General features: G+C 68.5%; 101 protein-coding genes and 7 pseudogenes (2 of these 108 running past the window's edge). 58 read left to right on the plus strand and 50 right to left on the minus strand.

Going from position 1 to position 111443, the window contains the following annotated elements; translation table 11 throughout:
- On the plus strand, positions 1-1932 hold the 3' portion of the coding sequence (locus ACIBCK_RS22525) for a WD40 repeat domain-containing serine/threonine protein kinase (protein WP_399392796.1). Its footprint begins 1518 nt before the window's first position; 1932 of the gene's 3450 nt are visible here — the last part of the coding sequence; its start codon lies off the left edge, out of view; its stop codon occupies positions 1930-1932.
- A 57-nt stretch (positions 1933-1989) separates the two neighbouring features.
- On the opposite strand, the gene ACIBCK_RS22530 is transcribed toward ACIBCK_RS22525, so the two are convergent.
- From ACIBCK_RS22530 to ACIBCK_RS22545, 4 genes are all read right to left on the minus strand, one after another.
- Positions 1990-3489 carry a hypothetical protein gene (locus tag ACIBCK_RS22530; protein WP_399392798.1) on the minus strand — a complete coding sequence of 500 codons (1500 nt, stop codon included), beginning with the start codon at positions 3487-3489 and terminating at the stop codon, positions 1990-1992.
- Positions 3486-4691, minus strand: a complete 1206-nt coding sequence (locus ACIBCK_RS22535; protein WP_399392800.1) for a DUF6236 family protein — start codon at positions 4689-4691, stop codon at positions 3486-3488. The genes ACIBCK_RS22530 and ACIBCK_RS22535 overlap by 4 nt, the downstream gene beginning before the upstream one ends.
- The gene (locus tag ACIBCK_RS22540) at positions 4691-5194 is read right to left on the minus strand and encodes a hypothetical protein (protein WP_399392802.1); all 504 of its coding nucleotides are present in this window, start codon (positions 5192-5194) and stop codon (positions 4691-4693) included. The genes ACIBCK_RS22535 and ACIBCK_RS22540 overlap by 1 nt, the downstream gene beginning before the upstream one ends.
- Positions 5195-5320: 126 nt before the next feature.
- Positions 5321-5539 (minus strand): hypothetical protein, encoded by a 219-nt coding sequence (locus tag ACIBCK_RS22545; RefSeq protein WP_399392804.1) that lies wholly within the window; start codon positions 5537-5539, stop codon positions 5321-5323.
- Between the two features lie 116 nt (positions 5540-5655).
- Between ACIBCK_RS22545 and ACIBCK_RS22550 the strand changes: the two are divergent.
- The 3 genes and pseudogenes from ACIBCK_RS22550 to ACIBCK_RS22560 form a co-directional block, all read left to right on the plus strand.
- Positions 5656-5769, plus strand: a pseudogene (locus ACIBCK_RS22550) (helix-turn-helix domain-containing protein); the annotation flags it as partial.
- Between the two features lie 37 nt (positions 5770-5806).
- Positions 5807-6205 (plus strand): hypothetical protein, encoded by a 399-nt coding sequence (locus ACIBCK_RS22555; RefSeq protein WP_399392806.1) that lies wholly within the window; start codon positions 5807-5809, stop codon positions 6203-6205.
- Positions 6206-6332: 127 nt separating this feature from the next.
- Positions 6333-6626, plus strand: coding sequence for a DUF6355 family natural product biosynthesis protein (locus tag ACIBCK_RS22560; RefSeq protein WP_399392808.1), 294 nt, complete (start codon positions 6333-6335; stop codon positions 6624-6626).
- 86 nt (positions 6627-6712) lie between these two features.
- On the opposite strand, the gene ACIBCK_RS22565 is transcribed toward ACIBCK_RS22560, so the two are convergent.
- Entirely contained in the window at positions 6713-7615 is a 903-nt protein-coding gene (locus ACIBCK_RS22565) for an NAD-dependent epimerase/dehydratase family protein (RefSeq protein WP_399392810.1), read from the minus strand.
- Between the two features lie 86 nt (positions 7616-7701).
- Here ACIBCK_RS22565 and ACIBCK_RS22570 point away from each other — a divergent pair, with 86 nt between their 5' ends.
- Positions 7702-8205 carry a MarR family winged helix-turn-helix transcriptional regulator gene (locus tag ACIBCK_RS22570; protein WP_399392811.1) on the plus strand — a complete coding sequence of 168 codons (504 nt, stop codon included), beginning with the start codon at positions 7702-7704 and terminating at the stop codon, positions 8203-8205.
- Positions 8206-8398: 193 nt separating this feature from the next.
- Here the strand turns inward: ACIBCK_RS22570 and ACIBCK_RS22575 are convergent, their stop codons facing one another.
- Positions 8399-9304: an alpha/beta fold hydrolase gene (locus tag ACIBCK_RS22575; protein WP_399392813.1), complete on the minus strand. Its 906-nt coding sequence runs from the start codon at positions 9302-9304 to the stop codon at positions 8399-8401.
- A gap of 406 nt (positions 9305-9710) precedes the next feature.
- Positions 9711-10541, minus strand: a complete 831-nt coding sequence (locus ACIBCK_RS22580) for a helix-turn-helix transcriptional regulator (RefSeq protein ID WP_399392815.1) — start codon at positions 10539-10541, stop codon at positions 9711-9713.
- Positions 10542-10645: 104 nt separating this feature from the next.
- Here ACIBCK_RS22580 and ACIBCK_RS22585 point away from each other — a divergent pair, with 104 nt between their 5' ends.
- Together ACIBCK_RS22585 and ACIBCK_RS22590 are read left to right on the plus strand one after the other, a co-directional pair.
- Positions 10646-10993: an NAD(P)-binding domain-containing protein gene (locus tag ACIBCK_RS22585; RefSeq protein WP_399392817.1), complete on the plus strand. Its 348-nt coding sequence runs from the start codon at positions 10646-10648 to the stop codon at positions 10991-10993.
- A gap of 141 nt (positions 10994-11134) precedes the next feature.
- Positions 11135-11911, plus strand: a complete 777-nt coding sequence (locus tag ACIBCK_RS22590; RefSeq protein WP_399392819.1) for an SDR family NAD(P)-dependent oxidoreductase — start codon at positions 11135-11137, stop codon at positions 11909-11911.
- Between the two features lie 409 nt (positions 11912-12320).
- On the opposite strand, the gene ACIBCK_RS22595 is transcribed toward ACIBCK_RS22590, so the two are convergent.
- A complete protein-coding gene (locus tag ACIBCK_RS22595; protein ID WP_399392821.1) occupies positions 12321-14819 on the minus strand; it encodes a Helicase associated domain protein in 2499 nt (832 codons plus the stop codon).
- A gap of 78 nt (positions 14820-14897) precedes the next feature.
- Positions 14898-16490 (minus strand): GMC family oxidoreductase, encoded by a 1593-nt coding sequence (locus ACIBCK_RS22600; RefSeq protein WP_399392823.1) that lies wholly within the window; start codon positions 16488-16490, stop codon positions 14898-14900.
- A 78-nt stretch (positions 16491-16568) separates the two neighbouring features.
- Between ACIBCK_RS22600 and ACIBCK_RS22605 the strand changes: the two genes are divergently transcribed.
- Together ACIBCK_RS22605 and ACIBCK_RS22610 are read left to right on the plus strand one after the other, a co-directional pair.
- Positions 16569-17015: a maleylpyruvate isomerase N-terminal domain-containing protein gene (locus ACIBCK_RS22605; protein WP_399392825.1), complete on the plus strand. Its 447-nt coding sequence runs from the start codon at positions 16569-16571 to the stop codon at positions 17013-17015.
- A 192-nt stretch (positions 17016-17207) separates the two neighbouring features.
- Positions 17208-17744: a phosphoribosyltransferase family protein gene (locus tag ACIBCK_RS22610; protein WP_399392827.1), complete on the plus strand. Its 537-nt coding sequence runs from the start codon at positions 17208-17210 to the stop codon at positions 17742-17744.
- A gap of 21 nt (positions 17745-17765) precedes the next feature.
- On the opposite strand, the gene ACIBCK_RS22615 is transcribed toward ACIBCK_RS22610, so the two are convergent.
- Positions 17766-19376, minus strand: coding sequence for an alpha/beta hydrolase (locus ACIBCK_RS22615; RefSeq protein WP_399392829.1), 1611 nt, complete (start codon positions 19374-19376; stop codon positions 17766-17768).
- A 138-nt stretch (positions 19377-19514) separates the two neighbouring features.
- The gene (locus tag ACIBCK_RS22620) at positions 19515-20162 is read right to left on the minus strand and encodes a hypothetical protein (RefSeq protein WP_399392831.1); all 648 of its coding nucleotides are present in this window, start codon (positions 20160-20162) and stop codon (positions 19515-19517) included.
- Between the two features lie 153 nt (positions 20163-20315).
- On the opposite strand from ACIBCK_RS22620, the gene ACIBCK_RS22625 reads away from it, so the two are divergent.
- Positions 20316-20927 (plus strand): TetR/AcrR family transcriptional regulator, encoded by a 612-nt coding sequence (locus tag ACIBCK_RS22625; protein ID WP_399392833.1) that lies wholly within the window; start codon positions 20316-20318, stop codon positions 20925-20927.
- Positions 20928-21085: 158 nt separating this feature from the next.
- Here the strand turns inward: ACIBCK_RS22625 and ACIBCK_RS22630 are convergent, their stop codons facing one another.
- Positions 21086-21499, minus strand: a complete 414-nt coding sequence (locus ACIBCK_RS22630; protein WP_399392834.1) for an ATP-binding protein — start codon at positions 21497-21499, stop codon at positions 21086-21088.
- Positions 21500-22156: 657 nt separating this feature from the next.
- Here ACIBCK_RS22630 and ACIBCK_RS22635 point away from each other — a divergent pair.
- Positions 22157-22492, plus strand: coding sequence for a MerR family transcriptional regulator (locus ACIBCK_RS22635; RefSeq protein WP_399392836.1), 336 nt, complete (start codon positions 22157-22159; stop codon positions 22490-22492).
- A gap of 68 nt (positions 22493-22560) precedes the next feature.
- Here ACIBCK_RS22635 and ACIBCK_RS22640 read toward each other — a convergent pair whose 3' ends face one another.
- Positions 22561-22971, minus strand: coding sequence for a hypothetical protein (locus tag ACIBCK_RS22640; RefSeq protein ID WP_399392838.1), 411 nt, complete (start codon positions 22969-22971; stop codon positions 22561-22563).
- Positions 22972-23132: 161 nt separating this feature from the next.
- Between ACIBCK_RS22640 and ACIBCK_RS22645 the strand changes: the two genes are divergently transcribed.
- The gene (locus ACIBCK_RS22645) at positions 23133-23432 is read left to right on the plus strand and encodes a hypothetical protein (RefSeq protein WP_399392840.1); all 300 of its coding nucleotides are present in this window, start codon (positions 23133-23135) and stop codon (positions 23430-23432) included.
- A gap of 14 nt (positions 23433-23446) precedes the next feature.
- On the opposite strand, the pseudogene ACIBCK_RS22650 reads toward ACIBCK_RS22645, so the two are convergent.
- Positions 23447-23926, minus strand: a pseudogene (locus ACIBCK_RS22650) (IS5 family transposase); the annotation flags it as partial.
- A gap of 1 nt (position 23927) precedes the next feature.
- Here ACIBCK_RS22650 and ACIBCK_RS22655 point away from each other — a divergent pair.
- Positions 23928-24149: pseudogene (locus ACIBCK_RS22655) on the plus strand (helix-turn-helix domain-containing protein); the annotation flags it as partial.
- 68 nt (positions 24150-24217) lie between these two features.
- On the opposite strand, the gene ACIBCK_RS22660 reads toward ACIBCK_RS22655, so the two are convergent.
- Entirely contained in the window at positions 24218-25213 is a 996-nt protein-coding gene (locus ACIBCK_RS22660; RefSeq protein WP_399392842.1) for a HEAT repeat domain-containing protein, read from the minus strand.
- A gap of 407 nt (positions 25214-25620) precedes the next feature.
- Between ACIBCK_RS22660 and ACIBCK_RS22665 the strand changes: the two genes are divergently transcribed.
- A complete protein-coding gene (locus ACIBCK_RS22665; RefSeq protein ID WP_399392843.1) occupies positions 25621-26349 on the plus strand; it encodes an SDR family oxidoreductase in 729 nt (242 codons plus the stop codon).
- An 88-nt stretch (positions 26350-26437) separates the two neighbouring features.
- Here the strand turns inward: ACIBCK_RS22665 and ACIBCK_RS22670 are convergent, their stop codons facing one another.
- On the minus strand, positions 26438-26710 hold the full coding sequence (locus tag ACIBCK_RS22670) for a DUF4873 domain-containing protein (protein WP_399392845.1): 273 nt from the start codon (positions 26708-26710) through the stop codon (positions 26438-26440).
- Between the two features lie 52 nt (positions 26711-26762).
- Positions 26763-27746: a Gfo/Idh/MocA family protein gene (locus ACIBCK_RS22675; protein WP_399392847.1), complete on the minus strand. Its 984-nt coding sequence runs from the start codon at positions 27744-27746 to the stop codon at positions 26763-26765.
- A gap of 216 nt (positions 27747-27962) precedes the next feature.
- Here ACIBCK_RS22675 and ACIBCK_RS22680 point away from each other — a divergent pair, with 216 nt between their 5' ends.
- Together ACIBCK_RS22680 and ACIBCK_RS22685 are read left to right on the plus strand one after the other, a co-directional pair.
- Entirely contained in the window at positions 27963-28922 is a 960-nt protein-coding gene (locus ACIBCK_RS22680) for a helix-turn-helix transcriptional regulator (protein WP_399392849.1), read from the plus strand.
- Between the two features lie 194 nt (positions 28923-29116).
- Positions 29117-29836 carry an NADPH-dependent F420 reductase gene (locus ACIBCK_RS22685; protein ID WP_399392851.1) on the plus strand — a complete coding sequence of 240 codons (720 nt, stop codon included), beginning with the start codon at positions 29117-29119 and terminating at the stop codon, positions 29834-29836.
- A 50-nt stretch (positions 29837-29886) separates the two neighbouring features.
- On the opposite strand, the gene ACIBCK_RS22690 is transcribed toward ACIBCK_RS22685, so the two are convergent.
- Positions 29887-31536: an MFS transporter gene (locus tag ACIBCK_RS22690; protein WP_399392852.1), complete on the minus strand. Its 1650-nt coding sequence runs from the start codon at positions 31534-31536 to the stop codon at positions 29887-29889.
- Positions 31537-32041: 505 nt separating this feature from the next.
- On the opposite strand from ACIBCK_RS22690, the gene ACIBCK_RS22695 reads away from it, so the two are divergent.
- Both ACIBCK_RS22695 and ACIBCK_RS22700 read left to right on the plus strand, forming a co-directional pair.
- Positions 32042-32545 carry a hypothetical protein gene (locus tag ACIBCK_RS22695; RefSeq protein ID WP_399392854.1) on the plus strand — a complete coding sequence of 168 codons (504 nt, stop codon included), beginning with the start codon at positions 32042-32044 and terminating at the stop codon, positions 32543-32545.
- Entirely contained in the window at positions 32542-32700 is a 159-nt protein-coding gene (locus tag ACIBCK_RS22700; protein ID WP_399392856.1) for a hypothetical protein, read from the plus strand. The genes ACIBCK_RS22695 and ACIBCK_RS22700 overlap by 4 nt, the downstream gene beginning before the upstream one ends.
- Before the next feature lie 304 nt (positions 32701-33004).
- Here ACIBCK_RS22700 and ACIBCK_RS22705 read toward each other — a convergent pair whose 3' ends face one another.
- The gene (locus tag ACIBCK_RS22705; protein WP_399392858.1) at positions 33005-33622 is read right to left on the minus strand and encodes a TetR/AcrR family transcriptional regulator; all 618 of its coding nucleotides are present in this window, start codon (positions 33620-33622) and stop codon (positions 33005-33007) included.
- Positions 33623-33706: 84 nt separating this feature from the next.
- Here ACIBCK_RS22705 and ACIBCK_RS22710 point away from each other — a divergent pair, with 84 nt between their 5' ends.
- From ACIBCK_RS22710 to ACIBCK_RS22720, 3 genes are all read left to right on the plus strand, one after another.
- Complete coding sequence (locus ACIBCK_RS22710) at positions 33707-34438, plus strand: SDR family oxidoreductase (RefSeq protein ID WP_399392860.1); 732 nt, start codon at positions 33707-33709, stop codon at positions 34436-34438.
- A 705-nt stretch (positions 34439-35143) separates the two neighbouring features.
- Entirely contained in the window at positions 35144-35590 is a 447-nt protein-coding gene (locus ACIBCK_RS22715) for a hypothetical protein (RefSeq protein ID WP_399392862.1), read from the plus strand.
- 134 nt (positions 35591-35724) lie between these two features.
- Positions 35725-36549 (plus strand): hypothetical protein, encoded by an 825-nt coding sequence (locus tag ACIBCK_RS22720; RefSeq protein ID WP_399392864.1) that lies wholly within the window; start codon positions 35725-35727, stop codon positions 36547-36549.
- A gap of 70 nt (positions 36550-36619) precedes the next feature.
- Here ACIBCK_RS22720 and ACIBCK_RS22725 read toward each other — a convergent pair whose 3' ends face one another.
- Entirely contained in the window at positions 36620-37567 is a 948-nt protein-coding gene (locus ACIBCK_RS22725; RefSeq protein WP_399392865.1) for a LysR family transcriptional regulator, read from the minus strand.
- A 99-nt stretch (positions 37568-37666) separates the two neighbouring features.
- Here ACIBCK_RS22725 and ACIBCK_RS22730 point away from each other — a divergent pair, with 99 nt between their 5' ends.
- The 3 genes from ACIBCK_RS22730 (at position 37667) to ACIBCK_RS22740 (ending at position 40426) form a co-directional block, all read left to right on the plus strand.
- The gene (locus ACIBCK_RS22730) at positions 37667-38473 is read left to right on the plus strand and encodes an alpha/beta fold hydrolase (RefSeq protein WP_399392867.1); all 807 of its coding nucleotides are present in this window, start codon (positions 37667-37669) and stop codon (positions 38471-38473) included.
- 198 nt (positions 38474-38671) lie between these two features.
- Entirely contained in the window at positions 38672-39223 is a 552-nt protein-coding gene (locus ACIBCK_RS22735; protein ID WP_399392869.1) for an AAA family ATPase, read from the plus strand.
- A 672-nt stretch (positions 39224-39895) separates the two neighbouring features.
- Positions 39896-40426 (plus strand): hypothetical protein, encoded by a 531-nt coding sequence (locus tag ACIBCK_RS22740; protein WP_399392871.1) that lies wholly within the window; start codon positions 39896-39898, stop codon positions 40424-40426.
- An 87-nt stretch (positions 40427-40513) separates the two neighbouring features.
- Here ACIBCK_RS22740 and ACIBCK_RS22745 read toward each other — a convergent pair.
- The 4 genes and pseudogenes from ACIBCK_RS22745 to ACIBCK_RS22760 all read right to left on the minus strand — a co-directional run bounded on the left by ACIBCK_RS22745 (position 40514) and on the right by ACIBCK_RS22760 (position 43375).
- Positions 40514-41280, minus strand: a pseudogene (locus tag ACIBCK_RS22745) (transposase).
- A gap of 42 nt (positions 41281-41322) precedes the next feature.
- Entirely contained in the window at positions 41323-41559 is a 237-nt protein-coding gene (locus tag ACIBCK_RS22750; RefSeq protein ID WP_399392873.1) for a hypothetical protein, read from the minus strand.
- Positions 41560-42119: 560 nt separating this feature from the next.
- On the minus strand, positions 42120-42449 hold the full coding sequence (locus ACIBCK_RS22755; protein WP_399392875.1) for a hypothetical protein: 330 nt from the start codon (positions 42447-42449) through the stop codon (positions 42120-42122).
- 56 nt (positions 42450-42505) lie between these two features.
- Positions 42506-43375, minus strand: coding sequence for an IS5 family transposase (locus ACIBCK_RS22760; RefSeq protein WP_399393128.1), 870 nt, complete (start codon positions 43373-43375; stop codon positions 42506-42508).
- A 572-nt stretch (positions 43376-43947) separates the two neighbouring features.
- On the opposite strand from ACIBCK_RS22760, the gene ACIBCK_RS22765 reads away from it, so the two are divergent.
- Positions 43948-45090, plus strand: coding sequence for an alpha/beta hydrolase (locus tag ACIBCK_RS22765; RefSeq protein WP_399392877.1), 1143 nt, complete (start codon positions 43948-43950; stop codon positions 45088-45090).
- A gap of 1260 nt (positions 45091-46350) precedes the next feature.
- Here ACIBCK_RS22765 and ACIBCK_RS22770 read toward each other — a convergent pair.
- Positions 46351-46770, minus strand: a complete 420-nt coding sequence (locus ACIBCK_RS22770; protein WP_399392879.1) for an SgcJ/EcaC family oxidoreductase — start codon at positions 46768-46770, stop codon at positions 46351-46353.
- 385 nt (positions 46771-47155) lie between these two features.
- Here ACIBCK_RS22770 and ACIBCK_RS22775 point away from each other — a divergent pair, with 385 nt between their 5' ends.
- The gene (locus ACIBCK_RS22775) at positions 47156-47554 is read left to right on the plus strand and encodes a molybdopterin-binding protein (RefSeq protein WP_399392880.1); all 399 of its coding nucleotides are present in this window, start codon (positions 47156-47158) and stop codon (positions 47552-47554) included.
- Positions 47555-47665: 111 nt separating this feature from the next.
- Here ACIBCK_RS22775 and ACIBCK_RS22780 read toward each other — a convergent pair whose 3' ends face one another.
- Complete coding sequence (locus ACIBCK_RS22780; RefSeq protein ID WP_399392882.1) at positions 47666-49195, minus strand: PucR family transcriptional regulator; 1530 nt, start codon at positions 49193-49195, stop codon at positions 47666-47668.
- A gap of 271 nt (positions 49196-49466) precedes the next feature.
- Here ACIBCK_RS22780 and ACIBCK_RS22785 point away from each other — a divergent pair, with 271 nt between their 5' ends.
- From ACIBCK_RS22785 to ACIBCK_RS22795, 3 genes are all read left to right on the plus strand, one after another.
- Positions 49467-50288, plus strand: coding sequence for an FAD binding domain-containing protein (locus ACIBCK_RS22785; protein WP_399392884.1), 822 nt, complete (start codon positions 49467-49469; stop codon positions 50286-50288).
- Positions 50288-53113: a molybdopterin-dependent oxidoreductase gene (locus ACIBCK_RS22790; protein WP_399392886.1), complete on the plus strand. Its 2826-nt coding sequence runs from the start codon at positions 50288-50290 to the stop codon at positions 53111-53113. The genes ACIBCK_RS22785 and ACIBCK_RS22790 overlap by 1 nt, the downstream gene beginning before the upstream one ends.
- A gap of 144 nt (positions 53114-53257) precedes the next feature.
- Positions 53258-53743 (plus strand): molybdopterin-dependent oxidoreductase, encoded by a 486-nt coding sequence (locus ACIBCK_RS22795; protein WP_399392888.1) that lies wholly within the window; start codon positions 53258-53260, stop codon positions 53741-53743.
- 121 nt (positions 53744-53864) lie between these two features.
- Here the strand turns inward: ACIBCK_RS22795 and ACIBCK_RS22800 are convergent, their stop codons facing one another.
- Positions 53865-55394 carry a CoA transferase gene (locus ACIBCK_RS22800; RefSeq protein ID WP_399392890.1) on the minus strand — a complete coding sequence of 510 codons (1530 nt, stop codon included), beginning with the start codon at positions 55392-55394 and terminating at the stop codon, positions 53865-53867.
- Between the two features lie 260 nt (positions 55395-55654).
- Here ACIBCK_RS22800 and ACIBCK_RS22805 point away from each other — a divergent pair, with 260 nt between their 5' ends.
- Entirely contained in the window at positions 55655-56131 is a 477-nt protein-coding gene (locus ACIBCK_RS22805) for a MarR family winged helix-turn-helix transcriptional regulator (protein ID WP_399392892.1), read from the plus strand.
- Positions 56132-56293: 162 nt separating this feature from the next.
- Here the strand turns inward: ACIBCK_RS22805 and ACIBCK_RS22810 are convergent, their stop codons facing one another.
- Positions 56294-57358 carry an amino acid ABC transporter permease gene (locus ACIBCK_RS22810; RefSeq protein ID WP_399392894.1) on the minus strand — a complete coding sequence of 355 codons (1065 nt, stop codon included), beginning with the start codon at positions 57356-57358 and terminating at the stop codon, positions 56294-56296.
- A gap of 694 nt (positions 57359-58052) precedes the next feature.
- On the opposite strand from ACIBCK_RS22810, the gene ACIBCK_RS22815 reads away from it, so the two are divergent.
- From ACIBCK_RS22815 to ACIBCK_RS22875, 13 genes are all read left to right on the plus strand, one after another.
- Positions 58053-59189, plus strand: a complete 1137-nt coding sequence (locus tag ACIBCK_RS22815) for an LLM class flavin-dependent oxidoreductase (RefSeq protein ID WP_399392896.1) — start codon at positions 58053-58055, stop codon at positions 59187-59189.
- Positions 59186-59740, plus strand: coding sequence for a GNAT family N-acetyltransferase (locus ACIBCK_RS22820; RefSeq protein WP_399392898.1), 555 nt, complete (start codon positions 59186-59188; stop codon positions 59738-59740). Before ACIBCK_RS22815 ends, ACIBCK_RS22820 begins: the two co-directional genes overlap by 4 nt.
- A gap of 29 nt (positions 59741-59769) precedes the next feature.
- Positions 59770-60699 carry an ABC transporter substrate-binding protein gene (locus ACIBCK_RS22825; protein ID WP_399392900.1) on the plus strand — a complete coding sequence of 310 codons (930 nt, stop codon included), beginning with the start codon at positions 59770-59772 and terminating at the stop codon, positions 60697-60699.
- Between the two features lie 20 nt (positions 60700-60719).
- Positions 60720-61739, plus strand: coding sequence for an amino acid ABC transporter permease (locus ACIBCK_RS22830; RefSeq protein ID WP_399392902.1), 1020 nt, complete (start codon positions 60720-60722; stop codon positions 61737-61739).
- Between the two features lie 50 nt (positions 61740-61789).
- Positions 61790-62542, plus strand: coding sequence for an amino acid ABC transporter ATP-binding protein (locus ACIBCK_RS22835; protein ID WP_399393130.1), 753 nt, complete (start codon positions 61790-61792; stop codon positions 62540-62542).
- A gap of 40 nt (positions 62543-62582) precedes the next feature.
- Positions 62583-63563 (plus strand): ABC transporter substrate-binding protein, encoded by a 981-nt coding sequence (locus tag ACIBCK_RS22840; protein WP_399392904.1) that lies wholly within the window; start codon positions 62583-62585, stop codon positions 63561-63563.
- Between the two features lie 96 nt (positions 63564-63659).
- A complete protein-coding gene (gene ssuE / locus ACIBCK_RS22845) occupies positions 63660-64226 on the plus strand; it encodes an NADPH-dependent FMN reductase (protein WP_399392906.1) in 567 nt (188 codons plus the stop codon).
- A 439-nt stretch (positions 64227-64665) separates the two neighbouring features.
- The gene (locus ACIBCK_RS22850; RefSeq protein ID WP_399392908.1) at positions 64666-65634 is read left to right on the plus strand and encodes a glutathione S-transferase C-terminal domain-containing protein; all 969 of its coding nucleotides are present in this window, start codon (positions 64666-64668) and stop codon (positions 65632-65634) included.
- Between the two features lie 83 nt (positions 65635-65717).
- Positions 65718-65849, plus strand: coding sequence for a putative leader peptide (locus ACIBCK_RS22855; RefSeq protein WP_399392910.1), 132 nt, complete (start codon positions 65718-65720; stop codon positions 65847-65849).
- A gap of 74 nt (positions 65850-65923) precedes the next feature.
- The gene (locus ACIBCK_RS22860; RefSeq protein ID WP_399392911.1) at positions 65924-67126 is read left to right on the plus strand and encodes an LLM class flavin-dependent oxidoreductase; all 1203 of its coding nucleotides are present in this window, start codon (positions 65924-65926) and stop codon (positions 67124-67126) included.
- 21 nt (positions 67127-67147) lie between these two features.
- Complete coding sequence (locus ACIBCK_RS22865; RefSeq protein ID WP_399392913.1) at positions 67148-68626, plus strand: NtaA/DmoA family FMN-dependent monooxygenase; 1479 nt, start codon at positions 67148-67150, stop codon at positions 68624-68626.
- Positions 68623-69732 carry an LLM class flavin-dependent oxidoreductase gene (locus tag ACIBCK_RS22870; protein WP_399392915.1) on the plus strand — a complete coding sequence of 370 codons (1110 nt, stop codon included), beginning with the start codon at positions 68623-68625 and terminating at the stop codon, positions 69730-69732. The genes ACIBCK_RS22865 and ACIBCK_RS22870 overlap by 4 nt, the downstream gene beginning before the upstream one ends.
- Before the next feature lie 16 nt (positions 69733-69748).
- Entirely contained in the window at positions 69749-70876 is a 1128-nt protein-coding gene (locus tag ACIBCK_RS22875; protein WP_399392916.1) for an LLM class flavin-dependent oxidoreductase, read from the plus strand.
- Between the two features lie 73 nt (positions 70877-70949).
- On the opposite strand, the gene ACIBCK_RS22880 is transcribed toward ACIBCK_RS22875, so the two are convergent.
- The 4 genes from ACIBCK_RS22880 to ACIBCK_RS22895 all read right to left on the minus strand — a co-directional run bounded on the left by ACIBCK_RS22880 (position 70950) and on the right by ACIBCK_RS22895 (position 73976).
- On the minus strand, positions 70950-71555 hold the full coding sequence (locus ACIBCK_RS22880; protein ID WP_399392918.1) for a dihydrofolate reductase family protein: 606 nt from the start codon (positions 71553-71555) through the stop codon (positions 70950-70952).
- A 218-nt stretch (positions 71556-71773) separates the two neighbouring features.
- Complete coding sequence (locus tag ACIBCK_RS22885; RefSeq protein ID WP_399392920.1) at positions 71774-72553, minus strand: NAD(P)H-dependent flavin oxidoreductase; 780 nt, start codon at positions 72551-72553, stop codon at positions 71774-71776.
- Positions 72550-72768, minus strand: coding sequence for a nitronate monooxygenase (locus ACIBCK_RS22890; protein WP_399392922.1), 219 nt, complete (start codon positions 72766-72768; stop codon positions 72550-72552). Before ACIBCK_RS22890 ends, ACIBCK_RS22885 begins: the two co-directional genes overlap by 4 nt.
- Positions 72769-73094: 326 nt before the next feature.
- Complete coding sequence (locus ACIBCK_RS22895) at positions 73095-73976, minus strand: LysR family transcriptional regulator (RefSeq protein WP_399392924.1); 882 nt, start codon at positions 73974-73976, stop codon at positions 73095-73097.
- 60 nt (positions 73977-74036) lie between these two features.
- Between ACIBCK_RS22895 and ACIBCK_RS22900 the strand changes: the two genes are divergently transcribed.
- The 5 genes from ACIBCK_RS22900 (at position 74037) to ACIBCK_RS22920 (ending at position 80814) form a co-directional block, all read left to right on the plus strand.
- Positions 74037-74402 carry a DoxX family protein gene (locus ACIBCK_RS22900; RefSeq protein WP_399392926.1) on the plus strand — a complete coding sequence of 122 codons (366 nt, stop codon included), beginning with the start codon at positions 74037-74039 and terminating at the stop codon, positions 74400-74402.
- Between the two features lie 299 nt (positions 74403-74701).
- Positions 74702-76048, plus strand: coding sequence for an MFS transporter (locus ACIBCK_RS22905; RefSeq protein WP_399392928.1), 1347 nt, complete (start codon positions 74702-74704; stop codon positions 76046-76048).
- Positions 76049-76732: 684 nt separating this feature from the next.
- Entirely contained in the window at positions 76733-78265 is a 1533-nt protein-coding gene (locus ACIBCK_RS22910; RefSeq protein WP_399392930.1) for a hypothetical protein, read from the plus strand.
- Between the two features lie 196 nt (positions 78266-78461).
- Positions 78462-78872: a VOC family protein gene (locus ACIBCK_RS22915; protein WP_399392932.1), complete on the plus strand. Its 411-nt coding sequence runs from the start codon at positions 78462-78464 to the stop codon at positions 78870-78872.
- 340 nt (positions 78873-79212) lie between these two features.
- Positions 79213-80814, plus strand: coding sequence for an APC family permease (locus ACIBCK_RS22920; RefSeq protein ID WP_399392933.1), 1602 nt, complete (start codon positions 79213-79215; stop codon positions 80812-80814).
- 30 nt (positions 80815-80844) lie between these two features.
- On the opposite strand, the gene ACIBCK_RS22925 is transcribed toward ACIBCK_RS22920, so the two are convergent.
- Entirely contained in the window at positions 80845-82314 is a 1470-nt protein-coding gene (locus tag ACIBCK_RS22925; RefSeq protein WP_399392935.1) for a DHA2 family efflux MFS transporter permease subunit, read from the minus strand.
- Between the two features lie 142 nt (positions 82315-82456).
- Here ACIBCK_RS22925 and ACIBCK_RS22930 point away from each other — a divergent pair, with 142 nt between their 5' ends.
- Positions 82457-83020, plus strand: coding sequence for a TetR/AcrR family transcriptional regulator (locus ACIBCK_RS22930; protein ID WP_399392936.1), 564 nt, complete (start codon positions 82457-82459; stop codon positions 83018-83020).
- Positions 83021-83081: 61 nt separating this feature from the next.
- On the opposite strand, the gene ACIBCK_RS22935 is transcribed toward ACIBCK_RS22930, so the two are convergent.
- The gene (locus ACIBCK_RS22935; protein ID WP_399392938.1) at positions 83082-83366 is read right to left on the minus strand and encodes an MmcQ/YjbR family DNA-binding protein; all 285 of its coding nucleotides are present in this window, start codon (positions 83364-83366) and stop codon (positions 83082-83084) included.
- A gap of 337 nt (positions 83367-83703) precedes the next feature.
- Here ACIBCK_RS22935 and ACIBCK_RS22940 point away from each other — a divergent pair.
- Positions 83704-83814: pseudogene (locus tag ACIBCK_RS22940) on the plus strand (NAD-dependent protein deacetylase 1); the annotation flags it as partial.
- A gap of 150 nt (positions 83815-83964) precedes the next feature.
- Here ACIBCK_RS22940 and ACIBCK_RS22945 read toward each other — a convergent pair.
- Positions 83965-84882 (minus strand): LLM class F420-dependent oxidoreductase, encoded by a 918-nt coding sequence (locus tag ACIBCK_RS22945; protein ID WP_399392940.1) that lies wholly within the window; start codon positions 84880-84882, stop codon positions 83965-83967.
- Between the two features lie 294 nt (positions 84883-85176).
- Here ACIBCK_RS22945 and ACIBCK_RS22950 point away from each other — a divergent pair, with 294 nt between their 5' ends.
- Complete coding sequence (locus tag ACIBCK_RS22950) at positions 85177-85815, plus strand: hypothetical protein (RefSeq protein ID WP_399392942.1); 639 nt, start codon at positions 85177-85179, stop codon at positions 85813-85815.
- 98 nt (positions 85816-85913) lie between these two features.
- Here ACIBCK_RS22950 and ACIBCK_RS22955 read toward each other — a convergent pair whose 3' ends face one another.
- From ACIBCK_RS22955 to ACIBCK_RS22965, 3 genes are read right to left on the minus strand one after another with little or no spacing between them, the layout of a single operon-like run.
- The gene (locus tag ACIBCK_RS22955) at positions 85914-87377 is read right to left on the minus strand and encodes an MFS transporter (protein ID WP_399392944.1); all 1464 of its coding nucleotides are present in this window, start codon (positions 87375-87377) and stop codon (positions 85914-85916) included.
- The gene (locus ACIBCK_RS22960) at positions 87374-89398 is read right to left on the minus strand and encodes a PEP/pyruvate-binding domain-containing protein (protein ID WP_399392945.1); all 2025 of its coding nucleotides are present in this window, start codon (positions 89396-89398) and stop codon (positions 87374-87376) included. The genes ACIBCK_RS22955 and ACIBCK_RS22960 overlap by 4 nt, the downstream gene beginning before the upstream one ends.
- Complete coding sequence (locus ACIBCK_RS22965) at positions 89395-90768, minus strand: acetyl-CoA carboxylase biotin carboxylase subunit family protein (RefSeq protein WP_399392947.1); 1374 nt, start codon at positions 90766-90768, stop codon at positions 89395-89397. The genes ACIBCK_RS22960 and ACIBCK_RS22965 overlap by 4 nt, the downstream gene beginning before the upstream one ends.
- A 359-nt stretch (positions 90769-91127) precedes the next feature.
- Between ACIBCK_RS22965 and ACIBCK_RS22970 the strand changes: the two genes are divergently transcribed.
- The 3 genes from ACIBCK_RS22970 (at position 91128) to ACIBCK_RS22980 (ending at position 94367) form a co-directional block, all read left to right on the plus strand.
- Positions 91128-92429, plus strand: a complete 1302-nt coding sequence (locus ACIBCK_RS22970; protein WP_399392949.1) for a PAS domain-containing protein — start codon at positions 91128-91130, stop codon at positions 92427-92429.
- 63 nt (positions 92430-92492) lie between these two features.
- Positions 92493-93344, plus strand: coding sequence for an alpha/beta fold hydrolase (locus ACIBCK_RS22975; RefSeq protein ID WP_399392951.1), 852 nt, complete (start codon positions 92493-92495; stop codon positions 93342-93344).
- A gap of 237 nt (positions 93345-93581) precedes the next feature.
- On the plus strand, positions 93582-94367 hold the full coding sequence (locus ACIBCK_RS22980) for an SAM-dependent methyltransferase (protein WP_399392953.1): 786 nt from the start codon (positions 93582-93584) through the stop codon (positions 94365-94367).
- A 19-nt stretch (positions 94368-94386) separates the two neighbouring features.
- Here ACIBCK_RS22980 and ACIBCK_RS22985 read toward each other — a convergent pair.
- Positions 94387-94752 (minus strand): annotated as a pseudogene (locus tag ACIBCK_RS22985) (DUF6624 domain-containing protein); the annotation flags it as partial.
- 64 nt (positions 94753-94816) lie between these two features.
- Entirely contained in the window at positions 94817-95755 is a 939-nt protein-coding gene (locus ACIBCK_RS22990; protein ID WP_399392955.1) for an alpha/beta hydrolase family protein, read from the minus strand.
- Between the two features lie 163 nt (positions 95756-95918).
- Between ACIBCK_RS22990 and ACIBCK_RS22995 the strand changes: the two genes are divergently transcribed.
- Both ACIBCK_RS22995 and ACIBCK_RS23000 read left to right on the plus strand, forming a co-directional pair.
- Positions 95919-96299 carry a MerR family transcriptional regulator gene (locus ACIBCK_RS22995; protein WP_399392957.1) on the plus strand — a complete coding sequence of 127 codons (381 nt, stop codon included), beginning with the start codon at positions 95919-95921 and terminating at the stop codon, positions 96297-96299.
- Positions 96300-96438: 139 nt separating this feature from the next.
- Positions 96439-96588, plus strand: a pseudogene (locus tag ACIBCK_RS23000) (TOBE domain-containing protein); the annotation flags it as partial.
- A gap of 39 nt (positions 96589-96627) precedes the next feature.
- Here ACIBCK_RS23000 and ACIBCK_RS23005 read toward each other — a convergent pair.
- The 4 genes from ACIBCK_RS23005 to ACIBCK_RS23020 all read right to left on the minus strand — a co-directional run bounded on the left by ACIBCK_RS23005 (position 96628) and on the right by ACIBCK_RS23020 (position 100680).
- On the minus strand, positions 96628-97074 hold the full coding sequence (locus ACIBCK_RS23005; protein WP_399392959.1) for an OsmC family protein: 447 nt from the start codon (positions 97072-97074) through the stop codon (positions 96628-96630).
- Positions 97075-97176: 102 nt separating this feature from the next.
- Complete coding sequence (locus ACIBCK_RS23010; protein ID WP_399392960.1) at positions 97177-98712, minus strand: alpha/beta fold hydrolase; 1536 nt, start codon at positions 98710-98712, stop codon at positions 97177-97179.
- A gap of 324 nt (positions 98713-99036) precedes the next feature.
- Entirely contained in the window at positions 99037-99504 is a 468-nt protein-coding gene (locus ACIBCK_RS23015; protein WP_399392962.1) for a lamin tail domain-containing protein, read from the minus strand.
- Between the two features lie 573 nt (positions 99505-100077).
- Positions 100078-100680, minus strand: a complete 603-nt coding sequence (locus tag ACIBCK_RS23020; RefSeq protein WP_399392964.1) for a TetR/AcrR family transcriptional regulator — start codon at positions 100678-100680, stop codon at positions 100078-100080.
- A gap of 195 nt (positions 100681-100875) precedes the next feature.
- On the opposite strand from ACIBCK_RS23020, the gene ACIBCK_RS23025 reads away from it, so the two are divergent.
- Both ACIBCK_RS23025 and ACIBCK_RS23030 read left to right on the plus strand, forming a co-directional pair.
- Positions 100876-101469 (plus strand): dihydrofolate reductase family protein, encoded by a 594-nt coding sequence (locus ACIBCK_RS23025; protein ID WP_399392966.1) that lies wholly within the window; start codon positions 100876-100878, stop codon positions 101467-101469.
- 124 nt (positions 101470-101593) lie between these two features.
- Positions 101594-101992: a hypothetical protein gene (locus tag ACIBCK_RS23030; RefSeq protein WP_399392968.1), complete on the plus strand. Its 399-nt coding sequence runs from the start codon at positions 101594-101596 to the stop codon at positions 101990-101992.
- 65 nt (positions 101993-102057) lie between these two features.
- On the opposite strand, the gene ACIBCK_RS23035 is transcribed toward ACIBCK_RS23030, so the two are convergent.
- From ACIBCK_RS23035 to ACIBCK_RS23060, 6 genes are all read right to left on the minus strand, one after another.
- Positions 102058-104847 (minus strand): TIM-barrel domain-containing protein, encoded by a 2790-nt coding sequence (locus ACIBCK_RS23035; protein ID WP_399392969.1) that lies wholly within the window; start codon positions 104845-104847, stop codon positions 102058-102060.
- Between the two features lie 167 nt (positions 104848-105014).
- Positions 105015-106853, minus strand: coding sequence for an RICIN domain-containing protein (locus ACIBCK_RS23040; protein WP_399392971.1), 1839 nt, complete (start codon positions 106851-106853; stop codon positions 105015-105017).
- 65 nt (positions 106854-106918) lie between these two features.
- Positions 106919-108925, minus strand: coding sequence for a hypothetical protein (locus tag ACIBCK_RS23045; RefSeq protein WP_399392973.1), 2007 nt, complete (start codon positions 108923-108925; stop codon positions 106919-106921).
- Positions 108922-109830: a carbohydrate ABC transporter permease gene (locus ACIBCK_RS23050; protein WP_399392975.1), complete on the minus strand. Its 909-nt coding sequence runs from the start codon at positions 109828-109830 to the stop codon at positions 108922-108924. Before ACIBCK_RS23050 ends, ACIBCK_RS23045 begins: the two co-directional genes overlap by 4 nt.
- Positions 109827-110798 carry a carbohydrate ABC transporter permease gene (locus ACIBCK_RS23055; protein WP_399392977.1) on the minus strand — a complete coding sequence of 324 codons (972 nt, stop codon included), beginning with the start codon at positions 110796-110798 and terminating at the stop codon, positions 109827-109829. Before ACIBCK_RS23055 ends, ACIBCK_RS23050 begins: the two co-directional genes overlap by 4 nt.
- Positions 110799-110809: 11 nt before the next feature.
- Positions 110810-111443: the 3' portion of an ABC transporter substrate-binding protein gene (locus tag ACIBCK_RS23060; protein ID WP_399392979.1), read on the minus strand. The gene runs 620 nt beyond the window's last position; the window shows 634 of its 1254 coding nt (coding positions 621-1254); the start codon falls outside the window, past its right edge; it ends in the stop codon at positions 110810-110812.

Raw genomic sequence — 111443 nt, forward strand, 5'->3', positions numbered from 1 at the left:
CGGTACTGCGCCTCGGTCGAGTACGACGCGGCCCTACGGATCTGGGACCTGACCGACGGCAGATGCCTGCGGGCCATCAGGGCGGCGCGGTCCTTCGACTGGGCGGCGGTCAGCGCACGGGAGGGCATCGCCGTCGCCACGGAACCTGTCCGGAAGGACGGGGTGAACGGCGTCGAGATCGTTGTGTGGGATCTGCGCCGGCGCGAGGTACGCCGCCGACTGTACGGTCCGCTGGCGCAGTTCCCGAAAGCCGAGCTCAGCCCCGACGGTAGGTGGGTCCTAGCGGCCGGGTACGAGGACTGCGTCGCCCGCATCTGGAATCTGCGTACAGGGGAGTGCGCGCAGGTGCTGGCCGGGAAAGGCGTGAACCAGCCCGCCGTGTGCTTCGACACCGGCAAGGGCGTCGCCGCGATCGCCGACAACCACGACGCCATCGGTATCTGGGACCTGCGTACAGGACGGCGGCTTCGGACATTGCGGGGCCCGGTCAGGTCGCTCGCGCTCAGCGCCGACGCCGCGAAACTCCTCGTCGGCGCCGTCGACGGCGCGGTTCGGCTGTGGGACCTGGCAACCGGCAGGTGCCTGCGGACGTATCGGGGCCACCAGAGCAGCGCGGGGCGCGTGCTGTGGGGAGCGGGCGATCGGTTCGCGCTGTCCGCGTCGCTCGACAACACCGTGCGGCTGTGGCGGATGCCCGAGTCTCCCGCTGTTCCGTTCCAGGTGTGCTGGCCTCGCCGGCACGGCGTGTTGAACGTGTTGGACGAGAAGGTGAAGGCGCTGCTCGAGACCGCGGCTGCCCGGGAGGCGGTAGGCGACCGCGCCGCCGCGCTCGACGCGCTCCGGGAGGCCCGTGCTGTGCCAGGGCACGAGCGGGCTCCCGACGTGATGGCCGCCTGGCGGGTCCTCAGCCGGTCACTGGTCCGCACCGGCGTTCGTGCGGTCTGGCATGCCCGCAGTTTCGTGGCGCACCGCTCGGGCGTCGGTTCCCTCGACATCAGTGCGGGCGGGGAGGTGATGGCCACCAGCGGCGGCGGTGAGATCCGGCTCTGGGACGTGGGCAGCGGCGCGCTCCTGCGGACCATCACCGTCGACGAACGAGGCAAGCGCGGCGGCCCCTTCGCCAGTATCGACAAGGTGCAGGTCAGTGCCGATGGCGGCACCGTCATGGCGTGGGGCCGCAGCGGATCGGCCAGGGCCTGGTCGACCAGCAGCGGCGCGGAACGGTACTCGATGTCCGACGACCGGCTGATCGGCACCGATGCCATGCCCGAGTCGCTCAGGTGGGTGATTCCCGTGGCCATGAGTCCCGACGCGGCCCGGTTCACCGCTGATGGGCGCTGTGCACTCATCGGCGGCGATGGCGCGGACCAGCGGTTCAGGCTCTGGGACCTCGAGAACGGCACCCTTTTACGAAAGTTCGAGGGCCACACGGGAATGCCCAGGGCGGCGTGGGTCGGCCCGAGCGACCGGATCGCCGCCACGGGTGCGAGCGACGGGACGGTCCGCCTGTGGGACCTTGGCACCGGCCGCTGCGATGCCGTACTGCGTGGACACACGCATTGGGTCATGGCGGTGACGATGAGCGCCGACGGGAGCCTGGTGGCCTCCGCGGGCGGTTACGACGATCTGTCGATCCGCGTGTGGGACACGGCCACCGGCGCCTGCACCGCGGTGCTCGAAGGGCAGCGCGACAACGCGCAGAGGATGCGATTCACCCCGGACGAGCGCTTCCTGATCTCTAGCCACGACGGTGCGGAGATGCGGTTGTGGGACCTGGCGACGGGCACCTGCCTGCGGACGGTGGAGACCCAGCCCGGCCAACTGGGTCAGCTCGCCGTGACGGCCGACGGCGCATACGCGGTCACCGGAGGAAGCGACGGGCGCGTACGTCTGTGGACGCTCGACTGGGAGCTGGCGAAACCGCGGACTTGACCTGCTCACAGCCCCCGAGGTCTTGACCTGCTCACAGCCCCCGCGGACTCGATCTGCTCACAGCCCCCAGCGCTGGCGGTATCGGCCGGCGAACTCCTCCGCGAACTGGTGCGGGCGCGAGCTCTGGGTGTCCGTTAGTTCGAGGACCTCGTCGTCGGCGACGAAGAAGAGCCCGCGGCCGATCCTGATCTGGCCGTCGGTGACCGGCGCGTAGACCTGCCATCCGCAGTCCACCCGGTCGGCCACGAGGTCCGCGGCCCGGTAGTCGGGGCTGTCCAGATCGTGGGCGAGCATGTAACGCCTCACGATCGCGATCGCACGGTGGCGGGGCAACTGCGGCAGGTCGGTGCGGTGCACGACGCCCGCCATCACCAACTGGTGGTACGCGCCGTCGAGGTCGGCGTCCTCGCCGTGCCCGAAGACGTCGGCCAGCATGCCGCGTTCGGCGAATCCCCCTTCGGCGGCCTGGACCAGGCGCAGCGCGGCCGGCTCGGTGTCCTGCGTGATGCGCCGGGGCAGCTTCGACACGATGCCGGCGACGGTCGCGCTGGTCCAGACCCCCGGAATCGCCGTCGCGATCTCCTCCGCTTTCAGTGATTCGCCCCGCAGCCAGCGCCCGCTCTCCCACCAGTAACAGAAGGACAGCAGACCGACCTTGCTCCGTTCGTCGAGCAGCGGATCGGCAACCCATTTCGGCGCTCCCGCGAACAGCTCGGGGTGCGGCGCGTCACCGCGATAGGCATCGGCCAGGCTCGGCGGATCCCAGATGCCGCCGGACAGGACGGCTCGGCCGCCCGCAAGCATCCACAGGGTCGAGCCGCCGCGTTTGGAGCCCTCGAACCGTGCCCGGGAGGGTTCCATCCGCGGACCCCATGCGGAGCCGGCCGCGACGAACGCCGCCGACAGAACGGCCCATCGCGCCCACGTCTCGGTGAGGCCGGGCAACTCCTTCGGCGAGACGCTCTGGGCGGCACGTGCACCGTATGGATCGGCCGGCGCGGCGGCTTTGCGCGGGCTGCGCATCTGTCTGCCGTCGTGGCTGACGAATGCGGACAACCAGGTGGGGAGCTTCTCCGCCGACCAGTCGAAGGCTTCGAGATCGGCCCGGTAATCCTCGGGGGAAAACAGATGCTCGTCGGGGAACGGCTCGTCGCCGTAGTCGACGTCCACGTCGTTGATGGTGCCGTCGACGCAGAGTTCGATCGTCATACGCCACCATGGCCCGCGCGGCAGTTGGGCGGTGGTCCGGCGCAGCTCGCGGACCAGACGCAGCGCATCAGGGCCCGGCACGGCGTTGATGGAGGCATGGTCGGTGGAGTGCAGGACGGAGGAGGCCTCGGATCGCAGCGTCAGGGCGAACACCGCAGTAATGCGCCGGCAGTCGGACGGAGCTTCGCCGATGAGACACTCGGCCAGACGCTGGGTCTGCCGGTCGGCAAGGTCGAGGACTGCCGGATCAGCATCGGGCTCGGGGATGAGCACGTGGCTCAGGTCGGAGTCGCGCCCGGGGAATGCTTCGTCAAAGCCTTCCGAGAAAGCGTCGTCGTCGCCCGTCACAGTGGCCATGCCCTTCGCAGCTTGTCGATCAGCGTGTCGGGACCGATCGCCCGCTTCAGCTGGAAGAGGTAGCCGACGGGCGACTCCTGGGCGAGCTCGCGGCGTCTGCGCCGCCATTGCAGGGGCGCGCCGACGATGCAGCCGGCGACCACGGCGGGGACGGTCAGGGCAGGGGTGACACCGACCGCGTTCGCCGCGACCGCGGCCATCGGCGGGAGGGCCACCGACCTGACATTGGCCAAGGCGCGGGCTGTTTCGAGGCCGGCGCTGCGCATGCAGTCGTCCAGGTCGTCGAGCCGCGCGCGGACCTCGCGGTCGACTTCCGAGTGCAGGTACTCCTGGTAGAGTCCCGCGTCCCGTACGTCCTCGATGGCGCCGAGCCGCTCGACCTGGTCGGCCGTGAACTCCCGGAACCCGTCCAGCTCGGACCCGAACTCGGCGCGGATGGCGAGGATCTTCTCGATCGGGACGTTCCGCAGATCCGCGGGGATCACCGTGGCGAACGCCAGGAACGCGAACGCTTCCTCAAGCGTCGGCCGCGCCGCGGAAGCATCCGCGGGGAGGTCGTCCAGGAGCACCGACGCGAGTCGCTCGACGGTCCAGCCGGACATGGCGGCGTGCGGCAGCGTCTGGTCGGTGATCGGGTGCAGGCAGTTCTCGGCGGCTATCTGCTCGGCCAGCGCGAGCATGTAGACGGTGGCCAGCTGGGGGTGCATCGCCGCCCAGATCCCGCCCCGGCCCGGGCGGACGAGCGCGAGGCCCTGGTCGACGGCCGAGTCGAGGAGGTCCTCGCTGATGCGGCTGGCGTGGACGTAACCGAATCGCGGGTTGAGCCAGGTCGGGTCGTCCCCGTCCAACTCCTCCCCGCCCGCCGAATACGAACCCGCGTTGCCGAATCCGGCGTCGGCGAGCGGTAGGCCCCAGGTCTCGATCCCGTCGAGGCCGAAGCGGTCCCTCAGGGTGGTTCCGTGTTCCTGGAGCAGTTCCAGGAACGGCTCGGCGACTTCGGCGGCGGCCCATGCGGGCGGCTCGAGGTCGAACAGCCAGCGCGCGGCGTGGAGTTCCTGCGCGGCGGGGGAGTCCTGGAGTGGGTAGCCAGGCGGGCGGATCCGGGCCATCTTGGGCCAGTACAGGGCGGTGTACTTGAGCCAGTCGTCGTCGCGGACGTGGATGTGCGGGTAGTAGAGGGCGAACCGGTCCATCAGGCAGTCCCTTCGCGTCGGGCCTCGTCGAGGTGCCTAAGAGCATGGGCCGCCTGCTCGTGATCGCCAGTCGACCGGGAGAGCCTCGCGGCCTCGGCCGCGTACGGGACCGCCCGCTGGTACTGGCGCAGATGGTCGACCAGGATGCAGGAGATGCTCAGCAACGCCCGCGCCCGGAACGCGCTCTTGCCCGCACTGAGTGCCCTTCCCGCGACGGAATCGAAGATCTGAATCGCGCTCTCGTACGCTTTGAGCTGCCACTCGCAGACGCCCGTGAAGATGCGGCACTGCAGTTCCTTCTCGACCTCCCCGAGTTCGGCGAAGACCGCAGCCGCCCGGGCATGAATGCGCAACGCGTCAGTGAATCCATACCGTTGGGTGAGTCCGACGCCGAGTCGCAGCAGCGCCGTCGCCGTCGCGTGGCGCTGAGCCGCGGGCCCGCTGATCGCGGCGGCCCGCAGCAGCGGGTCGATCGCGTCGTTGAGGCGGCCCTTGTCGATCATTGAGGTTCCCAGGTCGAGTAACGCTTCGCCCTCGGATCGGTTCTGCGGTATCACGGCCCTCCACAGTGATCGGCATCCGTCTCACGACCCTGCCACATCACGGAAGCACTTGGGGCTCGGAACGCCCTACAGGCACAACTCAACCGGAAGACACCTCCACTGACGTGGCATCAGTCTCGATTCCGGCGTGAGCGGGCGGAGTTGGAGGGTATAGGTGACCCGCTCTGGGTTGACCTTGGGGATGCGGCCCGTGTACGGGCAGCGGGTGGCGCCGAACTCCCAGATGTGCTCGCCTTCGTTGTACGTCGGGTACGTCCGCAGGCCCAGTTCCCCGATCAGCTCCATGGCGTGGTGCTGGGTCGGTCCGACCCATTGCCCGCCCACCAGCCCCGCCACCCCGGCTCCGACTATCAAGACAGAAGTACGCGGAGAACACGCGCCGAGCCCTGCTCGACACGGAGCTGCGGCTCTTCACCGAGCGGGGCTTCGCGAGCATCTCCGCAGAGGAGCTGGTGCGTGCCACCGGGCTGACGCGGGGTGCGCTGTACCACCACTTCGAGGGCAAGCCCGGACTCTTCGAGGCCGTCTTCGAGGAGCTGGAGCGCCAGGCAAGTGAGCGCATCCGGGCGGAGATCGCCCCCCGTAGCCGATCCGCGCGAGCGTGCCTACCGGGCGGTCGACGCGTTTCTCGACGTCTGCGCCGGACACGCCTACCGGCACATCGTGCTCCAGCAGGGGCCGAGCGCCTTGGGCTGGCAGCGGTGGCGCGAACTGGACCAGCTCCACCTCGGCGGCCTGGTCCTCGACATCGTGCAAGTCGCTCTCGATGCCGGCCGGTTGCGACCCCACCCGGCTCAGCTGGTCGCCCGGACCTTCTACGGCGCGCTCACCGAACTGTCCATCACGATCACGGAGACCGATGAGCCGGAGCTGGCCCGCACTCAGGCGGCCGCTCTCGTCCGCGATCTCATCGGCGGGGTGGTGACCGAAGGCGGCCCGCGGCCAGCATGACTTCCGATGCTCGGCAGTGGCCTATCGACTCGAACGAATCTATGTGCTTCCAGATAACGCCGAGCCCGTGTGACGTGCAACCTCTGGTGGAAAGAAGGCAGTTAGAGCTACCACACCGGGGAGAATCATGGCGTTACGCAAGATCGTTGGCACCGCACTCGCGTCTCTGGCCATCGTAGGCTCGGGCCTGACGGGCTCGGCATCCGCCGCGTCGGCGGCCCCCAGCCGAGTCGCGGCGGAGTGCGGTTTCTGGGAGTCCGGAGGGAACGCGTACTACGGGCATTGTGGTAACACGACTGTCCAGATCAGAGTCGACTACTGGAACAACACCTCGGACTACGAATGCGTGGGGCCGCACAGGAACAAGTACCTCGGCTCAAGTTTCCATGTCGACTACGCCGTGTACCAACGCCTCTGCTGAGCTTGTGCTTTGTGGCTGGCTTCCGTTTCGTTTCAGGGCAGTTGGATTGGTGCAGCTGACGGCGTCACTGCCGTACGGTTTGAGGGTCAGTTCTGCGGCTGTGCGCGGTCCCATGCGGCGTAGTAGGTGAGGGTGTCCTCCAGGATGCCGGGGTGGCGCGGCTGCCAGCCGAGCAGTGTGCTGGCCTTGGTGCTGTCGACGAGTTCATCGCGGTCAGCGCAGGTCTCCAGCACGCCGCCCGACTCCGCGCTCTGGAAGGCGATGTCGCCGGTGTAGCCGGCGGCGTTCAGACACGCCTGCTGGACGGACAGGATCGTGGGCTGGTGCTCGTCGCCGAGCATGAAGATCTGACCGTCGAAGGCGTCGGGCCGACGGAGGACGGCGACATAGGCGGCGGCGAGGTCGTCGACGTGGACCCAGGTGTAGCGCTTGGTGGTGTCGCCGTAGAAGACCGGCTCGCCGTCGCGAGCGGCGGTGAACCACTGGGCGGACTTCGAACTGCGGCCGCTGCCGCCGTAGATGAACGAGGGACGCAGCACGGTGTGGGGCAAGCCGCTGTCCGCGAGGTCCTGTTCGGCCTGGGCTCGCAGGTGGAGTGGGTTGCCGGGGTCGGCGGGAGTCTTTTCGTCCCAGACGTGGCCGGTGGTGGTGAGGAAGGTGATGCCGGTGGTGAAGACCAGGTGGCGGCTGCGCCCTGTGCGCTCCTGAGCTTCGCGGAGTGTGCGGAAGAGGAGTCGATCGCTGCCGAGCGGGTCGTTCATGTCGAGGGCGGCGCACACGACGGCGTCGGACTCCTCCAGGGCCGCCCGGTAGGTCTTGGGGTCGGACAGCAGGCCCTCGACGGGGCGGACTTCCTCGACCAGGAGTTCCCTGGCCCGGGTGCCGGCGGCGTCTCGGGTGAGGCCGAGGACGGTGTGGCCTTCCTGGCGCAGGGCGCGGGATATGTGGAAGCCGGCATAGCCGGTGGCGCCGAGGACGAGGATTTTCATGGGGATTTCCATTCTGACGTGCCATGTGCTTGTTCAAGCAAGTACCAGGGTAACTTGCTCAGGCAAGGACATGGCAAACTGGGGACATGACGAGGTCCGCAAAGGTGAAGGATTCGGTGCTGTCGGAGCAGGAGGCTGAGGTCTGGCGTGAACTGGGGCGTCTAGTTCATGCGCTGCCTCGCTTGCTGGAGGAGGACATGCTGCAGGCGACGCGCCTGCCGCTGACGGAGTTCTCCGTGCTCAGCGTGCTGAACGAGGCTCCGGGGCGTCGGCTGCGTATGTCGGAGATCGCGGTGCGGACCGGGCTGACGCCCAGTCGGATCACCCGACTCGTCACCGCACTGGCGGCCAAGTCGCTGGTGGCCAAGGAGCGGGACGGCTCCGACGGGCGCGGCAACGTCACCGTCCTGACTGATGCGGGTCTGTCCTGCTGGGAGAGCGCCCGGTCCGCGCACCAGGCCAGTGCGCGCCGACGTTTCCTCGACCACTTGCCCGAGGGCTCCGCACCGGCTCTCGCCGACGCCCTGCGAGCCGTGACCGCCCAGATCATCCCTGACCGCTCGTGCGCCGCGGACCAGCAACGCGACTGAGCGCCCGGAGTGCGGTGTGACCTGCCATGCCGGGAGTCCGTGGGGCAGGCCACGTGGGTCCTCCGCGGTGGAAGGCCAGTCGCTGGCAGCGCCAGGATCCCCGCGCCGCCCAGTAGCTTTCCCCGGAGGGGCGAGGGCGCCGCAGGCGGCTGCCGCGGCATGCGCCTGGCCCGTCCGCGCGGCGCGGCGAAAGTCAGCTGCGGAAGAAGCGGTCCAGGCGGGTCGCGTACCAGGTGGGGTTGTCCTCGCCCAGGGTGTGACCACTGTCAGGAGCGATGTCCTGTTCGAAGCGGGAGGGGTCGGACACGCGAGCCACGCTGGCGGCGGTTTGTGCGGCGGGGATGCCGTGCTCGCCGTTGACGGTCAGCACCGGCATGGCCAGCTTGTTCTCGCCCAGGAGAGCCCGGGACTCGGCGATGTCTTCCAGGAGGGTGCCGTAGTGCTGGAATCCACCACGCATGCCACCCGGGGCCTGGAACGAGTCCAGCAGTTCCCGGGTCCACGATGTGTCCTCGCTCACCGACATCATGTCCCACGTGGGGCCGAGGAACTCCTCCTCCCGGCCCTCGGTCTCCCGGGTGGCGAGGTCCACCTGCATGTGATGGGCGAAGTGGCCGTAGCCACCCGTCGCGGGATCCATATAGTCCTCCAGGCCGTAGCCGGGGATCAACGCCTCGCCCAGTACGGCCTTTTTCACCAGGTCGGGGCGGGAGGCGGCCAGAGCGAAGGCGACCATCATCCCGATGTCCTGGCCCACCAGGTTGACGGGCGCGAGTCCGAGCCGCTCGACCAGTTCGGCGATGTCCCGGGCGACGTTCGTCTTGCGGTATCCAGTCTCGGGTTTGTCGGAGAGACCGAACCCGCGCAGATCCGGGGCGATGACCCGGTAGCGCGCCTCGGCCAGCAGGGGCATCGTGGCGCGGAACTCCCGCCAGGTGAAGGGCCAGCCGTGCAGCAACACCACGGGCTCACCGCTGCCGCCGTCCACGTAGTGCAGGCGGATTCCGTTCACGGCGGCGTAGCGGTGAGTGAAGCCAGGCAGACCCTCGACCTCCTGGCCGTCGGTGGGCGGGATGTGCGAGATCTGCTGACTGGTCATACGGGTCCCTCTCAGGGTGAGCGCTGCCGCCGCGCTGACCGGCGGCAGGCGGATACTTGCTTAGGCAATAACAGTGTCACATCTGGTTGCCCAGGCAAGCAACCGTCTCGGTGGTCGGACGGTTGAGGGGGTCCGGGCGGGGGATGGGTGCGCCACCGCTTGCGCCGCTGCCCCGGCCTGTCCGGCGTGAGCGGCGTAGACGGCTGAGGTCGCCTGGCTCGGACTGCCCGTTGCTGCCACGCCGCCCTCGTCACGGCAAGGGTGAGCCCATCGGACGGGGCGGATCATCGGTTACGGCGACAGCGGACCAGCCCGAAGACCGCCCAGTAGTTCGGACGCGAGGAAGCCACGCGGTGCGCGGAGCGCGGGCCTGGTCCGGCGTGCGTCCCTCGTGGCGCGTGATCGGCTATCCGGTGAGTGTTTGGGTTCCGATGACGTCGAGTAGCGCGAGGCGTTCGGCGTCCGGGCTGTCAGGTTCGGCTGTGTAGATCATGATGCGCAGGTCGCTTCCGGCGACTGTGAGGACGTCACAGTCCAGGGTGAGGGCGCCGACATGAGGGTGGTCGATGGTCTTGCGGGCGGAATCGTGCCGACTGGCGGCTCCGGATTCCCAGAGCGCGTCGAACTCCGTGCTCTTGAGGCGTAGTTGAGAGATGAGGTGGTGCAGTCGCTGATCGTTCGGGTAGTGGCTCGCTGTTCTGCGCAGGTCGGCGACCTGTAGGGCGCGGAGCGCTCCCAGGGACTCAGGGGTGTGGCGTACGCGAGTGCCGCCCCCGAGGAAGTTGCGCCACACGGCGTTGAGGTCGTTGCCCTGCCATTCCCCTATCAACGCCATGTAGAGGGGGTTGGCGACCAGCTGGGTCCATGCGGCGTCGAAGACGGCGACCGGGGTGTTGCTGAGGCGGTCGATCACCCGCTGGACGCTGGGCGTGACATACGTCGAGATGCACTCCGGACCGGGGGGTGCGAGTCCCGCGAGCTGGAACAGGTGGGCACGTCCGTCCGGGGAGAGACGCAGGGCTCGGGCGAGGGCTTCGATGACCTGGGCCGAGGGGTTGGTGGCCCGGCCCTGTTCCAGACGGGTGACGTAATCGACGGAGATGCCGGCCAGCTGGGCCAGTTCCTCGCGTCGCAGGCCTGCGGCGCGCCGGTGGCTGCCTGAGGGCAGGCCTGCCCTGTCTGGGGCGAGCTGGTCGCGCCAGCGCCGCAGGGCAGCGCCGAGTTCTGTCGATGCCATGTCGGACAGTGTGGCCTATGGGCGGGAGGGTCAGCCTGGTACTGGTAGTCCTATGAAGGAGGGTCTGCTATCTGTTCCACCGTTTTGCGGTCATCGTGGACGTCATGACAGCAACTGGAACAGCTGCCGGACCTGTCGTGGGTTGGATCGGACTGAGCGGTCCGGGTCTTCCCATGGCCCGTGCCGTTGCCGTAACTGGCTTTCCCCTGCATGCCTGGGCCCGGCGGTTTGCCTCCCGGGACGGCCTGGGCAGTGGGCTGAACTTCGCCCACGATGCGGTCGAGGATCTGGCTACCGCGTGCGGCATCGCCTGCCTGTGCGTCGGCACCGATGACGATGTGTCGCAGCTGACCGAGCGGGGTCCACGGGCTGCCCGACCTCGTGGGCCGGCTCAACTCGTGAAGCCGCACGCAGTTACACCCGATGACCCAGACCGCCATACAACTCACTGAGGTCGGTCCCGGCGGGCTGCTCGGCGACGACCGGCCCCAGCACATCACCGCCCAATACCGCAGATGGCGCGTCTGGTTGCACCACCCACTCCACCCCCGCTCCGGCCGCCTGAGTCAGTGCCCCGAAAGGAACCCACCCTCATGAGCAAGCTCGCCCTCGTCACCGGCGCAACCTCCGGTATCGGCAAGGCCTTCGCCGAGCGATTCGCCGCCGATGGCTACGACTTGATCATCGTCGGCCGCCGCCAGGACCGCCTCGCTGAGTTCGCCTCCGGCCACCCCGAGGTCCAAGTCCGTACCGTCGCAGCCGACCTGTCCACCGAGGACGGCATCAACAACCTCGCGCAGGTCTGCGCCGACGAGCCGCTGGACATGCTGGTCAACAACGCCGGCGTCTCCCACTACATGCCCCTCGCCGACCTGCCCGCCGAAAAGGCCCGCGAACTGGTCAACGTCAAGGTCCTCGCCCCCACCCAGTTCATGCGCGCCGCCGTCGGCCCTATGCAGCAACGCGGCCGCGGCACCATCCTCAACGTCGCCGGCATGATCGCCTTCTCCGGCCCCGCCGACCGCACCGTCATGCCCCGGCGTGCCGTCTACGCAGGCACCCTTGCCTACCTCGTGGCCATGACCCAGACCCTGGCCGCCGAGGTAGCCGGCTCCGGCGTCACGGTCGGCGTCGTCTGCCCCGGCGTGGTCGCCACCGAGTTCCACTCCGCCCAGGGCCTGGACCTGAGCGCCGTACCCCGCATGAGCGCCGAGGACCTCGTGACCGGCGCCCTACGAGGTCTCGAGCTCGGCGAGACTGTCAGCGCGCCAGGTGTCGCGGACTACCAGCTCCTCGAGAATCTCTTCACCGCCGATCTCGCCGCCTTCGGTGGCCAGAGCCCTCAACTCGCCGCCCGCTACGCCAAGTAGCGCACCCATGGATGACGGATGCGGCCATTTCGCCCGTGGGAGGATGCCGCGCGGCTTCTCGTAGGAAGGGCGCACAGTCACAATGCCGTTGACGTTCGAGCCCGGCCGTGACACCGGGGCCGAACGCGTCCCGATGGAGGAGAGTTTGAAGAATCGGACGCTTATGTGGCTGTTTGCTGCTGTCTCGTTAGGGTTGAGCGTTCTTCTGTTATTTGGCCCCGGGGGGAAGTCATCCACCACGAATTTCGCTGGAGGGGCCATGGCTGTCCTTGCGATGGTCAATGTTCTGGGGGCCTTGCGAGGAGACGGCAGACGCGGTCGCCCTTAGCTCCCGTCGTCAAGCGGATCTGCGGAGCTGCGGATCTGCGGGACGGCAGGATGGTGCGAGCCGGCCCGCAGAGCGCGCCGCTCAGACCCACCGCATACCGATCTTGGACAGCTGCTCGATCCGCTCCGGGTTCAGGCTTGCGGCTCTGCTGCGTTGGTTGCTGACCCATGCCCCCAGGCGGAACTGCAGTTCCCCGCCGTCCTCGGAGAGCATGGTCTCGATGTGTTTGCGGGGGACCCGGAGGTGTCCTTCGCGTTGGTGGAACTGCTGGGCGGCCTCGTAGTTCATCGCCCACTTGTCGGCTTGCGAGCGCCGCGGCTTCGGTTTCTCGTCCTCGGTGGCGGGTGTGATCCCGAGGACGTGTTCGCTCATCCACTGCTGCACAGCCGTGAGTTGATCCCACCTCAGCCGCACCGAGGTCACCCACCGCCCGAGGTCCTCGCCCTGGCGCAGGACTTCGCCCGCCGTGGTGGGCAGCGTCCCGCCGGCGTCCAGGTGTTCCCGGACGAGATGGAAGCAGCGTTGCCAGGTGACCGGCCAGTTCGGGCACCAGGACGCGTCGATGTCCTCCAGATGTTCGCGCCGCTCGTCCGACAGCGCTCCGGCCGATGACACCACCGGCAGCCCCTCCGCACGCCGTTGGTCGATCTCAGCCGCCTTCCGGGCGGCGGCCCGCGCGTTTTTCAACCAGATGCCCACCGCGGCCCCTTGGTAGGTAGCGTCCAATGGGGCCAGCAGGTGGCCGTGTTCGGCGGCCCACCCGCGCGCGGCGGCAAGCCCCTCCTCCCACGCGACGTCGAAGTGGGACCAGATCATGCCCAGCTTCTCCAGCTGGGCGATGCGGTCTTCGTCCATGTCGCCGCGGGCGTAGAAGCGGCGGGCGTCGGCGGTCCACTGGCCCAGCGGGAATCCGGCGAGCGAGGGCGGCCACCCCTCGGCCTCCGCGTCTTCGTCAACTGGCACCCGGAACGTGAACGGCACGCGAAGGTCGCCGTGTTCGCGGGCGTAGATGACGGCGGCTTCCACGCCGCGCCGCCAGTGTTCGTGTTCCGGGTGGAGGACACGCAGGTTGATGAAGGCTGCGAGGACGGCCGGGTCGCGAGGCGTGGAGAACTTCAACAGGGCCTTGGCAGGGGCACTGACGCCCCCGGAGCCGTCGCCGCTCCCGTCGTCCGTGCTCTTCTCGTTCTCGCCCTCGGCCACGGGCTTGTAGCGGCTGGGGGCCTGCTGCTCCGCGAGAGCCTCCACGACCCTGGCGTCGTGCGCCCGCAGTGCTTCCAGCAGCTTCGCCAAGCCACGGTACGCGCGGGAGGTGAGCATGTTGTCCGCTGTCTCGCCGGGCCCGAGCAGCACGGGCACCACGAGTGAAGCCGTTTTGCCCTCGCCGGGCTGCATGCGCAGCGCGCGGCCGACGGCTTGGACGAGGTCGGGCATGGAGCCGCGTACATCTGCCCAGTAGACGGAGTCGCATCGGAACGTGTCGACGCCCTCGCCGAGGACTTTCACTGAGCTCAGGTAACTCTTCTCCACGACTGTGCCGTCGCCTGCGCTCCCGTCGGCGAACTCGCCCAGCAGACGCCGCCGGTGAAGCGGCTTGTGCTCACCGCACAGCCAATCGGCCCAGACCGTCTTCGGGTACAGCTCGGGGTCGGTTGCGTGCAACTGCGCAGCCACGCCCGGCAGACCGGCCGCGAACGCCTCGGCCTCCTTCACCATGTGGTGGAAGACCAGCGTGCGGGCAAAGCCCTCTTCGGCCGAGGCCTTCACCAGCGCGGCCTGCAGAGCGGCGAGCCGCGCTCCACGTACCTCGACTGACCGGCCCTCAGCACCCAACAGCTGCGCGGCTTGGAGCGCGGTATCGGTGACGTCCACGCAGACGACCTCGTAGGGGGCACAGATTCCCCGGTCGATGGCCTCCGAGAGCGTCAACGTGAACGCCCTGCTGCCGAACGGGCCCTCGGGGTCGTCTTCCATGCTCGCGACCAGCTCACCGGGCGCGCCGGCCTCGTCCTCGTCGCCGAGGTTCCACAGGCGGGGCGTCGCGGTCATGTACAGCCTGCGCAGGGAGGGGATCTTCTGGTTGTCGTGGACCACGGCCCACGGCTTGCCGATCCGGCCGGAAACCCGGTGGGCTTCGTCCACGACGATCAGGTCCCATGCCGCGAGGCCCGCGGTGTGCGCCCGCTCCAATGTGCCCAGGCCGAGGCTGGCGTACGTGGCGTACACGGTCACCTTGTCCAGACCCCGGGTCCACTCCACCAGTTCGTCCACGTCGGTGGTGTTGGGGAAGGGCACCTCCTCACCCCGCAGCGAGGACACCCCGATCACCGGGCCCCGGCGCCCGCCCTCACGCCACGCCGCCTCGGTCTGCGCCAGCAGGTCCAGCGAGGGCACGAGCACCAGCACACGGCCCGCGTGCAGCTCCTCCGCGCTACGAACCGCGACCCTCGTCTTCCCGGACCCGGTCGCCATGATCACCTGAGTCCGGAGCCCTCGTTCGGGAACAAGCGATCTTGCGGGAAGTTCGAGTGCCTGGAGAACCGCGTCGACGGCTTCGCGCTGGTGCGGCCGTAGATCCACGTCGGTTTCCTGTCTGTTGATGCGGAGAGGGCGGGGAGGGGGCGTGTGGCGTTGTAGGCGAGCTTGGCGAGTTGCGTGTCAGGCGTCAAAAAACGCAGCGGCCCGCTCACCCACCATGATCGTCGGGGCCTGCGTGTTCCCGCGCGGGATGGATGGCATGACCGAGGCATCGGCCACACTGAGCCGGTCGACGCCGCGGACCGCCAGCCGCGCATCCAGGGGTGAGGTCTTGTCCCGTCCGATGCGTACCGTTCCGGTCGGATGCCACTGCGTCTGCACGTTCGCGCGGATCCAGTCGTCGATTTCGGCATCGGCCGCGCTCTCGGGCGGGAACAGTTGCTCCCCTACGATCTTTTCGAGCGCCGGAGCGCGCATCAGCGCTCGGATCCTTTCGCCACCCTGACGCAGTCGGGGGAGGTCGCGCGGATCGCTGAGGTAGCCGGGGTCGATCACCGGCCCGTCGGCGATGTCGGCCGAGGCGAGCCGAACCGACCCTCGGCTGTGCGGGGTGAGCAGGGCGATCGTGGCTGTCACGGCCGGACGGGCCAGTGGCTGCATCTGGCCGTCGAGACCGAGCAGGTAGAAGAGTGCCTGGATGCTCGGCGCCGGACCGTCCGCGGGGAGCGGGAGCATCGCGCCGACCGTGGCGAAGCTGGCGAGTGGCCCGCGCCGGGACAATGCGTAGGCGAGCACCGAGGTTTCGTCGTGCGCGTCCAGGTAGGTGCGGCCGGAGGTGATCTCCCAGACCGCGGGCACCATCGGATGGTCCTGAAGACCCTGACCGACCTCCGGGCTGTCCACGACGACCTCGACGCCGTGCTCCCGTAGGTGCTGAGCAGGCCCGATCCCGGAGAGCATCAGCAACTGAGGCGTGCGCAGGGCACCGGCGCTGAGCACCACCCGCTCCCTGGCCCGCACGACCTGGCCGCTAGCGAGCACCACGCCGACGGCGCGGCCCTCCTCGATGAGCACCCGGGCGACGCGCGCTTCGAGCGCGACGTGCAGGTTGTCACGGTCGGCCGCAGGGTTCAGATAGCCGTCCACGACGCTGTGGCGCGCGCCGTCACGGATGTTGACCGACGCGGTTCCCACACCGGTGCGCTGCTCGCCGTTGAAGTCGCGGGTCACCGGCATCCCAGCCTGTTCACCGGCCGCGATGAGGGCGAAGTGCGTTGGCTCCAGGTCACGCGGCGCGTCGATGATCATCGGCCCCCCTGAGCCGTGGAACCGGCTCGGGCCGCCCGCGTGATCCTCGATCTGCCGGTACACCGGCTGGACGTCGTCCCAGTCCCAACCCTCCGCTCCGGAACGCGCCCACGCCCGATAGTCCTCCGGGTGGCCCTGGAACCAGGCGAGCAGATTCACGGAACTACTGCCGCCGAGGCCACTGCCCGTGGCGAGTGAGATGGTGCGGCCGTCCAGTCCCCGCTGCGGTGTCGTCGTGGCCACATGCAGGTTGTCCGGGCCAAGAGCGGCGAAGGCATCGCCGGGTATCGAGCTCGCTTCCGTCGGCAGGGCCGTACCGGCTTCGAGCAGCAGTACCCGCCGGTCTGGGCGTTGGGACAGCCGGCTTGCGACGACCGAGCCGGCACTGCCCGCGCCCACGACGATGACGTCGACCTGCTCGGGCAGCTGTTCTTCCGTGATCAGCAGGTCGGAACGGATCGACATGAATATTCCTCTCGAGCAGGGGGGCGGCGTCACGTCCGCTCGGCCGTACGTCAGTGGGTGAGGCACCGTCAGGATGGCGTGCAGGACACGCCCAAGGTGAAGGAGAAGCTGGTGGGTGCAGTTGCGGATGCTGCTGAGGTTCTCGACCGCGTCGTACGGCTCGTTGAATCCCTCGATGAGCGGGAGTCGTCGGCCTCGACCCCGTGTGAGGCATGGGACGTCCGTGCCGTCGTCGACCATCTCCTCGACGTGCAGCAACGATTCCTCGCCAATCTGACCGGGGAAGCCATCCAGACGAACTCCACCCTACGAGAGAACGCCGCGATGCCGACGACCGCGTTCCAGGAGCAAGGAGCCCTCGATCGCGTCGTTCCCGACCGCCTCGGCGACATCACCGGTCTCACGCTCTTGGACGTCATGGTGATGGAGCACCTGGCGCACGGCTGGACATCGGGCAGGCGGTGGGGCGCGACCCGTCGTTCGACGACGAGGTGGCGGCTCGGACCATCGACTTCGCCCAGATGACGAGCCCAAGGTCCCCCCGGCCCTGCGGCGCTTCGAGGCTCCGCAACCCGTCCACGAGGAAGCACCGGCCATCGACCGCCTCGCAGCTCTCCTGGGCCGTCAGGTGTCAGCCTGAGGGCCTTCCCAGTACCGGGAGCCGGCGGTCGCGATATTGAGTTGCTGTGCACTCAGGCGGTCGGGAGACTCTCGCTCATGCCCGTGACCGCACGTGATCTGACGCTGGAACACTTCCGATGGGTCGGCGGGCATGCCGATGTGTGGGCGATCTTCCGGGACGCCGAAGCGCTCGCCACCGTCGTCAAAGGGCTCGTGGAACCGTTCCGGGACGATGGGGTTACAGCAGTCTGTGGGATCGAGTCGCGGGGGTTCCTCTTGGGAGGTGCCGCAGCTGTCGAGCTCGGCGTCGGATTTGTTGCTGTCCGCAAGGGTGAAGGGCTCCTTCCTGGCGACAAAGTGGAGCGTCGGACGGATCCCGATTACCGACGCATTCTCCACACGCTGCGCCTCCAGCGATCCGCTCTGGGACCGGCGGACCGGGTTCTCTTGGTCGATGACTGGATCGAGACCGGCAGCCAGGCCGCGACAGTCAGGAGCATGGCCGAGGAATGCGGGGCCACTTGGGTGGGATGCAGCGTCATCGTTGATCAACTCCGCGATCCGCTGAAGAGCCCACTGGGCACCGTGCGAGGACTGCTGGCTGCTCAAGAACTCCCGCCGGGGGAGGCCTGAGTTCAGTCGACAGACTCTGGCTCAGCCTTTCGCGGATGCAAGGGGGCGGGTGGTGGCAGGTTTGTCCTTCTCGCATACGGTGCCGTCGGCGGGCAGGGTGCCGTTGACCAGGGCGGCGTCGACTGCGGCATTGACACACGGCATGGTGCCGTAGGAGCCGTGGCCGACTCCTTCGCGTGTGAGCAGGACTGCGGAGTCCAGAGTCTGGGCCATCGCCTTGGCCCAGTGGTGCGGAGTGACGGGGTCCAGCCGTCCCCCGACCACCAGTGCCGGGGGCGCACCGGTGGCTGTGAGCGGCTTGGTGACGCGGTCGTTGTTGGGCGCGGGCCACCGGGCGCAGTTCAGGGCGGAGTAGGCGGCCCTGGTCCCGATCCGCTTGGCCTCGGCGACGGCCTTGGTGGCTGCGGCCTCATGTGCGGCGATGCCGGCGGGGGTCTGCCAGTCGGCGCAGCGCACCGCGGTGTGGGCTTCGAACATCGCGGTCGGCACAGGGAAGGGGGATACCGTGACGCTGGTCCACAGGGAGTGCAGGGGTGCGCCGTTGCCGTTCTGCGCGGCCAGCAGTGACGAAGTCAGCAACGGCCAGGTGTTCTGGTCGCCTGCGAGCGCTCGGGCGGCCTCCAGCGCCATGGCGCCGTCGAGTTCGCCGCCCGGGGTGACGCCTTTCACTGGTGCGATCTTCAGTGGCTTCGCTTCCAACGTGTCGATCAGCGTGTCGAACGCGGCCTGCGGGTCACCGTCGCCGAACGGGCACACCGCGGTTTCCTCGGTGCGGCAGGTCTCGAACCAGGCGTTGAGCGTCCGCTCGCTGGCCACGGCGACTTCGTTGAGGAAGGTGAGCGAGTTGTCGAACCACAAGTTGGTGTCGACGGGTGCGTCGAGCACCATCTGGCGGACGCGGTGGGGAAACAGGGTGGCGTACATCGGGCCGACCACGGTGCCGTAGGACAGGCCGTAGTAGGTGATCTTGTCCTCGCCGAGTGCGGCACGGACTTGGTCGATGTCGCGGGCCACGTTGTCGGTGGACAGGCTGGCCAGGAACTTTTTGCTCTGGTGTGCCACACAGCCGTCGGTGAACGTGGTGGCGTCGGCGAGTAGCTGTGGCAGCGGTTTGCCCCCGGGGAGGGCCGGGTTGAATGCGGTGCCGGCGGCGCCGGCTCGCTGCTTGTCGGTCAGGCAGCGTACGGCCTGCGACCCGCCGACTCCGCGCGGGTCCATCGCGATGATGTCGAATTTGGCGAGTACCTGGGACGAGAAGGCGCCGGGGGTGCCGGCAGTTTTGGGCAGGTTGCGGAGGGTCTCGGTGGCGGGAACCCCGGGCCCACCCGGGTTGAAGATCAGGCTGCCGATGCGATGGTCGGGATCGGTGGCCCGGTGCCGCATGACCGCGAGTTGGATCTGCGCGCCGTCGGGTTCGTCGTATTCCTGCGGCACCTTGAGGGTGGCGCACTCGAGGTTGTTCCCGCACTCGCTCCAGGTGAGCGGGTCCGGGGGCGGGGCGGAGGTCGACGTAACCTCCGTGGACGTGTTGCGCGGTCCCGCAGCGCCAGAGGAACACCCAGCCAATACCAGGAGGGCGGCGGCGACGGCCGCCCCGTACTGGGCGGCGGACCTTGGCCTCGACCGGATCATGGTGATCCTCCTTTTGCCGTACTCGTGTCATTCCATGCGACGGGGCGTTGCCGGTCGCGCAAGAAGCCGGCCGAACAGGGCCAGCTGAACAGGGCCAGCCGCGAAGGGCCGACGGGTCGCGCCCCTCGCCTTGAGGGATCAGCGACCGGCTGCGTCAAGCAGAGAGGAGTACCGCAGGCGGAGCGCGCGCTCCATGCTCGCCAGGACGGCCCCGCCCCCCAGCGCGAGGTTCAGCCAGAGCGGCAGATGGACGGGGGATTCGAACGTTCCGACCCGCTGCGCGACAGGAGGTATCTGGGAGAGCGGTGCGGCGAGCTGCAACAGGTTCAGGCCCACGCCGATGACGAGCAGGAGTACCGAGCCGATGCCGATCGCCCGGCTCAGTCCCGGATGGCGGGCACCGAAGCGGGCTCGCCGCCCCTCTGCCGATGCCGGGTCGGGCGTGAGCTGACGTGGCTGTCCCGCCGCGGGGCGGTAATGGCAGCGCTTGATCCCGTAGCTGCTCATCGCCACCTCGATCACGCCCCCTTCGACCGGGAAGACCGCGGGCAGTTTCGACTCGGCCGCGTGCCTGCCGTCCAGGAACAGATGCGCCCGGATCTTGCTGTTGTCCAACCGAGCCCAGTGGCGTACGTCGATGGCATGCAGGCGGGCGTGGCCGTCGGCGCCGGGAAGCCGGAGCCAGAACAGCGAGCGCAGGGGTAGCTGCCACCAGCGGAACTGTTGCAGCTCCCTTCCGTCCCCGGGCCTGAGGCGCTTTGACGCCGCCCAGTGCTTCCAGGTCATGGCACCGCACCCTTCACTCATCACCTGCACCGTCGCTAGTACAGCGTGTTAGTGAAACGCTAGCACACTGTACTAGCACGCCGTACTAGCACAGTGTGCTAGTACGGCGTGCTAGTACAGTGAGCGGCAGGAGAAAGTGAAGGTGAGCGGAGCATGGAAACACGCGAGAAGATCCTCCGGGCCGCGGCAGAGATGATCGCCGAGGACATGGCGGCGAAGCTGAGCGTGAGAGCGGTCGCTGCACGCGCGGGAGTGAGCACCGGTTCGCTGAGGTTCCACTTCCCCACTCAGCGCGCCCTGCAGGACAGCCTGCTCTCACGGATCTACGAGTACGTGTTGCCTGGCGACCCCATCCGGGACCGGGAGCTGCCGCCCCGCGAACGGCTGTTGAACTGCCTTCGGCAAGTGCTCGCACCCCTCGGCGTCAACGAAGACGCACGGGCGGCGTGGGGCAATATGTATCGCACCTTCATCGAACCCGAGCCGACCGAACAACTTCGTTCCACCTACCTCGGTCATGAGTGGCAGGCGGAGCGCCGGATCGAACACTGGCTGACGGTGCTCGCCGAGGAAGGGGCACTGCCCCCGGGTGACCACACCCGGAACGTCAGATTCCTTCTCACCGTCCTCAATGGACTCTCGGTCGAACGCGCCCTGCCCGCCCGCGAATCCGTTCTCGTCGCCGAGACGGAGACCCTCAACGCCGCCGTCGACCATGTCCTCGGGACCGACCCCGGGCCCTCGGCCCCGCCGAGCCTGCCGTAGACCGCACCGGCCGTCCCCCCCCCGTACCGGTTCCGCCCGACGGCCAGCGGCGTGAGAACGCGGTGAGACGGCAACACCTCTTGCGCAAGCCGGAGTGGTCGGCGGTGACCTGCTTGAGGAGCGCGCAGCCGGCCAGTCCGCAGCGCGTCGGGCTGCTGTCAGAGGGGGAGCTGGGCGTGGATGGTTTTGCCGCCGGGGCTGGGGGTGATGGTCAGCTGGTTGGTGAGGTCGCGGATCATGTGCCAGCCGAAGCCGCCGCCGGCCCCGTTGAGGTCGGGCGTGCGCTCGCGCGGGTACGCCGGGTTCGAGTCGCTGACCGCGGCGGTCACTGTGCCGGTGCCGCCGGACAGTTCCAGGGTGTACTGGCCGCCGCCGTGACGCAGGGCGTTGGTGACGAGTTCGGAGACCACCAGGACGAGCGAGTCGGCCCTGTCCGGGTCGGGTGCCGGGCTCAGGCGGTCAGTGAAGGCGCGGACCGCCTGGCGGGCCTGGCGGATGGCGGCTGCGCTGTCGCCCCGCACCATGCTTGGTCCGGGGGGTGTCGAGGTGATGGTGATCGTGGTGCTGTTCATGCGCGTACACCCCGCCTGTGATCGGTTGCGCCGCTTGTGCCGTGACACCCCACCTGCCCGTTTCGGCGGCACTCACACGCCCGGGGCGATTTTCGTTGCAACTTTTAGGCGCTGTGAACGCCAGGGCTTCACTGTCAGCCTGCGCAGAAAATCTGTCATGGCGGAGGTAGACATGTGGGTGTTGCTGGGCTACTGTCTTGTCCGTAGCCAAGAGGTCGAACAGGCCCGGCAGAAATGAACTGCCGGGGGAGTAGTACACGTAAGTGCAGGTCGGTGCGGTGGTGGAGTTCCGGAGCCAGGTTTTCGCAGGACGGTGACGGGACTGACGGCCGGACCGGGTGGCCCGCAGTTCTCAGGGGCCGCCACAGCAGTTCGCAGTACGCACGCATAGTTGATTCAGAGGGAAGAACGGAGGGGTTGAGGCGCCATCAGGATCGCCCGGGCAAGACTTTGAGCCTGGGTACCGCAGGACATCGATAGGCAGGTGGTCTCCGGTCACGCAATTCGCGATCCCCGCAACCCGCCCGCATCTCAGGCGGTCACGCGGACACAGAAGGCCGGCGCAGGACTAGGGCCGGCAGATGGTGTAGCAGTTCCTTCGGGGCCCTGGTGTCAACAGCACCAGGGCCCCTCCGACATGTTCCACAACGAGGTGAGATGACAGCAGACGATTCCTTCGGCCGTCTCGATGACGACGACTACCCCGCCTACACCATGGGACGGGCCGCCGAGATACTCGGCACCACACCCTCCTTCCTCCGGGCCATCGGACAAGCCCGCCTGATCACTCCTTTGCGCTCGGAGGGCGGCCACCGCCGCTACTCCCGCTACCAGTTGAGGATCGCTGCCCGCGCCCGCGAACTCGTCGACCAGGGCACCCCCATCGAGGCTGCCTGCCGCATCGTCATCCTCGAAGACCAGCTCGAAGAAGCGCAGCGCCTCAACGAAGAACACCGCGCTGGTGCTGAACCGCGCCCCATGTCGGACGCCTGACCGCCTGACACGCCTGCCGGGAAGCCGTGATCTCCCGCCCTGGATGGCACCCGCTGGGCGTGGCTGTCTCAAGTGCGGTTGGGTAGTTGGGCCAGTCGGCTGCGCAGACGCGCAGAAGCTCCACGAAGAGTACCGAGTTGTTGCACCTCAGCCGCCGTGAGTTCCGTTCGTCCTGCCAGTGCGAGCACAGCGGCATAGGGCCGTTCGCCCTCGGCGAGCTTCGCCGCTACGGCGTCAAGGACGGCTCGCAGCACGGAGTGGTCCGCGTTCGGATGCTCCGCCAACAGGCGAAGCAGCCTGTTGTCGTTCCAGGCACTGTCGTGGGCGTTGCTCAGCTCCAGCAAAGTGCTGGGCGGCGTAGAAGGGTTGGTGGCCAACGCCTGCCAGACGAAGGGGTACTGACATTGAGCGAGGCGCTGCAGAACGGCGCTGTCGTTCTCGGTACGCGCCCGTTCAAGATAGTCGCCAGGCGTGTGCATCGGCGCGGCCTCCAAGGATCACCGGAACAAGCATCCTGTCATCTGGACTAGGAGCTGTCCGGACGATCATTGATGGTGTGCGTCTGGCTGCTGTTTGAGGCCCCTGGGGCGACGGGCCGAAGTCGATTGCCGGGCACCTGACGCTGCGCGATCATCGTCAGATGAGTGCGGACGAGGTTCGGAAGCTGACGCGGGTTGTGCAGACGTGCTCCGCATACCCTTCGCAGTGGGATGCCTGGACGGTGGACGGCCAGTACCTGTACTTCCGATACCGGCATGGTGAGGGCTGCGTCGAATGGCACCCCGGCCCTGACTTTGATGATAGTCCGCAGTCCTGGAACGAGGGTCGTTCGGGGCTCCTGATCGAGTGGGACGACGGCACCGACAGCGGTGTCATCAGCCTTGAGAACTTCCTTGCGGCAGCCGGCTTGGTGTTGGCGCCGGGCGCCTCGGTGGGTTGAGGTCTGGCACGCGGTCAGCTGCGGAGCCAGATGACAAGGGCGGCCGCGGTGACGGTGCCGAGGAAGACGTAGCCGCGCTTGTCGTAGCGGGTCGCGACGGCGCGGGAGTTCTTCAGTTTGTTGATGGCTCTCTCGACGGTGTTGCGCTTCTTGTACCGCTCCTCGTCGAAGCCTGGTGGCCGTCCGCCTCGTAATCCCTTGCGCAGGCGGGCGGCCTGGCTGTCAGCCTTCTCCGGGATCGTGTGTCGGATGGCACGCCGTCGCAGGTACTTGCGGCAGGGACCGTTGCTGTAGGCCTTGTCGGCCGCGACGCTGTCGGGTCTCTTGCGTGGCCTGCCCGGTCCGAGCCGGGGAACCCGGATTTTCTCCAGCACCGGTATGAACTGGGTGCAGTCGGCTCGCTGCCCTGGCGTGACGATCAGAGACAGCGGGCGGCAGCGGCCGTCCGCGCTCAGATGGATTTTGCTGGTGAAGCCGCCGCGCGAACGACCCAGGCTCGGAGACTGGATCCGTACGCGCCGCCTGGCCGCATGCAGGCGAGAGCTGGCCGACCCGAACGGGCGGCTGCGGACCATCGCGGCGATAGGACGGAGTTGGGGCTTCGTGGAGGCGAGCCACTTCAGCAAGGTGTTCAAGCAGGCGTACGGAATCTCGCCTCGGGCCTGGCGCGACCAGAACCACCCCAACCACCCCAACCACCCCCGTTCCTCCGGGTGATGGTCTCCGCCACGCGGACTGATGGGCCCGCGATGCACTGGCCAGGTACGGCCTCAGAGGGCGAGCGGTTAGCTCCGCGTCGCCAGCTTGGCCAGCGCCTCCCGTACCGCAAAGGAGATCTCCGCGTCGTGGCTGAGGGCCTGGCGGAGAGGCTCGACGGCCCTGGGGTCCCCCAGGTTTCCCAGGGCCTGAGCGGCAAAGTAGCGGACCCGTTCATGGTCGTCGGTGAGGGAGTCGAGCAGATTGTCCAGCGCACTCCGGTCGCCGAGATGCCCCACCGCGGCGGCCGCATGCTCGCGGACCAGCGGGAACTCGTCCCGCAGTGCTGAGCACAGCGGACCGACCATCAATTTCCGGCCTGCGTCGGAAAGTTTGCCGTGGCCGTAGACCGTCAGGCCGTAACCGACGGTACTGCGGTAGGCGATGTTGGCCAGTTCACGTGCCGCGTACGACCTCAGCATCTTCCGCTGATCCGCCAGTACCTCGAGCAGGCCGCGCAGCATCAGTTCCGGCCCACCCACGGTGATAAGTGCCGGGTTCACGCAGTCAACGGCCGGAATCACTTGAGGTCCGTCGTCGATGCCGTTGTATCTCTCCGTCCAATACGCCTCATCGCGCAACAAGCGCAGCAGGCGCTCCCCGACCTCGGCGCCACCGATCGTGGCCAGCGATCCGATCATGGACGAGACTGCAGGTGCCTTCGGCCTGACGATTTCTCTCCCCAGGGCATCGAACAACGGGTCCACTGCGCGCGGATCGCGCAATCGCTCCAGCGTGCGTGCCGCTTCGCGACGGACGGAAACGTCCCCGTCCCGCAGAGCGGCGCACACCTCGTCTACCGGGTTCGCGCGACGGAATTGCGCTTCCGCTTCCGCTTCGAGCTCGACACCACGCTGCCAACAGGCCTCACAGCACAGTCGATTGACGTGGCGCCGCGCCGCATCCGAGCCGTCGGAGACGTAGACCCATCCCTGTCTTTCCGGTTCGGCAGACGGCATCATCTCCGCGCGGCACAGCTCACACCGGTCTCCGTCACCGGAACGCCCCTTCTTCCACCATCGCATGCGTCCCCCTGCACCCACTGCCCTCGACCCAAACGACACTACTGGCCCACCCAGCGACCTGTCCCGGGCTGCACCAAGTCCACGCGGGGACCGCTGCCTTGGGAGCTCGGCTGCGGCGCGGGGAAAGCCTGCTGCCGGAGGCTGACCAGCGGGAATGAGGCACCGTCCTGGGCGACCTGCCCTAGGTAGGCACAGACCGCCTGCTCCTCCCACGCCTCCACTTGGAGCTCTACCCGACCCGCCTCGGCCGAGTTGCGCGCCGCGGGGCCCCGCCCGCACCCTCGGCATCGACACCACCATCGCCGTCACATAGCAGCGAGCCGCCGCCGGAGGATGGGCCGCAGTGGCAGCAGAGGGCGGCCGCCCGCTTTACCGCAACATCCGATCCGCAAACCAGGGATACCAACATGAGATTCGACAACCACCGCGTGGTCATCACCGCCGCCGGCCGCGATTTCGGACGCACTTTGGCCATCCGTCTCGCGGACCTCGGCGCCGAGGTCTTCCTCTCCGCGCGCACTCTCGAAGCCGCAGAGCGTGTCCGCGACGAGATGCGCGACCGAGGACACCAACAAGTACACGCCTTCGCCTGCGACTTGACGCACGCCGCCTCAATCCGCGACTTCGCCGCCGGCGTCGCTCGGCACACCGACCACATCGACGTGCTGATCAACAACGGCTCCCGCTACCTCGAAGGCCCAGATCTGCTAACCGCGTCGGACACCGACGTCGTCGACACCATCGCGTCCGGCGCCACCGGCACCGTACTGACCGTGAAGAACTTCCTCCCCTTCCTGCTCAACTCGGACAAGCCTGACGTGGTGACCATGGTCTCTGCCTGCGGAGCGGCCGGCCATCACCGCTCGGACGCACACGACGCCTTCTACGCGGCCAAGAGCGCTCAGGCCGGGTTCGCCGAAATCCTCTCCAAGCGCCTGCGACCCCAGGGGGTACGGGTGATCTCCCTCTATCCGCCCGACTTCGACAACCCTTACCCGCTCTCCGATGAGTGGGAGACGACACCGCGTGAGGCCAAGGACGCCCTCACCGCCCAGTCACTCGTGGAGTGCATCCTCTTCGCAGTCGCCCAGCCCCGCGACTGCTTCATCAAGTCGTTTCACTTCGAACAGGTCTGATCGAGCAGGTCTGACGCTGACCCGAGCGAAACAGGCGGACGCGCCGACGGTTCCTCCCGGGGCCCGCAGTCCAAAGGAGGGGGCCGGCTCAGAAGGGTGCCGGGCCTTCGCCTGTGACCTCGGCGCTCCCGCTCTCCGCGTCCATGTCGATCCGGGCGGTGACCTCGCTGCCGTCGGGCATGCGGATCGTGACGCTGCTGCTCTGCACTGCGGGCCAGAACGATGCCTGAAGCCCGTCGGCGTGAACCGTGCCCGACCAGGTCCTGGACGCTCCGTTGTCGACGGCTTGCAGGGCGGCCATCACCTCGGTCGCCTCTCCGTTGATGACGAGTGTGACGGGGCCTTCGTAGATGTCGGTCATGCGTCCAGCCTGCCCGAAGAATCAGCGACGATTCTGTCTCCGTGGTGGGTCTTCAGCGGGGACGTTGCCCCGTTGTTCGATTTCGATTGACCCGCTGGTCGATGTCGAGGGTGAGCTGGAGAGCTTGCAGCACGCTGTCAGGGGAAATCTGGTTCTCGGCCTGGCCGCGGAGTACGGCCATGACGTGCTCGATCATGTCGGTGTACTGGTCGGCCGACGGGAGGTCCAGCTCATGCGGCCCGTCGGCGGTGTAGGCGGTGTAGGCGGTGTAGGCGGTGACGGTGCCGGACGGCTTGCCGTCGAAGCCCATCGTGGAGGTGGCATCCAGGATGCCGTGCTCGAACGTGGCTGTGTAGCCGCCACGAGCTCCCCACGCCTTGGGCATCAGTGAGGAGATGGAGCTGCGGGCTGTCGCACCGTCAAAACCAAAGATGGCCTCGATGGCGGCGGAGTCCTTGTCGCGCGCCACAGAGGTCACGGTGACGTCCTGGGGTACTCCGAGGGCGCGCGTGATGATGTCCATGTCGCTGTGCATGGCCTCCAGCGGCAGCGCCTTCAGCCCGAGGGAGGCACCCGGCCACAGGGGAGCGGTCATGTTCCACAGGGTGAGCTGCTTCAGCCGCCCGTAGGTGCCCTCGCTCGCCGCGTCGAACAAGGCCTGGTTGGCCGGGATGAACCGTTCGAACATGTCCACGAACACGTGCTTGTCGCTGCGTGCCGCCGCGGCGGTGACGCGCTTGGCGTCCTCGATGTCGTCGGCCAGGGGCAGCTCGACCAACGCGTGCTTGCCCGCTTCCAGGGCGCGCAGCACGTACGAGGCGTGCAGGGGAACGGGCAGGCAGATGTCCACCAGGTCGAACGAGGGGTCTGTGAACGCGGCGTCCATGTCGGTGGAGGAGGCGAGCCCGAACTGGCCGGCTGCATGTGCGGTCTTCTGTGGGTCGCGGCCGAACATCACCACCTCCATGTCGGTGCGGGCGGCGTAGACGGCGACGTGCGCCTGACCGAAGTTGGTTCCCAGCAGGGCGATCTTCATGATTCTTCCTTTTCGGATGGCGGGGGCCCTGCGCGGCCGCGGCCGCGATCACGGCCGGGTCCACGGCCACGGCGACTGCCACGGCCCCGGCTAGGTGAAGGTGTTCGTGAATCCATCGCACTAGACGCGTTCCAGGCCGCTGGTTCTCGTCCGCGCCTCTGACGCTAAAGCCCTTTTAGGACATCTCACGTCCGTAAGTGGCGTCATCCTGGAGACATGACGACCGACCTTCCCGCCCGGATGCTCCGCTTGCTGTCCCTGTTGCAGACGCGCCGCGAGTGGTCAGGTGCCGAACTGGCGGGGAGGCTCGGCGTCACCGCCCGCACGGTGCGCCGCGACATCGACCGCCTGCGCGAACTCGACTATCCCGTCGAGGGCACCACCGGCCATGCCGGCGGCTACCGCCTGGCCGCAGGTGCCGCGATGCCGCCGCTGATCCTCGACGACGAGGAGGCCACCGCCACCGCCGTCGCCCTGCGCACCGCCGCGGGCCAGCTCACCGGCATGGAGGAGACCACCCTGCGCGCCCTTGCCAAACTCGAACAGGTTCTGCCTACGCGCCTGCGCTCGCAGGTCGCCGCCCTGCAGCAGGCAACGGCCACCATCGAATGGGAGCGCCGCGGCCCTCGCACAGACCCGGCATCCCTGGCCGCGCTGGCCGCCGCCTGCCGTGACCGAGAGACCGTGACCTTCGCCTACACCACCCGTAGCGGCCACGAAGCCGACCGACGCGTCGACCCGCACCACCTCGTTTCCTCCAGCGGCCTGTGGTACCTCCTCGCCCATGACCACGCCCGCGACGACTGGCGCATCTACCGTCTCGACCGCATCGCCGCCCTGACGCCGACCCGCCGCCACTACACACCCCGCCCCGTGCCCGGCGAGGATCCCGCCGCCTACGTGGCAGGGAAGATCGCCTCCGCACCGGTGCGCTACCGGGCGATCGCGACCCTCCAGGAACCCGCCGATACCGTACGTCGCCGTACCTGGGCCCTGGCCGACCGCATCCAACCTGCCGGTCCCAACTCCTGCACGGTCGACTGCTCCGGCGACCGCCTCCCCGGGATCGCCCAGATCCTCGCCGGCCTCGGTGCTGAGTACGACCTGGATGCCGACGACGCCGTCCGCGACCACCTGCGCATCGAGGCCCACCGCATCCTCGATGCCGCTGGATGAGTCTCGGAACGATGCCTGGACCGCTCTTTTAGGACGTGAGATGTCCTCAAAGGGCCGTAATGTCTCTCTTGTGGCCGAGCGGGCCGCCTGCCTCCAGACAGCGCCCCATACCCCCTCAAGCGCCGCCAAGCCTCTAAGCAGCCCCCAAGCCCCCCAGTGGCCCCAAGCCCCCCCCTTACCCCAGGAGCAACACAGTGAAGATCGCAATTCTCGGAACCGGTGCAGGCGCCCGTCAGCACGCAGCCCGCCTGTCCGCACTCGGCCACCAGGTCATCGTCGGCACCCGCGATCCGGAGGCCACCCTCGCGCGGACCGAACCCGACATGATGGGAACCGAACCCTTCGCAGCCTTCCGCGCCGCGCACCCCGACCTGACCCTGACCCTGACCACGTTCGCCGAAGCCGCCGACGCGGGCGAACTGGTGATCAACGGCATCGACGGCGCGAACGCCGTCGCCGCGTTGACCGCGCTCCCCGCCGGAGCCCTTACGGGCAAGATCCTCATCGACTACGCGGTCCCCTACGTCTACCAACAGCCCGGCGACCCCGAACACTCCTGGCCCACGCCCTGGGGTGAGATGCCGCGCCTGGACCCCGTCGACACCGACAGTCTCGCCGAACAGATCCAGCGCGCCCTGCCCGATACCTTCGTCGTCAAGACATTCGTCACCCAGGAACAGGAGACCGTCGTCAATCCGGGAGAGTTCGCCGGGGGCGACCACACCATGTTCCTGGCCGGTGACCACGAAGAGGCCAAGACCGCGGCCCGCGAGCTCCTGAACGCCTATGGATGGAACGACATCATCGACCTCGGCCCCCTCGCTGCGGCCCGCGGCCTAGAGATGTACGCCCACTTTCACACCGCCGTAGGCCTCGCTCTCGGTGGCCGCTTCGGCGTGAAGATCATCCGCTGAGACGTCATCCGCTGAGACGGCATTCGCTGAGACGAAGCTTGCGTCGCTCCTCATTCCGACGCCGAATCGCGAGCCGCGCCGGTCGCCGCGCCGGTCGCCGCGCCGGTCGGCCCGGCGGTGACGGAATCCGATGTCACGCGTGATCCGGGGTGGCGCAGCGCGCACAAGAATCCGATGCCGAGCACGATGGCCATTCCGTAGAAGACATACTGGTTGGCCTGGGCGAAGTCCATTTGGATGTCACCCATCGCTTCGCGCATCCGCGTCGCCGCCGGTCCATCACCGGTCGGAGCGCGTCCGTCCGCGTTCCCGGAGACCGCCTCGGCCACCGAGCGCCCGGTATCCCGGGCTTCGTCCGGCGACAGGCCCCGGCTCTCCATGGTGTCCGCCACGCGGTTGGTGGTCATGTGCGTCAGCATCGTGCCGAAGACGGCAAGGCCCACGCTCGCCGCGAAGTTGCGCACCGTCTGGGTGATACCGGTGACTTCACCGTACGAGGCACCGATGGCCCTGTTGACCGCGTCTGTGGAGGCGGGGGCCAGCAAGAACCCGATGCCCGCGCCCGCCAGAGCCACGTAGGGCCACTGGTTGTGCATCGACAGATCGGTCAGTTTGCCGGCCCAGAGCGCGAAGCCGACCGCCCCGAGGGCCGTGCCGATCTTCAGGGCCGGTCGGGCGCCCCTCTTGTCGAGAATTCGGCCACCCCACTGGGAGGCGATGGCGAAGCCCACGAAGAAGTACAGCAAATACAGTGCCGCCTGGTTCGGCGAGGCGCTGAGCGAGACCTGGGCGTACACGGAGGCGAAGAAGAACAGCGGGACGAAAGCGAGCATCGCGAAGAACAGGACGAGGTTGTCCACCGTGAACGCCTTGTCCCTGAACACCTGCATCCTGATCAGGGGTTGAGCCACCGTCATCTCGTAGCGGACGAACACCGCGAGCACCGCGAGGCCGCCGATGATGCAGACCCAGGTCAGCACACTGCTCCAGCCCCAGGCCTGGGCCTGCTGCAGACCCAGCACACTCAGTCCCATGCCCACGGCGACCAGTACGGCTCCCCGTACGTCGAGCTTCTCGGGCCGCCGCACGTTGGGGACATGAGCCATGAAGGTGAGGATGAGCGCGATCACGGCGACCGGGACGTTGACCCAGAAGATCGCGCGCCACGTCCACCCGGTGAGCCACCCGCCCAGCAGGGGGCCGACGGCCGTGAGAGCGCCCGACAGGCCGAAGAACAGTGCGAGCGCCCGCCCGCGTTTCTCGACCGGGAAGACGTTGACCACGACGGCGAGCGCCGCGGGGAACATCAGAGCAGCCCCCAGCCCTTGGGTGGCCCGGAAGATGATCAGCCAGGTCTGCGCGAAATCACCTTCGGGGACACACCCGCAGAGCACTGATGAGATGACGAAGACGAGGGTGCCGATCAGCATGATCCGGCGGTTGCCGATGAGGTCGGCGAGCCGGCCGCCGAGGGCGAAGAAGGCCGCAAGGGCGAGCAAATACGCGTTGATGACCCACTGCATCCCGGAGGATGTCAGGCCGAGCTCCTCGATGATGTCCGGCGCGGCGATGGACACGATGGTTTGGTCGATGAACGTCATCGACACCGCGAACAGCATGGCCGCGAGCGCGAGAGTCTGGTTAGGCGCGCTCGCCGATGAGGGGCCGGCGGAGACCGTCCGGGACCTTTTGGTACCCATGTGATCAAGTCTGTACCCGACTGGCGGCACACGCACGTCACGCAGGCACGCCCGCCGCTGCGGCGGTGTGAGGGCGCCAGGGAGATCACCGGCCCTTGAGCGGTCCGGGCGACCCTGCAGAACTGAATCTGCTCATGAGCGCCGGGCAGGCTCGCGGTGAACGCGATGCCCACGACGGGAGCCCGCGCATAGCCGTCGGGATGGCGGTACGCCGACGCCTGGGACCGACGTCAGGACACACGCGTGGCAGCCATAACTGCCTTCCTGCCTCAGGGAGTTCAGCAACTCTGTCACGTAACGTACGTCAGCCCAGCTCCCCAACTCATCGCGACCACGCGGCATCCCTGCCGGCCCAGGTCGGATGATTCGGCTCATCGCCGAGGCGCGCGCTCAGTGAGCTCGCCGGCGGTGCACCCCACTTCTGGATGAGGGAAAGCGCTGGCTCAGCAGGCAGGGGCCTGCGATCATCGGGTGTTCTCAGAGCGCGGGCGTGGTTCCGCCGGGCATGAAGGAGCTGTCTGTGCGGGGCACTGTTCCACTGATGTTCGTTGTTGCGTCGGTGCTGGCCGTGACGGCGTGCAGCGCATCGGCAGCTCCCCAAGCGCCCCTCGGTGATACGGCGCTGAGGGACGCGCTGCCTACAGCCGATGCCCTTCCCAGGTTCAAAGCGACGGCGCAGAAGGCGCCCTTGCTGGAGAAACAGGACATCGTGACTGCGGATAAGGCTGCCTGCCGACCGATAGCCGACATGATGAACGTGCGCCCCAAGCACCCCCGCAAGGCGCTGGTTTGGGCCACGCTCGATGGTGCCGACACGGCTGAGGGGGGAAGTCTGGCCCTCTCCAGCTTCGCCGGTGACGGCGCCGATGCCTGGATGAGTGAGCTCAAGGTGGCACGCACCGATTGCACGGAGTTCACCGCCACATCGAAGCGCGGCTGGTCCTTCCGGTTCACGGTGGAGCCGTCCCTTCCGTCGCGGCGGGCGACGACTCGGTCGCGTACATCTTGACCAACACCCAGGCCCCGGGCGGCAAAGGCAACTCCATCACGGTGGTGCGGACCGGGGGAGTGCTCGCCACCTACCTCCTTGAGGGGCAGCCCCGCGCCGTGCCGGTCTCCGTGGCCCGGAAACAGCACGAGACACTGCGGCACGCATCTGACTGACCGGTCAGCAAGGGGCGGGCGCAGGCCGGTCGTTCCGGCGTGCTGCGGGTGTTCCATCCGCAGCGGAGTGCGTGCGTCGGAGCGGTGGATGACCTGCGAGCGCTGGTCGGCAGCGTCGGAGCGATGGATGACCTGCGAGCGCTGGTCGGCAGCGCCGGCTTGCCTGCGGTCCTGGGGTGGGCGGCCAAGCGGTCCGAAGCAGGTGCCGCGGTTCAGAACACCAGATGCGCTCCGGCCGCCACGGAGCAGCTCGACTGGCTGAAGACGTCGGCGAATGGTGGCCACCGCAGCTGCCGGGCGGTGCTCACGTCGCGTTGCCGCGCAGCAGCGCCGTAGCCGCGTCCGTGGCGCGGGTGGCGACATCCTCGGGTGAGTGGCGGGAGAAGGTCAGGAAGTCCGCCGCGTCCAGGGTGATGTAGCCGTGGGCCAGGCAGAAGAGCTGTTCGAGCAGGAGCAGGGCCCGGGAAGGGTCGCGGTGGCCCGCCTGCCGTGCGAGGTCGAGCAGCAGCGTCATCAGGCCACGGCCGGCCCGGGCCAGGTCGGCGTCGCGCAGTGGCCTCAGCTCCCGGGCGAAGATCACGTCGAGGCCGGCGCCACGGTCGGACACGTGGCGGACGTATGCCCCCGCGGTGGCAGCGAGCCGGTCGACCGGGTCGGGCCCGGCCGCCGACGCGGCGGTCTCCATGGTGCGGGTGAGCTCGTCGGCGGCCTGTGCCGCGACAACGGCGAGCAGCGCCTCCCGGTTGCGGAAGTGGCGGTAGGGGGCGGCCGTGCTCACCTTGAGCCTCCGGGCGAGTTCGGCGACGGAGAAGCCGGCCATGCCCTTTTCGGAGAGCAGCGCGAAACTCTCGACGATCAGCGCCGCGCGGAGCTGTCCCCGGGCGGGACGCTCATTGCCCGCCCCAGCTACGGCCTCGGTCACTCGACCCACCTGCCTTGACCAGAAGTAAGAGGGCTCTTACTGTAAAAGTGATAGCCCTCTTACTTCTACTCCTGGAGGTCGTACGTGACAGGGATCGACGGCAAAGTGGTGGCCATCACGGGCGCGAGCAGCGGGATCGGTGAGGCGAGCGCACTGCTGCTGGCCTCGCGCGGTGCGAAGCTCGTCCTCGGAGCGCGTCGGAGCGACCGACTGGAAGCGCTCGCCGCCCGCATCGAGGCCAAGGGCGGCACAGCCGCGTGGATGACGACGGACGTGCGTCGCCGCGGCGACCTCGCGGGCCTGGTGGCGTGCGCCCGCGAGCGCTACGGCGCGCTCGATGTCCTCGTCAACAACGCCGGGGTCGGCCCCATCTCCCCGTTCGACGAGCTGCGCGTCGAGGACTGGGACCAGATGATCGACGTCAACTTCCGCGGCGTGCTCTACGGGATCGCCGCAGCACTCCCCGTCTTCCGCGAGCAACGTAAGGGGCAGTTCGTCAACGTCGTCTCGACCGCCGGGCTGCGCATAGTGCCGAACCAGGCTGTCTACGCGGCGACGAAGAACGCGGTGCGCACCCTCTCGGAGGGGCTGCGCCAGGAAGCCGGGCCCGACCTGAGGGTCACCGTGGTCTCGCCTGGCTACGTCGGGACGGAGTTCGCCGACTCGATTACCAGCCCTACGGTCAGGTCGCAGGCCCCGACAGTCGACTTCTCCCTCGCCCCCGACGACATCGCCCGCGCCATCGCCTTCGCGATCGAGCAACCCTCAAGCGTCGACGTCGGCGACATCGTCGTCCGCCCCACGGCCCAGGGCTGACGCCTTACACAGCCCTGGGCCGACCCGCCGCTCCGCTAGGCGACCATGAGCCGCCTCAACGAGACGGTCACGCGGGGCGCACCCCTCAGGCGGTCGCGGAGTGCGTCACCCGCCAACTCGCTTGGAAGTCCCCAAGGATGCGGGCTATCAGTGATGCCCATGAGTCACGCGGAGCGTTCGGGTAGGTCCCGAATACCCGGGTGGCCTTGGCGATGTTGCTCGCGCCCAGCAGTCGCAGCCTGCCGACGGCGAGATTCCGGGGTATCGCCAACGCGGTGGCTGACGCGAGGACCACCCCCGAGCCGGCGGGCCATGGCCGTGCAAGGCCTGGACGTGTAGCGCGATCGGCGCATGCCTGGCGGTGCGGCGGGAGTTCATGGCGTGTCCTCTGTGATCGACAACTTGGAAACGGTGATGGATTTCCCGGGAAAGGCAACTGACGCTGGACGGTGGGCTGGGAAACGGATCGGCGAGGGAGCGGGGGAAGCTTGTCGACGGCGGTGAGAAGCTGCTGGGCGACCTGAACCCCTTCTGGCCGCAGCATGGAGAGGCGAGCATATGTATACGAATGAATCCTCTTTCGAGCTACGGCTCAGGCACTCCACAGGGCATGTGGGCCCTCGGGGCCGTATCTCGTTCTGGGTGGGGGAGTTGGGCGGTCTAGGAGTCGTCGAGCTGGTTCTCCCCGCCCTGGAGGTGGTCCCCGTGCAGGAGCGTGGAACCCATATGGGCGCGATGGTCACGGGTGAGAGCATCCCGTCGTCCTCCTTCAAGGGCTGGCCGTACGCTGGGCGACCTCGGCTTGCCGAAGGAGAGCTGAACGTCGCGGGGCAGAACGCGACTTTCTCTCACAACTACTGGAAGACGAGCAGGCAAGGGCGCGCACTCCGAATCCGGGTTCTCGGACGGAAGTACGCCTACCTGGAGGAAGGGAGCGAGCTGCACCACGCGCTGGTGCGCGATGAAGCCAAGGTCATGACTCGGCGCTCCAGTTGGCGAGAGCCGAAGACCATCTCGGGAACGACCAGTGGTGCGGCTGATTCGGTGGATATCAGCCTTGCCATCCTCTTTGAGGGAATCTATGCGCGAAACTTGTCGCTTCGCGGGGCGTTGCTCTCGGCGCCGGGCCGAATCATGGACCGCATGACTTAGCTCCAGTGCTGATTACCGACTGACCTGTCACAGTCCCGCGCCTCTTCGCGCGGTGTCTCCGCCACCGTGTGACACTTCGACTGCCACGTCTTCAGCTCTCCGCGCGTCTCGTCGGTGATGCGCACGCTGTGGTCGTGAGCCCCGGCCGCGTGGGCCTGCTGTACTTCACACGCACAGGCTCGCTGCACCACCGGATCATCAGGGGGCTACCGTTGCGGCATAGCGGTACGGGTGAGAAGTCAGGGGACGACGTGGTGTTCGGGAAGGGCGGCGCGCGGGACGAGGCTCCAGTAGCCGCCGTCCCATGGGCCGGGGTGCGGGAGTTCACGGTCGGTACTGTTGAACGCCCTGCGGCGTCGAAGGGCGGGCGTCCGGTGCGCGGCCCGCGAGCCATCCGCGTTCCGGCCGGAGGTGGCAAGCCGCGTGTATTCGCTCCATGCGCCTATTTCGCTCCGGTGGCTTCGCCCGTTCCGGCGTCCGCGATGGAGCCTTGCCTGTTCGAGGATCCCGAAGCGCAGCGCTTGCTGTGCTATCTGGTCCCCGACGACGAGTGCGGTGACGGTGGCGAACGCTGCTTCCGCGTATATGACGGCCAGCATGACGAAATCGGCACCATCAGGCGGATTCCGCCATCGAGCAAGCCGTTCAAACATACGTGGCGTATCGACCAGCCCGGATATTCGGAAATCATCGGGCGCAACCAGTGGGTCAGCGGTGACGCCAAGCAGATCGCTGAGCGGGGGGCGGGCAAGGCCTTCACCGAGGTGCTGAGTGCTGTGTCCAGCATGGGTCACGAAGGCAGCGACCAAGGCAGCCCCATGCGTAAGAGCCGCAAGCTGGAGTGGCGATCCGGTGGCGAGTTGGTCATGATTTCGGAGAGCATCAAACTGCTTGCCGTCAAGGCGGATTGGCTGGATCGCCGACTCGCCTTCGCGTTCGCTGTTCTCGGGGACAGGTGAATCTCGGGGATTCTGGGGGTCCGCGATGCGGTGTCGGGCTCGCTGGGGTGGAGTTCGTACGACGGCGAGGTCAACTGTAGTGTCCCGGGGCTGTGTTCGCCTTGGGTACACGGCCTAGCGTCGGCTGTAGAACCGGTGCGCTGCGGGCCAGGAAGTCCCACAGTTGGTCGGCGACTGGTCCGTGCGGGCGGTCGCGCCGACGAGCGGCCGAGAGTTCCTCGACCACGCCGGGAAAGTGCTGTCCGGCGATGGATAGCAGGCTTCCGTCACGCAACTCGGTCTCGATCATGAATCGCGGTACGTGTCCCCACGCCATGCCGTGAAGGATCAGCTCCTTCTTCATGAGGTGGTCCGGAACGGAGCTTCGGGGCGCGCCTTCGACGAGGAAGTGGCCTTGTTCGGACGGTTGCCGCGCAGAGTCCCGGATGACGCACTGGGTGAAGGCCTGCATCCGCTGCGGTGTGATGTCGGCGTCCGGGGGGAAAGGCAGGAAACCGGGCGCCACGACGGGCACCAGTGCGACGCGGCCGAGATCGATCCACTCCATCCGCACGTCGCTCTTGGGGATGCGGTGCACGATGAGGTCGGCTTCGTCCTCCAGTAGCCGCTCCCAGGGTCCGGTGACCGTCTCGAATTGCAGGTGCAGTCGTGTCTGTGGGCGCTGCGCGAAGAAGCGGCTGAGCATCTCCAACACCGGCGGTAGTGGGCACAAGTCCCCAATCACCACGCGCAGTTCGGCTTCTTCGCCCATCGCCAACTGCGCGGCATAGGTCTGCAGTTCCTCGGCCTCGTGCAGCAGGAAGCGCACCTTGCTGTGGAAGGCGCGCCCCGCCTCCGTGAGCTGCACCCGGTAGCCCGAGCGGTCCAGCAGGTCCAGGCCCAACTGGCGCTCCAACTTGGCGACGGCTGCGAACACGGAAGGGTGCGAGCGGTGCAGCCGCTCGGCGGCAGCCTGGAAGCCACCATCGAGCACAACGGCGTTGAAGCACTGCAGTTCGTGGAGCGTGAAGTTCGACATTATTCAGAAAACCTACAGGCTTCTTTCGATCTTTGTAATAGAAGTCTGCAGGCGGCGTTCGTAGGCTGAGTGCATAGCCGCTAGATCACTGGAGCTGACATGACTTCTCAGATCCCTACTGCCATCACCACTGGCGATGGCGTCCGCATCGCCTACCGCTTCGACGGTGACGAGAGTAAGCCGGTGCTGCTGCTCTCGAACTCCATCGGTACCGACCTCCACATGTGGGACGGCCAGGTGTCGGTACTGACTGATCACTTCCGGCTGCTGCGTTACGACGCGCGCGGCCACGGTGCCTCTGATGTCCCGCAGGGCGCGTATTCCCTGGACCGGCTGGGGCGCGACGTGGTGGAGCTGCTGGATGCCCTGGGCCTGCAGCGGGTGCACGTGCTGGGCCTGTCTCTGGGAGGAATCGTCGCGCAATGGCTGGGGATTCACGTTCCGGAGCGCGTCGACCGCTTGGTGCTCTCCAACACCGCCGCCTACCTCGGCCCGGCGAATCAGTGGGATCGACCGATCGCCGAACTGCTTCAGGCCCCCGACATGCAGGTCACGGCGGAGGGGTTCCTGCGCAGCTGGTTCCCGGCCCGAATGCTGGAAGGCGAGGACGAGGTGGTCGAGGGCTTCCGTCGCACTCTGCTCGCGACGCAACGCGAGGGCGTGGCCGGGAGCTGGGCTGCGGTGCGCGACTACGACCTGCGTCGCACGGCCGCGCTCATCCCCAACCCGACACTGGTCATCGCGGGCGAGCACGACACCGTCACATCCGCCGCCCACGGGAAGGAGCTCGCCGCGACCGTCCCCGGCGCGCGGTTCACCGTCCTGCCCACCGTGCACATGGCGAACGTCGAAGCAGAGTCTGAGTTCGTCGGCGCTGTGACGGCCTTCCTCACAGAGCAGCCGTGAGGGCTACCGGGCCGACTGGAAGCAGCGGACCGCCTCTTCAGCGCTGCTCGACGTGCCAATCATCGCCGACACCCCCAGCTGTCGGAGTGTAAGTGCGCGCGCCACTTCGTACGAAGGAATACGAAGAAGAGTGCGCCGATGCTGGTGCGAGGCGGAGTCGAGCCTCGGAGACAGGCAGCGTCAGAGGCTGTCGGTAGTGTGCCGGGCGTGGTCGGAACCGAGGAAACACGCCTTATCGTTCTGCGAGGCAACAGCGCGTCGGGGAAGTCGTCCGTGGCGGCCGGCCTGCGCGAGAAGTACGGCCGCAATCTGGCACTTGTCGGCCAGGACAACCTCCGCCGCACCGTGCTGCGCGAACGTGACCTGCCCGGCGCCGCCAACATCGGACTGATCGGCTCGGTCGCCTCCTACGCGCTCGACGCCGGCTTCCATACGGTCGTAGAAGGCATCCTGTACGCCGACCGCTACGGCGAAATGCTGCAGGAGCTGGTGCGCGCCCATATTGGCATCACCCGCTGCTACTACCTGGACGTCGCCCTCGAGGAAACGCTGATCCGGCACGCGACAAAGCCCGACCCCGAGTACCTGAAGCGGGTCAAGGAGCACCACCTGCGCGACTGGTATCGGCAGCGGGACCTGCTGCCCGACGGAATGGAGACCGTCATCGACGCGACCAGCACCCTGGACGACACCGTTCACCGGGTTCTGTCCGACACCGGCCTGGACCGTGTGCCCGCACTCGACCGCTGAGCCGACCGTACTCGCCGAGCGCCTACGTACGCGGCTCCCCGCAGACAGGTGGACGCCGGGTGTTGATATGACAGCAAGGCGTACTACAACGCACTGCAGCCGAAGGGCCATGTCTCCGGCCAACAAGGGGTAAATGTGACCAGCGAACTGCGGCGCAGGCTCCTGGAGCAACGCGAGAGAAGAGAACTCGAGCGCGTGCTGTGCGCTGCCTCCGAGGTGGTTACGGCGCGCACGCTCACCTCCGCAGAGGTACCCGACGGCGCTGTGGATGCCGTGCGGGGATTCTGGGATATGGCAGCCGAGCCCGTCGCAACATTGACCGACGAGGCGCCCAGCGAGCGTCTTGACGCATGGGCGGAGGAACTCCTCTCCCGGCACGGCTACCAGGCAACCGCCTTCATGCTCACCGACCTTGCCTTGCACCGTGGATCGAGTTCCGGATGCGGCCAGGCTGGTTCCCCTCGATCCGCCGGGCAACGGGACCCTCATGGGTCTTCCTCAGGAATGATCTCGGCGCGGTGGCAGCGATCAGCGAGCAGGAGTATCGGTTCGAGTTCTTCGTTTCACACCTGCCGTAGAGCGATGCCGGTGGGCCTTTACGGCGACCGCGGTGACGCTCACCGGCCTCCTTCCGGTGTCTGGGTGTCCGCGCAGCTCGGTAGCGTCAGCCGGATGACTGATGACGTCGTGATGTGGGAGCGGCTCACCGCCTTGCTGCCGGAGGCCGAGGCCCAGGAGGTCAAGGACTGCTGGGACATCGGGGAACAGGAGGCGGGGCTTGGACTGCTCGTCTCCGGTCTCCTGGCCCATGAAACGCCGATCAGCGAGACGATCAGAGCCCAGCTCTCCGTACTCGCGGAGGCCTGGGGTGAGAGGGAGCGCCTGACGCCCGAGATCCTCCAATGCCGTGGGGCCGACCAGACCGCCGGCTTGAAGTTGATCGAGCCGGACGCCGGCAGCGCCGAGGAGGTGCTGGGCGAAGCCGACCACGACGCGGCTGACTTTTTCCTCGTGCCCTGGATCGCCTGTGCGCGATGTGGCCAGGTCCTGATGCGCGCCCACACCCGGGAACCATGGGGCGGTCTCACCTACCTTGCCCAGCACTATGCGATCACGTCACCGGACCGTGCCACCGTCCTGCGGATGTTCCCTCCATGCTCCGCCACCACCGCGTTCGCAGCCCTTCAAGGGAATTGTTCGTAGCGTAGGCCGCGGCTGGAGGCTAGGGCTTGTCCCGTAACTAATCTTGGAGTCGGCCAGGCAAGACTGGTTGCCGCGCTGCCAGTTCGCCTATCCGACGAGGGTGAGGTTGTGCAGGCGGGCAATGCCGAGCATGGCGTGGTGGACGCCGTCGCCTCTGAGACGGCAGTCGCGCAGGATCTTCCAGCCCTTCATGAGGGCGAATGTGTGCTCAACGCGAGCCCTCACCTGCTTGTGGGACCGGTTGTGTTCCTCTTTCCAGGCCGGAAGCTCTTCGCCTTTGCGGCGGCGGTGCGGGATGACGAGTCCGGTGCCCTGATAGCCGCCATCAGCGATGGTCATCGTCTTGCCGACGGCGACCTTGGCGCCGGACTCCTCCCAGCCGCGCTAGTCAGGCCGATTGCCTGGTGCGGGCCGGCCGACCAGGACCACCTGACGGGTATCGGCATCGATGACCACCTGATGAGCCGTGGAGTAGCGGTAGTTCTTCGACTGCTGGGCGATGGTGTGGTCGCGGGTGGAGACAGGGTGCCGTCGACGATGAGCACGGAGTCCCTGCGGAACTTCTTGTGCGGCTGGAGCGCCAGCATCGGCCCGAGGTGGTCGATGATTCTGTCCGCGGCCGACTTGGAGGTCCCGAACAGCGGGGCCAGCCGGCGCATCGTCAAATTGGTCCGCCAGTAGGCTGTGACCAGCAAGATGCGGTCCTCAAGCGACAGGCCCCGCAGGCGACCACGCCGTGGATCGGTGGCCTGCTCGCGCCGTACTGCGGCCACCAACTTGCCAAAGCAGCGCGGGCTCAGCCCGGCGAAGGGGCCTATCCAAGACGGCTCCGAAGCCGTGATCACACCTGACATCGCAAGATCATCCCAGGGTGAACCCGGGTACCGGACGACTCCTCAGCACATGAAGTCCTTCCAGAAGGCAACGGACGCCTGCGGGTTCCAGGGAGCGTCATCGTCGGGCTCCCGGAATTCGCGATCGATGTAGTCGGCCAAGTCGTGGCCATAGCAGATGATGTCAGTGCCCCACACCGAGAGAACCGGGTGGCCGTAGGCGCCCCGTCCGGCAGGAACGAACCAGTGCGCGTACACAGGAACCAGCTTCGGGACCTGCGCGAGTTCTTGCTCGGCCACCGTCAACGCAGTCGGCCCGTCGGCTGGACGGCCCCCAAGCCCGCTCCCACCAGCCGTTCCCGACAGCGTTCAACACGCCCTGAACGGGCCACTTAAGGTGGTATCGAAGATCTTCGGGATTGCCGTGACGCCAGTCCGGCCACGGCTGGTCCCAGGTCGCCCCCTCTTCAGGAGGTGAGGCGACCGGCAGGCCAGTCGCCAGAAAGGCTCGATGGTCGGCGGAGAACTCAAAGTCGAACGTAGCCTCGATGCGTCTGAACTCGGCCTTGGTCAACCCTGGCTCTATCTCGCAGCAGTCAGCCAGCGCGAGGCGACGCGCGGCTTCACCCCCCAGTTGAACCCCGTCACTGTCGATCACATCGACACCGTACACATGCTCTGCGGCCCGATCTTGACCTTACGGGACAGCCCTTAGGGCCCGGGCATGTCAAGTCGCCTGGCTCCACCCCTTGTTGCTGTATCGATCGCAGTCATGTCGTTGGCCGGATGCGGCACTGCGACGCAAGGAAGATCTCTCGACCCCTATACCGGTGTGATCTTGGCGCCGACTAGGCCGTGTTTTAGAAGTCGGTGCCCCGTTTAGCTGGCTGACCTGGAATGTTACGTGTAGTCAGCCAGATGATGAGGTCAAGTGCGATGCGGCTGATGTCAGTTTCCGTGTGGACCTGGTGTTCGTAACGGGCGGAGTCACTGCGGACGATCTCGTACCCGCCCTCTTCCAGGACGGCCACAGATGCGAACCAGGCAGGATCGTCCGTGTCGGGTTCGATGACGATGAACGTGTTGTCCGTGCCGTCGAGTGCACTGATCATCTCGAACAAAGCGTCCTCGGAAGCACCCTCGATGTGATCGCCGTTCTCGCTGACCACTCCGTAGCCTCTGGCCCCCATCGGATGGTCCTCTCCCCGGGTCGGCAACCGATCAGGTCAGCATCGTATGGGGTCGACTACAGCCACTCGTTGATCGCTGCCACCTGGACAACCGCCAGGTATCGCACGGCCAGTTTGTCGAACCGCGTGGCCACGGCCCGGTTGCGCTTGAGCCGGTTCATCCCGCACTCGACAGCGTGACGGGCTTTGTAGTCCTCGCGGTCGAAGGACGGAGGCCGCCCGCCCGCTGACCCCCGACGCCGGCGATGTCCTGCCTGACCAGCCGGTTCCGGAATGGTGCACCGGATGCCCCGGCGTCGCAGATGGGCGCGGTTGGCCCGGGATGAATAGGCCCGGTCACCCCGCACCCGCAGCGGTCGGCCGCGAGGGCGTCCCGCGCCGGGCCGGGGCACGCGAATGGTTTCCAGCAGGGCGGCAAACTGCGGGCTGTCGCCACGCTGGCCGGCCGTGATCAGCACCGACAGCGGCCGCTGCCCCTGCTCGCAGGCCAGATGAATCTTCGTCGTCCACCCGCCACGCGAGCGGCCCAGACCGTGGTCGTCGGGTTCGGGACTGCGTCCGCCCGGCGGTTCTTTCTGATTGGGCCCGTCGCGCCGGGCACCGGCAGCCTGCTGATGGGCGCGGCAGATCGTTGAATCGACGTTCACCTCCCACGTGATCAGCCCGGCCGCGTCAGCACGTGTCTGCAGGCCGGTGAGTACTTCCGCCCACACACCACTGCGCTGCCAGCGGCGGAAGAGCCCATAGACGGTCTGCCACGGCCCGTACTCGGCCGGGAGGTCCCGCCACGGCGCCCCCGTCCGCACCCGCCAACGAATCCCATCGATCAACTTTCGCCGATGCCAGGACGGACGGCCCAGCACCACAACCGGCAACAGCGGTTCCAGGGCGGCCCATTGACCATCCGGCAGATCCCCTCGCCCCACACCCAGGATCATCACGGCACAGGAGCAGGTACAGCAGCCACTTTTAAAACACGGCCTAGGGACGATCGCCGTACAGGTACCGACTCGTCCCTCGGTTCAGCCTTCAGCGTCGGCGGACAGGATGGTGTAGCGAAGGGCGTGCAATGCAAAGAGGAAGCGGCGTGGGGGCGGGACCGCGAGGAGGAGCAGTTTCAGTGCCACAAGGGCCACTGGGTGCACATCATCTGGAAGCCACCCGCCGCCGGGAGCACGCGCTCTGATGACGGAGGCAGGTACTTCTTCCAGCAGAACGTGCCGACGCACGAATGCCGCGATGGCCACTGGGAGAAGGTGACCGGCACACCGGGGAATCATTGACGGCCCCGGTAGGACTGTCGATGCCTCTAGTCGGCACGGCGTGCACGGCGTCACGTGGTGGAGCCGGTCGCCCCCACCGTTGCGCCTCGCCTGCGACTTGGACGGGGAGCTACCCCAAGTGCACCTTCGCAGCGAGCACTTCACCCTCCCGCGTCATTCCAACCGTGATACCACAGAAGGGGTTTGTCAGGTCGAGTGTCGAACGGGGTGATGTGGTGGCTGTGGGCTACCTGGTGACCGTGGTGTTGGCCGTACTGATCGTGGTGTTCTGTCTGGCTCGCATACGCGGGCCGAAACCGCTCTTCTACTTCAGCTACCGACTCGGCCTGGTCTTCAACGAGATCCCGCACGTCGCTCTTTACGCGTTGGTGGCCTCGACGGCACTGGCCTTCTCCGAGGGCGACATCACCACGACCTCCGACCGGGTAAACGTCGGGGTGGCAGGGGCCGCGGCAGCCGGGCTTGTAGTGGTCACCCTGCGCGGAATGCGGGCGGCGTCCGTGGTGCGTGTCGCCTTGGACGACGCGCTCGGCGTCGGGACGGGGACGCACCGCCGGCCGCCGCTGGCACGCATCCTGCTCAGGCCCGTCTTCCGCCGCCGCCGTGACGTCAAGCGGGTGAGCAACCTCAGCTACGGCGACGCAGGCCGTCGCAACCTCCTCGACGTCTACCACCACCGCTCGCGCCCCGAGGGCGGCTCCGTAATGATCCACTTCCATGGTGGCCACTACGACCAGGGTCGGAAGAACACTCAGTCGCTGCCCCTGCTCTACCGGCTCGCCAGCCAGGGCTGGGTCTGCATCAGCGCCAATTACCGGCTGCGCCCCGATTTCCCGCATCCCGCCCATCTGATCGACGCGAAGAAGGTCATCTCCTGGGCGCGCGAACACGCAGCGGAGTACGGCGCGGCGCCTGCGGCCGCCGTATTCGTGGCGGGGAGCTCCGCGGGTGGGCACATGGCGGCTCAGGCGGCACTTACCCCCAATGAACTGGCCTACCAGCCCGGGTTCGAGGAGGCGGACACCTCCGTGACCTCCGCCGTCGTGCTCAACGGCTTTCTCGCGGAGTACTTCGACGGCGACCCGGCGACCTCGCCGGTGAACCTCGTCCGGACGGATGCACCACCATTCCTCATCGCGCACGGGGACCTGGACGAGTTGGTGGACACGGAGAACCCCAGGGCTCTTGTCACCGCTCTGGGATCGGTCTCCACCTCGCCGGTCGTGTACGTCGAACTCCCGGGTGCCCACCACGCTTTCGACCTCTTCCACTCATTCCGGTTTGACGCGCTCATCGGCGGCGTCGAGGACTTCGCCGCGTGGGTGACGGCCCGGAAGAACAGGCCTGAGAGCTCGTAACACGGACTTGTTGATGTGGGCTGGTTGGGCGTTGCCGGTGTGATGATTCGGCCGTGCGTGATGGTGTGGGTACTCGACCGCGGATCGTCGACTAAGTTGTGGGCGATGATCGAGCCGTTGTTGCCGCCGTGGCCGGAGCGGTCTCCGGTGCCTCGGCCGGTGTCGGACCGGCTCTGTCTGCAGGGCATTCTGTTCGTCCCCTACAACGGCATGGCCTGACAACTCATGCCGCTGTAGCTGGGCTTCGGTTCCCCCGCCTGGAGCCTGATCTGCTTCAGACGCCTCTGCGGCGAAGCCGATCCCGTCAACCGGATCGGCCCCACGGGCTTGTTCGGCTTCAAGAGCTTCATCACCAGGGTTGGACACACACTCGCTGCTGCGGGTACGGCGTTCTGCGCCAGTGTGGCCCCCGCGGCCTGCGCCCCGACCATCGGGGCCGGGCGTGCAGCAGGTGTTGCTGCACGGCGGCACGAGCAAAGGAGAGGGAGTCAACGCGTGCGAAAATCTCACGAAGGCATTCGACGAATGATGTCGGATAACCGAAGAGTATTTGCCATCTTCGGGGCCATTTTCGTCCTGGCCGGCGCGGCGGTTGTCGTCGCTAAAGTGATCGACGCCGATACGAGTAACGCTCTGAGGGTCGTGGGGTTCTCTCTCATAGGCGTAGCCGCCCTGATGTTCATCATCAGCTGGATGAGACGGGCCACGCGACGGCAGGAGTGAGGCGACGCTCGCCTGTGGCCCGAGCGCTCAGGCGCTGGGGTCACAGGGCACTTGGCCTTCACCGTCGCGGCATCTCGGTGTCGGCGACAGTCAGTTTGCCGTGGAGCGCGTGAACGTCATCCGGTGCGCGCTGTGAGGGGGAGGAATGGATAGGTCGGCCGCGACGGTTGGCAGTCCAGGTGAACGGGGTCAAGTTCTGCCCGGCCGAACCAGTGTCCCTGCACTTTGGTCGCGATCACATGAAGCCCCTCCTGGAAACCCGAGGTCCCAGCCGAACCTCACGGGCGTCACCGCCCGCCGTGGTGGGCATGGTTTCTACGGCGTCCGCACGAGGGTGTGACCGGCCAATCGGAGCACGGCGGCCTCGGTTTTAGGCCAAGGCGCCCCACATGGCGTGCAGCCGCACTCCGGGCCGGTCGGCCCGGCAACGCCACGGGCCGTGAGTAGTGGGCGGAGCTGCCGGATGGCCACGGAGGCGGTGGAGCGGTCCACGTCGAACAGCTCGGCCAGGACCTAGCCCGCACAACCCATGTCAGGTTACGCGTCGTGTATCTCCGTGTTCTGGCAGGCGACCAAGCGCCATTGCCTGTCCTCCTTTGCCATGACGTAGAGGGGCGTACCCGGGTTTCCGATGGGCTGGCCATCGAGCGTCAGGTACTGGGCATGCACCTTGACCGCGGCGACGTCGGGGCGGATGAACAGCACATCCACCACCTCGTAGGTGGCTGTTGAATCCTTCATGGCACCGGGAAGTACCTGGTGCGTGAAAGCTGATATCTCATCGCGTCCGGTGAGGCGTTTGCCGTGGCCTGTCGTCCAGATTGCGTCGCTCCGGAAGAGACTGACGAACTCGTCCACGAGCTCGTTCTGCTGGGAGTGCTCAAGAGTGGCGATCACCTTCTTGAGCGCCACGATCTCGGCTTCCTGTACCTGCTCATCGATCATGGTTTCGTTCATGGAGGTCAGCATTCAACCCCAACCGCACTTGAGGTCAAGCAAATTCAGAGATTGCTCCCCAGGTCCTCGCCGGGGGCCAGAGGCCGGTGTTGACGCTCGTGGTGCGGGACACTCGCAAAGCGGTCTCTGGGTCCAGCCGTAGTGATGCGGCTGGCCGGCCAGTGGGTGCTTCGGCCAGTGACCAGCCGCCCGCGGTGGCGGTCACGGTCCATGTGCCGAGGGCCGGCTCGTCGATGACCACCTGGAGTTGCGCCCCGGGGGGGGTGCCGGAGTGTGACGCAGTGTGTGGGGCAACCGAGACCAGCCTCATCACACTTTGACCGAACGATCCTCGGCCCCCGTCGTGCCCGTGCCCGGATCAAGTGACTGTCCTAGAGTTCGGTCTGTGCCGTCGTACAGCATTGGGCAGGCAGCGAGGCTGCTGGGTGTGAGTCCGGAGACTGCCCGGAGGTGGGCCGACTCCGGGCGGCTTGCCATGGGCCGGGAGGGGCCGGGGAATCGGGCGATCGACGGCGTGAGTCTGGCGGCGTTCGCGAAGGAGCGGGCGGCGGGGATGCATCCGCTGCCGGCGGGGCCCGCGCTCACCTCCGTACGGAACGCGTTCGCGGGCATCGTGACCCGGGTGACGCTCGACGACATCGCCGCACAGGTCGAGATCCAGTCGGGGCCGCACCGGATCGTCTCGGTCGTCACGCGGGAGTCCGTCGAGGAGCTCGGCATCGAGGTCGGCGTCACGGTTACCGCTCGTGTGAAGTCGACCAACGTGCACATCGACCTTCCTTGAACTTGGAGTCCTGGCACAGAGGACCTGGAGTCCCCTGGCACCGAGAACCTGTGGTCCTGGCACCGAGAACCCGGAGTCCTGGAACCGAGGAGCTGTAGGCCTGGCACCAGCTCAGCGGCACAGGAGTGCCGCGCGCAGGTCGAGCTTGTGGTCGAGGAGGGTCACGTCCCTTCCCGTGAGGGCCTGTACGCGCTCGATGCGGTAGTGGACGGTGTTGACGTGCAGATGCAGGGCCTTCGCGGTGCGCGCCCACGAGCAGTTGTGGGCCAGGAAGGTCTCCAGGGTCTCCAGGAGCGTCTGGTGGGAGGCGGAGTCGCTGTGAGCGAGCGGGCCGAGGGTCCTGGCGCTGAAGATCTTTCGTACGTCGGCGGGGATGCCGGACAGGAGTGTCTCCAGGGTGGCGAGTTCCTCGACCATGGTCACGCGGCCGGTCGTCGCGGAGCCGTGCCGCGCCGCTGCGGCAGCGTAACGGGCCTGCGACAACGCAGTGTTGAGCCTGGATGGGTCTGCGGTGGGCGCACTGACACCGGCGTACAGCGGAGTGTCGGGTCGGCAGCCGTGCAGCAGGGTCCAGGGCTCGTCGAGCGAGAAGGGACTCTCGTCAGTGACTGCTATGACGGCGACCGCCTCCATGTCGAGGGTTGTGCCGATAGCGAAGACCGAAGCCGGCAGGTGTTGAACCGCCTCTCTGAGCGCTTCCTTGACGCCGCTGCCCGCGAGGCGGCCGCCGGTGTCAGTGACGACGACCCGCCAAGGTCCCTCAGCCAGCGGACCGCAGGATTCGAGAGCGTTCGCGACAGCTCCCGTGTCCGCGTCACCCCTCTCGACGAGGGCGATCAGTTCCTGCCCGGTGCGACGCCGGTCCGCGTACCTGCGGTTGTGGTGGTGGCGGTACTGGCCGAAGACCTCGGCTATCTCGTGCAGAGCTCGGGGAGGCACTCCGCCCGCCTGCGGCACATGGAGGTACCAGGCATCGTACGGCGTGGACTCGGCCTGGACGCGCAGCGTTTCACCGGTGAGGCCGCGAAGGTTCTCCACGGCACGCGCCGCCGCCAGTTCGGGGGCTGACGCCGTGCGTGCGACAGTGCGCCCGGTGCTGGTGAGCAGGTAACCGGGGGGCGTTCCGAACGGAGCGAGCGCCCGCCCGAGGAGTTCGCCGGCTTCGGTGTCCTGTTCGATGAGCCGGCCGAGGTCGCTGCGTACGTTCTCGGGCAGGGCGAAGTGGTCTGCGGGGCGGCGGCTGAGGTCGCCCCACTGGCGCCGGTACACGACTTCGGTGATCGCCCGGAAGTTGGTGTGCGCGGGTACGGCGAGCAAGGCGATGCCGTGTGCTCGGCAGGCGTCGACCACGTCGACGGGGACGGAGCCGTGGGTCTCCTCCCCGGCGAGAAGGGCGCGGGCCCCGGCTTGTGCGAGCGCGGAGACGAAGCGCTCGGTCCGTGCCCGGCCCCCCGCTTCGTTCCACCACACCAGGCCGCTGAGGACGATCTCGCCGGGCTGCAGGAAGCGGGCGGGATCCTCCAGGTCGGTCGCCGTCACTCCGCTGATCGTCCGGTTGAGCAGATTCTCGCCACCCCGCTCGCCACCCCAGGCGAGCGAGAGGTCAAGGCCCTCGATGTGGAGGAGATCTCCGACGCGCATGTGCTGACTCCTTGTGCGGACACCGGACCCCACCCGGCTTCTCACATCCACCAGGTGAATCAGGGTTCAAGCATCGTAAGTGCAAGGCATGGGATGCGAAATGCCTCTTGGTTGATCCACCAGGGGAGGGACGGAACAGCTGGAGGTTTTCCGTGCGGCGGACCAGTCGTTTTCGGCCCCATGCCCGGCTTCACTGAGCAAGGAAGCAGCCAGGAAGCAGCCAGGAAGCAGCAAGGAAGCAGCGGGAAACAGTGGCCGAGGCGGGGGAGACATGGATCTGAACACGGTTCTGGACGTGCGCGACGCACGCCGTCGCGAGCCCTGGCGGCCGGGTGATGCCTGGCTCGGCGGAGGCACATACCTCCTCTCCGAGCCCCAGCCGCAGCTGCGCCGGCTGATCGATCTCAGCCGGATGGGCTGGGATCCGCTCCAGCTGCTGCCCGACGGTTCGTTGGAGATCGCGGCCACGTGCACGATCGCGCAGCTGTCCCGATTCGGGCGGACGCTCGACACCGCGGCGGCACCGCTCATCGAACAGTGCTGCCGGGCCTTCCTGGCCTCGTTCAAGATCTGGAACATGGCGACCGTCGGCGGGAACCTGTGCAACGCCCTGCCCGCAGGACCGATGATCTCCCTCACCGCGGCCCTCTACGGCGAGTGCCTGCTCCAGGCCCAGGACGGCTCGCTGCGGCGGGTGATCGCGGCGGACTTCGTCACCGGAGCCGGCCGCAAGGCGCTCGCCGAGGGCGAGTTGCTGCGTTCGGTGACGCTCCCCGCCCGTTCGCTGCGGTGCCGTACGGCGTTCCGTCAGGCGTCTCTGTACGGCCTCGGTCGCTCCGGCGCGCTCGTCATCGGCGCCCTCGACCCGGTCGACGGCTCGCTCGCGATCACGGTCACGGCCTCCACCGTACGGCCGTTCCGGCTGTGGTTCCCGCTGGCACCGACCGCCGCCGAGCTGCGCCGGGCCATCGACCGGACCGTCACGGATGCCGACTGGTTCGACGACATTCACGGACTGCCCGCATGGCGACGGCACATGACCTTCCACCTCGCCGAGCAGATCCGCAACGAACTCACCCGGGACGGTGTGTGATGAGCTTCAGCATCCAGGTCAACGACCAGCCCTTCGAGGCCGAGCCGCGCGCCGGGCAGTGTCTGCGCACGTATCTGCGCGAGCGCGGCTGGTTCGGTGTGAAGAAGGGTTGCGACGCCGGGGACTGCGGGGCCTGCACGGTCCATGTGGACGGCGAACCGGTGCACAGTTGCCTCTTTCCGGCGCTGCGAGCCGAGGGCCGGTCGGTCACCACCGTCGAGGGGCTGGCCGCCAAGGACGGTGAACTCCACCCCGTACAACAGAAGTTCCTCGATGCGCAGGGTTTCCAGTGCGGGTTCTGCACCGCCGGATTCCTGATGACCACAGCCGCACTCGAAGAGGAGAAGGGCGGTGCTCACGACGACGGCAAACTGGACGACCTGCCGCGCGCCTTCAAGGGCAACATCTGCCGCTGCACGGGGTATCGCGCGATCGAGGACGCCGTACGCGGGGTCAAGCACACCGAACGCCCCTGCGCCGGAAAGGCAGTCGGCAAGAGCCTCGGCGCCCCGGCCGGCCCTCAGGTCGTCACGGGCACCGCCCGCTACACCTTCGACGTCGAGGTCCCCGGGCTCCTGCACATGAAGCTGCTGCGCTCCCCGCACCCGCACGCCCGCATCCTCGCCATCGACACCTCCGCCGCCCTACGAGTCCCCGGTGTGCACGCCGTCCTCACCCACGAGGACGCCCCCGCCACGCTGTACTCCAGCGCCCGGCACGAGCACCCCACCGAGGACCCCGACGACACCCGCGTCCTGGACGACACCGTCCGCTACGTCGGCCAGCGCGTCGCCGCCGTCGTCGCGACGAGCGAGCAGGCGGCCGAGGAGGGCTGCCGCCGGATCGAGGTGACGTACGAGCAACTCCCGTACGTCACCGATCCCGAGGATGCCATGCGCCCCGGCGCGCCCGTCCTCCACGCCGGCAAGGGTCCCGAGGTGCGGATCGCGCGCGTCGAGAACAACGTGGCCGGCGAGGTGCACGGCGAAATCGGGTCCGTGGACGACGGGTTCGCCGCAGCCGCGGTCGTGTACGAGGAGACGTATCGCACCCAGCGCGTGCAGCACGCCAGCCTCGAAACCCACGGCTGCGTCGCCTACTTCGAGCCGAAGGAGGACGGCACCGGGGAGCGGCTCACGGTGCGCTCATCCACCCAGACGCCGTTCCTGACCCGCCGCGCGCTGTGCGCGCTCTACGGCCTGCCGGAGGACGAGGTCCGCGTGGTCGCGGGCCGGGTCGGCGGCGGTTTCGGCGGCAAGCAGGAGATGCTGACCGAGGACATCGTCACCCTCGCGGCGCTCAAGCTGCGCCGCCCGGTGAAGCTCGAGTACACCCGCGCCGAACAGTTCTACGGGGCGACCACCCGCCACCCCTTCACGATCCGCATCAAGCTGGGCGCCCGCGCCGACGGCACGCTGACCGCGATCCAGATGCGGGTGGTCTCCAACACCGGCGCGTACGGGAACCACGGCCCGGCCGTCATGTTCCACAGCGTCGGCGAGTCCTTCGCCGTCTACCGGGCCCCGCACAAGAAGGTTGACGCCTACTCCGTCTACACCAACTGCGTTCCTGCGGGCGCCTTTCGGGGCTATGGCCTTGGCCAGGTCACCTTCGCCGTCGAGTCCGCCATGGACGAGGTGGCCCGCCGCCTGAACATGGACCCGCTCGCCTTCCGTGAGAAGAACATCATCGGCCCCGGCGACCACATGCTCAGCCCGATCGGCGAGGAGGAGGACCTGCACATCGCCTCGTACGGCCTCGCCCAATGCCTGGGAATCGTCCGCAAGGCCATCGCCGAGGACCGCAGCGCCGACGACGTACCCGAGGGATGGCTGACCGGCCAGGGCACGGCCATGGCAATGATCGCCACCGGACCGCCCGGCGGCCACTACGCCGACGCCACCGTCAGCCTCCTCTCCGACGGGACGTATGACATCGCCGTCGGCACCGCCGAGTTCGGCAACGGCACCACCACCGTCCACAAACAAATCACCGCTGGCGCCCTCAACACCACCGTCGACCGGGTCGCCATCCGCCAGTCCGACACCGACGTCGTACGCCACGACACCGGCGCCTTCGGATCAGCCGGCACGGTCGTGGCCGGCAAGGCAGTCCTGCTCGCCGCGGACGCCCTGGCCGGGCGCCTGAAGACCTTCGCGGCCCGGTACACGGGAGTGGCCCGCCACCTGTGCACGCTCGACGCGGAGGCGTTCGACTGTGCGGGGCGGACCGTCACCTTGAAGGAGCTCCACGAGGCGGCCCACGCCGCCGGGGCGCAGGACGAGCTCATGGCGGAGGGCCACTGGGGCGGCACCCCGCGCTCGGTGGCCTTCAACGCCCAGTGGTTCCGGATCGCCGTCGACCCGCACACGGGCGAGATGCGCATCCTGCGCAGCGTCCACGCCGCCGACGCCGGCAAGGTCATGAACCCGCTGCAGTGCCGCGGCCAGATCGAGGGCGGAGTCGCGCAGGCGCTCGGGGCCACGCTCTTCGAGACAGTGCGGCTCGACGAACGCGGCGAGGTGACCACGGCTGCCTTCCGCCGCTACCGACTCCCGCAGTACGCCGACGTGCCACGCACCGAGGTCCACTTCATGGAGACGACCGACGCCATCGGCCCGCTCGGCGCCAAGTCGATGAGCGAGAGCCCCTTCAACCCGGTGGCCCCCGCCTTCGCCAACGCACTGCGCGACGCCACCGGCGTCCGCTTCACCGAGATGCCGGTGACCCGCGACCGCGTCTGGCTGGCGATCGATCGCCAGGCGAACCGGCGGGCCGGCAGGCCGGCACGGAAACCGAAAGTCTGGGAGCCGACCGTCAGATGATGAGCCAGAAGATGCGACCCACACCTTCATAACAACCTCTCAACTGCGCGCCATAGAACGCTATTTGCCTGGCATTCAGGATTCTCTGGTCCGGCGATCGGGTACGACGTTTCACGGCACCGATCGCCGCCCGAAGGGGAACTGATGAGCCGACCGAGCACCGCGCCCCTCGCCACCCCGACCACCGCCGCGTCCTTCACCGTCCACGGGGAAGTGGCGCAGCCCTTCACCCTCACCGTGGCGGACCTCCGCGCCGGCTGGCAGCAGCACCAGGCGGAGGTCACCTTCGACTGCGCCACGAGCGGCTCCCAGCACCACCGCTTCGAAGGACCCCTGCTGCACGACGTCATACGCGCAGCCGAGCCCGGCTTCAACCCGCGGCGGCGCAAGGACCGTTCCCGTTTCCTGCTCGCGATCAGCGGAGGCGACGGCCACCACACCGTCCTCTCGTGGGGAGAGATAGACCCCGACTTCGCCGACTCCCCGATCCTGCTGGCAACACGGCTCGACGACACCGAACTCGACGCGGTGGGCAGCCAACTCGTCGTTCCCACGGACCGTTGCGGTGCCCGGTACATCAGCGCAATCACCAGCATCTGGACCGGCGCCTACCGGGAGCTGGCCCCTTGATGGGCGCATATCGGTGCCGGGCTTTCGGGTACGGATTGCCGCTGGGCCGGCGTGCCGCATGACGAACCCCGGAGCCCCGGACGAGGCAGTCTGGTTCCAGCTGTGAGGCTCGTGTGCGCGGTCAGCTGTGGCGGGGGAGCCAGGCGGGGGCGCTGCTGCCGCGGGGGAGCAGGATGTCGCGGAAGCGGCCCGGTGTGCGGGACATGAGCACCTGGTCGGTGACTCCCTGGTAGTGGCCGCAGGGGGTGTCGGCGGTGAAGGTGTCCGGGTCGAGGTAGGCGTGGGGGGAGTGGGGGTCGGGATTGAGGGCGGTTGCCTGTGCGTAGGTGCGGTCGAAGACGCCGAGGCTGAGGATCCAGGCGCCGATGCGGGTGAGGTTGAGGGTGACGCGGTAGCTGCCGCCGTGGGTGGCGCGGCGCATCAGGGCGGCGAGCGCGCCGGTGGTGGCCAGCCAGGACAGGACGTAGTCGTTGACGACGCTGATGTAGGGCAGGCCCGGCGTGCTGGTCGGCGCGGCCGCGACACCGTCCTGGCCCTCCATCAGCATGATGCCGCTGAGCGCACCGGCGGTCTGGTCGAAGCCGACGCGGTGGGCCCACGGGCCGGTCTCCCCGGCGAGTGAGAGGCTGACGTGGATGATGCCGGGGCGGATCGCCGCGGCCTGTTCGGCGCTCAGGCCGATCTTCTCCAGGTAGCCGGGGCGGCGGTTGGCGTAGAAGAGGTCGGCGTCACCCAGTAGTTGGCGGATCTGCGCCTGCCCCGCGGGGCCGTAGGGGTCGATGGTGGTGGAGCGGACGCCGACGTTGGCGCTGTTGTATGTGGAGTCGTGCTCCAGCTCGTTGGGACGCCAGATGTTCAGTACGTCCGCACCGTGCTGGGCGAGGTCGCGGCCGACACCGGCGCCCGCGATGATGTGCCCCATACCCAGGGCGCGCACGCCCGAGAGCGGCTGGTCAGCGGCGGGGGCAAGAGGTTCGGGTTCGCTGTCGCCGATCTTCTCGATCTTGATGAGCGGTTCCTGGGCGATGTGCTCGTAGGCCGGCTCTTTGAGGAACTCCTGGGTGGTTCGCAGCATGGGCATCACCACGCCGATCTCTTCGCCGGCCTGCTCCAGGTCGGCGGCGTCCCACGTGGCGACGGCGTCCGCGACGGCCTCCTTCTCGGGCCAGGTGCGCAGGAGCTTGTAGGCGGCATTCTTGATCTTCGGGTAGGGGTTGAGCGGCATGACCCAGCGGCCGTCGCGTGCCTGGTAGAAGTCGAAGCCGAGGGGGTTGGCCGGGTCCGAGGGTGCGCCGCCGGGGTAGCCGTTGAGCAGTTCCCACTTCTTGTCGTAGAAGGGGCAGAGCCGGTGCGGGGCCTTGCGCAGGTCCATGGTGATGTCCTGACCTTCGCCGCCGCGCTGACGCCAAAGAGCAGCCAGGGCAACGGACTTGGCGGTCATGCCCAGGGCGGGCACGGCGCCGAGACGCATGATGCTCGGGACGACCGGGTCGCTGCCGAGGAAACTGATCCTGCCGCCGCTGTCCTCAGGGTGGAGGCCGGCCGAGGCGAGGACCTCGCGCAGGGCCTGGTGGATGTCGAAGCCCTCGTCGCTGGTGAGCGGGTGGGCGATGGCCTTCTGGATGCGGTCGGTGAGTTCTTCGGCGCTCATGGATGGTGCCGCCTTTGCATCTGTGCAGGGTGAGGATGTCGGGACGGGCGCGCTACGGCAAGCGGTCGCATGCCGCGCCCCGGAGGGTCGCCGATGCTATCCCCAAGGTCCCTAAAAGGGATGGAATGCCCCATGCGGCCCACCGGGTCGCTCTCGGGCGTCCGTCGGGTGGGGCGTGGCCCAGGTTCAGTTGTATCCTGCAACATGAGCGTAGTCCCGGGCTGTCGATGATGCAAAATGCAACTCACCACGATGTGGGCGTGCACCATGGATGGAAGGACACCGACGTGGCCGACAACGACCAAGAACTGCCGGCACTCGTCCGCGAGCTGGTGACCCTCTCCCGGCGTTTCCGGACCAACGCCGAACGGCTCCACCCGGACCTGAGCTTCGTCGAGTACTCGCTGCTGTCGGAGATGGCCGAACGCAACGGGGCCCGAGCGCGCGACCTGGTCGGCCTCTACGGCATCAACAAGTCCACGATCAGCCGCCAGGTCACCGCACTGCAGCGTGCGGGCCTGGTGGTACGCGAGGCCGACCCGGACAACGCCCGCACGCAGCTGCTGCACCCGAGCGAGCACGGCCGCGAACTGCTCGCCCACGCCGACGCCCGGATGCGCCACGAGGTGTCCACCCGTACCGAAGCCTGGTCTCCGGACGAGGTCAGGGCCCTGCGCGGCCTGCTCTCCCGCTACAACACCGCTGCCTCCGCCATCACCGAGGACGACCACACCTGACGCCTGCACAGTTGTGGGCATCCGGGACAGCTGCTCCACCCGCGGGGGCGTCAGTGGGGCGGCTCTGCTCCGTTGACGAGGCGGCGTTGACGGCGTGACCGAGGTCGACATGCCGACGACAAGCGAGTCGCTGCCGCATTGGGGTACGCGCTGCGAGAGGAATCACCGGACATCGTCGACTGCCGGGCGGGCGTCGGGCGCCGTCGCCCCATACAGCCGGGCGCGGAGAACGGCCAGATGGGCCCTGAGCTTTTCCGGAGGCGTGGGCGGCAGTGCGCGGGCGGAGCCTCGCGCGTAGTGGCGCTCGACGTAGAACTGCCCCGCGCTGAGCACGGTCGTGACGGCGACGTACCAGAGGGTGGCGACCATCAGCAGCGGGATGACCTGGTACGTCTGGTTGTAGACCAGCTGCACCGAGTACAGCAGGTCGTGCACGGCCAGCACGCTGACGATGCTGGTGCCCTTCAGGGTGCCGATCAGCATGTTCCCGGCGGTCGGCACGATGGAGCGCATCGCCTGCGGAATGACGATCCGGCGCAGCGAGCGCCGTCTGCCGATGCCGAGAGCCTGGGCGGCTTCCGTCTGGCCGGAGTCGACGGACAGGATGCCGCCGCGCACCACTTCGGCAGCGTAGGCCGCTTCGTGCAGGGTCAGGCCGATGACGGCGGTGAGGGTGGGACCGAGCAGATTGACTGTCTTGACCGTGACGAACTCAGGCCCGAAGGGGATACCGAGGGTGAGCATCGGGTAAAGGGCCCCGATGTTGAACCAGAGCAGCAGCTGTACCAGCAGCGGAGTGGACCGGAAGATCCACACGTAGCCCCAACTCAGCGTGCGCAGTACGGGGTTGGCGGAAAGCCGCATCACGGCCAGGGGGATGCCGAGCAGGAAGCCGAGCACCATCACCACGCCGGTCAGCCACAGGGTGAGCAGCAGCCCGTCGAGCACGGCGGCGGTGGTGAAGTAGCGGCCGACGACATCCCACTGGAAGGCGCGGTTGCGGATGACGGAGTGGGCCACCAGCGCGAAGACCAGCAGTGCGGCGGCAGCGACCAGCCGGCGCGCGGCATGTCGGCGCGGCACGATCCGTGGCAGATCGCCGTCGGGGCCTAGGTGACCTGGGTGAGCTGGCTGGCCTGGGTCATGGCCGGAGGCCTTCAGTGGTTCTGCGAGTGGGATGGTTCCTGAGGTACGGGAGGAATCGGCGATGTCGGATGGCGAGACCATCAGGAGGCTCTCCAGGGGAGGGAAGCGCGGGCGTCGGTGACCACCCGGCAGCGCGCGTTCGTGGATTCCGAGCAGGCGCGGTGCGGGCTTGCGGCGGTGTGGCTGTGGTTCGGTTCGGCGTCATCGCGCGCCGCGTCCCTCAACGCGGCCGGTGCGGCTGCCGCTTGGCGGAGCCGTCCCGTTCTCGATCGTATGGCCGCACCACGCCCATGTGTCAACCGCACGCAGTAACTGCTGCGCTCGGTCCGGCATCCGGGCCGTAGTTGACGAGAGGCGAGATGTACTGCTCAATTAAGCGCATGAATGCCGAGCAGCGCCTGGTCACCCGTGACCACATCGACTTCGGTCGGGTGTGGTCCGCAGCGTGTTGCGCCTGACGCGGCAGCGGGCCGTCTGACCGGCCCTTCCCTCCCTCGGAATCCCCGTCGCGGGCCGAGCTCCTTCCTTCGCAGCACCGTCGTACGCATGCGCTGAACGCGCGCTGAATTGCGGACGAACGGTGTGCGAGTCCTGGCCGCGCTGCCGCCGCCCCACCTCGCCCGAGGCCCCTGCCCCGGCGTCATCACACCCTGCTCATCACCTGGTTCCCAGCACCCTGAAGCGCCGTCACACCCGGCCGCTCCGAGGGCTGCTCCGCCGTGCCCCCGGGCTGCCCACGCCACGGCCCATGAGACTTGAGGAAAGGTCATCCGCCATGCCAGTGGAGTTTCTTGGCATCGCCGCCACCAACGACGGCTCCGAAACCACCCCGCGCTCCGGCGCCGCCTTTGACAAGGAGTACACGCTCCGGCTCGCCCGGGCGCACGAGGAACACGGCTGGGATCGGGTGCTGTTTGCCTATGGTTCCGGTTCCCCGGACCCCGCGCCGGCTGCCGCCTACATCGCGAGCAGGCTGGACCGCCTGCAGATCCTGCTCGCCCACCGGCCCAACGTCTCCTACCCGACCTACGCCGCGAAGACCTTCGCCACCCTCGACCAGATCAGCGAGGGCCGACTGACCGTGCACTTCATCACGGGCGGCAACGACCACGAGCAGGGCCGTGAGGGTGACACCCTCACCAAGGACGAACGCTACGCCCGCACCCGCGAGTACATCCGGATCGTCAAGAAGATCTGGACCACCCACGAGCCCTTCGACCACGAGGGCGAGCACTACCGGTTCCACGACTTCGTCAGCGACATCTTCCCCGTCCAACAGCCCCGTCCGAACGTGTCGTTCGGCGGCTCGTCGCCGGCCGCGTATGCCGCGGGGGCCGCTGAGGCCGACATCTACTGCCTGTGGGGTGAGCCCCTCGCGAGGACCGCAGAGCAGATCGACGCTGTGAAGGCCGCCGCGAAGGCCGCGGGCCGCATCGACGTGCCCCGCATCCAGGTCGCGTTCCGCCCGATCATCGCCCCGACGGAGGAGCTGGCCTGGGAGAAGGCCCACCGGACGGTCGGCGCGATCAAGGCCCGCAGGGAGAAGGGCGAGGCGATCACCAAGCGCCACAACGCCCCCTCCCAGCCACAGAACACCGGCTCGCAGCGGCTCATCGCCATCGCCGAGGCGGGGGAGCGCTACGACCGCGCCCTGTGGACCCCGACCGCTGCCGCGACCGGTGGCGCGGGCAACTCCAACGCTCTGGTCGGCACCCCGGAGACGGTCGCCCAGGCGCTGCTCGACTACTACGACCTCGGCGTCGACATCCTCTCGGCCCGCGGCTACGACCTGCTGGCCGACGCGGTCGACTTCGGCCGGTACGTGATTCCGATCGTCCGCGAGGAGGTCGCCAAACGCGACGCCCGGCGGGTGGCCCGCGGTCCGCAGACCCTCGCGGCGGTGCACGGATGACCTCCGTCGCACAACCACCCACGCCTTCAGCCGAGTTGGCAGTCATTCAAGCCCGCGTGTCCGACCCGCGGGTGAGACCGCTGTTGCGTGAGCTCGGCGACGAGTACTCCACGCGCTACGGCAAGGACGCGCACGCCGAGCTCGCCCGCTACCCCGATGAGGAGTTCACCGCTGAGCGGGGCGGTGTGCTGCTCCTGCTCCTCCAACACGGGGAGCCGGTCGCGGGCGGCGCCTTTCGCCGGTACGACGAGTCCACGGCCGAGCTGAAGCGGATCTGGACACACTCCTCCCACCGTCGGCGCGGCCTGGCCCGCCGTGTCGTCGCCGAGCTGGAGCGTGAGGTGAGCGCCCGCTGCTACCGGCGGATCTACCTGACCACCGGGCCGCGCCAGCCCGAGGCCCGCGGTCTTTACCTGGCCACCGGCTACACCCCGCTGTTCGACACCGAGGCCGACCCGGAAACCATCGGCCCCCTGCCGTTCGAGAAGCACCTGCCGTTCGAGAAACACCTGCCGACCGCGCCACCCCAGGGAGAGGCAGCCAGCCTGTGAACGTCCGTGGCACCACAATCCGTCTGCGCATGGCTGCCACCATCGCGCTGCTGCCCGTACTGATACTGACGCTGACCGCCTGCGGCGCCGACGACACCCACGGCACTACACCGGCGGGCGCCCAGGCAGCCCCGGCGCCGACCGACGATCCGGTCTCCGCCGTGCGCAAGGTGGACTCCGTCGCCGCCCTGCTGCCCGCTGACGCCCGCGCGTCCGGCACGTTGCGGGTCGGCAGATCGATCGGATCCCCGCCCGGCGCGTACTACCCGAACGGGCAGGACAAGCCGCCCGCGGGCCAGGACATCGACATCGCGGACGCGGTGGCCAAGGTCCTCGGCGTGAAGTTGGAGCGCCAGGGCGCCTCCTTCGAGACGATCCTGCCCGCCCTCGACAGCGGCAAGTACGACTTCGGCACCGGCAACTTCGGCGTCACCGCCGAACGGCTGAAGGCCATCGACTTCGTCACCTACATCAACGACGGCCAGGGCTTCGCGGTGAAGAAGGGCAGCACCGCGCTCAAGACGAAGGTCACCGACCTCGCCCAGCTGTGCGGGCTGACCATCGGCACCGGCGCCGGCACCACCTTCGAGGCGACCCTCACCGCGCAGAAGGGAGTGTGCGCCAAGGCGGGCAAGAAGCCGTACGACGTGAAGGTCTACTCGGAGAACGGGGCGACTCTCACCGCGCTCCAGCAGGGCCGGATCGACGTGATCATGTCGACCATCAACGGTCTGCGCCACCAGGCGGCACAACCCGCCGCACAGACCGCCTTCCTCGGTGAGTACCACCGCCTCGACGTCGGCTTCGCCTTCACGAAGGGCTCGCCTCTCACCAAGGCGTTCAAGGCCGCCGTCAACGAGCTGATCAAGAACGGCACTTACGCCCGGATCCTCAAGAAGTGGGGCACCTCCCCCTCCGCGATCGAGACGTCGCGGATCAACCCGCCCGAGCACACATAAGAGTCGAGCAGGACACCACGATGAGACCGATCACCGAAACCGTGCCACCCGGCGCGGCCATCCCGGGCGGCCGTCAAGCCCCGCCCACACATGACGATCCTGCTCTGCTCAAGGTCGTCCCCGCCCGCCATTACGCCCGCTGGCTCGCAGTCGCAGCCGTGACCGTGCTGGCCACACAGTTCGCACACGGGCTGGCCACCAACCCGGTCTGGGAGTGGAGCGTCTTTCGCGACTATGTCCTGTCCGAGACCATCGTGCAGGCGGTGTGGGTGACCCTCCAACTCACCGCCTACGCCACGGTGCTTGGCTTCCTCCTGGGAACCGTCCTGGCCTTCATGCGCCTGTCGCACAGCCCGGTGCTGCAGACCGTCGCCTGGACCTACATCTGGATCTTCAGGTCCATCCCGATGATCGTCCAGCTGGTGTTCTGGTTCAACTTGAGCGCCCTGTACGACAGGTTGGGCGTCGGCATCCCCTTCGGCCCGGTGTTCTGGTCCGTCGACAGCAACAGCGTCATCGGCACCATGGGTGCCGCCATCATCGGGCTGACGCTGCATCAGGCCGCGTACGCCGCCGAGATCGTGCGCGGCGGTGTCATCGCCGTCGACCACGGTCAGCTGGAGGCCGCTGCGGCGCTGGGCATTCCCCGGCTGCGACAGATCCGCCGGATCGTGCTCCCGCAGGCCATGCGTGCCATCCTGCCCACTGCCGGCAACGAGGTCATCGGACTGCTCAAGGGCACCTCGGTGGTCTACGTGATGGCTATCGGGGAGCTGTTCTACCAGGTGCAGGTGATCTACGGCCGCAACGGGCGGGTGATCCCGCTGCTGCTGGTCGCCACCGCCTGGTACGTGGTGCTGACCTCACTGCTGTCGGTCGCGCAGTACTACGTGGAGCGGCGTTACGCCCGGGGCGCGAACCGCACCCCGCCGCCCACCCCGCTCCAGCGCGCCCGACTCTTCGTCCGCACCCAGCGCGCGGCAGCAGCCCAGCGCAACCAACCCGTCGTACCCGTGAAGCCTTTGGGAGACAGCCGATGAGCGATGTGACGGCGGCCGTAAGAGAAGCGAAGCCGACGGTCGCGGACGTGATGGTGGACGTCCACGGCATCCACAAGAGCTTCGGCCCGCTGGAAGTGCTGCGCGGCGTCGACCTCCAGGTCCGTACCGGCGAGGTCACCGTGATCCTCGGCCCTTCCGGCTCCGGCAAGTCCACGCTGCTGCGCACCATCAACCATCTGGAGAAGGTCAACCGCGGCTGGATCGCCATCGACGGCGAACTCATCGGTTACCGCCGCTCCGGCGGCAAACTGCACGAACTCAAGGAGAAGGACGTTCTGAGGCAGCGCACTCACATCGGGTTCGTCTTCCAGAACTTCAACCTCTTCCCGCACCTGACCGTGCTGGAGAACCTCGTCGAGGCGCCCGTCTCCGCGCTGCGCCGTCCGCGCAAGGAGGCGGAGGAAACCGCCCGCCGTCTCCTGGAGAGGGTCGGCCTCGCCGACAAGACCGACGCCTATCCACGGCAACTGTCCGGAGGGCAGCAGCAGCGCGTGGCCATCGCCCGCGCACTCGCCATCGAACCCAAGGTACTGCTGTTCGACGAGCCCACCTCGGCGCTCGACCCGGAACTCGTCGGTGAAGTCCTCGACGTCATCAAGGACTTGGCCCGCGCTGGAACCACCATGATCGTCGTGACTCACGAGATCGGCTTCGCCCGCGAGGTGGCCGACACCGTGGTGTTCATGGACGACGGTGTCGTCGTGGAACAGGGCCCGCCCGCGGCCGTCCTGGACCACCCGCGGTACGAGCGCACCCGCGCCTTCCTCTCGAAGGTCCTCTGACCACCCCTCACTCCTGCCCACACTCGTAAGGAGCACGACCATGTCCACCTCGATCACCCGCCGCACCGCCGCCGCGCTGGGAGTGACCGCCGCCCTCTTCCTCGCCGCGTGCGGCAACCCCTCCGACGGTGGCACGACCGAGGTCGCAGCCACGTCAGGAAGCAAGACGAAGATCAACGTGAGCCCGGACCAGGACCGCATCACCACCGACAAGGTCAACTCCATAGCAGCCGAGCTCCCGGAGAGGATCCGCAAGAGAGGCACATTGGAGATCGTCGACTCGTCAGGCTCCGCCGCGCCCCTGACCTTCTACGCCACCGACAACAAGACCGTCATCGGCGTCGAGCCCGACATCGCCTCCCTGGTCGCCGACGTGCTCGGCCTCGAGCCGCACATCAACACGGTCTCCTGGGAGAACATCTTCGTCGGCCTCGACAGCGCCAAGTACGACGTCGGCTTCAGCAACATCACCGTCACCGAGGAACGCAAGGAGAAGTACGACTTCGCCCCCTACCGCGAGGACAACCTGGGCTTCGAGGCGAAGCAGGGCAGCGGCCTGAAGATCACCGGGCCGAAGGACGTGGCGGGCAGGACCGTCGCCGTGGGCAGCGGCACCAACCAGGAGAAGCTGCTCATCGAGTGGAGCAAGGAGAACGAGAAGGCCGGCCGCAAGCCGGTGAACATCAAGTACTACCAGAACGAAAGCGACACCTACCTCGCCCTCCAGTCCGGCCGAATCGACCTCTACCTCGGCCCCAACCCGACCGCCGCCTACCACGCGGCCACCACCGGGAAGACAGAAGTCGTCGGCACCTACTCCGGTGCCGGCACCACCCTCCAGGGGCTCATCGCGGCCACCACCAAGAAGGACAGCGGTCTGGTCGAGCCGCTCGCCGCAGCGCTCAACGAGATCATCGACAACGGCACCTACGACAAGGTGCTCAAGCGCTGGGGCCTGTCCGGCGAGGCCGTGACCAAGTCCGAGGTCAACCCGCCCGGACTGCCCAGGACCAACAAGTAGCGCCGCCGAGGGCGCGGGGTCGCAATGCGTGGTCCCGCGCCCGCCCTACCCATACCTCACGCTCCCCCCATACCTCACGCTCCCGAAGGATCCGCAATGGCCACTGTCCTGTCCGTCTCCGGAAGCCCCTCTGCCACCTCTCGCACCGCCCGCCTGCTGCGCCACCTGGACGCGCGACTCACGGCACAGGGACACGAGGTGATCCCCCTGGACGTCCGCACCATCTCCGCCGAGGCCCTGCTGGGCGCGGACTTCCGGCACCCGGCGATCGTCGAGGCGACCGAACTGTTCGCCCGCGCCGACGGGGTAGTGATCGGCACACCCGTCTACAAGGCCGCCTATTCCGGGCTCCTGAAGTCCCTGCTGGACCTGCTGCCGCAGTACGGCCTGGTCGGCAAGACGGTCCTCCCGCTGGCGACCGGCGGGAGTACGGCGCACGTCCTGGCGATCGACTACGCGCTGCGTCCGGTACTCAGTTCCATGGGCGCCGCTCACATCGTGCAGGGTTGGTTCACGCTCGACAAGGACCTCGCGGTGGGCGCTGACGGCACCCTGACCGTCGCGCCGGGCCCCGCCGAGGCGCTCGCACAGATCGTCGACCAGTTCTCCGAAGCCCTCGGCAACCGTACGGCCCTGCCGACGGCCGCCGGACGAGCTGCTTGACAGTGACCGCCGATGGGGCGGGTGTCGGTGTTGGTGACGTGCGTGGGGGCGGGGGAGGGGCTCCCTGGGCCCGTTCGCGATACCCGTCGGCGGGGGCCTCATTGGGAAGGCCCTCTTGACGCGGCGCGAGGAGGGCCTGACACTCCGAAGCACAGATCTCTAGTGAACTGGTAGGAAATTATGGAGCGTCCGGAGCCGCCCGCCGACCGCGCCGTGCGCGCCGGACGGTCGCCACTCCTGCTGACCTCCCGCCGTCACATCGATCTCCTGCGTGTCTGCAGCGCGGCGAACCCTCCGCGCTGACGCCGGCGGTGGCCATCGGCACCGCATCTCCGCCGGGTACGGGTGCGCGCCGACGCCGCTGCGCGCCCCATGACCCCACGCGCGCCCACGGCGCCCTCTGAGAGCCAGAAGCCGGAACCCGGACCCAGGGAGACACATGCCCGCCGCACCCCTGCCCACCGTGCCGTCCCTCTCCTCTTCGCCGTCGTTCCGGGGAAGGATCGGCTGTGACGCGAGCAGTGGCTACTACGCCGTGCCGCGCCGCTACCGCCTCCACCTCTCGCTGTCCTGTCCCCACTGTCTGCGGATCGCCATCACCCACAGCCTGCTCGGCCTGGGAAAGGCCCTCCCCGTGGCACTGTTGCCGGCCGTGCCCGACAGCCCCGATGGCGGTCACTCCGCTCTGCGCCCGTTGTACGAGGCCAGTTCGCACCGGCATCCCGGACCGGCTGACGCGCCGGTGCTGAGCGACGACTGGACGGGGCGGATCGTCAGCACGGACACGCCGGGCATCCTCCGGGACTTGGCCAGGCACTTCGGTGGTGAGGGCTCTACCCGGCCCGTCCTCTACCCATCCGGTGCGGAGCAGGAGATCGAAGCCGTCGGACACCTTTGCGAGAACGGCATCAACGAAGCCGCACAGCAAGCCGGGCAGGCCGGGCGAGCCGGGCAGGCAGACACCGACGCCATGGCAAGGCAGAGCGCGCTCAGTTCCCTCCTCCGCGTCCTGAACTCATTGGAGTGGCGGCTCACCCACCAGGACTTCGTCCTCGGCGACGAAATGACCGCCGCCGACGTGCAGTTGTGGGTGACCCTGGTACAACTCGACACCGTGCACCGTCTGCACCTGGACGCCGCTGCGGTCCACCGCGTCGCCGACCATCCGCACCTGTGGGCCTACGCTCGGCGACTGGCCTCCCACCCTGCCTTCGGCACCCACCTCGACCTGGACGGCATCGCCCGCCGACACCATGCCCACTGCCAAGGCCTGGAGGCCGCAGGAGCGGCGGTGCAGATCCTGGACTGGCCCGTACACATCGTGGACGCGGGCGCCGTCCAGCGGCGTCCGGACGGTTTCATGGAACCGCAATACGCCCTCCACCTTCATCCGTCCGGATCCGCCTAACCTGCGACGACATGGACCCTGTCGCGCCGGAGCCCGTCAGGGCCCGTGCGAAGCAGGACAAGCAGCCGGAAGAGCGGAGGTAAATGGTGTCGTTCCCCGTTTCCCGCGGTCTGGTCCCGGCTGCCGGGGTGCGCGCCGGGCGCAGCTGCGTCCGCCTGTACTCCCGGTCCTACATTGACCTGCAACGGGTGGCCGGCGCTCTCTGTTGTTCCTGACCTGTTCCTCGCCGCTCGGCCCTCCGCATGAGGGCCGGTGATCACACACGGTCGACCAGGAAGGCACCCTTGTCGTGTCCGCACCTCCCTCTCTTCACCTCGCTGTGGCGCTGGATGGCGCCGGCTGGCACCCGGCTGCTTGGCGCGAGCCGGGCGCCCGGCCCAACGCCCTGTTCACCGCCGGCTACTGGGCCGACCTCGTGGCCGAGGCCGAACGCGGCCTGCTCGACTTCGTGACGTTCGAGGACTCACTCGGGCTGCAGTCCTCGCACCCCACGGAGCCGGACGAGCGCACCGACCAGGTGCGGGGCAGGCTGGACGCGGTGCTCGTCGCCGCCCGGGTCGCACCGCTGACGCGGCACATCGGGTTGGTGCCGACCGTGATCGCCACCCACACCGAGCCGTTCCACATCGCCAAGGCGATCGCCACCCTGGACTACGTCAGCGCCGGCCGTGCGGGCTTGCGCGTGCAGGTGTCGGCACGGCAGAACGAGGCCGCGCACTTCGGCCGTCGGACCTTCCCGCGTCTCCGCTTCGAAGACCGGGACACCCCGGACGGCCGCACATTGATCGCTGAGCTCTTCGAGGAGGCCGCCGACCACATCGAGGTGGTGCGCCGCCTGTGGGACAGCTGGGAGGACGAGGCGGAGATCCGCGATGTTGCCACCGGGCGGTTCATCGACCGCGACAAGCTGCACTACATCAACTTCGAGGGCAAGCACTTCAGCGTCAAGGGACCCTCGGTCACTCCTCGGCCACCGCAGGGACAGCCCATCGTCAGCGCCCTCGCGCACCAGAGCGTGCCGTACCAACTGGTGGGCCACTCGGCCGACATCGGTTACGTCACCCCGCACGACACCGGCCAGGCCCGCGCCGCCGTCGGTGAAATCCGTGCCGCCCAGGCTGAGGCGGGGCGGGCGGATGAGCCGCTGCACATCTTCGGTGACCTGGTCGTGTTCCTGGACGACGATTCTCCGGCGGCGGAGGACCGCAAGGCCCGTCTCGACGACCTCGCCGGCCACGTATACACGAGCGACGCCGAAGTGTTCACGGGTACACCCGGGCAGCTGGCGGACCTCCTGCTGGAGTGGCGTCGGGCCGGCCTCAGCGGCTTCCGGCTGCGCCCCGGTGTGATCGGTCACGACCTGGAGCAGATCACGCGGGGCCTGGTGCCCGAACTCCAGCGCCGAGGCGCCTTCCGAGACACCTACGAGGCGGACACCTTGCGCGGGCTCCTCGGCCTCGCCCGCCCCACGAACCGTTACACCGCTGCCTGAAGCCGGAGGAGGCGTACGACCATGAGCAAGAAACTGCCGACCACCGGCACGCAGGCCACGAGCAAGACGGCCACGAGCAAGACGCCCACGAGCAAGACGGCCGCGAGCAAGTCGACCACGGGCAGGCCCCTGAAGCAGATCCATCTCGCGGCCCATTTCCCCGGCGTCAACAACACCACCGTGTGGAGCGACCCGCAGGCAGGCAGCCACATCGAGTTCAGCTCGTTCGCGCACTTCGCACGGACCGCAGAACGGGCCAAGTTCGACTTCCTGTTCCTCGCCGAGGGGCTGCGGCTGCGCGAACAGGGCGGCCACATATACGACTTGGACGTGGTGGGGCGGCCCGACACCTTCACCGTCCTGTCCGCGCTGGCCGCCGTCACCGAACACATCGGCCTGACCGGCACCATCAACTCCACCTTCAACGAGCCCTACGAGGTGGCCCGCCAGTTCGCCGGCCTGGACCACCTCTCCGGCGGGCGCGCCGCCTGGAACGTCGTCACCTCCTGGGACGCCTTCACCGGCGAGAACTTCCGGCGCGGCGGCTTCCTCCCGCAGGAGCAGCGCTATTCCAGGGCCAAGGAGTTCCTGTCCACCGCGACCGAGCTGTTCGACTCCTGGCACGGCGACGAGATCGTCGCCGATCGGGAGTCCGGCATCTTCCTGAAGGACGCGCAGGCCGGAGCCTTCGTCCACCAAGGACAGCACTTCGACATAGCCGGTCGGTTCAACGTGCCGCGCAGCCCGCAGGGCCGCCCGGTGATCTTCCAGGCCGGTGACTCCGACGAGGGGCGCGAATTCGCCGCCTCCAGCGCCGACGCCATATTCAGCCGGCACAGCGCCCTGGAGGCGGGCCGTGACTTCTACGCCGACGTCAAGGGACGCCTGACCCGCCATGGCCGGACCCACGACCAGCTGCTCATCCTCCCCGCGGCGACCTTCGTACTCGGCGACACCGACGCCGAGGCGCAGGAGCTGGCGCATGAGATACGACGCCAACAGGTCAGCGGCCAGACCGCGATCAAGTACCTCGAACACGTCTGGAACCGGGACCTCTCCGCGTACGATCCGGACGGCCCGCTCCCCGACATCGACCCGGACCCCGGCGAGAACACCATCGCCCGCGGCCGGGCCAGCGTCCGGATGTTCCGCGACCCGCTCGCCATCGCCAGGGAATGGCGCGAGCGTGCCGCGGCGGAGAACCTGTCGATCCGCGAGCTGGTCATCGAGACCACCGGACGCCAGGCGTTCGTCGGTTCCCCGGCCACCGTCGCCGAGACCATCAACGCCTTCGTCCAGGCGGACGCGGCAGACGGCTTCATCCTGGTCCCGCACATCACCCCCGGCGGCCTGGACGGGTTCGCCGACACCGTCGTCCCGCTGCTCCAGGAACGCGGTGTGTTCCGCCACGACTACACAGGCAGCACGCTCCGCGACCACCTCGGTCTGGCGCACCCCGACGCACGCGCGGAGCCGAAGACCCGGCGGGCGGCGTCGTGAAGTTCCTGGCCATCACCCTCATCGTGCACGCCCCGCATCCGGTTACCGGTGTCCCGAAGTCCACCAACGAGCGTTTCCGCGAGGTGATCGACAACGCGCTGCTGGCCGAGGATCTCGGGTTCGACGGTTTCGGCGTCGGCGAACGCCACGAGCGGCCCTTCATCTCCTCCTCACCCCCGGTCGTGCTCAGCCACATCGCCGCGCTCACCTCCCGCATTCGGCTGTTCACCGCTGTCACCACCCTCAGCCTGCTCGACCCGGTACGCGCGTACGAGGACTACGCGACCCTGGATCACCTGTCAGCGGGCCGTCTCGACTTGATCATCGGCAAGGGCAACGGCACCGCCCAGCGAGAGCTGTTCCACGTCACACCCGAGGACCAGTGGGAGCGCAACGCCGAGAGCTACCAGCTGTTCCGCCGGATCTGGCGGCAGGACAAAGTGAGCGCCGCCCCGCGCTTTCGTCCCGAGCTGGCAGACGCCGAGGTGTGGCCGAGACCGTTCCAGCAACCCATCCGGGTCTGGCACGGCAGCGCGACGAGCCAGGAATCGGTCGACCTCGCCGCCCGCTACGGGGATCCGCTCTTCTCCGCCAACGTCACCCACCCGATCGAGCCGTACGCCGATCTCATCCGCTACTACCGGGAGCGATGGAAGCACTACGGCCACGACCCGGATCAGGCCGTCGTCGGGGCGGGGACGGCCGGCTACTACGGGGCCCGCACCTCACAGGAAGCGATCGCCGCATACCGGCCGGTGTTCGAGGGCTATCTCGCGTTCCAGAAACGCCTGGGCGTCGAGCCGGTGTTCGCCACCCTGGAGGACTTCGTCGAACGCAGCTCGGCGCTGATCGGCAGCCCGCAGCAAGTGATCGACAAAGTGCACCGCTACTACGAGCAGTTCGGACACAGCGTGCTCCACCTGCACGCCGACGCGGGTGGGCTCACCCACGCCCAGCACCGTGCCTCGCTCGAACTGTTCCAGTCCGACATCGCCCCCGTTCTGCGACGCGACATCCCCGACCCGCCGTTCCCCTGGGGCCCGGTCATCGCCGAGCCCGCATCCGCATCGGCACCCGCATCCGCACCCGCGCCCACCGACCGCTGAGGAGCAACACCCGACCATGTCCGGCATCCCCCTTGGAGTCCTCGACCTCCTCCCGATCACGTCCGGCTCCACCGCCGCGGAAGCGGTGCGCAACACCATCGACCTCGCCCAGCAGACCGAGCGTCTCGGCTACACGCGCTACTGGTTCGCCGAGCACCATCTCAACCCCGGCGTGGCCGGGACCTCTCCCGCCGTCGTACTGGCCCTGACCGCCTCAGCGACCTCCACGATCAGGATCGGATCCGGGGCCGTACAGCTCGGTCACCGCACCGCCCTGTCCACCGTCGAGGAATTCGGGTTGATCGATGCACTGCACCCGGGGCGACTCGACCTGGGCCTCGGCCGTTCGGGCGGACGACCCCACAAACAGACGGCAGACGCTCGGCAGACCACGACCCCCGTCGCCGACGGGCAGGCCCCCAACGGTCTGAAGATCCCGCCTCGGTTCTCCCCTGAACACCTGATCGGCTCGCCGCGTTTCCTGCTCCAGCAGAAACTGTTGCACCAGCCGGGCGCGCGGCCCCAGGACTACGGCGAGCAGATCGACGACATACTTGCGCTCCTGCGCGGCGACTACCGTTCCGCAGACGGGATCGAAGCGCACGCCGTCCCCGGCGAGGGCGCCAAGCTGCAGGTATGGATCCTCGGCAGCAGCGGCGGACAGAGTGCCGATGTAGCGGGTCGCAACGGCTTGCGTTTCACGGCCAATTACCACGTCAGCCCGGCCACCGTACTAGAGGCGGCCGACGGCTACCGCGCGGCGTTCCAGCCGTCCGACCACCTCGACAAACCCTATGTCAGTGTCTCCGCAGACGTGGTCGTCGCCGAGCACGACGAAGCCGCCCGCGAACTGGCCGCCGGCTACGGCCCGTGGGTCCGTAGCATCCGCACCGCCGAGGGGGCCATCCCCTTCCCGACTCCTTCGCAGGCCCGCGCCCACGCCTGGACCGAAGCGGACCGGGCTCTGGTCGCCGACCGCGTCGATACCCAGTTCGTCGGCTCTCCGGGACGCGTCGCCGACCAGCTAGAACAACTGCAGGAGGCCACCGGCGCCGACGAGCTGATCATCACCACCATCACTCACGCCCACGCCGACCGGGTGCGCTCGTACCAACTCCTAGCAGAGGAGTGGCACCGCCGATGAGCCGATCGTGGCCCCGTTCCTGACGAACCGTCGACACCGCCGACACGGCCGGGAGGCAGCGGACTGGGTGGTGTTACGCAGGGGCGCCGAGCGGCGGGTGTTCGAGCACGCGGGGCTTGTACTCGACCAGTTGGGTGCGGCCGTCGAAGGTTCGGTGCTCGATCATCTCGAGGGCGATGTCCGGATAACCGTCGTAGATGCGTTCTGCGCCCGTGGCCCCGGTGATGACCGGGAACATCACGACCCGGAAGCGGTCGACGAGTCCGGCTCGTAGCAAGGACCGGCACAGGCGGAGGCTGCCGATCGTGCTCAGGAGCCCTGAGCCGCTCGACTTCATGGCTCGGACCGCCTCGATGGCGTCGTCGCGGACGAGCGTGGAGTTGGCCCATGTCAGTGGCCCCTCGAGCGAGGAGGAGAACACCATCTTGGACGCTTGCGTGAGTTCGTCGACAGACGCCTCTTCCTCGGGCCTGAACTCGTCTTGGCCATTTGGGACCTCGCCTGCGGCGAAGCCCGACATCTGGCGGTAGGTGTTCGTCCCCATCAGGTAGGTGGCCTCGGGCTGCTCCCCGAGCCAGGCGAGGTACTCCGGGCCCTCGAGGCCCCAGAACCCGGGCCACCCCTCGCCCGACGCGTGGCCGTCGAGGGAGGTGATGAAGTCAACGAGAAGCTCCGACATGGCGATGTCCTTTCCTCAGGTGCCACGAGCTTGGACTGGAGGGGCGCCACAAACTCATCGGCCGCGCTGTAGAGGTACGGCTTTCGCCGCAATGGGGGCGCCGTCTCTTCCCAGCACGATCGCAGTTGGACCTGCAGTCCCAGAACGGAGCACCAGCAATTCCCGACCTACGACCAGTTGCGGTGTAACCGATGGTGACCATTGTCGGCTCGGCGGCATTAGCCGTGGGCTGGTGGCTGATCGTTTGGACGGCGCCTTCCGGCCCAGGCAAGTGCATCCTCGGCTTGGACAGCCAGCCTGGTGACGAGGTCGGCAGCGGGAGGCAGATCGGTGATGAGGTCGACGCCCTCGCCCGCCCAGACCGGCAGGGACGGGATCATTCCTCGAGCCACGTCGTCCTGGTAATCCTGACGGGCCTGGGAATCGCCGGCCAGCTCGGCCTCCCGGCCACGCCATCGGTCGAGATAGGGGTGGCCGAGAGTACGGGCGGTGTACCTCTCGTTCGGCCAGCTCGCGCCGCGGGCGATGTCCAACACGCTGCTGCGTTCAGTGTCCTGTCCGTGTCCTTCGAGGATGGCCTTGCTGATGGAGCGGTCGACCAGGGCTTCGGCCGTGGCCTGAAAGCGGGTGCCGATGAGAGCTCCGGCGGCACCCAGAGCCAGCGCTGCGGCGACGCCACGGCCATCGGCGATCCCGCCGGCTGCCAGGACCGGTACCGGTGCCGCGATGTCCACCGCGAGCGGCACGAACGGCAGTGTGGAGCGCCCGCGGCGGGCGCCGTGGCCACCGCTCTCCGTTCCTTGCGCCACGATGACGTCGGCGCCCTCGTCCACGGCCTGCTTGGCCTCGTCCAGATCGGTGACCTGAACGATCAGAACCGCGTCCGACCGGCGGATCCGATCGACGAACGGGCTCGGGTCACCGAAGGACAACATCACCGCCGCGGGATTGAACTCCAGCGCCTGCTCCACCGCGTCGGCATCGATCGTCCACGTCAAAAGCCGACACCCCACGGCCGGTCGGTTCCCTCCGCGACGATCGGCAGCTCTCGCTCCAGCCAAGCCCGGTCCCCGTACGCGCCGCCCAGCAACCCGAGGCCGCCTGCCCGGGAGACGGCCGCTGCCAGTGCGCCACCGGCCGAACCGCCCATCGGCGCCAGCACGACTGGGTGCCGCACGCCCAACAACTCCGTGAACTCCGTCGATAACGCCATGCCCCCATCATTGCTTCTCGCACCGACGGCCATGACCCGGGTCGAGGCAACGCGCCTTCGCAAGAGCACCACACCGAGCTGCCTACCATCGGAACGAAACTCGTCTCTGAGGATGGGCCCCGCCGATGACGGCCCGAACAGCGAACCCCCGCCGTGGGGCGTATCGGTCGAGCGGGCAATGCTCCGGCGGCCCGCGGCGAGACCCTCGGCGACGTGGTGCCCGCACCCCGCTCGCGGGGTCGGGCTTGTGGGGTCCGGCGGGGGAGCGATTGTCAGGTGCAGTGCAGGCCGTCGCGAATGATGGCACGGGCCAGACGGCCCTTTCGTCAGTGCCGGCTCAATCGCCGCTCGATGGCCTTCAGCAACTCATCCAGCGCCCCTTTGTGTGTCCGGCCCTTTGGCCGGGCCAGTCCTACCCGGCTCGGTGAGACCCCGCGGACTGGACGGAAGACCACGTTTGGGTGGGAGTAGAAACGAGCTGTCGAGGCCGGGGCCAGCGCTACGCAGCCGGCGGCCACCGCTGCGAGCCATTCGTCGGGCCGGCTGGTGACGGCGCCGACCCGTACGGGATGCCCTTCCCGTTCCTCCGCCGCAAGCCAATGCTCCCTCCAGGTACCGGTGTCGACTGGTGCCGCGACGAACGGCTCGTCCCACAGCTCCCTGAACTCCACCGTCCCGTTGTTCGCCAGCGGATGTCGGGCAGGCAGCAGCACCCCACGTTCCTCGACGAACAACTCCCGTACGTTCAGCCCCTCTTGCCCCAGCACTGGCAAGCGCACCACTGCCGCGTCCACTTCGCCCCGGGCCACGCCGGCACTTGGGTCCGACCAGTCGAACTGACGCAGATCCACCCGCCACTGCGGCTGCACCTGCTGGAACTCGGCGATGGCCTCGTGGACGGCGCCCACGGCGCCCGCGTCCAGGAAGCCCAGGCGCAGCACCCGCGCTGCCCGGCCGGTTGCCTGTACCGCCTCGTCCCAGCCGTCCAGCAGTGCGGGCACGCGCGCGGCGAGCTCTCGACCGGCATCGGTCAGCGCCATCCCGGACCGCGAACGCGCGAAGAGCCGTACCCCGAGATCGTCCTCCAAGCGCCGGATCTGCTTGGTCAGCGCGGGCTGCGAGACGAACAGCCTCTGCGCCGCCCCGGTCAGGCTGCCCTCAGCCGCCACTGCGGCGAAGTACCGGAGCAGGCGCGTGTCCACATCCATGCCGCCAGGTTATAGAAGCACGTATTGGACGGTGCCGAAGGGCCGGCGGAACCTGAAGGCATGACCGGTACCCAGCTCGCATTCCTCGTCGTCACTTTGTTCACCGCCGTGATCAACGTCGTTATCGCCGTAGCCGACCTCGCCGGAGCGCGCTTCGTGCTGGCCAACTCGGCGCAGGTGGGCGTGCCCCGGTCCTGGCTGCCCTGGCTGGCCGAGCTCAAGTTGGCTGGGGCTGCGGGCCTCCTCCTCGGTCTCTTCGACGCGGCACTGCGGCCCCTGGGTGCCGCCGCGGCCTGCGGTCTCGTCCTGCTCTACCTGGGCGCAATCGCCTTCCATCTGCGCGCCCGCGTGCTCTACAACCTCGCGTTTCCCGGCTTCTACTGCGCCACCGCCGTCGCCGCGTTGGCCTTGACCATGTCCTCTTGAAACACCGCAGCGGAACGATGAAGGCAGAGGCACGTCTCTGTTGTCGGTTCCGGTACTCTCGGCGCCATGTCTGCTGCTTCGTGTGCGGCTTGTGCCGCAGTGACGAGGACGTTCCGCTAGCGGCGGGGCGTCTCTCTCACTTCTGCAGAACGTGTCGTCGCTTCGTGGTCGAGCCGAAGCGGCACGTTGGTGCTGCTCGGAACTTCTTCTGAGCAACGGAGCACTTGGTGATTTCAGGCATTCTCTCTGCGCGCCGGGACGGATCGTGCCCGGTGCGTGCACGGCTTGTGCTGTCCAGCATGGCCATGCTGCAGTTCTTCATCGCGGTCGATGTAACGGTGGTCAACGTCGCCCTGCCCTCGATCGGTGCGGACTTCGGCGTCGACGGTCATGCGCTGACCTGGGTGGTGGTCGGGTACACGATGACCGGTGGCGGACTATTGATGCTCGGCGGCCGGCTGGGCGACGTGCTCGGCAGGCGCCGCGTCCTCCTTCTCGGTACCACTGTCTTCGGCGGCGCTTCGTTGCTGGCCGGGCTCGCGCCCTCCTTCGCCCTGCTGGTAACGGCCCGGCTGTTGCAGGGGGCCGGTGAGGCGATCGCGCTTCCTGCTGCGATGTCGGTGATCGTGCTCATGTTCCCTGAAGGACCGCGCAGGTCACGGGCGTTGAGCGTGTGGGCGGCCGTCGCCAGCTGTGGTCTCGTCCTTGGGTTCGTGGTCTCCGGTTTCATCACCGAACTCTTCGGCTGGCGGTGGATCTTCCTGGTGTCCGTGCCGTTCATCCTGGTCGTCCTCGGGGCAGTCATTTTCCTCGTACCGGGCGAACGGCCCGTTGGGAGAGGCCCGTTGGACCTTCCCGGTTCGTTCCTGCTGATCGTGGCTCCGCTGCTTTTCACTTTCGGAGTCGTCGAAGCGGGTGAGGCCAACGGCACGATGCCCTGGCTCGCGCCGGTGGCTCTGGCGGGCTCAGCAGCGGCCGGTGGCATGTTCTTCCGTGTCGAGCGGCGCTCACGCAATCCGCTCGTGCCGCTGCGGATCTTCCGTTACCGTCCCCGGGTTCTGGCCAACCTGGCGACCGTTCTGGTCAGCGCAGCACTGTCCACTTCGTTCCTGCTGTTCACGTACTACCTGCAGGACCGGTTGGACGCCGGCCCGCTCCAGGCCGGTCTGACGATGCTGCCTCTGGCGGTGTCTCTGATCACGGCCTCAGTGCTGGTTCCCCGGGTACTCGAACGCTGGGGCGCCCGGCTCTGTGTCCTGGCCGGGATCTGCTGCACCGCGCTGGCGATGGGCGCCATCGCTCTGGTCTCGCACTTCGGGGCCACCGGCCTGGCGATGGTTCCGGCCATGGTGTTCATCGCCGCCGGGATGTGTCTCGGGATCGTCGGGCTGCAGTACATCGCGGTGATCAAAGTGACCGAAGACGACGCGGGCATCGCCTCCGGCATCCAGCGAGCCGCCGACCAGCTGGGCGGCTCCACAGGGATCACGCTGTACGTCGGTATCGGGTTCGCTCCCGCCCTGGGCGGTACCGACCCTTTCCTTGCCAGCAGTGGCCTGGCCCTCGCCGGGCTCGCTGTGGCCGGGTTGGTCACCTGGCGCATCTCCGTGCCCACCGCCACCATGACGGCGGAATCGATGACCTGACCTCCAACAGGGTTGTGCCCGTCCGGCCGGAGAGCCGGAGGGGCACAACACCCTGCGGGCGAACTGGCGGGCGGTGCGGAGCAGATCGAGGGAGGCCGTGGTCTCGGAGGCGTACGTGATGGAGGGCCGGTGAGGAACACCTTCTGTTGCATTGAGGGCGCGTCGATGCGGTGGACTCCGGTGCGGTGGGCGAACGAGACGGTCTGTAGACGGCCTTGGACCCCGTGCGGGACGGTGAAGAGCCCGCTGGCGGTGGCGCAGGGGAGGGGTAAGCCCCAAGAGTGTCGGTCTTCAGTTGGTGCGGGAGGCACCCGGTCCCGGCTTAGTGGCGTACCCGGCAAGGAGCCGCGCCCCTGGCCCACGACGTGCGCCCATCCACCCCTTCGTCATCCGCGGAGTGAGACGTCGAAGCCGTCAACGGTGGCTGCGCCGTTCGCCATGTACTGGGCGGAGCGGTGGCCATGCGATCCGGCAGGATGGCCGCATGTCCCACACCCCCATACGCCCCGCACAGTCCTTCAACGAGAAGTGGATCGCTCAGGTCCTCGATGGTTTCATCGAAGGTTCCGGACACTGAGAGCCCGGCACGCTCGCCTTGTTCACCGAGGTCGGCGACTTCCTGACCGGAAGCGGCGAGACGCCACCCGCGCGCTACCGAGGCTGGCCGGGCAGCGCTTCGTCGAGTTGCGCACCGGTACCGTCGCCCAGTCGCCGGGACTGGGTCGGATCACGGCCATCGAGCCGGTACTCGCGGGCGGTTGGGACACACCTGAGCGGTTGCGGCGCCTGGTGCATCTGGTACGGCAGAAAGGCCCCGCGCCCTGGGACCGTGAGGCGGCCGCGGTGCTCGCCGAGCGGACCGGGCTGAGCCGGGCGGGCGCCGCGCTGCTGCTCGCCGGAATACCCGATGTGAAGTACGGATACGCGGGCCTGGATGCCGAGGCGCGCAAGGTGATGGGGCTGAAGCAGTCCGAAGCCGAGGCCGGTGAGCGGGAGTTGGCGACCCTGCGGGTGGCCGATCGCCTCGACCTGCTGGCCGACGTGCTGCCCGCTGACCCCGGGCAGCTGTGGCTGGAGGGCGGGCAGCTGGCGCTCGCCGAGCGGATCGCCGAGGCCTGGCGGAGGCAACAGGGCGTACGCCCCGCCGTGCCCGAGTCGACCCTCGCCGTCGCTGCCGAGCACAGCGATGTACGGATGGCCCCGGCAGCCGTGTGCGCCGTGTTCGCCGATCCCGCGCGCGAGCCGCGACTGACCCGCGACCCCGACACCCGGCTGCGGGTGAACAGCATCAGCGGCGGCGGCTGGGAGGGCGACGAGGGGTTCCGTTTCACGGAGCTGCTCGCCGTGGTCTGTGACGCCGTCGACTGGGTGTACGCCGAGCTTCCGGAAGGAGATCCCGTACGCAGGGGTGTCCCCGAGACCCTTCGGCTGCTGCGGGAGCGCCTGGCCCACCCGGGGCTGCTGCTCTCCGCCCGTGGCCGCAGCCTGCGCGGCCGCACCGTGGCGGAACTGCTGCCAGGCTTCCCCGGCGCCCTGCCCTACTTGGACGCGGCCGAGCCGCTCGCCCATCCCACGCTTGACGACGGCCTGGTCGTCGTGTCCGAGGCCGGGTTCGACCGGCGCGGTGAGCGCGAGGCACCCGGCGTGTACTTCCGGCCCGGCCGCTACGGGGCCGACGAGCGCTCGCGGCGCCTGGAGACCGTCGTCGACGCGGAGGACTCGCATCTGGCGGTGGTCCGACGGCTGCGTGGTCCCGAGTTCGAGCGGATCGTGCAGCGCATGACCGAGGGGTCTCTGCCGCCGGGCGGCTACGAAACCGATCCGCGGCTGTCCGCGCCAACGGTGGTCGAGGAGGCGGTCGCCGCCACCGGTCTGGATACAGACGCCGCCACTCTTTATCTGCAGCTGTTGGCCCTGCCCGTGCCCACCGATCGCCGTATCCGCCGCTTCAACCGGTGGACTGCCGCTCACCACAAGGCCGTTGCGGCCACACTCGTCGAGGCCGGTCTGGTGGTCGCCGACCGCAGGGCCCGGGCCGGGCGGGGGGTGTTCCTGCCCGGTGACTGGGCGAGCGGGGACAAGTTCTACCCTCCGATGGAGACCTGGAAGGCCGGACTGCTCGGGGTCCGCACCATCGGGCGCAAGGTCTACTCCCGACCCGTCGCCGGCCCCCTGCCCGAACTCTTCGCCCGGGCCTGGCGGACGCGCGCTGACTGATCCCCCCCAGCCCGATAAGTACGCACTGCACCTCCGCTTCTGTGCCGAGGGCCCGGCCGTGAGACCAACCAGGAGGTCGCCGAGGCCAAGTACCGCGGTCAGATCGGTGTCTACGCCTCCAGCTCCCTGCCCTGGGCGGGCGGTGACTCCTCTACTGCTCTCGAAGTCGGGTGTGAGTTTGTGCCAAGATCGCGGGATGCTGCGACTCACTGATTTCATTATCGACTGCCCGGACACGATGAAGCTGGCGGCCTTTTACTCCGAGGTGACGGGCCGTCCGATCAAGGAAGGCAGCTCCGAGGACTGGGCCGGCATCCAGTTCGGCGAGATCGAGCTGGCATTCATCCGGGTGGAGGACTACCGCGCTCCGCAGTGGCCCGACAGCGAGCACCCCAAGCAGTTCCACCTCGACTTCGAAGTGGACGAGATCGAGTCCGAGCAGCGGCGCGTCCTCGACCTCGGCGCGACGCTGAAACAGGACTTCATCGGACCTGAAGGCTACGGCTGGCAGATTTTCACCGACCCGATCGGCCACCCCTTCTGCCTGTGCCGCAACAAGGGCGTCATCTGGAACGACCAGGGCCCGGTCTGGCCCAAGCACGACTAAGCGGATCCCGAGACGCCCGTGACTTGGAGACCTACGCGGAACGAGGCGTCCGTCCGGTCTCGCGTCAGCATGAGCAGATTGACCGCCGTGGTGTCGCCGGGGGGTGACGGCTGCAGTGGAGCGCATCGTGGCTGCGGAGTAGAACTCTTCACCTCTCACTCGAACTCATCCGCCGGTGCCACCGCGGGGCGTGCCCTCAGCCCAGGCGGGTGACCGGCGTTGGCCGCGCTGGGCCCTTCCCGGTCGCCGCAGGCCGCGCGCCGGTGGTGCACGGGCATGCGTGCGTCAGGACGTGGCACGCTGGCGCCGTGGGTCCGTGATCGTTGAGGAGGTTTGTCACGTGGCGCAGCGACAGCCGGCAAAGACTGCTGGTGGCCCGGACGTCTTGGCCGAGGAGAGCCGACTGCGCAAGGACCTCGGATTCTGGGCCCTGACCGCGATCGGCTTCTCCAACATCCTTGGCTCGGGCTGGCTGTTCGCCGCCCTGTACGCCGCGCAGACCGCCGGTCCCGCCGCGCTGCTCTCCTGGATCGCCGCGGGTCTGCTCTGCGCGCTGGTGGCCGTGGTCATGGTCGAACTCGGCGCCACCAGGCCGGAAGGCGGCGGCACGGTCCGCTGGCCGCTGTACGCGAACGGCCGGTTGGTGGGCACAGTTGTCGGCTGGTCCGTCCTGCTCTCCGTGGGCGGCACCGCGGCCGAGATCAGCGCGATCATGCAGTACGCCGCCCACTACGTGCCCGGCCTCTATCACGGCGCCAGCCTCACCCTGTCGGGTCTGGGCGTCGCCGCCGCACTGAGTGTGCTGCTCACCGCGCTGAACTGGTTCGCCGTACGGATGTTCGCACGCGTAAACAACCTGGTGTCGGTGTTCAAGGTCATTGTCCCCGTGCTCACGGTGGCCGCCCTGTTCCTTTCCGGCACTCACCCGGGCCGCCTGACGGACCACGGCGGGTTCGCCCCCTACGGTTACGCGGCCTGCCTCACGGCGCTGGCCGGCGGAGGGATTGTCTACTCCGTGAACGGCTTCCAGGCCCCGTTGGACTTCTCCGGAGAGGCCCGCAACCCGCGCCGCAACGTACCCGCCGCCGTCCTCACGGGAATCGGCCTCGCGGTGCTTGTCTACCTCGGACTCCAACTCGCCTTCCTCTACACGGTGCCTGACGCACTGCTCACCCACGGCTGGCAGGGAGTGAACTTCGAGTCGCCGTTCGGGCAGCTCGCCCTCGTTCTCAACCTGCACTGGCTGGCCACACTGCTCTACGCCGACGCGGTCATCTCCCCGGGCGGATCCGCCTACGTGGGCGTCGCGATCGACGCCCGCCACACCTACGCCCTGTCGAAGAACGGTCTGCTGCCCCGCTTCTTCATGCGCATCGATCCCCGCTCCGGCATCGCACGCCGTGCTCTGGTCCTCAACCTCGCGGTCATCGTCGTCTTCATGCTGCCGTTCGGAGGCTGGCAGGACATCGTGAGCGTGATGGGGGACATGTACCTGATCATCTACGCCGCCTCGGCGGTGGCCGTGGCCTCTTTCCGGGCGCACGACCGGGAGCGCGGCCTGCCCCTCGCGGACGGCCATATGCCTGGAGTGCGGTGGATCGCGCCGGTCAGTTTCGCCGTGGCCACCGAGTTCGTCTACTGGTCGGGGTGGGACGACCTGCGGCTCGCCCTGCCTCTCGTCCTTGCCGGTGTCCCGTTGTTCCTGCTGCAACGACGCAGGACGTCAGGTGGCCGCTCTCCGGCCCAGGAACTGCGTCAGGGCTCCTGGCTCGTGGTTCATCTGGCGTCGCTGACACTGTTGTCGTGGCTCGGCACGTTCGGCGGCTCCGGACATCTGCCGGCGCCGTACGACTCGCTCGTGGTGGGCGTCATCGCTTTGGCGGTCTTCGGGTGGGCGGTGCGCTCGGGCGCCGCCCACCTCCGCACGAACCCCGCTCAGTGAGCCAGTCGCCGGCCCGCCGGGGGACCGCCGTCAACGGCTGGTCGCGGATGCCTCCTTCGAGGTGCTGACCGCACCTGCATCGGTGGAACGTCGCGGCGCCGCGGAGCCTTCCATGGGCTTGGACTTCGCCAGCCACAGGCCGGTGAACACGGCGGTGGCCAGAGTGACGGCGCCGGCGGCCAGGAAGGCGCTGTTGAGGCCGGTTTCGAAGGAGGCGCCGCCGTACTGCCGGGTCCGGACGATGGCTCCGAGTACCGCCACTCCGAGCACCGCGCCGATCTGCCGCGTGGTGCTGCTGATGCCTGATGCGAGGCCGCCTTCTTGCGGGCTGACTGCTTGCATCGCGGCTCCCGTCAGTGGGGACATGGTCAGGGCGAAGCCGATGCCGGCGACTCCCAGCCGCCACCACACGTTCCCGTAGCCGGTGTCGGAGTGCACCATGCCGAGCGCCAGGAGACCCAGACCGGCCAGGGCCAGGCCGGTGGTCACCACGATGCGGAAGCCGAACCGGGCGGCCAGCCTGCCCGCGTAGGGGCTGACGATCACCATGGCGAGGGATACCGGCAGGGTCTGCAGGCCGGCGCGCAGAATCGAGCTGCCCTGGACGTTGACGAAGAACTGGGAGAAGAAGAACGACGACCCCATGAGCGCGAACCCCACCACGACCATGGCGGTGTTGGACACGGTGAACAGGCGCTCCCGGAACAGCCGCAGCGGGAGCAGCGGAGCGGAACGACGCGCTTCGACGGCGACGAAGGCGCCGAGGAGGATTGCCGCGACGGTGAAGCTGCCCAGGATCACCGGCGCCGTCCAGCCGCGAGCACCACCCTCGATCAGCCCGTAGGTCAGCGCCCCCACCCCCAGAGCGGACAGCACCGTCCCCGGGACGTCGATCGCGGGAGCGCTGGGATTGCGGGTCTCCTCAAGGGTGCGTAGACCGACCAGCAGAAGGACCGCGCCGATGGGCAGATTGACCAGGAAGATGGCGGGCCAGCCGAAGGCGTCCGTCAGCTGGCCGCCGGCCACGGGGCCTGCGGCCAGACCGATGCCACTCAATCCGGCCCACAGCCCGATCGCCTTGATTCGTTCCTGCGGCACGGGATATGCGGCGGCGAGCAGGGCGAGCGAGGCAGGGCTCAGCGCGGCGGCTCCGATGCCCTGCAGCACCCGGCCGGCGACCAGCCAGCCGACCGAGGGCGCGAGGCTGCACAGCACCGACGCGATGGTGAACACCGCCACGCCGGTCAGGTACACCCGCTTGCGGCCGAACCGGTCGGCGAAGACACCACCGGACAGCAGCAGCATGGCGACCAGCAGGACGTACGCGTCGACGATCCACTGCAGACCGGTCAGCTGAGTGTGCAGCCGGTGCTGCATATCGGGCAGCGCCGCTCCAACGATCGTGTTGTCGAGCAGGACCATGAACTGGCCCAGGCATGTCACCGTGAGCAGCACGGCTCGGTTCGATCGACTGCCTACGGCCGCAGGCGATGCCGCCATGGGGATTCCTCTCCATCGTGAGTCGCACCTCTCGGCCGATGGGGTCAGCTTCAGATGCCTAAACGCAGCCAGCGACTGCGTTAGGGGACTATAGGGAGGGTCGACTCACAAACGCAAGTTCCAACTGCGTTAAGGTGGGGGCATGGATGAGCGACAGAAGGCCCGGCGGCCCGGCGGGCGCAGCGCCCGCGTCGCCGCGGAGGTGCACCAGGCCGTCACCGACCTGATCAACGAGCGCGGCTACGGCAACTTCACCGTCGGCGAGGTCGCGGCCCGCGCGGGTGTGGCCGACAGCAGCATCTACCGCCGGTGGGGCAACCTGGAAACCCTGCTCACCGATGTGGCCCTCACCCGCCTCAACGCGCAGTCGCCGATGCCCGACACCGGGAGCCTGGACGGCGACCTGCGCACGTACGCGGCACAAGTGGCCCGCGAAATCACCGGTCCCGACGGCCTGTTGCTGCTGCGCCTGGCCGTCGCCCTGTCCAACAACGGCGAGCAGGCCATACAGGCGGGGGAGAAGCTCCGCGCCGAACGTACCCGGCAACTGCAGTCCATGCTCGATCGCGCCGGCGAACGTGGCGAACACGCACCCGACGCCTTCGCTGTGCTGGACCACATCCTTGCCCCGATGTACATCCGCGTCCTGTTCGGCATGGAGCTCACCCCGGACTACGTCGACGGGCTGGTCGACCGAATGCTCTGACCACAACTCGGTGGAGACGTTCTGTATCGGATGGTGCGGCGGGCGGCCGGGCCCCCGTCGGTCAGCTGATCGGTGGCACGAAGGGGACCTGGGCGGCGAGGAACTTCGGGGCCATCTCGCGGTAGCTGTCGGTGATCAGTTCGGCAAGCTCGGTCCAGTCGGTGTGGTCACCGAGGACGGCGGCGACGACGTTGTGGCCCCAGCCGGCACGGAGGAACGGGAACCCACCGGCGGTCAGGCCGAGCAGGTCGTCGACGGGCACCCGGAAGGTCATCACGACCGGCTCCTGATCCGCGGTTGCATACGAGGAGTAGCGGATGGCGATCCACGTCCGGCGTGTAGACATGGGCGAACGTCCGCGTACGGATCCGCCAGCGCACGCCGATCCAGGCCGGTTCCTCGTACGCCTCGGGCAGCTGTCGCGAGATCGACCGCAACCGGTTCAGGATCTGGGGCGGCACGTCTCCAGGACTGGACATGGGCCGACACTAGCGACCGCCGGTGAATTCCGCGACGGACGCGGTTGGGCAGGGAAGTCCGCGTGCAGCGCGAGCCCCAGTGCAGGGCGGGCTGGTGGGGGCCTTCGCGGAACTGGTGCATGGCGGTGACCGCCCGCCTGTGCACGATTCATGACACCGTCGCGCACGGCCCGCTCAATTCCGCTGAGCGACCAGGGCACTTGAGACGTCGAGCTGCCCGACGAAGCGGTTTGCGAGTTCCGGGTGGTGGCGGGTTCGACCTGTGGCGACGGAGTTCTCAAGCCGGACGTTGTCTTCATCGGGGAGAACGTGCCCCTCGGGGAGGCGCTGCCCGCCCGGGTGGCGCGGGTGTGTCCCTGAGGGCAACGAGCCCGGTGGCCATTGCATGCCCATCATCTGGCACGCGGCGCATTCCGCTACTTGCAAGGCATCGCGCTGCCTTGTCACCGGGCCCATCGGAGCGCCTCAGGTGCTCGCCAGCTCCCCGAGCAGTTTCCACGTACGACGTCGGTCCGCCTCGCCGCCGAGCTCCGTCGACGTGAACACCACCTCGGTCGCCCCGGCTTCTCTATAGCGGTGCACCTCGGCGGCGACATGCTCCTCGTCGCCGATGACAGCCAGGTCGGCGGCGCGGGTGGCGCCGGAGAGTCCGATGACACGCTGGTAGGAGGGAAACTGCTCGTAGAACGAGAGAGCCGCGGTCGCGGTATCCCGAACCGTCTCGGCATCGGCGGTGACGACGCCGGGCACGAAGGCCACGATCCGGGGAGCGGGTCGGCCGGCGGCCTCGGCCGCGGCGTTGACGGCCGGGACGATGTGCTCGGCCAGCGCGCGCGGACCGGCCAGCAACGGCAGGATGCCGTCCGCGAGTTCACCCGAGACGCGCAGTGCCTGAGGGCCCATGGCGGCCACCAGGATCGGCACCTGGGGATCGGCGCCGGGCACCTGTGCCGACAGGGGTGTGGTGGCGGTGAGCAGCTCGCCGTGGAAATCGGAGGTGCCCGTCTCCAGCAACTGGCGCAAGGCGGTGAGGAATTCACGGAGTCGGCCGATGGGGCGCTCGTGCGGGATGCCGAAGGCCGCTTCGGTCAGCTGTTTCGTGCCGAGCGCGAGGCCCAGGTGGTAGCGGCCCCCGGTCGCGGCCTGGGCCGTCTGGGCCTGGCTGGAGACAGGCAGGGGGTGACGGCCGAAGACCGGGATCGCCGCGGTGCCGACATGCAGTCCCGGCACCGCGCGGCCGACGATCGCGGCGAGCATGGGGGAGTCGTAATCGAAGGTCTGGCCGAACCATGCCGAGCGCAGTCCGGCCTCGTGGGCCTCCCGCGCGAGTTGCACCGTGCTGTCGACTCGGTTCTGAAGTGAGAGCGCTACTCCGATGGTCATACTCACCACAACCGTCCGTCGCGCGACCGCCATTCCAGCTCGTACGTGACAAGCTCATGGCGGCTTCGTGACGGCCGAGAGACGGATGCGGTGACGCTACGCGATCACGTGAGATTCATGGGCGGTGATCAGGGAGTTGAGTGTCACGTGGTGTTCACGGGTAGAGCGGGGTAGACCGGCGAAGCGATGAGGGAACTTCCAGACAGGCAGCCGACGCATGGAATGTGGCGACTGCCTGTCATGGACTGGACATAAGCGCACCCTGTGGTGCGCCAGGAGAAGGGCGACGACGCCATGCACAGATCCGCCTTCAAGGGCTCGGTCCGCACGAGCATCACGCTCGGTGCGGCCCTGGCGTCGACCGTGCTCTGCGCCACGGCGAGTGTGGCTGTGCCCGGGGACGCGAGCGCCGCCACGGCGACGCCCTCCGTCGCGCGGCTGAGCGCCGAACGTGGCTGCCCCGTCGTGTACTTCGACCTGGGCGAGACCCTCGTGCACACCGCCGAGGACGGCAGCACCAGCTATCAGGCCGGCGCGGCCTCCTATCTGCGAGCCCTGCGCGAACGCCACATCAGCATCGGCCTGATCACCAACGTCCCGTCCTCCTGGGGCACGACCGACAAGGAGCGTGCCGCCAGGCTGAAGAAGGAGGTCGATGCCACGTGGGTGGGCTCCGCGCCCTTCGCCTGGAAGGACTTCGGTGACCGGATCTACACCCCCCGGACGGAAGCGGAACGCAAACCGGCTCCCGCCCTCTGGCAGCGCGCGAAGGGTGACTCGGGCCGCTGCCGAGTCCTCTACCAGGCGGAGACGGCCGAGGAGACCAATGCTGCGGCATCGCTCGGCTACGTGGCGTACCAGGTCGCCCGGCCCCACCGGCCCGCGTTCTTCCCGGTCCGGCTGATCGAGTTCCTCGGGGACCGCACCCGCTGACCGAAGTTCGTGAGGAGCGTGTCCCCCGCTGCCGGACGTACTGTTCGCGGGTGTGTACGGCAGCGGGGGCAGGCGGAGGTCCTCTCCGCGACTGCGTGTCAGCCCCGGGGCCTGCGGCCCCCGCCTCCAGTCAGTCGGTCCGCGTGGCCCGCGTCGCCCGCCTCGTGCGGGGCGTCCCTGCCGGGTTCCGTCCCCGGGGCAGTGCAGGCGGTCGGGTCGCACGTGTCCGCGTCCGTCGTGTCCGCACTCCCCGTCGGGGCCGAGGATGCTCCCGGGGTCGCAGTCACCGGGCCCCGCTTCACCACCCCGCTGCGCAGCATCAGTTGGAAGGCTCCGAGCAGCACCGCCGTCGCGAGCGCGCTGTGCCACAGCAGGGCGTCCAAGTGTCCGGCCGAGAGATACGCGCCCGCGGCCACCGCGGCCAGTGCGCACACCGCACGGTCCACGGTGCTCTCGACCGAGAGGAGCGTGGCGCGCGGGGCGGATGTGGGCACCGCGTCGTTCACGAGCTTGCGCTGAACCGGGTACGCGAAACCGGCGGCGGCGGCGAAGAGGCAGAGCAGTGTGACCACGGCCCAGGGGCCGCCGAGTGTCATGGCCGCAAGGGTGGCCGCGAGCACGAGGCTGAGGACCGAGACCCAGGCGACCGGGGTCAGGCGACGGCTCAGCCACTGGGGGCGGGCCGAGGTCACCGCCTCCGCCACCGTCATCGCGGCAAGCACTCCGCCGTGCGAGGCCTCTGCGATGCCGTGGTCCAGCAGGATCGGCTGGAAGAGGTTGACCTGACAGATGCGGGACAGCGTGAAGACCGCCACGCCTTGCACCATCACCAGGGCCAGCCACCGTGAGGAGGCGACGCAGCGGAGCGCGGAGCCCGCGTCCCGCAGGAAGTCGCCGCCTCTGCGCCCGCCGTTCGTCCGCTCGGCCGCCTTCCCGGTGCCGCCGTCCGCTCCGGCAAGCCGGGGCAGCGCGACGGCGCAGGCGAGGGAGCCCGCCGCGCTGGCGGCACTGAGGACGTAGGGGGCCGCATGGGCGGCGGACATCAAGGGCCCCACCAGCGGCCAGCACACGACCTTGGCCGCAAGCCCCAGGGCCCGCGCGGTGCCCTCGGCCTTCAGGTAGTGCTCGTCGCATTGCTCGGCCTGCAGCCCGTCGTACAGATAGGCGCTTGCCGCACCCGAGGTGAGCGAACGGCCCGCGGCGATGGCGAGGAAGTGGACGAGGAAGCCGGTGTACGAGGCGCTGACCACCGGAGCCAGGTTGGCCGCCGTCATGACCACCGCGCCGGCCCGCAGGCAGTTGCGGGTGCCGATGCGGTCGGCTATCAGCCCGGTCGGGATCTCGAACAGGCAGAAGGCCACGTAGTAGATGCTCTGGATGCCGAAGATCTGCCCGTCCGAGAGCCCGGCTGCTTTCTGGTAGGCATAGAACACCGGCATCCACCACAGCAAGTTGAACAGCAGCTGGAAGCCGTAGTTGAGGCGGATGATCCGGCGGGCGGTGTCCGTCAGGCCGTGGCCCGCCCCTTTGCCGGTGCGGGGACTCCCACGTCGCGCGCTCACAGCGCGTACGGGCGGATCTGGACCAGACGGAAGTCGCCCCGCTCGGTCATCAGCCACTCGATGTCCAGCGGCTTGTCCACCTCCGAGCCACCTGAGTGTGATCCGCTGAAATGGGACTGCAGGAGCCGCCCGGTCAGGGACAGGTCGGCGAGCCGGGCGCGGGTGACGGTGGAAAGGGCTTCGCCCCCGGAGCCCAGGGCGACGGTGCGGCCCCCGCCCTCCACCGTGTTGTACAGGTACTGCTGCGGCATGACCGTGCCGTCGACCACCTGCTCCGGGGATCCGGGGGAGCAGTTGAGGTAGACGTTGCGGAAGTCCTCGCGGCGGGTCGGGTCGCAGGTGACCAGGACACCGCCCAGAGAGGCGGGCACGTACTCCTGGATGATCACGCCCATGTAGGTGTCGTCCAGGGAGATGCCTACCTGGTGGCGCAGTCGCACGCTGCGGGGTGACACCACGGAGGCCCACACCTGGCGTACGGCTTCCAGGAGTTCGCCGGTGCCGTGGACGGTGGTGACGGAGTCGTAGACGCCCGCCGCGGAGAAGCCCGGAAGGTCCTCGGCGTTGGACGAGGAGCGCACCACCAGGCGCCGGCGCGAGGCCGCGGCGGCGGGGAGGGCCTGGTTGATCTGCCGGGTGACCGACTCAGGGACGGGAGTGTTCCGGATCAGGTGCTGGAGTTGCAGGCAGAGGGAGTCCAGAACGTCGCTGGCGTCGAGCTCCAGAGCCATCTTGAGCTTGCCGATGCCTTGCTGGAGCGCGGGGGAGGAGGCCAAGAAGTGCTGCTGGAGTGCGAAGGGGAGCGCGACGCCCTCCGGAGCGCCGACCGTCGTGGCCACGAAGTCGGCCGCACCGGCGCGCAGTTCGGCCGGGGAGGGTGTGTGCAGGCCCAGGCGCGCCGCGAGGTGCCCGTAGAGGTCTTCGCGCGGCGGCCGGGGCCGGCCGTAGAAGGTGGTCAGGTCGGCCGTACGGCTGTCCAGTACGTGGTGCAGCTCGCCGAGGTTGGCCGCCTTGGTGCCGTACCGGTCCCGGTCGGTGCTGCGCAGCCGGTGCAGGGCCAGGACGGGGGCGTCCTCCAGCAGGGGTGGTTCGAGGCGTATGCGTTGCTGGTGCCAGGCCGGAGCCCGCAGGGCAGGCTCGTGGTCGAGCCGTTCCAGGGAGATCTCGTCCTCGCACACCCGGTAGCGCACCCACGCGCCGTCTAGTTGGTCCTTCTCGACGAGCTGTTCCAGGTCGCGCACGATGGCGTTGGGTATGCCCCAGCCGGAGGCGAGGACGTTGGTGTGTGAAAGCGGGGTGATCGGGGCGGTGTTGAGGAATCCGGCCACCCGGGGAACGTCGTCCGGCAGGCACGGCATGGCCACGATGTCCGCCCAGCCGAGTCCGGCCTCCGCCGCCGCGTACTCCTCGTGCGTACGGAAGTACCGCAAACGCCCGGTGGCCTCGCCGGGATTGAGCGGCGTTCGGGTCCTGGAGCCGAAGAGCTCGTGGCTCAGGATGCGCGGCACGAGCAGTTCGCTGATCGCCGCCAGCTCCTCCTCCTGTCCGTGGTTGGCGGGCTTGAGGAGCACGGGCAGTCTGCCGTCGACGCGTGAGCGGACGAACTCGTGGAAGTACGCGAGGAGTTCACCGTGCATGGTGTCGGCCTCGGTCGTCTCCAGGACGAGGAAGGTGCGTTCGCGGCCCTCCGGGTCCTGCTCGGTGTGCAGGGACAGCACGCCGAGGAGGAAGCGGCGTTCGGGGTCCATGTAGACGGAGGCGTTGAACGCGTCGAGATCCGCGTCCAGTGCGGCGAGATCCATGCCCAGGACGCGGGTGGCGATGTAGTTGACGTGGAAGGGGTGCGCGGCGGTGTCGAGCAGGTGCCAGGTGTTCTCGACGCGGTCGACGACGACTTTGAGGTACGGATGACCGGCCAGGACGCCCGAGAGGGTGCGGAAGAGCGGAAGGGAGAGGTTCTCGCCGACGACCGTGCGGTCCGTGGCAGGCCCGGCGGTGCCGGCGAGCGGCTGGGCGGTCATCGGGAAACCGCCTCGGGCCGCGCGGTGGGCAGGGCCAGGGGTAGGGCATCCACCAGCGTTTCGAAGTCGCGGAGGACCGCTCGCGCATCGGTGGCTGACAGGAGGCACAGAGCCGCCATGGTGTTGGCGCCCGCGGCCGGGTCGTAGACCGGCACGACGCTGCCGTCGGCGAGCGAGCTCTCCGCGACCACCGACAGCTCGCTGCCCCCTCCGAGCGGCACGTTCGCCGCTACCGTTGCGAAGTCCCAGATCTTGCGGTCCTGCCAGGCTTCGCCCTTGCCGTCGACCGCGAGAACGACGAGGGAGCCCGCCGCGCCGTGTGCCTGCGCCGGGGTGAGAGCCTGCTCGGGCCACGCGACGGGGCGGCCGAGGAGATGGTCGACGAGCATGCCGATCAGGTCGAGCCCGAACACCTCCTCGACCTGCGGCACCGTCATCGCGCCGCCGAATCGGGCGGCCGTCTCGATCAGCCACATGCTGCCGTCCGCACCGAGCTTGATCTCGGTGTGGATTCCGCAGTCGCGCAGGCCGAGGGCGTCGACGGATTCACGGGCCAGGGCCACGATCCGGTCCTGGGCGTCCTGGGACAACAGGGCGGGGGTGATCCCCGCACGTTCGGTGAACGGCTCGACCGTAGGCATCCGGCCGCTCAGGCAGACCGGACGGAACACACCGTCCGTCACGATCCCCTCGACACTGACGTAGTCGCCCCAGCCAGGCTCGTCGAACCAGTGCGAAGCGGTACCCGTCACGATCTGTTCGACCACGAAGTCCGCGTCGGCCTCGGCGACATGAAGCTCCGCGTACCCCAACAGGGCTGATTCGGCCATCACTTCACGCGATCGACGCCAGGCGGCGGGCACCTCGTGGGGGGAGCGGATGATCTGGTGCGCGGTGGACCCCGCACTCCAGGCCGCCTTGAGGAGCAGCGGGAAGGGCAGGTGAACGGCCGCTTCGTGCAGGTCCGCCTCCGTGGCGACCGGCCGGAACTCGGGCTGCGGCAGGCCGTGTTCCTGCCACGTGCGCCGCATCAGACGCTTGTCACGGGCGAGAGCGGCGGCGCTGCCCGCCCCTGTCAGGCCGAGCGCCTCGCACGCTTCGGCGACGGCCACGACCGCATACTCGGAGCAGGTGAACACCGCGTCCGCGCCGACGGCCTTGGCCTGCGCGACGATCAGTGACACCAGGTCGGAGCGCTGCGCATCGGTGGGCGTCACCACCGACGCGCACAGTGTCCGGGCGGTGTCCGCCGCCGCGGGAGGAAGAGCGCTGAGCGTCAGCAGGTGCACTTCCGCCCGCGCGGCCGTCCGGGACAGGACGTGACCGAGCGGCGGACCACCCTTGGCATGCACTAACAGCACCTTGCTCACTGAAGTTCGTCTCCATCCATCCGGTTGGTACGGGGCGTGGTGCCGTACGGATCGGTGACGCGCGTAGACCATGGCGGATCACCGGGCGTACGTTGCAGGGAGTGTTCACCCGCACACTCAAGGGGACCAGCCGACAGGTACCCGGGAGCGCCATCCGGGGCGCCCGCGACTCAGGCAAATGCCTGAGTCGCGGGCCGTGTTGGGCGACCTCGTGCTCCGCGAGGGATCGCGGGCAGCCCGCGATTCCTCGCGGGCAGTCCCCACTTCGGCCGAGAACCGAGCATGCGCGGGACCAGGACGGGATACGCCTCGCGTGATGACTGTGCGTCAACCAGCTGTATACGGATGGAGAGAACACTGTGGACGATTCCGGCCTCAAGGCACTTCTCGAGGACCTTCCCGTGTTCTGGTGGGAGGTCGACGAGCCGTGGCAGGTGCTGGAGAGAGGAGGTGGCGCCTTCGCTGACACCGGCACGGCGCAGCGCTTCCTGGAACGGCTGCAGGAAGAACGTTCGACCCCGGGTCGCCCGCCCGAGGATGGCCGCTGGCAGGCCCGGTTCGACGGCCGCACCTTCGACGTGAGCTGGCCCCTGGACGAGAACCGCGCCCACAGCCCCACGCGTGGCCTCGCCGTGGAGGTCGACGCACACCCCGAAGTCCCGCGCCGGTACGCGGCCTTCGCCGACCTCATCGACCGCGCCCCGGCCGCCGCCTTCATCCGGGACCGGGACGGACGCTACCTGTGGGCCAACCATGCCTATGCGCACCTTTACGGCACCACTGCAAAGGAACTCGCCGGCAAGTGCATCGAGGACTTCGACGCCCCCGCCGACGCCGTCCAGTTCCGCGCCCTCGACCAGGAGATCCTCACCCGGGGTACGCAGGTGCGCCACACCCTCGGCTACCGCCGGCCGGACGGCAGCGCCGGTCAGGCCGTCGGCCACCGTTTCCCCGTGCGCGAGAACACGCAGACCTGCGTCGCCGGAATCTACGTGGACATCACGGACCACCTCCGTGCCATGGTCCAACGGCAAAAGGCGGAGGAGAACCTACAGGCGCTGCGCGACCACAGCGGCCTGCCCTGCGCACTGCTCTCCGCCGATGGACGGGTGATCGAGGCGAGCGCGGCGGCCGCCGACCTGTTTCACCTCGGCCTGCCCGACCTGGTGGGCCGCCGCGCGCACACGTTGCTCGCCCCCGCCTCCGCCCTCGACCTCGACCGGCTGCACCGCAGATGGAACGGTCTGATAGCGCGCCGCACCAGACGGATGGAGACATCCGCCGTACTCGTCGACAGTCAGGGGCGACAACGCCGCGCGCAGCTCCACCTGACGACCGTCGGCCATTCCGCTGCCCGTGCCCGGCACGTCTGGGCGGTCATCACCCACCAGAGCCTTGCCCACGAGGCCCATCCGCCGCTCACCGCCGCGCAGGTCCGCATCCTGTCCCTCCTGGCGGAGGGCAGCAGCAACAGCGACATCGCCACCTCGCTGAAGCTGTCCCGGCAGACGGTCGACTACCACCTCAGCCGCCTGCGACAGGCCCTGGGAGCCGCCACCCGCCCCGCCCTGGTCGCCCGCGCCTACGTCCTGGGTATCCTCGCCCCCCGCGCCTGGCCCCCACGCTCTGCCACGGCGGCCCACCCGCTCAGTACCGTCTGACCGGCGGGTGGGGCCGAGGGGCGTGATCGATGAGTTTGGGCGGCGGATCGGGTCTGCCCTGACATGACTCGAATCATCGCTGTCAGCGCCAATGAGATCGCCTTGGGCATCGAGTCGTTCGGTGACGACGGCGCGCCACTCGTTCTGCTCGCGGGCGGCACGACCATGCTCTCCTGGCCCGACGCACTGTGCGAGCGGCTCGCCGCCGGCGGGCGGCGTGTGGTGCGCTACGACCTGCGCGACAGCGGAGAGTCGACGACGGCGGATCCGGAGGCGCCCGCCTACACCCTGCGCGGCCTCGCCGCCGACGCGGCGGCGCTTGCCGACGCGCTCGGCGGGGGACCCGCGCACCTCGCTGGGATCGGCGTCGGCGGGATGGTCGCCCAGGTGGCCGCGCTCGACCACCCGGGCACCTTCTCGGCGCTCACCCTGGTCGGCACCCGCGCGGTTGCCCCCGGCCCGCCCGATGACGACCTCCCCGATCACGACCAGGCGACGATGAGCCGGCTGTTCGCGCGCCCGATGCCCGACTGGAACGACCGCGAGGCGGTCGCGGAGTTCGCCGCCGGCGGCGCAGAGATCCTTGGTGACGACCCCGCCGCCGCGCGGGCGATCGCCGCGCGCATCTGGGACCGCACGCCGGGCACCGCGGCCCCGGTGCACATGGCCAACCAGCTGGGCATGGTGTTCTCCAGGCTCGATTGCACACCCCGCTGGCGCGAGCGCCTGCCCGAGCTCGACATCCCCACGCTCGTCGTGCACGGCAGCCGCGACAGCTTCTTCCCCGTAGGCAACGGCGAGGCGATCGCACGCGAGATCCCCGGGGCACGGCTGCTCATCCTCAAGGAGGCCGCTACCGCGATCCCCGACACGGCGGTCGGCGAGGTCACCGAGGCGATGCTCACGCTCGGATAGAGGCCGGAGGGTCCGTCCGCGCGCTCGATGCCGGGGCTCTTGGCCAAGAGCCGATACGGGGCGGCGTGCGTGGGCCCAGGGTCCTATTCCGACGCACCGCGCCGTGACCCCGGGGGCTTCACGGACTCCCTGGTGTACGCGGGAAATGCGAATGCACCTGCTACCAGGGCCAGTTGGCATGACACACTCTTCAGCGCCAGCCACTCGCCCGTCACCCTGCGACGATGGAGTCCGCCCATGACGGCACCCTCCCCTCACCCCCACATCGACACCAGCCAGGCGCACCCCGCACGGGTCTACGACTGGCTGCTCGGGGGCAAGGACAACTACCCGGTCGACGAGGCAGTGGGGGAGAAGCTGCCGCCCGAGGTGCGCATCGGGGCCGTGCAGAACCACGCGTTCATGCAGCGGGCCGCCGCCCATCTCGCGGGGCTGGGCGTCGACCAGTTCCTCGACATCGGCGCCGGTATCCCCACCGCGCCCAATCTGCACCAGATCGTGCAGCGCACCGCCCCGTCGGCGAAGGTCGTCTACACCGACAACGACCCCATCGTGCTGCGCCACGCGGAGGCCCTGCTGGTCAGCAGCCCCGAAGGGGCGACCGACTACATCCAGGCCGATGTGCGCGAGCCGGAAGTGATCCTCGAACACGCCCGTACCGTCCTGGACTTCGGCCGACCCATCGGTCTTTCGCTGATCGCGCTGATGCACTTCGTCTCGGACGAGGAGGACCCGTACGGCATCGTCGCCACGCTCGTCTCGGCCTTGCCGTCAGGCAGTCACTTGGTGCTCTCCCACGCCTCCAACGACATCTTCCCCGAGGTGGCGGAGCAGGCGACCGAGCAGTACGCGAGGAGCGGCATGACGCTCGCGCTCCGCTCCCGCGAGGAGACGGCCCGCTTCATCGAGGGCCTGGAGCCCGTCGAACCCGGCCTGGTGACGGCCCCCGAGTGGTTCCGCGTGCAGCCCGCGCCGCGGCCCGAACCGAGCGGGATGTACGCGGTGGTGGCCAGGGTGCCTTGACCTTCCTGGAGTGGTGCTTTAGGCGGACGCGCCCCTCATTGACCAGCGTGCGGTCGCGCAGAAAGGCCAGTTCGCGCGGGCTGGCCGAGCCTGCGGCCACCGTCTGCTCCATCAGCAGGAGGGCGCGACGCCGGACGTCGAGCTGCCGGTCTGCGTGCTGGGCGACCAGCAGTGCCGCGCGTGCGGCGTCCTCGCCGACCTGATCTGCCGTCGGCCAGCTGTACTCGTCCATGATCTCGCCGAGGCGGTCAGCGTGCCGTGCGGTCAGCCGCCGCCACGCCAACTGCTCGGCGGGAAGCTCGCTGTCGGCGCGGTCGGAGGACTGCTGGTCGGCCGCGGCCATGTCCGTCAGCTCCGCCGTCAGTGCAGCAACATCGTGCGCCACTCTCAACTCCTGGGTCAGATCCCACCGGGGCCGGGCAAGGGGGCGTATGCCTGCGCCCAGTAGGTCACTTGGACTCGAGTCGTCCCAGTGGGTGGCCGTTGGTGAGAACGCTCTGGGCTTGTTCCCAGTGGCTGTGGTCGGTCCCGGTGACGTGGCGCATGTAGGCGAGGGTGACCTGTTGGACGAGTGCGACGCGGCCGGGATCGGCGTCGGTGGTCTCCGCCGCCTGATAGCCGGAGATACCGCCGAGAAAATGCTCGCCGCCGTGGACGGTGAGAAGGCTCTTGCTGCCCCGGCTGAGGGTGTAGGGATCGGTGGTCCAGGCCGGTCCCCGCGTGGAGAGCGGGAGGTCGTCCGCGTCACCGGCGACGACGAGTCCGGGTGCCGTGATGTGGGAAAAGTCCTGATCTCGTAGCCAGGGAAGATTCTTGTGGGCGAAGGGGGTCAGTTCATCTCCGCCCTTGCCGGCGGTGGCCAGCTGGATGCTGGCCATGATCCGGGAGTCCGAAAGGTCTTCGGCGGTGCCGGTGTGCGGGTCCTTGACGCGCAGTCCCACCAGGATGCCGGCGGTCTGGCCGCCGAAGGAGTGCCCGGCCGCCACTACACGGCTGTGGTCGGCCCGACCGGCCAGGCCCGGCACGGATTCCTCCAGAGTCCCTAGCTCGTCCAGGATGAGCTGCATGTCCTGCACCCGGTGGCGCCACATCCGGGGCCTGCGGGGATCGTCCGCGGCCATGCCGAGCCGCTTGGAGTCCAGGTGGGTGGCCTGAACGACCACGAAGCCGCGGGAGGCCCAGTGGTCGACCAGCGGCGCGTAGCCGTCCAGGTCGGAGCCGAACCCGTGGGCGAACAACACGACTGGCAGGGCGGCGCCGGTGACTGGGGCGGAGACGCGTACGTGGAGGTCCTCACCGCGCTGCGGTGCGCGCAGCACGAGAGGTTTGACCGTCACGGTCGCGGTGGGCTCGGGTCCGGTGAGACCGGTTTTCTGGGGAGTGGTCATGCGCGTGCCTTTCACGTGGACTGCGAGGTCAGGTTGTTTTGGACGACAGCCGGGAGCCGCCCACCGGCAGAGGCTTGGCGGTGGGTACGTCGGCTACGCTAAAACTTGACGTCGACGTCAGAGGCAAGTGAAGTGCCCACGTCACGGGAATCCGGAGCAGGCAATGCGCATTGGAGAACTCGCCCTCCGTACGGGCGTCAGCACCCGGGCCCTGCGGTACTACGAGGAGCAGAACCTGCTCGCCGCCGAACGCAGCGCCAGCGGCCAGCGGCACTATGCGGAAGCCGCCGTCGAACAGATCCGCCTGATCCGGCAGCTGTACGCCGCGGGACTGTCCAGCAAGACAATCGCCGAGCTCACGCCCTGCGTCATCGACGGCAAGGCCACGCCCGAGCTTCTCCAGCGCTTGACCGCCGAGCGCGACCACCTCGACCAGCACATCGCGGATCTCACCCACACCCGGGAGCGGCTCGACTCCGTCATCGCCGGAGCCTCCTCCAACATGCGCACCGGCACCGCGTGCCGGGGAGACTCCACCCCCTGATGTCCTGTGCCGGAGTGGCCTCGCAACGGGATTTTTCGGGACGTATTAGATTCGGGGCGTGACAAGGCGCTACGGCGCTCCGGTCCTCTTCCCCTCCGACTCTGTGAGGCAGCACCCCATGAGCACCGTCGCGTCCGTCACCGCCATGGCCTCGGTCAAGGTCGACGTGGAGGGCGGCGCGCTCACCGCGGCCATCACCAAGGACGCCGTCGCCGACCTGAACCTGGCCGCAGGCTCCTCGGTCGTCGCCCTGATCAAGTCGACCGAGGTCTCCCTGGCTACTGCCTGATCTGCGCGCACGCCCTACAGCGTGAGTCGCTTTCAGACGTCAGGCGCCGTCGCCGTCAGCCTTGTCGGACACGGTCGCGCTGACCGGTGTGCCCGCCTCGATGGTGCGGCTGACCGTGCAGAGCCGGTCGTGCGAAGTCTTCACGGCCCGCGGCAGGATCGTGCGGGCGCGCTCCCCTGACGGCCCGTCCGGGAACGCGACGGAGAAGGCGACCTCGAGGTCCGACATCCGGTTGCCGCTCTCGTCCTCGACCTTGTTGCCGGTCACGGTGACGGAGAACGTGGTTGGTTCCTCGTGACGGCTCGTGGCGACCTCCACGTCGGCTGCGGTACAGCCGCCGATCGCCGCGAGGAACAACTCCACCGGCGTGAAGTCGGTCCCCTCGCCGGTGCCGAAGCTCAGCGTGCCCCCGCGGGCATTGGTCACGGTGAACCGGCCCGGGCCGGCCCGCTCGATGGTGACAGAACGCAGCGCATTGTCAGTCATGGCGACGACAGTACTGTCACGTCCCGCGGGCCGTCCTTCTGCCGCGCCTGCCCGTCTCCCGAACCGGCGGTGGGGGGAGGCCATGAGTCACGGGCAGATGCGTCAGGCCCGGCAGGACACGTCGTGCAGCGGCAGTGTGCCGCTGCTCAGATAGGCGTTGATCTGCGTGTCCGCGCACGAGTTGCCGTACTCGCCATAGATCCCGTGTTGCTTGGCGCCGGGCAGGGTCACCAGGCGGGAGCGGGCCCACCGTTCACGTACCTGCCGTGCGTTGGCGTAAGTGGTACGCGTGTCGCCGGTGGCGTTGACCAACAGGGCTGGGACGTCGTTGTCGACGATGGTCGGTGCTTCCGCAGGGCGGTCCCAGAACTCGCACGCTGTGATGTTGTACGACAGTGGCGCGGCGAAGGGGTGTTTCTTCCGGCCGGCCTGGATGTCGCGCCAGTAGGTCTGGATTCCGCGTTGCGTCGCGACATCTCCGCACAGGATGGCGGCCTGCACGCTGCCCTGCTGCGAACCGGCCTTGGTGGTCATGGCTGCCAGCAGCTCGGACAACCCCGGTCCGGGCTCGGCCGGTTGGCGGTCGGCGGCACGCGCGAGCGTTCGGGTCGCGGTGGCCAGGTCGGCCCGAGGCTTGTCGAGGTCGCTGCCCAGGCCGCTGAAGTAGACCAGGGGAACGAAGTGTTCGTCGACCCGGAAGTCGCCGACCCGTAGGGGCTTTTCGGCCGCGGACTGCTGGATCCGGCGCACGGTGGCCAGCACAGCGTCGGCGGTGCGGCCCAGGGCGTAGGTGTCGTGCCGGGCGGCGGTCCAGGCTGCCCAGGCGCGCAGTGCCCGTTCGTTGGCCCCCGTGGAGTCGGTGAGGAGTGTCTGGGTGTATCGGGTCGGGTCGATGATACCGTCCAGGACCATGCGGTCGGTGCGGCCGGGGAACAGCTCGGTGTAGACCTGTCCGAGGTAGGTGCCGTACGAATAGCCGAGGTAGGAGATCCGCTGCGCGCCCAGCGCGGCCCGGACGATGTCCATGTCCCGGGCGGTATTGCGGGTACTGACATAGGGCAGCACATCTGCGTTCGTCTCTCGGCACCGCTTCGCCAGGTTGCGCTGACGGGCGACCGAGTGCTTGAACCCGGCCAGGCCCTTGCCGGCCGAGAAGACCGTGGAACCGACGTCCCAGCCACAGTCCAGCGGCGTGGAGCGGCCGACGAAGCGCGGGTCCAGGCCGATGAGGTCGTACTTCTTCGCCACCTCTCCCATGGCCGCGCCGACGGTGAGCGGCATGTCGAGACTCGGCCCGCCGGGGCCGCCGTTGTTGAGCAGCAGCGGGCCAACTCGGTGTGCTGGATCGGCGGCGCGGAGCCGGGATATGGCGACGGTCAGGGTCCGGCCGCCGGGGTCGGTGTAGTCGAGCGGCACGGTGAGGTCGGCACACTGGGCGCCCGCGTCATCGAGCTTCTGTCCGGTGGGGTCGTCGGGGCCCAGCGCGCAGTTGTGCCAGTCGATGTCCTGGGACTGGTATCGCCCGAGCCCCGACGGCTTCGGGTCCGCGTGCGAGGCTGTGACGGGTGACGCCCCTGCTGTCACGGCCAGCATGACGACACCGACAACGGCCGCTTGCCCACCTCTGGTCATCTGCATACACGGCACGCTAGGGGCGCGATCGCCCGGTATCGCTGTGGCCATCCCCCGAGTTGTGCATAGGGGTAGCCCTACTGCGGGGGGAGTGGCTCGGGTCTGTCTCCGGCGCCGGAGTGGATCGTGCGCGGCCGGGTCGACAATGCAGCCGGATGGCTCTGTGCGGTCGGCCTGGAGGGTGATGTGGGATGGCCACATCGAGGAGTGCCGGCCAGCGCCCAGGTCTCAACCTCAGCTCTAGCCTCAGCCTTGGCCCGGGAGGGCGCGGTGAGCTACGGCATGCGGGTGGGCAGCCCCGCGTTGGTGCGGCGGGGCTGCCCGGTGGTGTCAGTGCTGGTGGTTGCGGCCCCAGGACTCGCGGTCCAGAACGTGTCCGTGAGCGTTGCGGAGCGTGGCGGTGTCGTGGTTGTTGTCCCAGACGTGGTCGCGGCGGTCCTGGTACACGTGGTGGCGCATGTCGCGTCCGTGGCCCGTGTGGACCTTGACGCTGGAGTGGCCCTTCAGGCGCAGGCGGTCGAAGCGGTAGCGGTTGCCCTGCTTGTCGGTCAGCGTGAAGCCGCGCAGCTGTACTGCGTGCCGGGAGTTGTTCTTCACTACCACCCACTCGCCGTTGAGGCTGCGGTTGGAGTGGTTGTCGGGGCCGGGACTGTTGTACTGGATCTTGCCGATGACGACAGCAGAGCGGTGTCGTTCCCCGTGGCCGTCGGCAGCGGCCGGCAGAGCGCCGGCGCCCAGGACGACGCCGGATGCCAGGATCGTGGCGGCGATACGACGGATGTCACGTGCAGTGGACATGAGTGCCCCTCAAGTACATGTCCCTCGCCCCGGTGTGCGCGACGGTGGACGATGCGATGTCCCCGGCGTGCTGCCGGGTGCCCACAGCGTGGGGCCGCTGCGGGCCCGCGCGGGGTTCAACTGGAGGGTGTTACCAGATGCGGACATTCAAGCAATACTCGCCTGTATCCGTCACAGACCCTGATGAACCGTTTTTCCACGAGTTGCTGCATATGGCAACGACCCTTTGAATGCTGAACAACAAGCGGTTGCCCTCGTCCGTCCCACTCCCTGCGCCCTCTTCTCCAGGAGGTCGGATTTCGGTAACAGGCGCCCGCTCCGCCACTTCGTACAAGGGCGTCAGTGCCGTTCTGGCATGCGATTACCTCGCGGAGAGAGATCATGCTCGTAGGGCATGGCACCGGTGGGTCAAGGTTTACCGTCGGTGGGAGCGCCGCCTTTCCCGATGTGTGAGGTGCTTGGTGAGTCGGTTGCTGGATTCCTGCGACACGACTGTGTCGGCGAGTTATCGGCTGTTCGGGCTGGTCGACACGAGCATGGGGGCGGAAACGTCACTCCTGGGGGCGCTTGGTCTCAGCTGCCCGTGCCCGCGCCCGGGCCCGTGCCCATGTCCACGGCGCGCCGAGCCAGTTCGTCGATCAGCTTGTCGACGGAGTGCGGTGCGAGCAGGTCCGGCACGGTCAGGTCGTCCACGATGAGGCCCGTCATGGCGAGATACATCAGGATGACGCCGGTCCGGTCGCCCGGCAGGCCGCCGTCCAGGTGGAAGCTGATGTTGGCATCGAGCTGGACGGAGAAGAACCGCGCGAGTTCGGCGTGCAGTTCGGGGCGGCGGGTGGCCTCCAGGCGTAGCTCCATCAGAGCGAGCCAACTGCTGCGATCGGCGCGCATGCGGCCGAGGAGCTGCTTGAGCAGGGTGGCGACCAGCTCGACGGAGGGCTTTTCGCTCATGGTGTCGGCGAGTTGGGACTCCTCGGGCGTCAGGCGCTCCTGGATGCGCGTCATGACCTGGGCCAGCAACTCGGCACGGTTGGCGAAGTAGTTGGTGGTGGTGCCCTTGGGGACCTCGGCCTGGGTGTCGACCGCGCGCAGAGTGAGGCCGCGCGAGCCCTCTCGGGCCAGGACCTCGATCGCGCCATCGAGCAGGGCGGCCCGCCGTGCGGGGTTCTGACGCATGGCAATTTCCTTCCGGAAGTCTGTTGACACCACTGCGTGTGCAGTACTACGGTCTAACCACTTCACTCAGAGTACATCACCCAACGTACCAACAATGCTTTCGAGGGAGCTAGATGCGCGATAGCTGAAGCCCCGGCGGAACGCCAACGCGACGCAGCAGACCGAAGCCCCGGATCCGACCACGAGGAGACCCCCATGCGAAAGCTCGTCTACTTCATTGCTGTCAGCCTCGACGGATACATCTCGGGCCCCGACGGCTCCGATCCCACCTCGGGCCCCGACGCCTTCTGGCCGATCGGGCAGGACTACGTCCAGCGCCTCGTCGCCGAGTACCCCGAGACGCTGCCGGGCCCGGCGCGGGACGCGTTCGGGATCAGTGGGGATGGTGCGCACTTCGACACCGTCATCGAGGGGCGCAGGACGTATCAGAACGGTGTGGACGCCGGAATCACCAATGCCTGGCCCCACTTGAGACACCTCGTCTTCACCCGCTCCCTCACCGAGTCCCCCGACCCGGGCGTCGAGCTCGTGGCCACCGACCCCGTGGCCAAGGTGCGCGAGCTCAAGCAGGAGGACGGCAAGGACATCTGGCTGTGCGGAGGTGGCGAGCTGGCCGGGGTGCTCTTCCCGGAGATCGACCAACTGGTCGTCAAGCTCGCACCGATGGCGATCGGCTCGGGGACCCCGCTGTTCGGGCAGAAGCAACCGTTCGACCCGACGTTCTTCACGCTGGCCGACAGCAAGATCATGGAGAGCGGCACCATCTTCCTCACGTACACCAAGAAATGAGTACGCTCACCGTGCTGCGGTGCGCGCAGCACGGTGAGGCTTGACCGTCACGGTCCAGCGATTGCCGTCCGCGGCGCTCGTCCACCGATGGGCGGCGTGACGTGCTTGGAAGCATGCTGGTCTCATGATGACTGTGCTGCTCGTAGCCGACGACGACATGATCAGGTCCTTGCGCCCGCTGATCCATCACGGCCCGCATTACCGTGTCATCTCCCACGCGGCCAGCCCAGCTGTCGCTCTGGCCCAGGCAAGGGTTCTGCTCCCGGACATCGTCATTATCGACACCGCTGTCCCCGGGGCCCCGGCAGAGCTTTCCGCCCTGTTCCAGGAGCTGCGAAGCCTGGACCCTCCCAGCGGGGTCATCTGGCACGTTTCGGCGGAACCCCCTGTCCCGTCGCGTCTGCTCGAAGAAGCCGAAGGCGGTGTGCACACCGTCCATCACGGCGATCAGACCGCCCTGCGCGCCGCCCTGCGCACCATCGGCCTGCGGCGCGCCAGCTGTGACCCGGATCAACCTGGCTAGCAAGCGGGGGCGGTCTCGCCGGACCGCCCCCGCTTGCGTGTGCTCTTCGTTCTTGCTCTGACCCGCTACTCCTTGATCCTGATCACGGTGCGATCGGCGGTGGGCAATCGGTCCGTGACCACGGTCAGTACCCGCTTCGCGGCGTCATATTTCCACGCGGTGCGGTGTCCGTTCACGGTGACTGCGGCCGGGCGATCGGCGTTCACGTACCGCAGGGTCCAGGTGCGCTCCTTCACCCTCTTGTCATACGTGCCGCGCTGCGGGTCGATGGTCACCTTGTTGCCGGCCGTGTGGACCTTCGTGGTGGCGTGCTCGCCCTTGGTGTACTGGGTGCTGTCGCCCGCGTCCTCGTACAGCTGGAACGAGCGGTGGCCGTCCGCGCCGACCGTGAGGGTGAGCCGATCCATGGGGGACTGGTCGGCGTAGTCCTTGAATTCCTGCTGAGCGAGGACGCCGCCCGAGCGGATCAGGACCGGCATCTCGTCGAGCGGCGTGGTGATGTCGACCGACTTCGGCCCGGTGTAGGTCTTGCCGGTGAAGTAGTCCGTCCACGTGCCCGGCGGCACCCACAGCCGCGACTTGCCCCCCGGCTTGGTGACTGGGGCGACCAGGACGTCGTCGCCGAGCGTGTACTGGGTGGCGTTCTCGTACGCACCGTCCTGCTCCGGGTAGTTGAGGTACAGCGGCCGTGCGATGGGGAGGCCGGTCTGCTGTGCCTCGCGGGCCAGGGAGTAGACGTACGGAGTGAGCGCGCCGCGCAGGCGCAGGAACTTGCTCGCGGACTTGCCCGCCGCACCGTCGAACTCCCAGGGCAGGGAAGCCTTTCCGCCGGAGTGCACCCGGTCGATCGGTGAGAAGGCGCCCAGCTGCATCCACCGCGCGTACAGCTCGGGGTTCTTGTCTTCCGGCTCGCCGTGGAAGGAGCCGACGTCGTGGCTGACGTAGGGCAGGCCGACGTTGCCCTCGGCCGAGTTGATCCGCGATGCGAAGCCGAGCGTGTCCCAGGTGGGATAGGAGTCGCCCGTGAAGTGCATCGTGGAGCGGTGATCGGCCCAGGGGCCGGAGGCGTAGCCACCGCCGAGGCGCTGGTAGGAGGCGCCGATACGGGAGAAGGCGAAGCCCCGTTGCCCGGTGGCTTCAGCGGTGTGGGCCGCGTACAGCTGGTTGATGAGGGTGTCGGGGGCGATGCCCTTGCCGGTCGCGGCCGAGGCGTCGCAGCACCAGTCGTTCCACCACAGGCGTACACCCTGCTGGTCGTAGGGGGTGTGCAGGTCGAAGAAGGCCTTGGCCTGGGCCGGGTCCGACCAGTCGAATCCGTAGCAGTCCGCACTCGAATAGCAGGAGATCTTCGGCAGTTTCCCGCCGGCGGTCTCCATCGTCTTCGCGAAGGCGGGGTCGGAGGCGTCGATGGAGGGGTGGGTGTTCAGGGCGATCGGCAGACCGTTGTCCTTGGCCCACTTCATGAAGGCGTCCGGGTCGGGGAACAGGTCCTTGTTCCAGCCGCTCCAGCCGTTCCACCAGCCGGAGCCCTTGTAGTCGGTGTCGACGACCAGGGCGTCCAGCGGCACCTTGCTCGAACGGAACTTCTCGAGGATCTTTTTGTAGTCCTCGAAGGAGTAGTCCTTCCAGCGCGAGAACCACACGCCGAACGCCCAGCGCGGCAGCAGCGGCGCGGGGCCGGTCAGGGCTCGCAGATCGCGCAGGCCCTGTTTGTAGTCGTGGCCGTAGCCGAAGAGATAGCCGTCCTGGTACGCGTCTTCGGACCGGTCGGGTCGGGGCGTGGGCTGCTTTCCGTCGCCGTTGGTGAGGGCGGTGGCGGAGTCGTCGAGGAGATACCAGCCGTCGCGGGAGAGCACCCCGTCGTTCAACTGGTAGGGCGCGGCAGGGGTGTTGTCCAGGCCGCGGGTCCAGCCGCCCAGGTTGGCGGTGTTGCCTTGGGTGGCGGGCGTGGGGAAGGCGGTGTCCGCGGACTTGGTCAGGGCGAAGGCGTCGATGTTGGCCTTGCCGGTGTCACCGTCGCGCTGGGCCAGGGTGATGTCGGCGAGGCCACGCTTGAGCTTTACCGTGACAGGCTTCGAGACCTGGTACTTGTCCCAGTCGCCGGTCGGTTCAAGGCTGACGCGCTTACGCTCGTCGCCGGTCTCGACGGACACCGTGCGGTCGGTCGACCCGCCGTCGGAGGCCTTGGCGTTGGAGTAGCGCAGACGCAGCGTGTACGTCCCATCCGCGGGCACGCCGCGCACCCGCAGCTTGGCTGCCGCACCTTCCTTCTCGTAGCCGGACACGACGCCACGGCCGTACGCATGGGTGGTGTGCCCGGGGAACGACCACTTGGCCCCACCCTTCGTGGTCCCGTACTCGGCGTCGCACACCGCGCCGAAGGCACAGGTAGAGGTGGATTCGCCGAACTGCGGGTGGCCGGTGGTGAGTTCGGCGCCCGCCTTGAGGCGGACCTCGGTGTTGTCCTGGGTGAAAGGACCGGAACCGAGCCGGTAGCGCAGCGTCAGTCCGCCGGTACGGATCACCCGGTGGCCGTTCTCGACCTTCGACGAGTACGGCGGCGGGTCGAAGTCGCGCTGGACGGCGTTGACCGTCGCCCGGTCCTCGAAGCGGCCGTCCTTCGCGTACTCCATCCGTATCAGGGTGGGGGTGAGCACCTGGAAGCGGACCGGGCCGTCCAGCACCGCGCCCTTGGCAGCCTGCCGCTGAGCCGCGCTCGCCTCCGCGGTCAGCGCCTGCGCGCCCGTCGTCGCCGCCAGTGCGACCAGCGCGCCGATGGCAAGGACGGCCGTGGCCGTGCGTGCCGCCGCGCTGGTGCCGTGCCTGCTGCCTGGCCTGTCTCTGTGCCTTCGCATGCCGCGTGGGTCTCCTAGCGATCGTGGCTACGGGGGGTGTGAGTGGGGTGCTCGGCCCCCGCCTGCTCGGGGGGTCTGGGTCTGCCCCGGTCCCGCACCGGCGGCTTTACCGGCGCCTTGTGCGGGACCGGGGAGCGCCTGCGGGCGCTCGGGGTGGGCCCTCGGTGTCAGTTCTTCTTGAGCGTCAGGATCTGCTCGGCCGCGGTCCTGCCATCACCGACCGGGCTTCCGGTGCCATCGGTCCAGGCCCGGGTGGGCGTGGTCTCGGCGAGCCTGCTCGTGTCCGACGACATGCCGATGACCAGGCCGCTGTAGCGGTTGACCAGGTGGAAGGTTCCTGTGGACCGGCCGTCGGTGGTCTTGCCGGGAACGACGAACCACTGCTGGCCCACGCCGGGCTTGGCGCCGGGCGCGCCGGTCACGGTCGGCTTGGCGGCCCAGGCACGGCCGGCATCCTTGGTGGAGTCGACGCCGAGCAGCTTCTTGGTGGCGGAGTTGGCGATGCGGTACGAGCCGTCCCCGTTCGGGGTGAACACCCACCGGCTGCGAGTGGATCCGTCGTCCGCGGGCCGGGATGTGGTCGCGCCGTTCTTGCCGGTCTGGGCCAGAACGCGTCCGTTGCCGTTGCTGATGGTGTACGCGGCTCCGGCGGTGACGGGGGAGGCGGGGGCGCTGGTCCCGATGGTGGTGTCGTAGTACTCGCCGTCGGCGTTGTTCGAGCAGAAGAACGAGCAGTAGCTGCGGAAGGTCTTGCCGACGATCGTGGAACCGGTCTTGCTCACCGGGTCCAGCATCCAGCGGTACCAGGACCCCGACTTGTAGTCGCCCGAGTCACCGACGAGCTTCCACTTCTGGGTGGCGAGGTTGTCGGTGACGTAGAAGCGCTGCGGCTGTGTGGCGTCCTGCTTGATGGGCTCGGGTTCGCCGACGTACAGGCCCAGATGGGCGTTGTAGGCGATGTTCATCGTCAACAGGTCGGACTTGGCGGGCAGCTCACCGGCCGCTTGCTGCTCGGCTATGGTGCCGTCGTTGGCCGGGTCGTAGTCGTGCTCGACGGGTGTGTAACCCGTGCTGTTGTCGGCGTCGACCGGTTCCATGTTGGATTCCAGGCCGCCGATGCCGGGCTGGGACCAGGAGCCGTCGTACCACTTCTTCCAGGAACCGGGCTTCAGCTTGCCGGACATGGGTGCACGTGCGACATGGGCCCGGCTGGCGTCCGTCCAGCCGCCCGGGACACCGCCCTTGGGGATGGCGCGGGAGTTGTAGTAGACGTAGAAGTAGCCGGAGGCGGTGTCCACGAAGAGCCGCGGGTCGCCGTTGCCGTAGTGGTACAGGTCGTTGGGGAAGGCCGCGTCGTCGCCCCGCTTGGTGCTGTAGGGCGAGGTGAGGACGTGGTCCTTGATGTCCCAGGTCTTGCCCTGGTTCGTGGAGACCGCGTAGTCGATCGCGTCGTAGTGCAGGCCGTCACCGAAGGGTGAGGGGGTGAACTCGTTGTGCACCAGGCCGTACCAGTCGCCGGTGTCCGGGTCCACCCACACGCCCATCAGGTCGCAGAAGTTCTTCTGCGAGTAGTGCGAGGTGTCGGGGGCGTACGTGGCCTCACGGCCGGTGGGGCTGTTGTTGCACCGCCAGGTGGTGTCGTTGTTCTTGTCCTTGGAGTTGGCGGGATTCACCGCGTCGCTGAGGGCGGCGTCACGCGTCGCGCTGTCGAAGTCCTTGCCGCGGTAGAACGACCAGGTGCGGCTGTCGTCCGCGCCGTACAGGGCATGGGCCGACTGGTAGTGGAATGAGCCGTCCTTGTCTATGTACGTGCTGGCGGGCGTGTCGTCGGGGTTGTTCCAGGGGCCCTTGGACCCGATGGTGACGCTGTACGTCGGTTCCGCGGAGGCGGTCGCGGAGCCCACGGGGGAGGCCGCGGTTGCCGGTACGGACGCCAAGGTACCGGCCAGCGCCGCGGCCGTCGCCGCGAGTGCGGCGGCGATTTTCGTCCTGGGACGAACGGACACAGGTACTCCTCTCATGCTGGGCCGCCGGGGGAGCGGCCCACGGATGGATGGGCTCACCAATGGGTTCACCAGTCGAAGACCGCCCAGCCGCGGTGCGGCAGTTCGGGCTCCAGTTCCAGCAGGCCATCGGTCGGTCGGGTGGCGGCGTGTGCCGGCATGTCCAGAGGCGTCAGCAGCGTGGTCCGCACGGATGAGGGGGGAGAGGGCAGGTCGATGCGCGGACGGGCGGGATCGGCGCTGCCGTTGACCACCGCGAGGCGGTGTACGTCGCCCGCGCGGGAGGCGTGCGGGATCAGGTGCGGTGCTCCGCTGACCAGCGGCAGTCGGGGGTCGTCGCCTTCCAGGAAGCGGATCGAGGCGTGGAGCAGGCGTTGGCCTTCGTCGCTGCGGGCGAGTTCGGCGGGCGCCGCCGCGGCCAGCACCGCGACGCGTCCACCGACCGCGTTGACGAAGTGGCAGCGGCCGGCGCCCCAGGTGCGGCCGTCCGGCGTCCGGATGCGCGTGAGGACCTGGGCGCCTGGCAGTGGTTCGAGCCGGGCCAGCGCCGGTTGGACGTCGACGCTCAGCTGTGCGCCCTCGTCCATTGCTCCGGCCTTCTCCGCCACCTGCTCGACGGCGTACGGACCGGGCGGAAGCTGGTCGGAGCGGGCGGCCAACCGCCCGGCCCGTACACCCAGCAGACCGGCGAAGCCGCGCTCGGCGAGGATGTGGGCGGCCCCGCCGTCCAGCAGCAGACCGCCGTGCAGCAGGGCGCGGACTTCGTCGTCGTCGAAGGCATGGGCGAGGCGGCCGAACAGGGCCTGGACCGGGGCGTGTTGTGCGGTCACCGGAACCCCGTAGCCGAGGAGAAAATCCGCGGCCGTCGCGGGGTCGGACTCGAGCTCGTCGAGGCGTCCCGTCACGGTCGGCAGCCGCATGGCGGTGTCCTGCCGCCAGGGCAGTCCCACGCCGAGCGGGACGGCCCGCTCCGGGCGGCGCGCGGCCAGCCAGTCCAGGGCCGGCCGGGAGCGGTGCAGGAGCCGGTCGACGCGTGGGAAGTCTTCGGCCCGCTCGGCGTGCGTGGGGTGGACGTTCAGGAGCAGTGCGTCGGCCCCCGAAAGCTGGGCGGCGACCATCTCCGACCACGTCTGGGTGTCGGACTTGGACCAGGAGGTGTGCGGCCAGTTCTCGATCTCGGGCTCACAGGACACCTGGCGCGGGCGCAGCGTGCGCTGCAACTCCAGGTTCCACAGTGCGGAAGTCAGCCCGCGCGCCGGGGCATCGGAGTAGGGCGCGAAGTGCGGCCGGTGGGTCACCTGGCGGCGTACCGCCAGCGCGGCGAACAGGGCCTCCCAGTCGCGGCCCTCCACGGAGTGCAGTGCGGGCCGCGAGCTCATGAGACCCAGCTGGGAGCCGCCGCCGGAGCGCTCGTGCACCACCCGCGCAAGGCCTTCGGCGACTTCGAGCTGGGCCGTGCGCCAGACCTGCTGCAACAGGGCGCGCCAGGAGTGGGGAGGTCCTGGCGAGGTGACCGCCGCGACGACCTGCTCCCGGGTGACCGGCTCGCCGACGAGCGCGGCAAGACGCTCCAGCATGAGCGGCTCGAAGCCGCCGCCCCAGGTGAGCGGTGCGTGGTTGTGGAAGCGGAAGTCGTCCTCGACCCACAACACGCGAAAGCCCAGGCCGGCGAAGAGCCCGTAGTGGGCGTACAGCCAGCCGCGCCACTTCGGGCAGGCGAACGACGCCTGGGCGGTGGCGATTTCACCGGTCGGCGAGACCATCGGCGCGAAGCCGAGGCGGTCGACCCGGCCCCGGTCGGCGTGGCCTACGGTGACCCAGGGGTTGAGGCTGACGTCCAGGCCGGCGTCGGTCAGCACCCGCCCGGCCTCGGCCGCCGCCGCGAACCAGCGCGCCTCGTCCAGGCCGGCGAGATGGCCGGTGTGCAGCTGCTCGGCCCCGAGCAGGAGCACCACCTCGTCGACGCCGTTCTCCCCGCACACCTTGGCCAGGGACCTCGCCCGGTCGCCGATGTCGTCCCCGGGGCTCAGCTGGAAGCGCAGGTGGTAGCGCGCCCGTCGGGCGAGAGGGCTCACTTGAGGCTCCCCGCGACGAGCCCGGAGCGCCAGAAGCGCTGCAGGGACAGGAACAGGACGACCAGCGGGACGACCGAGATCAGCGCGGCCGTGATGACGACGTTGTACGGCACCGCCGAGCCGATGCCGCGCTGTGCCTGCCAGCCCACGATGCCCACGGTCACGGGCTGCAGCTTGTCGTCGGCCAGCATGAGCACCGGCAGCAGATAGTTGGTCCAGATGGTCACGAACTGGAACAGGAAGATCGTCACCAGAGCGGGTGACATCAGCCGCAGCGCGATGGTGGCGAAGATCCGTGTCTCGCCCGCGCCGTCCACCCGGCCGGCCTCGAGCAGCTCGTCCGGCACGGAGGCGGCGGCGTAGATGCGGGCCAGATAGACACCGAACGGGCTGATCACGCTGGGCAGCAGCACCCCCCAGTAGGTGTTGACCAGGTGGACCTGCGAGAACATCAGGTACAGCGGGATGGCCAAGAGCGGCTGTGGCACGAGTACCGCGGCGAGCACCACGTTGAAGGTCAGCTCCCGGCCGCGGAAGGAGTACTTGGCCAGGGCGTATCCGGCGAGCGCCGAGATCAGGGTACTCAACGCGGCGCCGCCGACCGCGTACACGGCGCTGTTGAGCAGCCAGCGCGAGAAGATCCCGCCCTCCTCGGTGAACACGGCCCGGACGTTGTCCATGAGCGCGAAGTCGCCGAACCAGAAGCCGTTTCCGGTGAAGAGGCCGGAGTTGGTCTTGGTCGCGGACACCAGGAGCCACCACACGGGCAGCAGGAAGTAGCCGGCGGCGAGCGTCATCACGGCCAGGACGATCCACCGGGACAGCGCGAGCGGTGGCCGGGGGGCGGGCACCGGCGCGGCGGGTGTCCGCGCGGCCGGGCGGCGGTTGAGGGTCTGGAGTGTCACAGGGCCGCACCCTTGCGCTGGACGAATTTGAGGAAGCCGAAGGACAGCACCAGCGCCAGGAGCGCCAGGATCACCGACTCGGTGGCTGCGTAATTGAAGTTGCCGGCGTTGACCGCGGAGTAGGCGGCGGAGATCGGGGTGTAGGTGCTGGACAGGTTCGGGGCGACATTGCGCAGGATGGACGGCTCGTTGTAGAGCTGGGCGGTTCCGATGATGGAGAAGACCGTCGTCAGCACGAGCGCCGGCCGGACCATCGGGATCTTGATGCGCCAGGCGATGCCGAACGCGGAGCAGCCGTCCATCCTGGCCGCCTCGCTGAGCTCCGGCGGGATCGCCTGCAGTGCCGCGTAGATGATCAGCATGTTGTAGCCGGTCCAGCCCCAGGTCAGCATGTTGCCGATGACCGGGCCGAGCAGCCCGTCGGAGGTCAGGTCCAGATGCAGGCCCAGTTTCTCGGCGGCCGCGCTGATCGGGCTGAGCCGGGGCGCCACCAGGAACGACCACATGATCGCCCCGATGACGCCGGGCAGCGCGTAGGGCAGGAAGTACGCAAGGCGGAAGAACCGCTTGAACATCGTCTGCTTGGCGTCGAGCAGCAGGGCGAGGGCCAGCGCGACGGCGAGCATCACCGGTACCTGTACGGCACCGATCAGCAGTACCCGCAGCAGCGACGTACGGAATTCCGCGTCGCCCAGTGCCGTGGCGTAGTTGCCAAGGCCGGCGAAGGTCGTGCTGGGTGCGGTCAGGCCGAGGCCCGAGCGGTGCTGCTCGTACAGGCTCTGCTGGATCGTGTAGCCGATGGGCGCGAGGTACAGGCCGACGAACAGGACGGCGAAGGGTGCCAGGAACAGCAGGGCGGTCCTGTTCCGGCGCCGGCCGTGCCGCGAGCGGCGGCCGGGTGGTGCGGGGCGGCCTGGGGGAGCGGCGGCCGTCTTCGGTGCGGGCGCCGTGGGTGCGGAGAGTGTCACAGCGACTCCAGTCAGCGGGTGGTGACGTTCAGGCCCTGGCGCTTGAGCTCACCGGCCGTCTTCTTCTGTACGGAGGTGAGGAGGTCCGGCAGTGCGGCACTGCCCTTCCCGGCGCGTCCGAGGCCGTCGGTGAGGTCGGTCGAGGTCTGCGTCATCGTGGGACCCCACTGCCAGCTGGTGTCGACGTGCGGCGTCTCCTTCTTGAACACGTCGTAGATCTTCTGGCCGCCGTAGAAGGGATCCGGCTTGGACAGTGCCGGGTGGCTCAGCCCGGCGGTGGCCGCCGGGAAGATGCCCGCAGCCTTGATCAGCGTGCTCAAGCTGTCCTTGTCGGTGCTCATCCACAGGGCGAACTCGGTTGCCTGCTCGGGGTGTTCACACCCCTTCATGACCGCGGTGGCCGAGCCGCCGTCGTTGCCGTACGCGGGCTTGTCGGCGTCCCACACCGGCATCGGGGCCACGGCCCATTTGCCGGAGGTGTCCTTCACGCTGGAGGCGAGAATCGGCGCGTTCCAGACGGCGTTGACATCGGAGAGGATCTTGCCGCCGGCCATGTCCTTGTACAGCGAAGGGTCGAAGCTCGGGTCGGCCTTGAGCAGCTTGTCGTCGATGAGCCCCTGCCAGTAGCGGGCGACCTTGGTGTTG

Source organism: Streptomyces sp. NPDC051218, assembly GCF_044455475.1.
Classification (GTDB): domain Bacteria; phylum Actinomycetota; class Actinomycetes; order Streptomycetales; family Streptomycetaceae; genus Streptomyces.

Excerpts from the sequence above, each read along its gene's own strand:
- ACIBCK_RS23010 (WP_399392960.1), bottom strand. The coding sequence starts at position 98,712 with ATGCAGATGACCAGAGGTGGGCAAGCGGCCGTTGTCGGTGTCGTCATG.
- ACIBCK_RS22620 (WP_399392831.1), bottom strand. The coding sequence starts at position 20,162 with ATGACCTGGAAGCACTGGGCGGCGTCAAAGCGCCTCAGGCCCGGGGAC.
- ACIBCK_RS22830 (WP_399392902.1), top strand. The coding sequence starts at position 60,720 with ATGAGACCGATCACCGAAACCGTGCCACCCGGCGCGGCCATCCCGGGC.
- ACIBCK_RS22900 (WP_399392926.1), top strand. The coding sequence starts at position 74,037 with ATGACCGGTACCCAGCTCGCATTCCTCGTCGTCACTTTGTTCACCGCC.
- ACIBCK_RS22560 (WP_399392808.1), top strand. The coding sequence starts at position 6,333 with ATGGCGTTACGCAAGATCGTTGGCACCGCACTCGCGTCTCTGGCCATC.
- ACIBCK_RS23015 (WP_399392962.1), bottom strand. The coding sequence starts at position 99,504 with ATGTCCACTGCACGTGACATCCGTCGTATCGCCGCCACGATCCTGGCA.
- ACIBCK_RS22695 (WP_399392854.1), top strand. The coding sequence starts at position 32,042 with ATGAAGGAGCTGTCTGTGCGGGGCACTGTTCCACTGATGTTCGTTGTT.
- ACIBCK_RS22565 (WP_399392810.1), bottom strand. The coding sequence starts at position 7,615 with ATGAAAATCCTCGTCCTCGGCGCCACCGGCTATGCCGGCTTCCACATA.
- ACIBCK_RS22625 (WP_399392833.1), top strand. The coding sequence starts at position 20,316 with ATGGAAACACGCGAGAAGATCCTCCGGGCCGCGGCAGAGATGATCGCC.
- ACIBCK_RS22545 (WP_399392804.1), bottom strand. The coding sequence starts at position 5,539 with ATGGAGCTGATCGGGGAACTGGGCCTGCGGACGTACCCGACGTACAAC.
- ACIBCK_RS22630 (WP_399392834.1), bottom strand. The coding sequence starts at position 21,499 with ATGAACAGCACCACGATCACCATCACCTCGACACCCCCCGGACCAAGC.
- ACIBCK_RS22925 (WP_399392935.1), bottom strand. The coding sequence starts at position 82,314 with ATGGCGGCATCGCCTGCGGCCGTAGGCAGTCGATCGAACCGAGCCGTG.
- ACIBCK_RS22850 (WP_399392908.1), top strand. The coding sequence starts at position 64,666 with ATGCCCGCCGCACCCCTGCCCACCGTGCCGTCCCTCTCCTCTTCGCCG.
- ACIBCK_RS22615 (WP_399392829.1), bottom strand. The coding sequence starts at position 19,376 with ATGATCCGGTCGAGGCCAAGGTCCGCCGCCCAGTACGGGGCGGCCGTC.
- ACIBCK_RS22840 (WP_399392904.1), top strand. The coding sequence starts at position 62,583 with ATGTCCACCTCGATCACCCGCCGCACCGCCGCCGCGCTGGGAGTGACC.
- ACIBCK_RS22635 (WP_399392836.1), top strand. The coding sequence starts at position 22,157 with ATGACAGCAGACGATTCCTTCGGCCGTCTCGATGACGACGACTACCCC.
- ACIBCK_RS22730 (WP_399392867.1), top strand. The coding sequence starts at position 37,667 with ATGACTTCTCAGATCCCTACTGCCATCACCACTGGCGATGGCGTCCGC.
- ACIBCK_RS22675 (WP_399392847.1), bottom strand. The coding sequence starts at position 27,746 with ATGAAGATCGCCCTGCTGGGAACCAACTTCGGTCAGGCGCACGTCGCC.
- ACIBCK_RS22665 (WP_399392843.1), top strand. The coding sequence starts at position 25,621 with ATGAGATTCGACAACCACCGCGTGGTCATCACCGCCGCCGGCCGCGAT.
- ACIBCK_RS22780 (WP_399392882.1), bottom strand. The coding sequence starts at position 49,195 with ATGCGCGTCGGAGATCTCCTCCACATCGAGGGCCTTGACCTCTCGCTC.
- ACIBCK_RS22930 (WP_399392936.1), top strand. The coding sequence starts at position 82,457 with ATGGATGAGCGACAGAAGGCCCGGCGGCCCGGCGGGCGCAGCGCCCGC.
- ACIBCK_RS22610 (WP_399392827.1), top strand. The coding sequence starts at position 17,208 with ATGCCCGTGACCGCACGTGATCTGACGCTGGAACACTTCCGATGGGTC.
- ACIBCK_RS22755 (WP_399392875.1), bottom strand. The coding sequence starts at position 42,449 with ATGGGGGCCAGAGGCTACGGAGTGGTCAGCGAGAACGGCGATCACATC.
- ACIBCK_RS23005 (WP_399392959.1), bottom strand. The coding sequence starts at position 97,074 with ATGACTGACAATGCGCTGCGTTCTGTCACCATCGAGCGGGCCGGCCCG.
- ACIBCK_RS22640 (WP_399392838.1), bottom strand. The coding sequence starts at position 22,971 with ATGCACACGCCTGGCGACTATCTTGAACGGGCGCGTACCGAGAACGAC.
- ACIBCK_RS22790 (WP_399392886.1), top strand. The coding sequence starts at position 50,288 with ATGAGCTTCAGCATCCAGGTCAACGACCAGCCCTTCGAGGCCGAGCCG.
- ACIBCK_RS22880 (WP_399392918.1), bottom strand. The coding sequence starts at position 71,555 with ATGTCGGAGCTTCTCGTTGACTTCATCACCTCCCTCGACGGCCACGCG.
- ACIBCK_RS22855 (WP_399392910.1), top strand. The coding sequence starts at position 65,718 with ATGGTGTCGTTCCCCGTTTCCCGCGGTCTGGTCCCGGCTGCCGGGGTG.
- ACIBCK_RS22960 (WP_399392945.1), bottom strand. The coding sequence starts at position 89,398 with ATGACCGCCCAGCCGCTCGCCGGCACCGCCGGGCCTGCCACGGACCGC.
- ACIBCK_RS22890 (WP_399392922.1), bottom strand. The coding sequence starts at position 72,768 with ATGGCGTTATCGACGGAGTTCACGGAGTTGTTGGGCGTGCGGCACCCA.
- ACIBCK_RS22570 (WP_399392811.1), top strand. The coding sequence starts at position 7,702 with ATGACGAGGTCCGCAAAGGTGAAGGATTCGGTGCTGTCGGAGCAGGAG.
- ACIBCK_RS22950 (WP_399392942.1), top strand. The coding sequence starts at position 85,177 with ATGCACAGATCCGCCTTCAAGGGCTCGGTCCGCACGAGCATCACGCTC.
- ACIBCK_RS22825 (WP_399392900.1), top strand. The coding sequence starts at position 59,770 with ATGGCTGCCACCATCGCGCTGCTGCCCGTACTGATACTGACGCTGACC.
- ACIBCK_RS22580 (WP_399392815.1), bottom strand. The coding sequence starts at position 10,541 with ATGGCATCGACAGAACTCGGCGCTGCCCTGCGGCGCTGGCGCGACCAG.
- ACIBCK_RS22915 (WP_399392932.1), top strand. The coding sequence starts at position 78,462 with ATGCTGCGACTCACTGATTTCATTATCGACTGCCCGGACACGATGAAG.
- ACIBCK_RS22810 (WP_399392894.1), bottom strand. The coding sequence starts at position 57,358 with ATGGTCTCGCCATCCGACATCGCCGATTCCTCCCGTACCTCAGGAACC.
- ACIBCK_RS22990 (WP_399392955.1), bottom strand. The coding sequence starts at position 95,755 with ATGACCACTCCCCAGAAAACCGGTCTCACCGGACCCGAGCCCACCGCG.
- ACIBCK_RS22585 (WP_399392817.1), top strand. The coding sequence starts at position 10,646 with ATGACAGCAACTGGAACAGCTGCCGGACCTGTCGTGGGTTGGATCGGA.
- ACIBCK_RS22975 (WP_399392951.1), top strand. The coding sequence starts at position 92,493 with ATGACTCGAATCATCGCTGTCAGCGCCAATGAGATCGCCTTGGGCATC.
- ACIBCK_RS23030 (WP_399392968.1), top strand. The coding sequence starts at position 101,594 with ATGATGACTGTGCTGCTCGTAGCCGACGACGACATGATCAGGTCCTTG.
- ACIBCK_RS22725 (WP_399392865.1), bottom strand. The coding sequence starts at position 37,567 with ATGTCGAACTTCACGCTCCACGAACTGCAGTGCTTCAACGCCGTTGTG.
- ACIBCK_RS22770 (WP_399392879.1), bottom strand. The coding sequence starts at position 46,770 with ATGAACGAAACCATGATCGATGAGCAGGTACAGGAAGCCGAGATCGTG.
- ACIBCK_RS22670 (WP_399392845.1), bottom strand. The coding sequence starts at position 26,710 with ATGACCGACATCTACGAAGGCCCCGTCACACTCGTCATCAACGGAGAG.
- ACIBCK_RS23025 (WP_399392966.1), top strand. The coding sequence starts at position 100,876 with ATGCGAAAGCTCGTCTACTTCATTGCTGTCAGCCTCGACGGATACATC.
- ACIBCK_RS22785 (WP_399392884.1), top strand. The coding sequence starts at position 49,467 with ATGGATCTGAACACGGTTCTGGACGTGCGCGACGCACGCCGTCGCGAG.
- ACIBCK_RS22740 (WP_399392871.1), top strand. The coding sequence starts at position 39,896 with ATGACTGATGACGTCGTGATGTGGGAGCGGCTCACCGCCTTGCTGCCG.
- ACIBCK_RS22645 (WP_399392840.1), top strand. The coding sequence starts at position 23,133 with ATGAGTGCGGACGAGGTTCGGAAGCTGACGCGGGTTGTGCAGACGTGC.
- ACIBCK_RS22660 (WP_399392842.1), bottom strand. The coding sequence starts at position 25,213 with ATGCGATGGTGGAAGAAGGGGCGTTCCGGTGACGGAGACCGGTGTGAG.
- ACIBCK_RS22865 (WP_399392913.1), top strand. The coding sequence starts at position 67,148 with ATGAGCAAGAAACTGCCGACCACCGGCACGCAGGCCACGAGCAAGACG.
- ACIBCK_RS22980 (WP_399392953.1), top strand. The coding sequence starts at position 93,582 with ATGACGGCACCCTCCCCTCACCCCCACATCGACACCAGCCAGGCGCAC.
- ACIBCK_RS22905 (WP_399392928.1), top strand. The coding sequence starts at position 74,702 with ATGGCCATGCTGCAGTTCTTCATCGCGGTCGATGTAACGGTGGTCAAC.
- ACIBCK_RS22875 (WP_399392916.1), top strand. The coding sequence starts at position 69,749 with ATGTCCGGCATCCCCCTTGGAGTCCTCGACCTCCTCCCGATCACGTCC.
- ACIBCK_RS22575 (WP_399392813.1), bottom strand. The coding sequence starts at position 9,304 with ATGACCAGTCAGCAGATCTCGCACATCCCGCCCACCGACGGCCAGGAG.
- ACIBCK_RS22590 (WP_399392819.1), top strand. The coding sequence starts at position 11,135 with ATGAGCAAGCTCGCCCTCGTCACCGGCGCAACCTCCGGTATCGGCAAG.
- ACIBCK_RS22935 (WP_399392938.1), bottom strand. The coding sequence starts at position 83,366 with ATGTCTACACGCCGGACGTGGATCGCCATCCGCTACTCCTCGTATGCA.
- ACIBCK_RS22800 (WP_399392890.1), bottom strand. The coding sequence starts at position 55,394 with ATGAGCGCCGAAGAACTCACCGACCGCATCCAGAAGGCCATCGCCCAC.
- ACIBCK_RS22815 (WP_399392896.1), top strand. The coding sequence starts at position 58,053 with ATGCCAGTGGAGTTTCTTGGCATCGCCGCCACCAACGACGGCTCCGAA.
- ACIBCK_RS22895 (WP_399392924.1), bottom strand. The coding sequence starts at position 73,976 with ATGGATGTGGACACGCGCCTGCTCCGGTACTTCGCCGCAGTGGCGGCT.
- ACIBCK_RS22680 (WP_399392849.1), top strand. The coding sequence starts at position 27,963 with ATGACGACCGACCTTCCCGCCCGGATGCTCCGCTTGCTGTCCCTGTTG.
- ACIBCK_RS23035 (WP_399392969.1), bottom strand. The coding sequence starts at position 104,847 with ATGCGAAGGCACAGAGACAGGCCAGGCAGCAGGCACGGCACCAGCGCG.
- ACIBCK_RS22795 (WP_399392888.1), top strand. The coding sequence starts at position 53,258 with ATGAGCCGACCGAGCACCGCGCCCCTCGCCACCCCGACCACCGCCGCG.
- ACIBCK_RS22835 (WP_399393130.1), top strand. The coding sequence starts at position 61,790 with ATGGTGGACGTCCACGGCATCCACAAGAGCTTCGGCCCGCTGGAAGTG.
- ACIBCK_RS22540 (WP_399392802.1), bottom strand. The coding sequence starts at position 5,194 with ATGATCGACAAGGGCCGCCTCAACGACGCGATCGACCCGCTGCTGCGG.
- ssuE (WP_399392906.1), top strand. The coding sequence starts at position 63,660 with ATGGCCACTGTCCTGTCCGTCTCCGGAAGCCCCTCTGCCACCTCTCGC.
- ACIBCK_RS22690 (WP_399392852.1), bottom strand. The coding sequence starts at position 31,536 with ATGGGTACCAAAAGGTCCCGGACGGTCTCCGCCGGCCCCTCATCGGCG.
- ACIBCK_RS22995 (WP_399392957.1), top strand. The coding sequence starts at position 95,919 with ATGCGCATTGGAGAACTCGCCCTCCGTACGGGCGTCAGCACCCGGGCC.
- ACIBCK_RS22945 (WP_399392940.1), bottom strand. The coding sequence starts at position 84,882 with ATGACCATCGGAGTAGCGCTCTCACTTCAGAACCGAGTCGACAGCACG.
- ACIBCK_RS22535 (WP_399392800.1), bottom strand. The coding sequence starts at position 4,691 with ATGGACCGGTTCGCCCTCTACTACCCGCACATCCACGTCCGCGACGAC.
- ACIBCK_RS23020 (WP_399392964.1), bottom strand. The coding sequence starts at position 100,680 with ATGCGTCAGAACCCCGCACGGCGGGCCGCCCTGCTCGATGGCGCGATC.
- ACIBCK_RS22600 (WP_399392823.1), bottom strand. The coding sequence starts at position 16,490 with ATGTCGATCCGTTCCGACCTGCTGATCACGGAAGAACAGCTGCCCGAG.
- ACIBCK_RS22820 (WP_399392898.1), top strand. The coding sequence starts at position 59,186 with ATGACCTCCGTCGCACAACCACCCACGCCTTCAGCCGAGTTGGCAGTC.